The sequence below is a fragment of the uncultured Barnesiella sp. genome, assembly GCF_946496565.1.
GTDB lineage: Bacteria > Bacteroidota > Bacteroidia > Bacteroidales > Barnesiellaceae > Barnesiella > Barnesiella merdigallinarum.
Genome location: NZ_CAMMHD010000002.1, coordinates 1 through 115,343 on the forward strand (window position 1 = coordinate 1; position 115,343 = coordinate 115,343).

Below are 115,343 nucleotides of genomic sequence, written 5' to 3' on the forward strand. Positions count from 1 at the left end.
TCGATACCCAGGTCGGGGGTGAGGGTAGCCCAGCGCAGCAGGTTGGCCCGCAGGGCGAGGTGGTAGGAGTCGTGCTCCGGGTGCCCGGCCTCGGCCCGTTGCCGTTCGGCCTCTTGGCGGGCCTGCTCGGCGGCTTGTCGGGCCTGCTCGGCTTCGGCTCGTTGTGCTTCAGCTTCGGCCCGTTGTTGCTCGGCCTCCAGGCGTTGTTGTTCAGCTTTCAGGCGTTGCTGTTCAGCCTCCAGCCGTTCGGCCTCGGCCTGTTGCTCCGGCCCGGCCTCGGAGGTCTGGGCGGGGATGGCGATTCGCACCGTTACATAGTCGCCGCCGGAGGTGTGGTTGCGGGTGGTGAAGCAGGCTTCGGTGAGCCCCTGGCGAGTGATGAGTTCGCTCTTCACCCGGTTGGACCGGATGCGGGCGATGGCCCGGGCGGCCGCTTCGTCGTGGAGCGAGCTGCAGTAGCCGTCGACCTGGATGGGGATGGTGCCGGCGAGTATCGCCTCTTTGTTCTGTACTACGCACGAGAGCAGACGGGTCAGCTCGGTGCCGTTGTTTCGGTAAGCGGTATAGAGGCCGTCGTTCCCCGGCTCGAACCGAAAGTGGTAGATGGTGTCGCCCTGTGTCTGTGCCACGAGCGGGTATACAACAGCCCATAGCACGAGGGTCATCAACAATTTTTTGAACATGTCGTTATATAGGATTTGGTATTATCGGGAAGGATTGTGTTTCAAATATAATATTATGGGAAGAATTGTGCAAATGGTGATTGTTAAAGGGTTTAACAACCGAGGCGTTGCACTGTTAAAATTTAACCAAAATTGTTGATAGAGCAAAGAAATTGTTGATAGAGCAAATTTTTCGGCCCTGATTTTTAACATTTGAAATGTTGAACATCGCTATTTTTTTGTTTCGAGCCCCTGTTTTTTGCTCTTTTTGGGAGGGAATATGTCCGTTTTTTTTATCGTCGAGAGGAACGAAGTCAGAGGTATCGCCGTTGTTGTCGAGCTCTTTTCCCGGACCTCGCCGTCCCGTCATTTCGCACTCCCTCGCTGGACCCCGCATCGTGGTGCGGGGTGACCCGGTATGTTCATTCTTCTCAACAGCGAGAAGAACGAACCAAGAAGCGCCGCCGCTGTTATCGGGCATTCTCGCTCGGAGTCTGTCACCGCCCTCGGGGGCTGCGGAACTTGCTGTGCTCAAACAGTCCTCGCCCTTCTTCCTCGGTCGGCTAGTCTCCTCCCGGCCCGATAAAGGCGGTGTTTGCTTCGTGCTCGCAGCTCGCTTGCGCCTTATGTGGCTACGGTCATTCCGCACTTTCTTGGTCATACTGCGCTGCGACGCGGTGCTCCACGTCATACCGCGCCTTGACGCGGTATCCAGGAATACCCGGTAAAGGCCCTTTCCCGTTTGCGGCCCCTCTCTGGACCCCGCATCGTGGTACGGGGTGACCCACACACTGGCCCCCGCATCGTTGTGCGGGGTGACCCACACACTGGCCCCCGCATCGGGTGCGGGGTGACTCGCGCTACGGTTTAAAACAGAAGCGGGGACATACATCGTGTATGCCCCCGCTATGGGTGTCGTCGGCAAGGATGTGCCTTACCGTACGGTAGAGTCTTTATTTAGCCTCCTCTTCTACGACGCCGGTCATAATTACCTCGATGAGGTTTTTGCCGTTGAAGATCTTCTTGGTGAAGGCCTTCATGTCGTCGATGGTGATGCTGTTGAGGGTCTCTTCGTAGTTGCTCTCGTTGTCGCCGTAGCCCAACTCGAAGTCAGAAATCACATCTCTCCAATAGGAGTTCTCACGCAGGTTTTGAGCATGTTTCTTGAGCATATACTCTTTCACCTTGGTGAAATCTTTTTCGCGAGGACCCTCTTTCACAACCTTCATCAACTCGGCATGAGCGCGGTCGGTGAGACGTTTCTCGTCTTGCGGGTTGGTGTCGAAGCCGAAGAGGAACAACCACTCGTTGTCGATTGACGAGAAGTTGGCCATGGTACCTACGCCGTAGGTTCCACCCTCTTCTTCACGGATGGTCTCGGTATATACAATGTCCATTACCTGGTTGAGAATGCTGAGCATAAGGTTGTTGCGCAGGTTGTATTTCTCGTCGCCCGAGTAGATGGCATAGACGGTCGATTTGGCCGTTTCCATCGGTTGGTTGTAGTGGTTCGTGACGATACCCTTTTGAGTTCCGATCAGTTTGCCCACTTTGTCGCGGCTCTTGCTGGCCGGGAGCGAAGCGATGTATTTCTCTACATAGGGTTTGAGCGAGTCGGTGTCGAAGTTACCTACGAAGATGAAGGTATAGTCGGCGGCATTGGCCAGGCGCTCCTTGGCGATTTGGAGAATGCGGTCGTAGCTGATCTGGTCGATGTCTTCGGCTTTCAACTGACGGCGCAAGGGGTTGTGGTCGTAGAGGGTAGCCGAGAGCGAATCGCTGAAGATGTATTGCGGCGTGTTGGCATAGTTGACGAGAGCTGCTTTCGATTGCTCTTTCCAGGCGGCAAATGCCTCGTCGTCGCGGTGCAGGTCGGTGAAGGTGAGGTATACGAGTTGCATCATCGTCTCGAGGTCTTTCGTGGCACACGAAGCGAATACCGATTCCTGAGCCCCGCCCATCGAGAAGCTCGACGATACCTTCTTGCCGGCCAGGGCTTTCATCAGGTCGGTCTTGCCGAATTGGCCGAGGCCACCCAGTTCAACGATTTCGTTGAGCGATTTCAGGTCGCGGGCCAGAGCCGGATCGTTGGTGTTGTAGAGCGAATATCCACCTTTGCTGACAGCCAGCATGGTGATTTCGTCGCTCTTGAAGTCGGTGGGTTTGAGCACCACTTTGGCACCGTTGGAGAGGGTCCACTCGGTCGTGCCGAATTTCTTACCGGCAGCGCTCTTGGTCACTTTGCCGGCAACGGGCTCTTTCGAGATGAGGGGTTCGTTCGATACCTTGTCGACATAGGGGGCAACCTCTTCGGCCTCTACCTCTTTGATGGCAGCCAGTACCTGGTCTTTGTCGGGGTAGGTAACACCCTCTTTGTCGGGACCGGTAAGCGAGATGACCATGTTCTCTTCGCTGATGAGCGATTTTACATATTGGTTCACCATATCGACCGTGATAGCGGGCGACATCTGCTTGATGAGGTTATACTCCATTTCGATGCCGGGGATGTAGCCGCCGTCGATGAAGTGACGGATATACTCTTCGGCATAGTCGACGTTCTTGCGGTTGTTACGTTCGTTGTAGAGGTTCTCGTAGTTCGAGAGCATCGTGGCGCGTGCCCGGTCGTACTCCGAAGCGGTGAACCCGAAGCGGTCTATACGCTCGGCCTCGCGGATGATACCCTTGATGGCGTCGATGGCACCGTTGTCTTTACCCACGGCAATGAGGGTGAAGGCGCTTTTGGTCTTCGATACGAAGAAGTCGCCGTCGAAGATGGCACCGGCAATGAAGGGAGCATCGGGTTTCTGGGTAATCTCGGTGATGCGGTCGTTGAACATGATACCAATCACGCCGTTCATGTAGTCGGTGATGGCCCCGTTGATGGTACCGCGCATTTCACGAGGCATGGGGTCGTGTTTCATGTAGATGTCTACACGGGTGTAGGCGGCCTCTTTGTCCTTGTGGAAGGCAAAGATGGGCTCTTTGTTGTCGGGCACGGGATAGTATACGCGCTCGGCAGCGTTTTCGGGCATTTTGATTTTGCCGAAGAGTTCTTTGATTTGAGCCTCCATCTTGTCGGCATCGAAGTCACCGATTACGATGATACCCTGTTGGTCGGGGCGATACCATTTGTGGTAGTAGTCGCGCAGAGCCTGGTAGGGGAAGTTCATCACTACCTCCATGGTACCGATAGGCATGCGGTTGGCATACTGGCTGCCCTCGAACATGACGGGTACCGTAGCCTCCCAGGTACGCCAGTTGGCATCGGCACGCGTACGCCACTCTTCGTGGATAACGCCGCGCTCTTCGTCGATATCCTTATCGTTGAGCGAGATGGCGCAAGCCCAGTCGTAGAGCACGAGCAGACACGAGTCTACCAGATTCTGATTCTGCGTGGGGACGTTGGAGATGCGGTATACCGTTTCGTCGAAACCGGTATAGGCATTGAGGTCGACACCGAACTTGATACCGTTGTTCTCGAGGTAGTTGAGCATCGTCTTTCCGGGGAAGTGCTCGGTACCGTTGAAGGCCATGTGCTCGAGGAAGTGGGCCAAACCGCGTTGGTCTTCGTTCTCGAGAATCGAGCCTACCTTTTGGGCAATGTGGAACTCGGCACGGTTCTTGGGTGTTTCGTTGTGACGTACATAGTAGGTGAGACCGTTGTCAAGCACACCGTAGCGTACGTTGGGATCGATGGGCAATGCTTCCATCTGAGGAGCTTGCTGAGCCGATACCCATTGGGCTACGGCCAGGAAAGCAAGCACTAATCCCGATTTTACCATTCGTAAATTCATTGTGTTTTGATTTAATGATAAATATTGGTGTTTGTGTTATTTTGTTGTCTCTTCGTTATCTCCTTGATATTCGAGTATGTCGCCGGGCTGGCAGTTCAACTCCTTGCAGATGGCCTCGAGGGTCGAGAAGCGTATGGCTTTGGCCTTCCCGGTCTTGAGTATAGAGAGGTTGGCGGGAGTAATATCTATCTTGCCCGAAAGTTCGTTGAGCGAAATTTTCCGTTTCGCCATCATGACATCAAGGTTCACAATAATCGGCATAGGCAATGATTTAGATGGTGAGGTCCAACTCTTCGCGTTGTTTGTGGGCAATGTTCAGTATCTCGGCCAGCAGCAGCAAGATAAAGGGGATGGTGACTGCCGGGCTCATCTCGGGGTAGCAAAGGGTGTAACCGCCCAGGTCGAGGTGCGAACGGTAGTATCCGGTTGCAATGAACAGGTCGATATAGCTGATGAAGTAGAAGGCAATCATGTAGTAGGAGAGGAGCCGCAGGCGTCGGATGTTCTTGTGGTTCATCAAACCGTCGGCCGCTACCGAACGGATGAGCTTGACCAGCATCACAATCATGGCTATGAACGAGGCCAGTGAGAGCAGAGTAAAGATTGCAGCACAGATTCTCAGCCCTTGCGGTACCATCGAGTCGGGTATGTAGAGGATCCCGCCGGTCGATAGCGTGAGGCCCGGTATCGAGCCGAATTCGCTCAGTTGCAGGTTGTCGGGCTTGATGGTGCTTATCTGCAACGACGATTTCCCCAGCCCGTTTTCAAAACCGATGAACGAGGAGTTGAACCCAATCGTGAACCCTTTGGAAAAGTCGAGTACGATGGGGATGAGTATGAGCAATGCAATTAACAGGTTGAGTAATTGTATTTTCCGTTTTGTCTGCTTGTCGTAAAACATATAAGCCGTGTTGTATTGGTAAGACAAAGGAAAGAAATGTTTTTGAGAAAAACAAGAAAAACAGTATATTTTTATCGAAAAACGATAAAATTTGATTCGGAACAGGGGGGCGGGGAAGCCGGTTATTTGTTGTCGATGTCCGAGATATAGCCGTTCATCATGGCATAGAAACTGAGTCCCGATACGGTTTTGATGCCCAGTTTGGCGGTGAGGTTCTTGCGGTGGCTGAGCACGGTGTTGATGCTGATGTTGAGTTGGTCGGCAATCTCTTTGTTCATAAATCCCTTGGCCACCAGTTTCAACACCTCGGTCTCGCGAGGCGAAAGCTCTTGGGGCAGGCTTTCGGCTTGTCGGCCGAGCTGTTCGACAAAGCGTTCGAGGCGTTCGAGCAGGCTCTCCTTCTCTTCGTCGATGGGGAGTGTGGGGGCAAACGATTCGGACGATTGGTCGCCGTGAGCCGTAAGCAGCATGATGCGGCTCTTGCGGGGCAGGAAAAAGTCGCTGTATTGCAATACGGCGTCGGCAAAGAGCAGGTAGGCATCGAACTGCTCGGGGGTGTCGTCGAAGAAATCTTCTGCTCGGTTGTAGAGTGCAGGGGTCACGTCGAAGTATCGTTGGAACAGATGCTTCAGACCTAAGTTCAGCAGGGTATGCGGGGTGACGACGGCGATACGCATGAGCAGTTTCTTGGGTTATTCTTTATCGTGGCAGGCTTTGAGCATGGCATCGGCAATGGGGCGCAGGATGCGGTTGCGTATGCGGTTGTGCTGCTTGATGTCTTTCTCGAGGCTGTACAGGGCGAAGATAACACCGTGGCACAGGTTGAGGTCGTACTCGCCCCGCAGATGAATGACGAAGAGGCTCTTGAGGTCGTCGAGTTTCTCTTCGAGCGAGTCGGGCTCGTCGTGGTCGTAGCGTATGTGCTCGCCATAATATTCGCCTTGCAGCTGCTCGGCCGCGGCCCTGATGGCGGGGAACCAGCTGGTGCGGTCGCGCTCGATGCGCGAGAGCAGCTCTTTCTTCAGCTCCTCGAAAAACTGCTTCATCAGCTCGAGGTTGTTGTTGTCGCTGTCGCTCTGCGAGATGAGCGAGTTGAAGTGCCGCTCGATATTGGGGATCTGAAACTGTTGGTAGTAAGCGTTGGTTTGTGTGAGGTAGTCGACAATCTGGGTGGCACAGAACGATTTGAGCCGGTTCTCGGGGAAGTAGTCTTCGTTGATGAAGGTGTTGAGAATCGTCACGAAAAACTCGCAGTCGAGTTTCTTCTCTTCGCATACGGTGCGTATGCTCTTGTCGCCGACACCTAAGATAATTCCGAATCGGTTGATGACCGGGATAATCGAGGGTTCGTTCAGGATGACGTCGCAAAGTTTACTTTCGGCGTTTATCAGTGCCATGGTTCGTTATTTTTATAGATGATGTCGTTTTCGGTAATAATCAGGTCCATCTGTATGTCGTGGGGCTCGGCTGGAATCTCGTCGACCAGTTGCAGTCCGTAGCAGATGCCTATCTTTCGGGCCGGGGTCTGTCGCAGCAAACGGTCGTAGTAGCCTTTGCCGCGGCCCAACCGGTTCATACGGCGGTCAAAAGCTACCCCCGGCACGACAATCCACTCGAGCAGCGAGGGGTCTACGGCCGTGTCGTCGGCCGGCTCCCAGATGCCGAAGGCTCCCTGCTTCACGGCCCCTTCGTCATAGGCGGCCACCACCAGGTCGTCGCCGGCGACAATGGGCAGATAGAGCTGTTTGGCCGTGCTCCATCTCGAGAGCAGCGGTCGAGTGTCTACCTCGTCGGGCAGAGCGTGATAGAGCATGAGGCGGCTCACCCGGTCGAAGCCGGGCAGCGACTCTATGGCCGCGCAGATGCGTCGCGAGAGCTCCTCCCGCTCGGCAGGAGTGAGGGCCCGCTTCAACTGCTTGATTGTTTGCCTGAGCTGGTGTTTGTCGTGCATGACGTGTCGCTCCTATTTCGTGCCCGTGCTTGCGGTCGAGGTCCCGCTCAACAGCCGGTTGTAGTTCTGCTCGTCGGCCAGTACCTCCTGGGCTTTGCGCAGCGTCTCGTCGTCGCGCAGCAGCAGTTTGTAGAAAGCCTCTTCACCCAGGATGTTGCGGGCAATGTAGGCCTGCAAGGTGTTGATGATGAGTCGGCGCGAGATGTTGATGTAGACGGGGCGCGGGCGTATGCCTTTTTGTGCCGCATATTGCACGAAGCTGTTCAGCAGACTGTTGCCCTCGATCATCGGCATCAGGTCGTCGAGGTCTTTGGCTTTCGACAGGCGGTCGCGGTTCTTATCGGTGAAGTCGAAGGCATACTGGTAGAGGGTACCCTCGTTGATTACGTTGTTGAAGTACGAGGTGTATCCGGTCGTATCGCGTGGTACGAAGATGTCGGGCATGATGCCGCCTCCACCGTATACCTCGCGTCCGTTGACGGTGTGGTATACCAGTTCTTTGTTCTGCTTGATGCTGTCGGCGTTGAAGAACTCGCCGTGTTTATAGCGGTTGACAATATCCATGCTGTAATCGTCGGCCTTGCCCAGCTCGTACTGTTTCTGGATGCAGCGGCCCGAAGGGGTGTAGTAGCGGGCTACCGTAAGGCGTATGGCCGAGCCGTCGCGGAAGGGAATCTGCTGTTGTACCAACCCCTTGCCGAAGGTACGGCGTCCTACAATCAGACCTCGGTCGTTGTCTTGTATGGCCCCGGCAAAGATTTCGCTCGACGAGGCCGACCATTCGTCGGTGAGGATGATAAGCGGAGCATCCTGGAAGGTGCCGGTCCCGTTCGAGACGGCATCCTCACGCTCGAAGGCCCGGCCTTCGGCATAGACAATCAGTCGGTTGGCCGGGAGCAGTTCGTTGGCCATGTTGATGGGAATATCCATCAGACCACCGCTGTTGCCGCGCAGGTCGATGATAAAGCTCCGGGCTCCCTCGTTGTTCAGCTTGGAGAGGGCATTGATGAACTCGTCGTAGGTGGTGCGTCCGAATTTGCTTACCTTGATGTAGCCAGCCTGGTCGTCGAGCATGAAGGCGACGTCGATGCTGTTCACGGGAATGTCGCCCCGGGTTACCTCGTAGGTGAGGGGCTTCTTGGCCGTCTTGCGCACGATGGTGAGTTTGACTACCGAGTCTTTGGGACCTTTCAGATTTTTTATTACGCTCTCGTTGCTGATGCCTTCGCCCACGAAGGCCGAGTCGTTGATGGCGACGATGCGGTCGCCGGCCAGAATGCCCACCTTTTCGGAGGGACCGCCCGGGATTACACTCACTACGTTGATGGTGTCGTTGAGGATATTGAACTGAATGCCGATGCCGCTGAACGAGCCTTCCAACTCTTCATTGACACTCTCCAGGTCTTGGGCCGGAATATAGGCCGAGTGGGGGTCGAGCTCGCCCAGAATCTTGGGCATGACGTTTTCGATAAGGTCGTCTCGGTTTACGGTATCGACATACTGTTGTTCGATACATTGCAGCAGGCTTTCGATTTTGTCGTATTGCGCGCTGCCGCCGAAGGGATTTTGAATGGAGAAGAATCGTCCGATTAAGATGCCCCCCACGATAGCTACGGCTACGAGCAGGGGAATCCAGACGAAGCGGGCTTTGTTATTGTTCATAATCGATGCGGATAATTTAAACGCGTTCTGTTGTTATAGAAGAAAAACATATTATCGGCGAGATTGCTCACAGGGGCGACGGGCTTTTCCCAGTTTCTCTCTGGAGCCTCTCGTCTTGGTATCTATCTTTTTCGATGGTTCGGGCGGTATTGACTCCCGATTGACAAATCGCTTGCGGAGCGATTGTCTCCGTGGGGTTACAGTCCCGACTCCTGCGGTTTGTGCTCGTCGGCTTGCGGGTCGATGAAGTCGACCTTGACGTGAGCATTCCGCAAGAGGTCGATACCGTCTTGCAGCCGGTAATACTCCGAGAATACCACACGCTTGATGCCTGCCTGAATAATCAGTTTGGCACATTCGATACAAGGCGATGAGGTGACATACAGGGTGGCTCCGTCGCTGCTGTTGTTGCTGCGGGCCACTTTGGTAATAGCGTTGGCCTCGGCATGCAGCACGAAGGGGAAGGTGTGTCCGCTCTCGTCTTCGCAGCAGTTTTCAAATCCGGCCGGCGTACCGTTGTATCCGTCGGAGATAATCATCTTGTCTTTGACAATCAAGGCTCCGACCTTACGCCTTTGGCAATAGGAGTTTTCGGCCCAGATTTGCGCCATGCGTATGTAGCGCTTGTCCAGGTTCAGTTGTTTGTCGGTGCTATTTAATTTCGTATCCATATATCCTGCGATAATGATTTACAAAAATAGCTGTTTTGCGGTTATTTATCCTCTTTTTTTATCAAATAATAACGGTGCACCGGCAAGAAAAATGAGCCGGGCATCGGGCCGCATAGTAAAACGGGGTGTCGGATAGCCTCCGACACCCCGTGTAATCAGTCGATAAAGCGGCGTAATATGTTGTCGTAGGCATCGATGCGGCGGTCGCGCAGGAAGGGCCACCAGCGGCGCACATTCTCGCTGCGGCCGAGGTCGACCTCGACTACCTGGCACCATTCGTTGTCGCTGGGTGCTGCGGCCAATATCTCACCCTGAGGACCACACACGAAACTGTGGCCCCAGAACTGGATGCCCCGGGTCTGTTGCGAGGGGTCGGGCTCGTGTCCCACCCGGTTGACGGCGATGACCGGCAGACCGTTGGCTACGGCGTGTCCCCGTTGCGAGATAATCCAGGCATCCTGCTGGCGCTTTTGCTCCTCGGGGGTATCGGAGCTTTCCCAACCGATGGCGGTGGGGTAGATGAGCAGGTCGGCTCCCTGCAGGGCCATGAGGCGGGCAGCCTCGGGGTACCACTGGTCCCAGCACACCAGCACGCCCAGTGTACCTATCGAGGTCTGGATAGGCTTGAAGCCCAGGTCGCCGGGGGTAAAGTAGAACTTCTCGTAATAGGCGGGGTCGTCGGGAATGTGCATCTTGCGGTATTTCCCGGCCATGGAGCCGTCGGTGTCGAAGACGACGGCCGTGTTGTGATAGAGCCCGGGGGCGCGGCGTTCGAAGAGCGAGGTGACCAGCACGATGTGCAGGTCGCCGGCCAGGCGGCCGAAGAATTCGGTCGACGGGCCTGGTATGGGTTCGGCCAGGTCGAAGTTGTCGGTCGATTCGGTTTGGCAGAAGTAGAGGCTGTTGTGCAGCTCTTGCAGCACCACGAGTTGGGCCCCCTGGGCGGCACATTGTTCGATGCGCTGTTTCAGCCGGTTCATGTTGTCGGCCCTATCGCCGCTGTTATGTTGTTGGACGAGTCCGACTTTGATTTTCTTTTCGGTCATGTTATATAGCATTTTATCGTAATACATTCTCGGGGTATTGCATGGTAACGCAGTGCAGTGACCCGTGTTGCCGGATGAGCGGCGAGCAGTCGATACCCACCATCTCCCGGCCGGGGAAGGCGGCTTGCAGAACCTCGGCGGCAGCCCGGTCGTTGGCCGGTTGCCGGTAGGTGGGGTATAGCACGGCATCGTTCATGATGAGGAAGTTGGCGTAGGTGGCAGGCAGCCGCTCGCCATTCTCGTCATGTACCGCATCGGCCATGGGCAGGGGCAGCAGCCGGTAGGGCGAGCCATCGAGGGTGGTGAAGGTGCGCAGTTGTTCCTCCATGCGGCGCAGCGCCTCGTAGTGCTCGTCGGTGGTATCGGTACACCGTACGTAGACAATGGTATCGTCGGGGGCGAACCGGGCCAGGGTGTCGATGTGGCTGTCGGTGTCGTCGCCGGCCAGATAACCGTGGTCGAGCCACAAGACGCGTTGCAGTCCGAAGGTCTCTTTCAGATACTCTTCGATGCGTTCCTTCGACCACTCGCCGTTGCGGTTGGGCGAGAGCAGGCATTCGCTTGTGGTGAGCAGGGTGCCGGCGCCGTCGCTTTCGAGTGCGCCCCCCTCGACTACGAAGTTGAGCCGGTTTTCATACCGGGCCCGGAATCGGTTTTGCCGGTAGAGCGTCGAGGTGATGAGGTTGTCGTAGTTGGCGGCAAACTTGAGTCCCCACCCGTTGAACTTGAAGTCGTAGATGCAGGGCTCGCCGTTGCGCAGGAGGGTGATGCCACCGTGGTCGCGAGCCCACGTGTCGTTGGTGGAGCACTCGGCGAAGGTCACCGCATCGGGGTCGACCACCCCTTGCAACAGTTGCTTTACCTGCTCGGGGTGCGGCGTGACAATCAACAGATGCTCGCGTTTGGCAATCTCACGGGCGAGGTCGATGTAGCAGGCCGTCACTTCGTCGAGCATGTAGGCCCAGTCGGTCGCTTCGTGGGGCCAGGTGAGCTGGATACCCGATTGCGGGTACCACTCGGCCGGGAAGAGTATCGTGGAGTTCATGCCTTCGGAGTTTGCGGTTTACGGTCGAAGTAGGGACTCTTCGACGATACACTCAGTGCCAGCGCAATCACCTGTCGGCAGCCGGGCAGCAGTTCCATCTCTTGAGCCGCGGCTCCGGCCGAGAACATCACCCGGGTGTCGATGCGCAGGTCGGCCGCTTTGGAGCAGGCCGAGCCGATGGCAATGCCCACGTCGATCGAGTTGATGGCGCAGGGATTTTCCTGCGGGTTCTCGGCGCAAGTCTTGTAGCCGCAATAGGCACAGTTGAGGCCCTGTACCTGGCGGCGGGTGCCGATGAGGATAACGGCGTCGGACTGTTCGATGTTGCCGGCATCGCGCAGGAAAAACTTCATGTCGCGTTTTTCGCTCTCCTCTCTCATTCGGTGGGCCAGCGCCAGCAGGTCGTCGCCGGTGACGGTGGCGATCTCGATAATATCTATTCCCTTCCCTTTGGGTGCGGTGCGGGCCGCCATCATAATCTGCTTGGCAGCTTCGCACACAGCCTCTTTACGAGTATCACGTTCGTTGTAAATCATGTTGTCGTCTTTATTTGATACAAAGATAATAAAAGGTGAGAGCAGAGGCAAATGGGAAACACGGAATGTGAAAAGATGATGCGTAAAGGTCTAATTTGTTTTCGCTTTTTTACAAGTTTTCAATCACTTTTTATAAAAGATTTTCTATATTTGTAAACCAAGATATGCAATAATGTGTTCATTTGATAAATAGGAATGCCATGAGTAATGATATTACAATCATATTTGATGATATTATTAAGCAATATCGTACTTTGGATTTGGCGGAAGAGATGTTTCGGTCGATGATGGAGGACGATAAGCAGTTGGAAGCCGATTATCAAGAGTGGTGCGATACGATGGGAGTCTCGGGACGAAAGGGTTTTGCTTACTATTATGAAGAGTATCTCGAACAGCAAGATTCGGTATGGGATAGTCTCGATGATCACGATGAGAGATAGTCATCCGGGCAAATGAGTGCGTTTGCCCAACCATGAAGAGGGACTGTTGTACGATTTTCTACGGGCTTTGAACGTAGAAAAATAGAGGATCGTGGGGCAATCGAGAGGGAATGAACAAAAATCTTCTTTATCTTTGTTCTTCAGAAATCGAAGAATATGAACCGAGCCTATTATTGGATATTGCCGCTGTTGCTGTGCGCAGGTTGCCAGGGCGGTGTAGAGACTTCGTATGTGATCGACGGGCATGTAAACAATGCCGAAGCTAACGGAAATATCATCTATCTCTCTCATAGCAATGGCGACGAGCTGGTCAATCTCGACAGTGCGATTGTCGACGACGGCCTCTTTTCGTTTCGCGGGGAGCAAGAGGTTCCTATCATGGCCTATTTGCGTTTCAACCGTTCGCTCGACTCGCTGGCCGTGCCGGTGCTGTTTGTGCTGGAGAACGGCTCGATGGAGGCCACGATGGATACCTTGTATTCGACCGTGACGGGTACCGAACAAAATGCGGCATTCGAGTTGTACAAGGCCGAAGTTCATCGGCTCGACTCGTTGCGCGGCCGGTTGCACGAGCGTTATCTCGAACTGGTGGCCGACAGCCAGATGACGGCCACGCTCGAGTCGTCGATGTATAGGCAATATGGCCATCTCGACGACGAGGCGACCGATCGTGCCTATCGGTTTATTCGTCAGAATCGCAATTCGCCGGCCTCGCTCTGGCTGCTCGAGTCGATGCAGAGCCGTTTCAGCGAAGCCCAGTTGGAGCAGCTTCTGTCGGAGCTGGGTAGCCGCAACAAGAGTGCACAGGTGCTGACCGATATAGCTCAGCGGCTGCGCAATGCCGACAAGATAGAGCCGGGCAGCCCGTACGTAGATGTACCGTTGGTCGATATGTGGGGGCGAAGCACCTCGCTGTCGGGCTATGTGGGGTATGCTCGCTATGTGGTCGTGGGGTTCTGGCAAGCCGGCAGCGACCCTTCATGCCGGGCCATGGTCAAGTTGGGTGAACTGTATCGTGAGTATGGCTACCGAGGTGCAATCTTCCTGTCGGTCTCGCTCGACAGCAATGCCGAGTTGTGGCGCGAGCAGGTGCAGGCACTGAAGTTGCCGGCCCACCAGTGTATTGCCGCCAATCCTGACGAGGTAGAGTCGCGCTATGCTCTGGCCGCGGTTCCCGCCTTTGTGCTCATCAATCCCGACGGGACCATAAATTCCCGCAATCTCACGCTCGAGCAGTTGGGCAGCAAGTTGCAGGAGCTGTTGCCCTATCGGATGCGTCGCGATACGGTGTCGGCCAAGTCGGACAGTTTGGCGAAAAAGAAAATATAGGCGTATGCGCATCGTATCGCTGGTAGAGAATACTACAAACTCGGAGCTGACGGCTAAACATGGCCTCTCGTTGTATATAGAGACTCGTCGGCACAGGATTTTGTTCGACTTGGGTCCCGATAATACCTTGTTTGAGAATGCCGCCAAGCGAGGCATCGATATTTCAACGGTCGATACGGTCGTCATTTCTCACGGGCACGCAGACCATGGGGGAGCTTTGAAGAAGTTTCTGGAGATAAACTCCCGGGCTGCCGTTTATGTGCAGAGAGAGGCTTTTGAACCCCATTACAGCAAGGTCTGGTTTTGCAAGGTGCCAATCGGGCTCGATCGGAGTCTGATGTCGCACCGGCAACTGGTGTTGCTGGAGGGCGATTGTACAATTGATGATGAGCTGCGGCTGTTTACCGTGAAGAGCCGCAGCGATAGATTTTACTCTCCGGCCAACCGTGTCCTCTATGATGAACGGGGGCAGGACGCTTTCGGGCACGAGCAGAACCTGATTATCGCCGAAAACAAGATGGTCTTGATTATGGGCTGCGGCCACTCGGGCGTCGTGAATATTATGGACGTTGCGGCAAAGTATCGCCCCTCCTTGTGTGTGGGCGGTTTCCATCTGTTCAATCCCGTTACCCGGAAATCGGTACCTGAGAGTCTGCTCGACGACATAGCCGCCGAGTTGCGCGGCAAATACGCGGATACCCTGTTCTATACGTGCCACTGCACGGGAAAGTCGGCATTCGACTATTTGGCCCGGCACATGGATAATATGCACTATATCGCTTGCGGCGACACTCTTGAAATTTAGTGAAGCATTATATGACTGCATAAAAAAAGCGCTCGACAGTGTCGGGCGCTTTCCTTATTATAGATTCGTCGATTATTCAGCAACGACTTCGAAGGGGATTTCTACGCTAACCTCTTTGTGGAGTTTGATAGTAGCTTTGTAGTGGCCCACTTCTTTTACAGGGTCTTTGATAATGATTTGTTTGCGGTCTACGTTGTGGCCCAGTTTCTCGAGAGCCTCGGCGATTTGGATGTTGTTAACCGAACCGAAGATGGTACCCGTCGAGCTGGTTTTTGCACCGATGGTGAGCGATACACCTTCGAGGACAGCAGCCAGAGCTTGAGCGTCGGCTTTGATTTTCTCGAGTTTGTGAGCACGTTGTTTCAGGTCCTCTTCACGCATTTTCAGAGCCATGGGCGAAGCGATAACAGCTTTTCCTTGGGGGATGAGGTAGTTACGACCGTATCCGCTTTTTACCGTAACGACATCGTCTTTGTAACCGAGGTTGGCGATGTCTTCTTTCAATATTACTTGCATGCTAAAATTCCTCCTTCGTTTAATTATTTCATCAAATCAGTTACATAAGGGAGCAGCGCCAGGTGACGGGCTCTTTTCACAGCTTGTGCAATACGACGTTGAAATTTCAACGAAGTTCCTGTGATACGACGGGGCAGGATTTTGCCTTGTTCGTTCAAGAATTTTTTCAGGAATTCAGGATCTTTGTAGTCGATATACTTGATACCGTTTTTCTTGAAACGGCAGTATTTTTTCTTTTTGATGTCAACCGACGGAGGGGTCAAATATCTGATTTCGGATTGTGCTTGTGCCATTTTTTAGTTCTCCTTTACTTCTTCTACTTTGTTAGACGATTTAACACTTCTTCTCTTTGCAGCGTATTCGGCAGCAAATTTGTCCATTCTGAACGTCAAGAAACGGATTACACGTTCGTCACGACGGAATTGAATTTCCAGTTTGGCGATGACAGAAGGGTCGGCGTCAAATTCCAGCAGGTTGTAAAAACCGGTGGTTTTCTTTTGAATAGGATAGGCGAGCTTGCGCAATCCCCAGTTTTCCTCATTCACGATTACGGCACCTTGCTCGGTGAGAATCGTTTTGAATTTGTCTACCGCTTCCTTCATCTGTACATCAGACAAAACGGGAGTTAAAATGAAAACGGTTTCGTAATGATTCATACTCGTTTAGTTTAACGTATTTGGTTAATAGTTTTTATTAGCGGGGCAAAGGTAGAGATTATCTTGCAATTATACAACCCTTTGCGACGGTTTTTTCTCTTTTTTCTGTCGGTGCCTGGTCGATTGGGGTTAATCTCAGGCTTTGGTCGACTCGTATTTTTTGTAAAAGAGGGTGAGCAGTACAAAGCCGACCAGGGCGAGCGGTGCCCCGATGAGGGCGGGGTAGCGGTAGTCGAGACCAGCCTCGAGCGGCAGGCCTCCCAGGAAGGCTCCGATGGCATTCCCCAGGTTGAAGGCTACCTGCACGCAGGCGGCACCCAGCAGCTCGCCACCCTTGGCAAAGTGAATGATTGAGATTTGCTGAGGGCTCGACACGGCAAAGAGTCCGGCGGTGCACAGGCACATGAGCAGTACGGTGAGCCATCCGACAGGAGCCGCGAAAAAGATGGCGAGCAGGGCCATGAAGAGCAGCAGTTGGGTGTAGGCAGCCACGCGGCCGGGGGTGTAGATGTCCGACAGGCGTCCGCCCAACAGATTGCCTACCACCATGCCGAATCCGGCCAGCACCATCAGCAGGGTGACACTTTCGGTCGGGAAGCCCGAGACTTGGGTGAGCAGCGGGTTGATGTAGCTGTACCAGCAGAACACGCCGCCGTTGCCCAGCATGGTGGCTCCCAGGATGAGCCAGGGGGCTTTGGTCTTCAAGAAACGGAACTGTCCTTTGAATCCCGTGTCGGGCAATCCCTCGACCTGAGGTACCCACTTCCAGATGTAGTAGAGCACGATGAGGCCCCACACACCCACCAGCAGGAAGGTGAGCCGCCACGAGAGCAGCGTGCTGAGCGAGGTGCCCAGCGGTACCCCGAAGAGGTTGGCGATGGTCATGCCGGCAATCATAATCGAGACCGCCTCCGAGCCCTTCCCTTTATCGGCCAGCTTCTCGGCCACAATCGACGCTACCCCGAAGTAGGCTCCGTGGGGGAGCCCCGAGATGAACCGGGCCATCATCATGGTCCAGTAGTTGGGGGCCAGCGAGGCAAACAGGTTGCCGGCCATCATCACGGCTACCAGACCGAGCAGGATATTTTTCAACGGCAGTTTGCGGGCCATGGTCAGAAGGGGAGCTCCGGCACATACGCCCAGAGCGTAGGCCGAAATCAAATGGCCGGCCGTAGGAATAGTGATGTGTAGATCGGCGGCTATGTAGGGGAGGATAGCCATCATGACAAACTCGGCGATTCCAAGCCCCAATGTGCCGAACGCCAATGCAATAAGACTCTTTTTCATACGATACCTTAATAACCTATTGAACGCAGGGAGCAACCTGCCCGGGCAGCCCCTCCCTGAAAATCGGGTGCAAAGGACGCAAAATCTTGCGGGTTGTACAAACTTTGTGTCTCTTTTTTTTGCCAGTGGAACAGGCATAAAAAAACCGCTGCCTTTTTGTGCAAAAGGTAGCGGCCTTGCTGGGGATTGCTCCCGAAATTGTTTACTTAACTTCGATCGATTTTCTTACACCGGCATTGTTTTCAACAGGCAGTTTGGGAAGTTCGACCGACAAAACGCCATGTTCGACATGAGCCGAAATTTTGTTTTTGTCGACATCGTCGGGCAGAATCATGGTCTGCTGGAATTTCGAATAAGAGAATTCGCGACGCAGATAGTGCTCTTTCTTCTTTTCGTCTTTGTTTTCGATTTTCTTCTCCATCGTGATTACGAGGTTGTCGTTCTCATCGACGTGAACCTGGAAATCGTCTTTCGTCATACCCGGAGCAGCCACTTCTACGCAGTAGTCGTTTTCATGTTCGATCACATTGATGGCAGGTGCTGTAGCATTGGCTTTTTCCATCCATTCATTATCAAAGAAATCATTGAAAATGTCGGGCAACCAACCTTGGTTTTTTCTCATGGGTACCATAATTATAATCTCCTATCTTTAAGTTGTTTATTATCTGTTTTGCTTTCGGATCTCTTTCGATTACCGAAATCACCTATCTACTTGCAAAGGGTGTGCCAATACCGTTTGGCACCTGTTTTGCCCCGGATGTGGTGACAAGAGTGCGCCGAAGTGGACAGACTTGCGCCGAAGTGGCCTATTTGTCACATCGGGTGCGAGGCTTGTAAGGTTCGGGTGCGAGGCCTCGGACGGCAGAGTCTCACCGCCTTCTCCGGCGATACAGGCACATGCCGTAGATGATTGTCGAGGTAAGTGCCTCGGTCACCGGCATGGCCAGCCACATACCAGTGGTTCCCCACACGGCGGGGAGCAGGTAGAAGCATGGAATGAGGAGGATTACACCGCGCATCAGCACAAACAGAATCGACTCTCTTATCCGTTCCAGACTCTGGAAGTAGCCGATGACAGCCACGTTGGCAATGAAAAAGACGGTGCCTGTACCCAGGTAGGGAAATCCCGCCGTAGCTATTCTTCCGGCTTGGCTCTGGGTGTCGACAAACAGCCCTACCAGTTCTCGTGGAAACAGAATAAACAGCAGCGACAGGCACACGCCGAACAGGGTTGCCGTGCGCAACAGCAGGCGGCGGGTCTCTCTCACTTTGTGCCAGAGGCCGGTGCCGTAGTTGTAGCTGATGATGGGTTGGGCCGACTGGGCTATGGCATTTCCGATCATGAAGAAGAAGGGGGCATAGTAGCAGGCAATGCCAAAGGCGCCTACGCCCGAATCGCCCAGATAGTGCATAAATTGCCAGTTGCCTATGTAGATAAAGATGGCCATTGTCAGTTCGCCCAGCAGCGACGACAAGCCTATCTTGCACTGGTAGCCGAGGTTTCGGCCGGCCAGGCGGAGGCTCTTGACGCTTGTTTTCAAGGCGATTATGCGTAGCGACCGGCCCATGAATAGCAGATAGTACAAGGCCATGACACCGCCGGCCACAATGCTGAGGGTAGTGGCTATTGCCGCCCCTTTTACTCCCATGCCAAGGGGGAAGATGAAGAGCCAGTCGAGCACGATATTCAGCAGGGCCGGCACAATGTTGCACCACATGGCAAAGCGGGGTGAGCCATCGAGGCGGATAATGAAGAGCCCTATCAGCATCCAGGTCTGGAAGACAAAGGCCGGCATAATCCATTGCAGGTAGTCGAGAACTTGCGGCATCAGGCTCTCCGACGAGCCCAGCAGCCGGGCCGTCTCGGCCGGGAATATCAGTACCAGCACCGTGAGTACGGTTATAAACAAGGTAGTCGCCAGCAGGGCTTGGGAAATGTTGAGCCGGGCAGTCTTCACCTTTTTATAAGAGAGGTGAATGGACGATACTACCGAGCAGCCGGAGCCGATCATGAGCCCCAGGCCGGCTACGAATTGGTAGATGGGAACGACCAGGTTTACGGCGGCAACCCCGTCGGCACCGGTGCCGTGCCCTACAAAGATACCGTCGATAGTACATACAGCCGACATGGCGAACGAACCCAGCAGGGTGGGAATCAGTAGTTTGCGGAAGAGTGTGGCGACAGGCTCTTTCTGAAAGTCGATAGCGTCTCGGTTCATACAAGCAGAGTTGTGTTTGTGGGTCTTTTACGAGGGGCAAAGGTAGTGAGATGTATCTTCCCGGAGGGGAGCAGAACCCCGACAAGTAGGGTACTTTTCCGAACAAAATGGGGCGTAAGTTGGGGAAATACCCTATTTTTGCATCTCAGAAAGGTATTTTTCAATATATGAAGTCGTTCAAGTACAGGCTCTCGCCCGAGGGCAGCGAATGCAGCTACGGCACAACCGACCTTCGCCCCTGTCTGGGGTGTCCTATCGAGGTCGAGGGGTGTGTGGTGCTGATGTGTACCGAGGGGGTAGCGCTTTTCTCCATCGACTTTCACAACTACACCTTCCGTCGGGGCGATTTGCTGGTGGTCATGTATGACCGCACGGTAATCCCGCTCAAGGTCTCGGCCGGATTCCGGGTCGAATGGGTATCGCTGTCGCTTTCGGTTTGCAACGATACCTTCTATAAAATCTCTTCGGTAAAGTTTTGGGACCGCTTCTATTTCTACCCGGTTTGCCGTCTGGAGCCTGAGCATCCACGGCTGGTCGAGTCTTGGCTGTTGCAGGTGAAGTGGATTGCCCGACACACGGAGGATACCTACCGCACCGAACTGTTGCAAAGTGTATTCTATCAGCTCATGCTCTCGCTCTGCTGCGAAATGGAGAGGCTGTCGCTGGCTTCGGGCAAGAGCGAGAAACGAAGTCATGCCTGGGTGGTCGCCAATGACTTTATGGTGCTGGTGGGTCGCCACTATGTCAAGCACCGCGACGTGGCCTATTATGCCACCCGCCTTTGTGTCAGTCCCGATTACCTCAATAAACTGTCGCTCAAATATATCTTGATGACCCCCAAGGAGTATATCAACCGGCAGTGTATTATGGCTATCAAGACCTATTTGAGTAGTACCGACCTGTCGGTCAAGAATATTGCCAACGAACTTAACTACGAGGATGCCTCGTATTTGTGCCGTTTCTTTCGTCGAATGACGGGTATGTCGCCTCTGGAATACCGCGAGCGGTTGGGCAAGCCGTGAGCGACCGGGGCCGGAAAAAGTCCGGGCGAGCTTGTTTCTCTGCATTCACCTTTCAGTATCTTTTACTAAGACAGGAGGCGGTTTGGCATAGTCAAATTTGAAAACGTGGTTTTCATTTGCCTTTGCAATCTTCTTTCGCTATCTTTTCAGAAGACAGGATGCGGTTCGGCAGAGTCAAAATTGAAAACTGCGTTTTCTTTTGCCTCTACTCTCACCTTTCGCTATCTTTGTTACACGAAGACAGGAGGCGGCTCGGCATGGTCAAATTTGAAAACAAAGTTTTCATTTGCCACTGCTCTCGCCTTTCACTATCTTTGTATTTACATTATACATAAATGAGATGAAAACCATACGGGAAATATATCGCATAGGGTATGGCCCTTCGAGCAGCCATACGATGGGGCCGCGCAAGGCTTCGGAAATGTTTTTGGAACGCCATCGCGATGCGGCGGCATTCGAAGTGACGTTATACGGCAGTCTGGCCGCTACGGGGCGGGGCCACTTGACCGACGTGGCTATCCTCGACACGTTGCGTCCCCATGCGCCGGTCGAGATTGTGTGGAAGCCTTCGGTATTTCTGCCTTTTCACCCCAATGGCATGACCTTCCGCTCGAAGAACAGCCGGGGCGAGGTGACCGACGAATGGACGGTCTTCAGCATCGGAGGCGGTGCGTTGGCCGAGGAGGGGAAGGCTCTCGACGAGTCGCCCGAGCTTTATGAGATGAACCACATGACCGAGATACTCAACTGGTGCGAACGCACGGGGCGCAGCTATTGGGAGTATGTGCAGGAGTGCGAGGACGACGACCTCTGGAACTACCTGACCGAGGTGTGGGCCGTGATGCGCCAGGCCATCGAGCGGGGGCTCGACCAGGAGGGCGTGTTGCCGGGGCCGTTGAACCTGCGGCGCAAAGCCTCTTCCTACTATATAAAGGCCAAGGGGTATAAGGATAGCTTGAAGAGCCGTGGGCTGGTCTTTGCCTATGCCCTGGCCGTGAGCGAAGAGAATGCCTCGGGTGGCCGTATTGTCACGGCACCTACCTGCGGCTCGTGCGGGGTGGTACCTGCCGTGCTGTATCATTTGCAGAAGAGCCGCGACTTCAGCGACATGCGCATCCTGCGGGCGTTGGCTACGGCCGGTTTGGTGGGTAATATCGTGAAACAGAATGCCTCGATTTCGGGGGCCGAGGTGGGCTGCCAGGGCGAGGTAGGCGTGGCGTGTGCCATGGCTTCGGCGGCAGCCAGCCAACTGTTCGGGGGCAGCCCGGCACAGATCGAGTATGCCGCCGAGATGGGTCTCGAGCATCACCTGGGCATGACGTGCGACCCGGTGTGCGGCCTGGTGCAGATTCCCTGCATCGAGCGGAATGCCTATGCCGCGGCCCGGGCTCTCGATGCCAATATCTATTCGGCCTTTACCGATGGCAACCACCGGGTTTCGTTCGACAAGGTGGTGGCGGTAATGAAGCAGACCGGGCACGACCTGCCGTCGCTCTACAAGGAGACGGGCGAAGGTGGCTTGGCCAAGGATTACGAGCAGATGTAGCACCGGGAGGGCCGCGCTCGGCAACTGTCTTTATCCGATTGATTCGGGTAGATGGGGCCGGTGGCGATGGTTTGATGGAAAAAAATAATAGCCTCTTTTTCGCCGATAGTGAGCAAAAAGGAGGCTAAATTTGTTTTTGTAGCAAAGTTGAGTTATTTTTGTAGTTGTTTAAGCAATGATTCGTATATGAACTTTTCGGAATTAAATATAGAGATGCTCTTTGCTCTGATGAGCGGTAAGTTGTCGGCAGCCATCAATCGGAAGTTGCACCGCAGTTTTCGCAAGTTGTCAATCGACATTACGCCCGAGCAATGGACGGTGCTCTACTACTTGTGGTCGCGCGACGGGGTAACTCAGCAAGAGTTGTGTAATGTCACTTTCAAAGACAAGCCGAGTATGACCCGGTTGATTGACAATCTGGAGAAACAGCAGCTGGTGGTTCGTTCGCCGGGTGTGAAAGATCGCCGTATCAACCTCATTCATCTCACGGACAAGGGGCGTGAACTCGAGGATGCTACCAAGCCGTTGGTAACGGCCATCATGCGTACCGCTCTCGAGGGATTCTCCGACAGCGAGGTCGAGATGGCCGGTGCGATGCTGGTCAAGGTCTTCGGCAATTTGAAAAACTCGTTGAACGACTAATCTCTAAAAAGACGATAGCGATGATCAAGTATGCCAAACTGTTTGTGGCGGTTTTGCTGTGTGGGCTGGCCGCAACCACATCATTCACCTTTGCACAGTACCAACCCGATCGCCTGGGCGAGGGGTTCGAATCGAAAACACTCGTCATGCCCGACGATTACAGCGGTCGGGTGGTGACTACGCTCGTGCGCAGTCTGTCGCCTTGCCCCGATGTGCATCGGGCCGTGCTCTACGTGCACGGGTATAACGACTATTTTTTCCAAAAGGAGATGGCCCGGACCTTTACCGACTCGTGTTTCAACTTCTACGCCGTGGACCTGCGCAAGTACGGGCGTTCGCTTCTGCCGGAGCAAACCCCTTTCGAGGTGCGCGACTTGAGCGAGTATTTTGCCGATCTCGACACGGCGTTGACACTTGTCCGGCAGGAGGGCAATACCGAGGTTGTGCTGATGGGGCACTCGACCGGAGGGCTCATCACCTCGCTCTATTGCGAGGCGCATCGCGACTCCCTGCCGGTGCAGGGGCTTATCCTCAACAGCCCGTTCCTCGACATGAACATGAGCGGCTTTTACGAAAAGGTATTGGTGCCTTTGGTTTCGGCCTGGGGCGGTTGTTTCAAGAATACGAAAATCAGCCAAGGCAACTCCACTGCCTATGCCGAGAGTCTGTTGAAACAGTATCACGGCGAGTGGGACTACGACACCAACCTGAAGTTTATGGCCTCGCGGCCGGTCACCGCGGCCTGGGTACGGGCCATACATCGGGGGCATAACCAGGTGCACAAGGGGTTGCACATACCGTGTCCCATCCTGTTGATGTATTCGAGCCAGTCGGTGCAGGGCGACGAGTGGACCCCGCAGCATCAGTCGGGCGATGCGGTGCTCGATGTGAAAGATATAGCCCGCTACGGGCGTACGCTGGGGCCGCACGTCACCGAGTTTGAGGTGAAGGAGGGGTTGCACGACCTCGTGTTGTCGAAGCCGGCTGCACGGGCATCGGTCTATGCCGAGATATTCCGGTGGTTGCGCAGCAACGGGTTGGAGCGTTGAACTGCAGGAAATAAAAACTTATTATAAGAAGAACGGCCGGAGGTGTTTGCCCCGGCCGTTCTTCTTTTCGTCGTGATACGACTGTTATTGTTTCTTTGATTTCTGTTGTTTCTCCAGTTGCATTACCTGCTTGTCGGCCAGTTCGAGGGTACGGATGTTGAGCTGATATTCCCGGGTGAGGTCATCGACATTACGCATCAGAGTGTAGAGGTTGCGGGTCTCTTTCACCGCTTCGCGAGTCGTCCGGTCGAGAGCGAGCGTGTAACGGTTTCCGCCCAGATAGGTGAGAGTGATGGCCTTGTCGGTGTTGTCGGCAATAAGCGAAGCGACGGCCGAACATTGTCCATCCTTGTAGGTGACGATTTCGGTATACTTGCCGTTGTCGGTAAACCGGTAGTTATTGGCTCCGTCGTATCCGATAGCCAGGGTCTCGGCCTTGCTCTTGTCGGGTAGGGTGACCCGTATCGAACTATGCTTCAGCGGGGTGCTGCCGTAGTATACGCTGGCCAGCTGCATCTGACCGTTTTCGGTAACCTGCACCTTCAGCTGGCTGCGGGTGATGGCGTTTTGTTTGGGCAGTTTGTTGTACACGTAGTTGCCTTCGGTCTGATATTTGGCATCTTTCTCGAAGCGGAATTTCTTTTTGGCTGCCTCGAGTTCGGCCTGTCTTACCTTGAGTACGCTGTCGATATAGAGCAGGTTTCGCTCGCTCTCTTTCTGCTTGACCCGGCACATGAGCAACATGCCCTCTCTGATCTGTTTGAAGGCTTTGGGGTATAGCTGCTCGATACTGTCTATCGCATTTCGGGCGCTTTCGTACTGTCCCGCCTCGAAGAGTTTCAAGGCTTTTTCGTATTGTTCGCCGGCTTCGTGGCTACCGTCGCCGCAGGCCGGAAACAGAAGAATACAGGAGCATATCCAAAGGTAGAGGTATTTTGTCATATTCATATTGTGTTTTTAATGGGTCATTAACAGTTTATCGAACTCCGTTGTACATCTTTTACCCCTTTCACGGTCTTGAGCTTCTTGATGAGGCTGTTGAGGCTCGAGGTGTCGTCGACCATGACGGTGATGTGTCCCTGGAAGAGTCCGTCGTTCGAGTCGATCGAGATGTTGCGCATGTAGATGTTTTTCTCTTTCGAGATGATTGAGGTAATGTTGGTGACGATGCCGATGTCGTCGTTGCCCACGACACGCAGCACACAGACATATTTTGAGCCCATCTTTCCCGACCACCGGGCATTGACCACCCGATAGCGGTAGCGGCTGTAGATGTGGCGGGCATTGGGGCAGTCCTTGCGGTGTATCTTGATGGTCCCCTCGGTTGATACGAACCCGAAGATGTCGTCGCCGAAAATGGGGTTGCAACACTTGGCCAGCTTGTAGTCGATACCCTTCACGTCGCCGCCGATGATGAGCTCGTCCTCTTTCGAGTCGTCGTGCTCGCTGGGTTGCAGCGTGAACTCTTCGGCCGTGCGGGCTTCGTATTGCTCGTTGTTCTCTTTGTGTTCGATTTCGAGGTAGAGGTCGATGACTCGGTTCACGTCGATGCGCTCGGCGGCCAGCTCGTTGTAGAAGTCGGTCACGGTCTTGTAGCCCATCTTTTTGATGAGCTTCATCATGATGCCGTCTTCCATCTCCATCTTGCGATTCTTGAACCGGCGTTGCAGCAGCTCCTTGCCATACTCGGCATCTTTGTTCTGCTGTTCGTTGAGGGCCTGTTTTATCTTGACGCGCCCTTTCGAAGTGGAGGCAATGTTAAGCCAGTCTTGCTTGGGGGTCTGGTTGGGCGAGGTGAGTACCTCGATGGTATCGCCGCTTTTGAGCTTGTATTTGATGGTCTCTATCTTTCCGTTCACTCGGCCGCCCACGCATTTGCACCCCAGTCCCGTGTGGATGAGAAAGGCAAAGTCGAGCAGGGTAGCCCCCAGTGGCAGCTTGTAGAGGTCGCCCTTGGGAGTAAAGACAAACACCTCTTTGTCGTAGAGGTCCATCTTGAAGTCGCGCATCAGTTCCAGAGCACCGCCATGTTCGGCCGCTTCGAGCACTTCGCGCACGTTGTTCATCCAGTCGTCGAGCCCCGATTCGCTCTTGATACCCTTGTATTTCCAGTGGGCTGCCAGTCCGCGTTCGGCGATTTCGTCCATGCGTCGGGTACGTATCTGCACCTCGACCCATCGTTGTCCGGGCCCCAGCACGGTGATGTGCAGCGACTCGTACCCGTTCGACTTGGGTATCGACAGCCAGTCTTTCATACGCTTGGGGTTGGGCTGGTACATGTCGGTCACAATCGAGTAGACTTTCCAGCAGTCGGCCTTCTCCTGGTCGAGCGGAGTCTCCAGAATCACCCGTATGGCAAACAGGTCGTAGATGTCTTCGAGGTCGGCCTTCTGTTTCTTCATCTTGTTCCAGATGGAGAAGATCGACTTCGTGCGACCCTTGATTTCGAAGTTGAGCCCCTCGGCCTCGAGTTTCTGTTTGACCGGCTCGATAAACTCGGTGATGTACTTGTCGCGGTTGCGCTTCGTTTCGTTGAGCTTGTGGGCTATCTGGTCGTAGATTTCGCGATTGGTATATTTGAGCGAGAGGTCCTCGAGCTCCGATTTGATGGAGTAGAGGCCCAGCCGGTGGGCCAGCGGTGCGTAGAGGTACGACGCCTCGCAGGCTACGTCGTAGCGATACTTCTCGTTGGGGTGGTGGTTGATCATCTTCATCACGCACAGACGGTCGGCAATCATGATGATAATCACCCGTATGTCTTCGGCAAAAGAGAGCAACAGCTTGCGGAAGTTCTCGCTCTCGACAGCCGCCTGCTTGGCATAGAGGCTGTTCGATTTGATAAGTCCCCGAATGAGTTGGGCAATGTCGTCGCCAAACTCTTTCTGTACAGTTTCGATAGAGAGAAATTCGCTCACTACCAGATTGAAAAGCAATACCGAGATGAGCATGCTGCGCTCCAGTCCCACCCGGTCGCACAGGATAAGCGCCGTATTCAAGTTGCGAACGACCGGATTGATGCCCTGTTTGTTGCGCTGGTAATGTCCTGTTTCTACCGCTTCGGTGATGAGTTTGCGCATGCGGGTGAAGTCGTTGAGCGACATCACCGGCCGGCTGTTGCGCAGAAGTTGCCGATAAACCGATAGGACATTTCCTCTTTCCTCGGGGGTGAAATAGCTTTTTTCGGGCATAAGTTGTGACTGTTATCGAAAAATTATGTCTCAAATATATATTTTTATAGTTAAAAGTGCACTTTTTTTTAGAGCTTTTTGTAGTTTTGGGAACAGAATTAAAATTCATTATTCATTATAGATATGTTTACAACAGAGGATTTAAACTTGTTTGCCGAAAAAGGTATCGATATACGGGTAGTCGAGGACCAGTTGGCATCTTTCAAAAGGGGATTCCCGTTCCTGAAAATCGCCTCCTCGGCATCGGTAGGGAATGGCATTTTGTCGCTCGATGAGCAACAGACGCAATATTACCTGGATCTTTGGGAAGGATACTTGAAAGACAATCACAAAGTGGTGAAGTTTGTTCCCGCATCGGGAGCGGCCAGCCGCATGTTCAAGGATTTGTTCGCTTTTCTGTCGGCCGAGTACACCGAACCGAAAACCGATTTTGAGAAGAAATTTTTCGACTTGATCGAGCACTTTGCCTTCTATGCCGATCTCGATGCCGCCTGTCTGAAAAACGAGGGTATGGGCATTGCCGACCTGGTGGCTGCCGGGCGCTACAAGGCTGTCGTGTCGAATCTGCTCGAGGCCAAGGGGCTCAACTACGGCTCGTTGCCCAAGGGGCTGCTCAAGTTCCACCACTATGCCACGACCAATCGCACGGCCATGGAGGAGCACCTCACCGAGGGGGCTCTCTATGCTGCCAGCTCCGATGGCGAGGTGAATATTCACTTCACGGTTTCGCACGAGCATCTGCCTCACTTCAAAGAGCTGGTCGCCTCGAAGAAGGCCGATTACGAGAAACGCTACGGGGTGCGCTACAACATCAGTTTCTCGGAGCAGAAACCCTCGACCGATACCATTGCCGTGGATATGAACGACGAGCCGTTCCGCGAAGAGAACGGTAAAATCTTGTTCCGTCCCGGTGGTCACGGTGCCCTGATTGAAAACCTCAACGACATCGATGCCGAGGTAATTTTCGTGAAGAATATCGACAATGTGGTGCCCGATCGCCTCAAAGAGCCCACCGTGCGCTACAAGAAAGTGATAGGCGGTGTGCTGGTGGCCTTGCAGGCCGAGGTCAATCGCTACACGGCCATGCTGAAGAGCGGCAAGTACACCATCGACGACTTGCGCGAAATGGTGAAGTTCCTGCAACAGAAGCTCTTTGTGCGAAACGAAGAGACCAAGAATCTCGAGGATGCCGAGTTGGCGCTCTATCTGTTGCGCAAGTTCGACCGTCCTATCCGGGTGTGCGGTATGGTGCGCAATTCGGGCGAGCCGGGTGGTGGTCCGTTTGTGGCATACAATCCCGACGGTACTACCTCGTTGCAGATTCTGGAGAGTTCGCAAATCGATATGGCCAACCCCGAAGCCAAGCGGCAATTCGAGGCCGGTACACACTTCAACCCGGTCGATCTGGTTTGTGCCGTGCGCGACGGTCAGGGTGTCAAGTACGATTTGCCTCGCTATGTCGACAAAAATACCGGATTCATTTCGCATAAGTCGAAAAATGGCCGCGAGCTGAAAGCTCTCGAGTTGCCGGGCTTGTGGAATGGCGCCATGAGCGACTGGAACACCGTGTTTGTCGAGGTTCCCGCCGAGACCTTCAACCCGGTGAAGACCGTGAACGACCTGTTGCGGCCTCAACATCAGTAAGCTATGTAACTGCTTAATAACGAATAGAGGGCGATATGCTGCGGCATATCGCCTTTTTTTTATAACTTTGTCACCGAAAAATTATTACTCGGGAAAATGGAAGCCTCGAGGGCTTGTAATTTCCTGCAAGAGTTAGATAGACGAAAAGAAAAATTTAAGGAAAAAAGATATGACATTTGAAGAATTCGGATTGTCGGAAGAGGTCATGCAAGGACTCGACGCCATGAATTTTCAAGAGGCGACCCCGGTTCAGGAACAGACCATTCCCGTGATATTGCAGAAAAAAGATTTGATTGCTTGTGCCCAGACGGGTACGGGTAAAACAGCTGCCTATATATTGCCTTTGTTGAACTTGCTTACCGAGTTTCCCGGCAGCGGCGACAAGGTGCGCGCGGTGATTGTGGCGCCTACGCGCGAGTTGGCCCAGCAGATTGACATGCAGTTTGCCGGCTTCTCCTATTTCTTGCCCATCTCTACGGCCGTAGTTTCGGGGGGTGGCGACGGTTCGTCGTGGGAGCAGCAGAAGCGGGGCCTGACCATGGGAGCCGATGTGATTATAGCCACGCCGGGCCGGCTCATCTCGCATCTGAATATCTCGAACATCGACTTTTCGGGAGTCGAGTATTTTATCCTCGACGAGGCCGACCGCATGCTCGATATGGGATTCTACGACGATATTATGAAGATAGGCAAGAGCCTGCCGGCCAAGCGACAGACGATTATGTTCTCGGCTACCATGCCGCCCAAGATTCGCCAGCTGGCCAAGAATATCATGGACAATCCTGTGGAGGTGAATGTGGCTATTTCGAAACCCAACGAAGCCATCGACCAGTCGGCCTATGTCTGCTACGAAAATCAGAAGATGGGGATTATAGATTACCTCTTCAGAGAGCCGACCGGCACGAAGACCATCATCTTCTCGTCGTCGAAGCAGAAGGTCAAGGAGCTGGCTTTTGCCTTGAAACGGAAAAAATACAGAGTGGCCGCCATGCACTCCGACCTGGAGCAGCCCGAGCGTGAGGCGGTGATGCTCGATTTCAAAAACAACAAGATAGATATTCTGGTGGCTACCGATGTCATTTCGCGAGGTATCGACATCGATCAGATCGGGTTGGTCATCAACTACGACGTGCCTCACGACCCCGAGGATTACATTCACCGCATCGGTCGTACGGCTCGTGCCAATGCCGAGGGTACCGCCATTACCTTCGTGTCGGAGAAGGAGCAGGGCAAGTTCAACCGCATCGAGACTTTTCTGGGTTATGAAATTGCCAAGCGCGAGATGCCCGAGGGGGTAGGTGAAGGGCCGGTATATGCTCCCAAGCAAGAGAAGGGTGGCCGTCACGGCCGGGGTGGAAACCGGGGAGGCGAGGGGCGTGGCCGCTCGCGCAATCGCCGTCGGGGCGACAAGGGTACCCCCAAAGACAATGCTGCCAAGAATACCGCCCCGAAGGGAGACAAGTCGGCTCCGGCTTCGGAGAAACCGGTTAAGGAGAAGAGCGAGAATGCCGCTTCGCAGAATCAGAGTGGTTCGTCGTCTCGTCGTCGCAATCATCGCCGGCGCAAGCCTCGCTCGGGTAATAACGGCAATGGCGGTAACAACTCACCGAGCCAGGAGGCATAACGAATGTGACTTTGTAGACTATGGCTTTAGATTTATTTGTAAATAGTTTGTAAATCAAATACTTTTTTATTTGGATATATAAGTAGCGAATATATGGCGTTTGTTTTATAGCAAACGCCATTCGCGTTACATAGAGGTTTATCGTATGGATATGGATGTTTATAAGTATCTTGTAATCAGCGTGTTGTAGGTTTTACCGATTTTTATTCAAGTGGAAGTATAAATATCATTCATAATAGTACTATAAACCAGTTGATTATAATTTATACAGCTATAAAACCTTGCAAATGGAAAACTTTTGTCGTGTGGGGTATGTTTAGCACATGAAAGATAAAGTAATCATGGAGATTTCGGAGAAGAAAGCCCGTATTCGGGAGTTGTGGCAACTCTGTTTTCACGACGACGAGCAATTTGTCGACCTCTTGTTCGGCCACTTGTATCGCGATGAAAATGCCCTTTGTTTCGAGGAGCGGGGCGTGTTGACGTCGGCCTTGCAAATGCTCCCTTACCGCATGACCTATGGGGAGTCGGTGTTGGAGGTAAGTTATATTTCGGGAGCGGCTACTCGTCCCGAGTATCGCAACCGGGGATTGATGGGCCGGTTGTTGCGGGAGTCGTTCGAGACGATGCGGTCGCGTGCCATTCCGCTGTCGGCGCTCATCCCGGCCGAGCCGTGGTTGTATGGCTATTATGCCACCAAGGGGTATGCCCCGGTATTTTTTCGGCGCAAGAGTCACTTCACGGCCGTGCATCGTTTCGAGGGTGCCGGGTATCGGCGGGTGGCTCCGTCGCTCGATCGGCTTTACTCCTTTTTTGATGCCCAGATGCGCCGCCGGCCTTGCTGCATGTTGCACGAGTGGAACGACTTTGAGGTGATTTGCGGCGACAACCGTCTCGACGGGGGCGAGGTGATTGCCTTGGCCGATGAGGCGGGTGAGCTTTCGGCGCTGGCTTTTGCCGTGCCATACGACGATGGCGCACGGGTAAAAGAGCTCTTGGCAGTCGACGACCAGGCTCGCGAAGCGGCCCTGCACGAGGTCGAACGCACGTTCCCCGGCCTGCCGGTTACGGTGGCGCTGCCACCCGATAGCGGGGAGGGGGTGTTGCAGCGCATGGGCATGATGCGCATCGTGGATGTGCCGGCCATGTTCTCGACTGTAGCGCAGAACCATCCTTCGCTGCAGGTGGTCGTGCGGGTGTCCGACCCGCTGTTGCCTGCGAATAACGGCGTTTATCGAATTGCCGATGGTGCGTGTGGTCGTGTAGAGGCCGATACGTGCGACTTCGATGTCGACGTGGCCGAGTTGGCACTTCTGGTATTTGGCGATTCCCGTCAGGATTCGCTCGTCGATTTCCCGGCCATGCCTCCCTATATGAGTCTCATGCTCGACTGAACCGGTGTGGAGCGGGGCTGCTTTTATCTCTCTTTATAGGGTTGAGGTCAGCCCCTTGATGGGTTTACAAAAAGAAGCGATACCCCACCGAGATGCCTATGTGGCGACTCTCGAAGGCACTCTCTGCGTCGCGAATGGAGTGGGTGAGCCCCCAGGTATAGCGGGCATCGACAAAGAGACCGGAATCAAATTCGTATCCCAGCCCGGCGACCACGCCCAGTTCGGCTCCTGCCGGTTGCTGAAAAGCCTCCACCCCTTTCCACGAATCGGTAGCGGCACACCCGATACTCAGTTGCGGACCGGCCTGAATGTTGAAACCGGCTATGGGGAAAAACTTGACCAGCAGCGGAATATCGATGTAGTGGATGCGGTACGAATACCCCTTGTACATCGTGTCGCCTCGCTCGTCGTTGAAGATAAGAGTCTTGTCTTTGTAGCCGTGTGTGGCGTAGAGCAGCTCGAGTTGCAGGTCGAAATAGGTATTGCATGTGTAGGTCGCTACTACTCCCGCTTGACCGCCCACGATATAGCTGGCCTTGTCGTTGAGTACGTTTTTGGGGTATCTCACCGTCGACCAGTTGATACCCGCTTTACCGCCTACACTCCATTGGGCCCGTGCCGGGATGGCGACCAGGCAAAGCAACAACAGTCCGACAACGTATTTGCGACAGAAATTAGAGGGGGTTAGGTAGGGTGTTTTCATGTGGCACATCTTGTTTTGACAGGTAGACAAATATAGTCGATTTCTTTGGTTTGGTAAAATTATTTTCGTTTCTTTACACGGGTGACTTTAATCAGAATCTAAACGCTTATAGCTATGACTACACTGGAATTTGTCTTGATCAGTATCCTCATTCCCGGGTTATTGGGCGGAATCTTTGCCCCTATGGTGGTGAAAGGGTGTAAAAGGCTCTATGCCAAGTGGTGCAACAGTCGTAAGCCATCTCGAGAATAAGTCTTGAGGAAAGTCCGGTATACTTGCAGACGGGGTGTGTATTTCCTGCTTTTTTTGTTTTTTACCTTTGAGGTGAGCAGAGATTGAGCAAACGGGAAAAACGGAGTTTTTCGTTTGCCTCTATGTCCATTTTCACTACCTTTGCGGCCGATATGCGTGAGCATGGTTTTCAAGAAAGGTAAAAAGATGAAACAGGAAGAGGAAGACAAGATTGTAGGAGATTTGAATTGGGACGGTCTGCACCGCCCGCGTATTTACTACGCCATGGCGACGACCTTTTGCGGGTTGTTCCTGTCGGTGCTCGACGGTTCTATCTGCAACGTGGCGTTGCCCAGCATAGCCCAGCAGCTGCACGTATCGTCGTCCGATTCCATCTGGATCGTCAACTCTTTCCAGCTGATCATTATGATGACCCTGCTTCCCTTCTCGTCGATGGGCGAGCGTTGGGGCTATAAGCAGGTCTATCTGCGTGGAGTCGTGGTCTTCACCATCGGGTCGTTGCTCTGTGCCCTGTCGCACAACCTGCCGCTGCTGGTGGTCTCGCGGGTGTTCCAGGGTTTCGGAGCCTCCATGATTATGAGTGTGAATACCTCGCTCATCAAGCTCATCTATCCCAAACACCGGTTGGGCGAGGGGGTAGGACTCAATGCTACGGTGGTGGCCATCGCTTCGGTCACCGGGCCTACATTGGCGGCCACCATTCTGTCGTTCGCTTCGTGGCCGTGGCTCTTTGCCATCAATGTGCCGGTAGGTATCGCCACCTTTATCCTGGGACGCAAATATCTGCCCGACAATGCCGTGCGGCGTCTGGGGCATCGCTTCAACTGGAAAGAGGCACTGCTCAATGCGGCCACCTTCGGGCTCTTCATCGGGTGTGTCGAGGCCTATTCGCACGATGTGCCGGTGCGCTGGGTGTTGTGCGGTGTCGTGTTATTGGCCGTGGTGGCTGCCTTCTATGTGCGCATGCAGTTGGGTGAGCGCTATCCCATGCTTCCCTTCGACCTGCTCAAAATACCCATCTTCTCGATGTCGGTGATGACGAGTATTCTCTCCTTTACGGCACAGATGATGAGTCTGGTGGCCATGCCCTTCCTGCTGGTCAATACTTTCCACTACGATGCCGTGGGCACCGGGTTGTTGATGACCTCGTGGCCGCTGGTCATTGTCTTTGTAGCACCGCTGGCCGGTGTGCTCATTGGTAAGATTCACCCCGGAATCCTGGGTGGAGTGGGGTTGATTATCATGAGTATCGGCTGCTTCAGCCTCTCGTTCATTCCTACCGATGCCAATCACTTCGGGATTGTATGGCGGTTGATGCTCTGCGGTATGGGCTTCGGCTTTTTCCAGTCGCCCAACAACCACATGCTGCTCACCTCGGCACCTCCGCAACGTACCGGCAGCGCCAGCGGCATGCTCGCTACCGCCCGACTCACGGGGCAGACTATCGGAGCCGCTCTGGTCGCTCTGCTCTTCCACATCCATGGCGATACCGCACCGCACGATGCCATGCTTCTGGCCGGTATACTCACCTTGTGCGGCGCGCTCTCCTCGACCCTTCGTCTGCGGGTAAGTCTGCCGAAGTAGGGTGGTGGACCTGTGTCTTGTTTCGTGAAGAAGTTTATGTCTGAATTTATGGATTTCTCGAGAGGGGGGACCGTTGTCTTCTTGGGGTATCCATCTGAAAAAGGGGTATAAAAAAGAGCAAATCAACCTGCGCGATTTGCTCTTTTTCTGCGGAAAGAGAGGGATTCGAACCCTCGGTACCCGTAAGGGTACAACGGTTTTCGAGACCGTCCCGATCGACCACTCCGGCATCTTTCCAATGGTCTGTCGTTTTTGACGGGGGCAAAGGTACGGAAAAGATTCGATATGCAATGGCTTTAATTGTAAAAAAAAGCTAAATGCGGAAATTATTCTTTCTCCTCCCAGTTTTTATAGGGATTTTGGGCCAGGCAAGAGTTGTAGTAACGCGGGTCGCCGGTCACTTCGCGGCCGATGAACGGGGGCAACTGTACCGCTTCCGACTCCGATTGCAATTCAACTTCGGCCACAATCAGCCCTTCGTTGTCGCCCATAAATTCGTCAATCTCCCATGTGTGCCCGGCATAGGGGTAGAGGTACCGCCTCTTTTCGATGAGGCCCGACTGGCACAACGAGTCGAGCATTCGGGTAGCGTCGGCTACGGGTATGGGGTATTCGTACTCCTGCCGGGAGCAGCCGGTGGTGGTACCCTTGATGGTGATGAAGGCCTGGTCGCCGGCGATGCGTATGCGCACGGTGGCCGCAGGGGCTGCCGACAGGTATCCCTGTTTGTAGTAGGTGCAGCGGGTGGCTTGGGCGCGATACGAGGTGTCGGTCACCCGATATTTGCGTTCGATCTCTATATTCATAAATTAACAAAAATAAATAGAGAACCGAATATAATACATTTATTTGGTTTAAGAGATAGAATAAAATCGCGGGCATTATTAAACATTGTTAAACCCGTGAACTGTTGGAGATAAAAGCCCGGTGAGCGGCAGTTTTTTTGTACTTTTGTCACCCGGATATTCGAGTGAATCGAATGGTGGTACCGGTTACTTTGTACAGTATTTGAGACTTTTATGGCAAAAAAGATATATGTGGTATTGGCCCTTTGCTTGTTGTGTGTAGGGCTTCCTGTTTCGGTTAAGGCACAACAGACGACGGTGGTGAAGGGAATCGTAAGGGACTCTATAACCCATGAACCCATATCCTATGCTTCGGTTTTTTTTGTGGGAAGTGACAAAGGTGTCATGACCGATGATGATGGCAAATTTGCTGTGGCCGTGCGCGATAACTTCCTGAATGTGCGTATTGCTACGCTGGGTTACCGTGAGAAGACGGTTTTCGTCAAGAAGGGTGCCGAGAACAATCTGGAGGTCGATTTGGTGCCGTCGGACTATACGCTGCAGGAGGTGGTGGTAAAGCCCAAGAAGGAGAAGTACAGCAAGAAGAATAACCCCGCGGTAGAGTTTGTCAAGAAGCTGATTGAGCGGCGCGACGTGGGCGACCCCAAGAGTCACGACTTTTTCAATTACGAGAAATACGAGAAGATGACTTTTGCCCTCAACGACTTTTCGGAGGAGCAAAAGAAGAAGTGGCTTTTCAAGAAATTCCAGTTTATATTCGACTATGTAGATACGTCGGAGGTATCGGGCAAGCCCATCCTGACGGTTTCGATTAAGGAGAAGATTGCCGAGAACTACTACCGCCGCAGCCCCGAGACCGAGAAGTCGATTGTGACGGGTATCAAGCGGGCCGGTATCGACGAGATATTCAACGAGGAGAGCGTGCAGATGCTGTGCGACGACCTGTTCCGCGAAATCGATATTTTCAGAAACGACATCACGCTGCTGAACAACCGGTTTGTGAGCCCGTTGTCGAGCATTGGTACTTCGTTTTACAAATACTATCTGCTCGACACCATTCCCGTAGACGGGGTGCGTTGCATCGACCTGGCGTTTGTGCCCTTCAACTCCGAGTCGTTCGGTTTTACGGGCCACATCTATGTGCCCGAGGGCGACTCGACCTATTTCATCAAGAAGGTGAAGCTGAACGTCCCCCGCGACATCAACCTCAACTATGTGGAGAACATGTACCTCGAGCAGGATTACAAGCAGCTGGACGACGGAACCCGCATCAAGACAAAGGACGATGCCATCATCGAGTTCAAGGTGATGCCGGCCACGCAGGGACTGTATGCCCGCCGTATGACCACATACGACAAGTTTTCGTTTACGCCGCCCGACGACTTGTCGGTCTACGACTTCGAGGGGCGCGAGCGGGTCGAGGTCGATGCACAGGCCAAGCCCGAGGAGTTTTGGGTCGATAACCGCCATGTGCCGGTGAAGAAGAAGGAGGGGGCGGTCGACAAGCTCCTGGCCCGGTTGCGCGAGGTGCCTGCCTTTTACTATACCGAGAAGGTGTTGGGTATACTCATAGCCGGGTATATCGAGACCAGCGAGGAGAGCAAGTTCGACTTCGGTCCCATGAATACCACCATCAGTGCCAACGAGGTGGAAGGGGCCCGTTTCAGAGTAGGCGGTGTCACTACCGCACAGCTCAATCCGCACTGGTTTGCCCGCGGATACGTGGCCTATGGTACGAAGGACGAGAAGATGAAATATTCGGGCGAGGTGGAGTATTCGTTCAACAAGAAGAAGTTCCACTCGCGGGAGTTCCCCATCCACTCCATCAAGCTGAACCACACCTACGACATCGACCAGTTGGGACAGCAGTACATGTATACCAACAAGGATAATGTATTCCTCTCGCTCAAGCGCAAGTCGGACAACAAGGCTACCTATCTGCGCAAGACCGAGCTCTCGTACCTGCAGGAGCGCAAGGGCGGTTTTTCGTTCGGGTTGGGTATCCGCAACGAGATTCAGCAGATGGCAACCGACCGCATCGCCTTTATCGACGGTTTCGGTAACGAGACAAAAGATTACATGCAGACCTATTTCGATGTGAAGTTGCGGTTTGCCCCCAACGAGAAGTTCTACCAGACCCGCAGCAACCGCTATCCCATCAACCTCGACGCCCCGGTGCTCACCCTCTCGCACAGCTTTGCCTTCAAGGATGTGCTGGGCAGCCGCTACTCCTACAACCGCACCGAGTTCGGTATCCAGAAACGGTTCTGGTTCTCGGCCTTCGGCTACTTCGACGGTATCGTCAAGGCCGGCAAGGTGTGGGACAAGGTGCCTTTCCCCATGCTGTTGCTCCCCAACGCCAACCTCTCGTACACGATACAACCCGAGTCGTATGCCTTGATGAATGCTCTCGAATTTATCAACGACCAGTACGTGTCGTGGGATTTCACCTACAACGCCAACGGTGCTCTGTTCAACCGCATCCCGCTGCTCAAGTACATGAAGCTGCGCGAGGTCTTCTCGTTCCGAGGTCTCTACGGTTCGCTCAGCAAGAAGAACAACCCGCTCTACAATCAAGACCTCTTCGTATTCCCCAAGGGCAGTACCGAGATGGACAAGATGCCCTACATGGAGTGCGGCGTGGGTCTCGACAACATCTTTACCATCTTGCGGGTCGATTACGTGTGGCGGTTGACCTATCGCGACAGCCCCAACGTGAGCAAGAGCGGCGTGCGCATTTCGCTCCACTTCTCGTTCTAAACCGGGAGTCGCCGGGGGTACAGAAGGATATTTCGATTATCTCAAATCTATACGAAAGGGCTGCTTTGCCGTGAGCAAGGCGGCCCTTGTTGGTATCTCCTTTTACTACTTCTGTGTCGACTGGATTCCGAGTCGTATCGTGGGATAATCGACTTTATGGCGCCTATGCATTCGGTGTGAGTAGTCCAGCGGGGGGGGGAGGCAGTTGGCATCAATCCCTTGGCCGAACAAGGGTCTGATACAGGTAAAAAAATAACGGAGCCCGCAGTGTGGCGGACTCCGTCATGTGATGCGTGAGGAGCGATATTATTTGATGATACCGTCGCGGCGCATGAGGGCCTCGATGGTAGGCTCGCTGCCTTTGAAGCGTTTGTAGAGGGTCATGGGGTTCTCGGCACCGCCGCGTTTCAGGATGTTGTCGCGGAACGAAGCTGCGGTAGCCGGGTCGAAGATACCGTGGGCCTTGAACACGGCAAAGGCATCGGCGTCGAGCACCTCGGCCCATTTGTATCCGTAGTATCCGGCAGCATAACCGCCCGAGAAGATGTGACCGAATTGAGGAGCGATGAGGGCTCCCTCCACGTCGGGCAACACGAGGGTTTTGGCGATGGCCTGTTTCTCGAAGGCTACAGCGTCGTCGACAGGAGCTTCGATGGTGTGGTAGGCCATGTCGAGGAAGCCGAAGGTGAGCTGACGTACGCACAGGTAGGCGGCCAGGTATTGGCTCGACTCCTTGATTTTCTCAACCAGTTCGACCGGCATCTTTTCGCCTGTCTTGTAGTGAACGGCAAAACTGTCGAGGAACTCTTTCTCGGCGAGGAAGTTCTCGTTGAACTGTGAGGGCAGCTCTACGAAGTCGCGGTATACGTTGGTACCCGAGAGGGTCGAGTAGGTAACGTCGGAGAGCAGGCCGTGCAGGGCGTGGCCAAACTCGTGCAGGAAGGTCTCCACCTCGTCGTAGGTGAGCAGGGCGGGAGCATCGGCCGTGGGGCGCGAGAAGTTCATCACGATCGTTACCTGCGGACGGCTGTCGGTTCCGTCTTCCTCTTTCCATTGCCCTTTGAATTCGGTCATCCAGGCACCGGCACGTTTGGTCTCGCGGGGGAAGAAGTCGGTGTAGATTACACCCACATAGTTACCGTCGTTGTCGGTTACCTCGAAAGCCTCGACCTCGGGGTGGTATACGGGGATTTTGGGATTTTTCGTGAAGTGCAGGCCGTAGAGGCGGGTAGCCAGGCCGAATACCCCCTTGATGGTGTTGTTTACCTCGAAGTAGGGGCGCAGCATCTCGTCGTTGAGGTCGTATTTGATGTGCTTGAGTTGCTCGGAGTAGTAGCTGAAGTCCCAGGGCATGAGCGTCATGTCTTTGCCCTCTTTACCAATGGCGAAACCCTGAATCTCTTTCACCTCTTGCAGGGCGGCCGGCTTGTAGGCGTCGAGCAGTTGGTTCAGCAGATTGTACACGTTGGCGCTGTTGCCGGCCATGGTGGTTTGCAGGTTGTATTCGGCGAAGTTGGGTTTACCGAAGAGCTTGGCAATCTCGAGGCGTACCTCGGCGATACGTTTCAGGATGGGGATGTTGTTGTATTCGCCCGATTGGTTGCGCGTGTTGTAGGCGCGATAGAGTTTCTCGCGCAGGTCGCGACGCGACGAATATTTCATAAAGGCGCTGTAACTGGGGTAGGAGAGGTTGACCATGTAACCCTCTTTGCCTTTGCTCTTGGCCAGAGCGGCAGCAGCGTCGCGGGCGCTTTGGGGCAGACCTTCGAGCTCATCCTCGGTGAGCATCATCGAGAAGAGGTTGGTATCCTTCAATACGTTCTGTCCGAAGTCGAGGGTGAGTTGGCTCAACTCCGACGAGAGTTTGCGGTATTTTTCGCGGTCTTCGCCTTGCAATTCGGCTCCGCTCAGGGCAAACGACTCGTAGGTCTCCTTGAGCAGCATCTGTTGCTCGGGGGTGAGGTCGAGCTGGTCGCGACGGTCATACACGAACTTGATGCGTTCGAAGAGCTTCTCGTTCAGGCTGATGTTGTTGCTGTGCTCCGACAGCATGGGTTGTACGCGTTGCGAGATTTCCATCATCTCGTCGTTGCCCTCGGCGCTCAATACGGCAAAAAAGACGTTGGCCACGCGGTTGAGCATACGGCCGCTGCGGTCGAGTGCCTCGATGGTGTTCTCGAATGTGGGGGTCGAGCGCTGGTTCACGATGGCGTCGATCTCCTTTTGATTCTCTTCAATGGCTTTCTTGAAAGCCGGTTCGTAGTGCGACAGTTTTATCTTGTCGAACGGAACTGTTTGATGGGGCGTCTTGTAGGGCCCGAAAAAGGGGTTAGCAGCTTGTGCCATGATTGCAAAAACAGTTAAGGCTGATAATAATAAAATTTTTTTCATTACTACTGTGTTAGGTGATACAAATGGTAATTGTAACAAAGTTCACGATTTATAATTATTCTAACTAATCTTCGACCCTTAATAAATATTAAACAAATCGTTTCACCGGTTTAATTTCGCCCCGAAGGCCATTTTTATATTAGCTTTGCAGCTTATAAACAGTGCCGAATATGAAACGACGATTCTATTTTTTGGTGTGGATATATTGCTGGTTTCTCATCATGTTTGCCGTGCAAAAGCCCCTCTTCATGCTGTATCATTGGAATCTTTACGGCGACGAGCCTCTGTCGCAGTGGCTGGCGGTGATATGGCACGGCCGGGGACTCGACGCCTCGATGGCTGCCTATATTACGGCTTTGCCGGCTCTGCTCACTGCCGTTACCGTCTATTTGCGGGGCGCGTGGTGGAAACCGGTGTTCCGGGCCTACTTCGTGCTGATAGCCGCAGTGGTCTCGGCCATCACCTTGAGCGATGCGGTGCTCTACAGCTTCTGGGGATTCCGCATCGATGCTACGCCGCTCTTCTATTTGGCCTCGCCGGCCGATGCCGTGGCCAGTATCCCGGTGTGGCAAACGGTGGTAATTCTGCTTCTTATCGTGGCCTATGCCGCGCTGCTCGTGTGGCCGTTGTGGCGCTGGTCGGGTAGGGTGGCCCAATGGGAGAAACCCCGTCGTCCACACCTTTCGTTTGCGGTCTTGCTGTTGCTCACGGCGTCGTTGTTCATCCCCATACGAGGCGGCTTCACGGTCTCGACCATGAATGTGGGCAAGGCCTATTTCAGCGAGCGTATGGAGTTGAACCATGCCGCCATCAACCCGGTATTCAGTCTGATGTCGTCGCTCTCCAAGTCGGAGGATTTCTCGACACAATACCGTTTCTTCGAACCGGCCGAGGCCGATGCTCTGTTCGCACCGTTGCGGGGTGGCGGATCGTCGGTATTCCCGGCCGACTCGGCTCAATGGGTCGAGCCCGGTGCCAACGTGGTGCTGGTGGTGCTCGAGAGTTTCTCGGGAGCAGCCATGGAGAGCCTGGGCGGTCTGTCGGGGGTGATGCCCAATCTCGAGCAGATTGCCTCGGAGGGTATCCTCTTCACCCACTGCTATGCCAACAGTTTCCGTACCGACCGGGGGCTCACCTCGATTTTGAGCGGCTACCCGGCCCAGCCTACGGCCTCGATTATGAAATATCCCGCCAAGTCGCAGTCGCTTCCGGCCATCTCCAAGTCGTTGCGCAATGAGGGGTACGACACCCAGTTTATCTATGGCGGCGATGCCGACTTTACCAACATGCGCTCCTACTTCATCTCGATGGGCATGAACCGTATCGTGTGCGACAGCGACTTCCCGCTGAGCCAGCGGCTGAGCAAATGGGGCGTACCCGACCATGTGACGTTCGACGAGCTCTATCGTCTCATAGCCGAGCAGCCGGCCGATAAACCCTTTATGAAGATGTTTCTCACCCTCAGCAGCCACGAGCCGTTCGATGTGCCCATGCACCGCCTCGAGGACAAGTATCTGAACTCGGTCGCCTATACCGACAGTTGCCTCGGTGCGTTTGTATCGCGACTCAAGCAGCTCCCCGTGTGGAAGAACACCCTGCTGGTGTTCGTGGCCGATCACGCCTTCCGTTACCCCTACAACGTGCAGAATCACGACATCGACTATCACCACATACCGCTGGTGTGGGCCGGTGGAGCCGTACGCTCGCCGCGGGTAGTCGACGACTACATGTCGCAGATTGACCTGGCGGCTACGTTGCTGGCCCAGTTACATATCCCTTACGACGACTTTACCTTCAGCAAGAATCTGGCCGACCCCACGCGGGAGCGTTTTGCCTACTATACCTTCCCCGACGGGTTCGGATATGTCGACCGCGATGGCGCTGCCGTCTACGACTGTGCCGCACAGTCGGTGCTCGTCGAGCAGAACGACAGCAACGCCTTACGGTTGAAGCGGGGGAAAGCCTATTTGCAAAAACTCTACGACGACTTGGCTTCGCGATAAAACCGACACGAAATGGAAATAAGACCCACGACAATCGACGATTTGGAACAGGTGATGCCCGTGTTTGAGCAGGCCAAACGGTTCATGCGGCAGCACGGAAACCTCCACCAATGGACGGGTGGCTACCCCTCGCGCGAAATCATCCAGGCCGATATGGAGGCTGCCAGCAGCTTCGTCTGCCTCGACGACGAGGGGGCGATTGTGGGAACCTTCTGTTTCCGCTACGGTGTGGCGCCCGAGCCCACCTATGCCACCATCTACGACGGGGCCTGGCTCAACGACAAGCCCTACGGCGTGATACACCGCATCGCCTCGGCCGGTCGGGTGGGCGGTATCTTTGCCGCGGCTCTGGATTACTGTTGGGGCCATGTCGACAATATCCGCATCGATACCCATCGCGACAACCGGGTGATGCAGGAGTTGCTCGTGCGCCACGGCTTCAGCCGGTGCGGCATCATCTATCTGGCCAACGGCGACGAGCGCATCGCCTTTCAGCGGGAATTTCTTCGATAGCTTGTAATAAAAAAAGAGAGGGTGACCCAAAAGTCAAAGACTTTAAAGGGTCATCCTTTTTTGTTTGGATTACGCCAGATGGTCACAATGGGAGAATGAATGCGTGAGAGTGAGTGTGGAGGGGAGAAAAAATTAACGGTTATCTCTTTGTTTTCAAAGAAATAACCGTTGTTTTTATGGTAAATAATTGCTATATTTAAAGTGAGAATTAAAAATAAAGTCAAGCATTTACCATGAGCGCAAAGATAGTGTATAAAGATTACAATCAGAACGAAAGTCTGCTTTTTCCGCCGACATTGGGAGAACTCGTCCCAAAGAACCATCCGGTGCGGATCGTGAACGCAGTGATAGACAGGCTGGACATATCTTCTGTAGAATCGACCTACAAGGGCGGAGGGACGAGCAGTTTCCATCCCCGCATGCTTCTGAAAGTGATAGTCTACTCCTACCTGTGCAATGTTTATTCCGGCCGCCGTATGGAGCGTCTTCTGCAGGAGAACGTGAACTACATGTGGCTTTCAGGGATGTCGCGGCCGGACTTCAGAACAATCAACCGGTTCAGGAGCGGGCGTCTGGCGGACGGGCGGTTTGACGGGCTGTTCAGGCAGGTTGTCCTGCTTCTGAATGCAGAGGGGCTCGTGTCGCTGAAAGTGCAGTACATCGACGGGACGAAGATAGAGTCTGTGGCGAACAGGTACACTTTCGTATGGAAAAGGAGTGTCGAGAAGAACAAGGAGAAACTGGAGGCGAAAGTGGATGCCGTACTCAAGACGGCGGAGTCGGTCCTCTCCGAAGAGAACAGGGAATGTGCTTCGGAGGAGTTCGGTGTGACGGATCTGGCCGAGCGTACGGAAAGGATACTGCGCAGGATGGACGAGCAGGGTATCAGCGACAGAAAGCTGAGGAAGTCCGTAGAGAAGGTGAAGGACGAGTCCCTTCCGAAGCTAGAATCCTACAAGCATCATCTGGAGACCTTGGGGGAAAGGAACAGCTACAGCAAGACGGACAAGGACGCGACGTTCATGCGTATGAAGGAGGACGCGATGCGCAACGGTCAGACCAAGCCGGGATACAATGTCCAGATAGCGACGGAGAACCAGTTCATCACGAACTACGGAATCTACCGGAGGCCGACGGACTGGGGCACTATGATACCGTTCCTGAAGTCGTTCAGGGAAAGATACGGCCGGCAGAGCGAAGAGATAGTCGCGGACTCGGGCTATGGCAACGAGCAGAACTACGCGTACATGGATGGAGAGGGGATTGAGGCGTATGTGAAATACACCATGTTCCATGCGGAGATGAAGCGGAAATACCGGGACAACGCCTTCTTGGTACAGAACATGTACTACAATGAGGAGAAAGACTTCTATGTGTGCCCGATGGGGCAGCGTCTGGAGCGGGCCGGGACATGGAGCACTGTCTCCGACCTGGGATACAGGTCATCCGTGGCAGTATACCGGGCAAAGAACTGCGCCGGCTGTCCGCTGCGTGGAATGTGCTACAAGGGGAAGTCCGGCAGGCGTACCATTGAAGTGAACCACACTGCGAACGCATTCAAAAGGAAGGCACGGGAACTGCTGACCGGAGAGAGAGGCCTGATGCACAGGAGCAGACGTCCGATCGAGCCGGAAGCCGTATTCGGTGACATCAAGTTCAATCACGGCTTCAAGAGGTTCCGTCTCAAGTCAGCCGGAAAGGTCAATGTCGAGTTCGGCCTTGTCGCCCTCGCCCATAACCTCAGAAAATATGCGGCGCATGTCCGCGACGGACTCTTGGGGGTGTCTGACAACTCTCCGTCATTGGGAATGGCATAGCCCAAAAACATGAAAGACGAAAATCAGAGGTATTAGTAAACCAGCCCTTCCCGGAGACTTCCTGCTCCGGTAAAAAGTAATGTGGTCATCTTTTTCTATAATAAAACAAAGAGACCGCCCAAAATCTCTTTTGGGTCGGCCCCTCTGTATGGGTGAGACCTGTCGGTTGTGGTTACTTGACGGTCAGTTTGGTCGTGATTTGGTTCTTCTCGCCGGTAATGCGCATGAGGTAGATACCCGGGGCAATACCGTTCAGCGATACGGCCCTCTGTTCGCCGGCCACGACATCGCCAGCATAAAGGTTGAGCACCTGGGCACCGTTGAGCGAGTAGAGGGCTACGGTTACCTGCTGGTCGTCGCTGGGCAACACGAAGTAGCAGCTCTCTGCAGCCGGGTTGGGATAGGCCATCGAGCGGGTAGGAGCTCCGGTCTCTTCAATACCCGAGAGTTCGTTGAGGCAATAGACCAGACCGTTGTAGGCATCGATTTTGCCATAACCCCACTGGTTGTTGCCTGTGCCGGCAATGCTGCCCGTGTAGCTGTCGGTCTTGGCCGATTTGGCGAATACTTCGCGCACCTGCTCGGGGGTGAGGGTAGGCCGGGCCTGCAACCAGGTGGCCAATACGCCCGTTACTACCGGTGCAGCCATCGAGGTGCCCTCCATCGAACCGTAGTAATAATTGGTACCGTTTACGTTGTATTGGCCTACCACGGTTGCGTAATAGTCGCTGCGGCTGGTGCTGCAGGTCGAACTGTTATACGACGATACGATCATTGTACCCGGTGCGGCTATATCGGGTTTCATACGGCCGTCGGCCGTCGGTCCGTGGCTCGAGAAGGTGGCCAGTTGGTCTACCGTCTGGTAGGATTGGTTGTACATCGAGCTGTTTCTGTGTTCGATATGGTTGCTGCTGGTGTAGGCACCTACCGAGATGATTCGTGAGCCTGTTCCACCGATTTCGCCCATGCTGGAGTCGTTGTCGCCGTTGGTAAATCCGCTTATCCCGAAGTTGGAGAACGCGGTATACGGCGTGTTGGTCCAGGCATTGACGGTACACTCTTCGGTTGCCGATACTTCGAAGCCCACATGGTAATAGCTGCTCATCGGGATTACGTTCATATCGATTGTAATGTTGCCCTTCTGGTTATTGGGGTCGGTAGCCGTGGCGATATAGACTTCGCCGTAGGTACCGGTGGGGCTGGATATCCGTTTGCTGGAGCTGGTTGCTGTCGAAAATTCGCTAGAGGTATAGACCTCTTTCTGGTTGCGGGTATCGTAAACGATTACTTTGACCGATAAGGTCTTGTTGGCATCGCCCCAAATGTCGACGGTCGTATTTTGATTCTGTCCCAGGTCGACCAGCGTCTTCAGTGAAGAGTCGTCGGTGGTCAGCGTCTTTTTTACGTGTATGTTGGTCTCGGCTTCGTTGCCGGCGGCACCTACCAGCAAGCGGCCTTCGCCTTGCAGCGAGTCGCAGATGCGGTCGAAGGTCGAGGTTCCGTCGTGTGGCCCGATGTGGTATCCGAGGCTCATGTTGATGACGCAGGGTTTACCCACCGATTCGGCATAGTCGTAGATGTACTTGATACCGTCGCTGATGCTCGTGTTGCTGCTGCTGGTATCGTAGAGGTTGTAGCTTACAAACACCAGGTCGGCGTCGGGAGCCACGCCGTAGTAACTGTTGCCGTGGTAGGCTCCGGCTGCGATACCGGCCACGTGGGTGGCGTGGCAGTCGGTCATATCCTGCTTGGCCGATACGATCGACTCGGAGGTCGTATATTCCCGGCCGTAGTAGTAACCCGAGGGAGGCGTACCCGTAGCGTTTTGGTTCCAGACTCTCTTCACGCGCAGGTTTTCGCCGGCCGTGTCGTAGAAGTTGATGTGGTTGTACTGGAAACCGCCGTCGATGATACCCACCACGACATCTTTACCCGTGTAGGCCTGGGTGAGGCCCGTGCCGGCGTGCAGGGCATCGACATTGGCGAAGGCGGCGCTACGTACCGTGTTCATGAGTTTATGTACCGGACGTCCGATCTCGATATACTCGACCGACGGCAGTTGCGATACCGCCTCGAGTTTGTCGGCGGGGATGCGTACCGAGAGGATGGTACCGTATTGGGCATTGACGGTTACACCGTTGTCGGCCAGGCCTTCGAGGTCGTTTTCATCGTTAAGGTGGAGGAATGCCGAGACGATGGTCTGGCTATTCTCCTGGTCTACGGCATAGGTCGATTTCAGTTTGGCGCGTTGCATCGTAGGGGTCGATTCGTAACTGCGCAGAAAATTTTGAGTCGATGGCGACATCTTCTCTTCAGCGGTTGCGCCAAATTGACAGGCAAGCGCTAAGAGATAAACTGATAGTAATACTTTTTTCATCGATTTAGTTATTAAAACAATAGATAATTCGTAAAGGTTTAGTTATCGGGGACGTGCAGGCGACGATGCCTCGATATAGGTAATGCCCGGCAGGGTAACGAAGCGGGTAAGGCTTCGCAAGGGTACGGCAAAACTGTACATCGTCTCGTTGTACTTCACGCAATAGCCGCCCAGTTGGGTGAGGGCGTCGGCATCGAATTCGGCATCGGCGTGCAGAAATCCGGTGGCGAGGTATTGGCCGTTCTGGTTGCGCAGGGAGAAGCGTTGTGTCAGCAACGACGAGGGGGTATAGTCGTCGATAGTCTTGCCCGATTGTGCGAGGTCGGCTTGCCAGGCTTCCCAAAACATACGGAACGATGCAGATACGGGTAACTCTTGCGGCAGGGTGTAGTCGGTCGTCACGACCGTGTTTTCAGTCTTCGACATATTCTTGTTGGTGTGGCATCCTGCCAGGGCGATGATTGCCATCGCTGTGCATATAAATCTCCACATGGTGATAAATTTTTTATCATTAGGCGGGCAAATATAGAAATTTTTTTCTCTTCCTATTATTTTTATAACAAAAATATTATCACTTGTAAATTTTTATACACAGAATAGTAGCTATTTGGTAGGGCTGATAAGGGAAAAAGAACCAAATTTTACATTTATTGCCGTTTCAGCCGGGAGGCCAGCAGAGCATTCAGCTCCTCTTCCGAGGGGTTATTGGCCACGATGGTGCCGTCGGGGGCGATGAGGACGAAGTGGGGGATGCCTTGAATCACATACGACAGGATGGCGTCGGAGTCCCACCCCTTGGGGTCGCCCAGTTGCGGCCACGTCATCTGGTTCTCGCGCACATAGGTGAGCCAGGCTTCGCGATCGGTATCGAGCGAGATGCTCACTATCGAGAGTTGTCCGTTGCCGTATCGGCTGTACAACTGTTTCAGATAGGGAGTCTGTCGCTGGCAGGGCGGACACCACGAGGCCCAGAAGTCGAGCAGCACATACCGGCCGTGCCCTACGTATTGCGAGAGCGAGGCCATTGTTCCCTCGGGCGTTTGCAGGGTCAGGTCGGTGTAGGGCATGTCGGGGGCCACGTTTTTCAGGCGCGAGAGCATGTGCGACAGCTTCTGGATGGCCGGATTCTTTTTGAACGAGGTGGCGGCATTGGCGATGAGGCTACGTTGCTCGTCGGGCGAGAAGAGAAAGCTGTTTTGCAGAAACAGGTAGACCGAGGTCACGTTGTCGGTATTGGCCGCGATGTATTTGCGGGTCAGCCGTTCGAGCCCCTGCTGCTCTTTTTCGAAAGCCTGTTTCAGGGTGTTGAAGGTGCTGTCGGTGAGTTGTCCGGCGAGATAGTCCTTCAGGTAAAGTCGGGTAATCTCCTGTATGTGGCTGTCGAAGGTCTGACGTTGCTCCTCGTAGACTTGCAGCCGGTCGTTGAGCGGAGTGCCCGACAGGTGGGTGACCGAGTCGAATGTCACCTCGATGGTGCCGGGTTCGAGGGCGAGCAGCAGCGGGGGATATTGTGACGCCCGCTCGTCGCGGGGTACCAGTATGGCAATAGCCGGTTCTGTCTGGTCTCCTTCGAACGTAAAGGCGCCGTTTCGGACTACGGCGCTGTCGATGATTTCGAATTGTTGTCCGGTCAGCTTTTGCAGAAAGAGCGTAGTTCCGTCGGGGAGCAGTTGGGTGTGTCCCTCTATTTCGTATTTCCCGTTGCAGTTGGCCAGGCTTACCCCGATGGCGATATATCCGATCAGTCGTACTAATTTCATGGTCGTTTCATATTTCCGTTTATCTATAAACAGAAGATAATCAACAAGGTTTAGCCGACGTCGGGGATTAACAATTATCGGTCAGGCTCGACTTCTGCGGGGTGTCGGGGCGAGGGGTTTCGGTGATGAGGATTGTATGTGGAGGCCAGTCTTGGTGCATAATGGTCTCGAAGGAGATAAGGGAGGATTAGCGAAACCGTTTGAACAGACGGAATATTCGTGATACCAGTCGGAATCCCCACATGGCGCTCTCGAGCAGGGTGACACCGCCGAGCAGGTTGCTGCCGATGTATTTGGTAATTGATCGAGCTTCGGTAAAGGGCGAGATGACCTGTCGATAAGCCTCGTCGACACACTTTCGTTGTTCGGCAATAGCCGTTTTCAGGGCTTGTCGTCGAGCGGCAATCTCTTCGAGGGTAAGACCTTTGGATGGGGTTTTCGGTGTATCCATGTTATTGAGGAGTTTTGTCGTTATCTAATAGTACGCGCGAAATGAATCGGGTGATGGGGGCGAGGATGAGTTGCCGTTTGAAGATGACTACAATGGCAATGAGCACCAGGAACAGCGCACCGAGCAGGGCATAGCTGCCCACGATGCCCACGAGCGGTTCCAGCAGATAGACCAGGGCAAACGACAGGTATATGCCGGCCCCTACGGCCAGAACCAGAATGATGATAAAGAGTACCGACATGCCCAGAATGACCGAAATCTTTTCGGTGGCCGTCAGTTTGGCATAGTCGATTTGCAGGGTGAGGTATTTTTTACCTTCGTCGAATAGTCGCTTGAATGAGTTGTCGGGGGTATCGGGCATAATATAGCAGGGTTAGAGGAGATACATAAGGTATAGATACACAATGAGAGTATCAAGACTACCGAAGGTCTGTCTTGATATTCCCATTGTGGTAACGGGCGCAGTCTATTTTACGCCTTTCACTTCTTCGGCAATCTGGTCGACGAGTTGCTCCATCTCTTCTTTCTTCAGGTGGATACCCTTGTCGTGAAGCATTTTACAGATGCGAGCTCTCATGTCCGAGCCCTTTTCGGGGGCAAACAAGATGCCGGCCACAGCACCCACGGCGGCTCCGCCGAGGAATGCAAACAGTAAATTAAGACCTTTCATAATCTTTATCGTTTTTAATGTGACTATACAAAGATAACAAAGTATTTGGATTTTTGTTAGTCTGCGCGCCAAAGATTTTCGCTTTTATGAATTGTTTTACAAAAAAGTATAAAGGATAGAAGCGGGCCGAATCACGAATGGCGAAAGTTCGTATCTTTGCTTGATGCGAAGATAGGATACGGCTCGGCCAAGCAAATTGTGCAAGCATCTTTGCTTGTCTCTCGCCTTTCACTATCTTTCCAGAAGATAGGATGCGGCTCGGCAAAAAAACTCAAACAAGTTTGGCTTTTTTGCTCTCGCCTTTCACTATCTTTGCACTCACTTTGCCGGGCCGGGCGCGACCTCATGGGGCAACGCATCGGGAGGCATGTCGAAAAAGCAACAAAGGAACCAAAAGTTATTTCCGGGAACTATGTCTGAACAGTCAATCTTTATCAAAGGGGCACGCGTCAACAATCTGAAGAATATCGATATAGAGATACCTCGCAACCGCTTTATCGTTATTACGGGCCTGTCGGGCTCGGGCAAGTCGTCGCTGGCGTTCGATACGCTCTATGCCGAGGGGCAGCGGCGCTATGTCGAGAGTCTCTCGGCCTACGCCCGCCAGTTTCTGGGTCGGATGAGCAAGCCCGAGTGTGACTACATCAAGGGCATACCGCCAGCCATCGCTATCGAGCAGAAGGTCAATACCCGCAATCCGCGCTCGACGGTGGGCACCTCGACCGAGATATACGACTACCTGCGGTTGCTCTATGCCCGCATCGGCAAGACCTATTCGCCCATCTCGGGCGAACTGGTCAAGAAGCACCAGGTCGACGATGTGGTGAACTGTGCCCTCGGTTTCCCCGACGGTACCCGCTTTGCCTTGCTTACCAACCTGATTCTCCCCGAGGGGCGCGACCTGAAAACCCAGTTGCAGATATGGCAGAAGGAGGGTTTTCCGCGTGTCGAGGTCGAGGGCCGCTTCGTGGCGATAGAAGATTTGCTGGCCGGCGATACGCTGCCCGATGCGTCGAAGGTGCGTCTGGTAATCGACCGCTTGAGCGTGTCGCACGAGAACGATACTGTGAGCCGACTGGCCGACTCGGTCGAGACCGCCTTCTTCGAAGGGGGTGGGGAGTGCGTTGTACAGATGCACACGGCCGAAGGGGTGAAAGAGTTCCATTTTTCGAAACGGTTCGAGGCCGATGGCATCACCTTCAACGAGCCGAGCGACCTGATGTTCAACTTCAACAACCCCGTGGGCGCTTGTCCCGAGTGCGAAGGCTTCGGGCGGGTAATCGGTATCGACGAAGATCTGGTGGTGCCCAACAAGACCCTCTCGGTCTACGACGATGCGGTGATGTGCTGGCGGGGCGAGAAGATGAGCGAGTGGAAAAACGACCTTATCCGTCGGGCCGATTCGTTGCACTTCCCGATACATCGGCCCTACTACAAACTGACCGATCGCGAGAAAGATATATTGTGGCACGGCTCGGGCGACTTCGAGGGCATCGACGGTTTCTTTGCCATGCTCGAGGCCAATCAGTACAAGATACAATACCGGGTGATGCTCGCCCGCTATCGGGGCAAAACCATCTGTCCGGTGTGCAAGGGCAGCCGGTTGAAACCCGAGGCCGAATATGTGAAGGTGGGTGGCCGCTCCATTACCGAGCTGGTGAATCTGCCGGTAGGCGAACTGAAAGCCTTCTTCGACAACCTGCAGCTCGACGAGCACGACACGGCTATTGCCAAGCGATTGCTCACCGAAATCAAGAACCGTATCCGTTTCTTGCAGGAGGTGGGGCTCGACTACCTCACTCTCAATCGGTTGTCGTCGACTCTCTCGGGTGGTGAAAGCCAACGCATCAATCTGGCTACTTCGCTGGGCAGCAGTCTGGTAGGCTCGCTCTATATCCTCGACGAGCCCAGCATCGGCCTCCATTCGCGCGACACGCACCTGCTCATCAAGGTGCTCCGCGAGTTGCAGGAGCTGGGCAACACGGTGGTTGTGGTCGAACATGACGAGGAGATTATCCGGGCGGCCGACTACATTATCGACATCGGTCCGTTGGCCGGTCGGTTGGGCGGCGAGGTGGTCTATCAGGGCGACCTTTCGCGTCTGCCCAAGGCGACCCGCAGCTACACCATGCGCTACCTGACGGGCGAGTGCAAGATAGAGGTACCGGCCGTACGTCGCAAGTGGAACCAGTATATCGAGGTCGAAGGGGCTGCCCAGAACAACCTGAAGTCGGTCAATGTGCGGTTCCCGCTCCATGTAATGACCGTGGTTACCGGCGTGAGCGGCTCGGGCAAGTCGTCGCTCGTGCGCGATGTATTCTATCGTGGACTCTTGCGCTACTATGGCGAGGGGGGCGAGATGCCGGGAACCTACTCCCGCTTCACGGGCGATATGGACCGCATCAAGGCGGTCGAGTTTGTCGACCAGAATCCTATCGGCAAATCGACCCGTTCCAATCCCGCCACCTATTTGAAGGCGTTCGACGAGATACGCAAGCTCTTTGCCGACCAGCAGGGGGCTAAGCAGATGGGCTTTTCGCCGTCGTACTTCTCGTTCAACTCCGAGGGCGGCCGCTGCGAAGAGTGCAAGGGCGAGGGTACCATCACGGTCGAGATGCAGTTCATGGCCGACATCGTGCTGGAGTGCGAGGCTTGCCATGGCAAACGCTATAAACAAGATGTACTTGAAATCGAGTATCGGGGCAAAAACATAAGCGATGTGCTCGACATGACCATCAACCAGGCCATCGAGTTCTTCTCCGAGGTCGACGGCAGTCAGGAGAAACGCATCGTCAAACGGCTGAAACCGTTGCAGGATGTGGGTCTGGGATATATCAAGCTGGGGCAATCGTCATCGACCCTCTCGGGCGGTGAGAACCAGCGTGTGAAGTTGGCTTTCTTCCTCAGCAACGAACGGCAGGAGCCCACGCTCTTCATCTTCGACGAGCCCACTACGGGGCTCCATTTCCACGACATCAACACGCTGCTGAAGTCGTTCAACCAACTGATTGAGCGGGGGCACACCGTGGTGATTATCGAGCACAACATGGACGTCATCAAGTGTGCCGACCACATTATCGACCTGGGCCCCGAAGGGGGCAAGGCCGGTGGCTACGTGGTATGTACAGGCACACCCGAAGAGGTGGCCCGTTGCGAGGCCTCCTATACGGGCAGATTCCTGAAAGAGAAGTTGGCGCTTTAGCGGATGCGGTCCATGCTGCGCACCAGTTGCTCGTCTTTGTTGATGGCGCGATAGGCCAGAATGTCGAGCACGAGTGCTACGAACGGCATCACAAGATAGGCCGACCACGACGTGTGCGTAGCGGCAAGGTCGTTCTGGAAGGTGTAACCGCTCAAGAAAATGATGATGTAGAAGGTCACCATAAAGAAGGCGTTGATCATGCAGACGCGAGCCTGGTTGGGCCGGTTCTTGTACAGGAAGATGGCGACGAGCGACAGTACGGTAATGACAGCACCCAATGCCAATACACCCCACGTGGCCGTGAATACCGAGGTTTGGGCAATTGTAGCTTCGGACCCGTCCGTAGCCGGTTCGGCCATTACGGTAGATACCCCTTGCGAGGTGAAGCTGTAAAGTCCGTCGGGGGTATCGAACTGAGCGATGGGACAGAAAAGGAACGTGGCCATCAGGGCAGCGGCCAGCAGCAGGTAAATAGTTTGAATACGTTGTATCATAGCTTGTTTATATGTTTTGTTATTTGTAGAAGACAGGATGCGTCTCGGTATGAAAATCAAGCGAGCTCGTTTTTCGGTTTCCGACTTTCTCTATCTTTATGCAAAGATAATGAAAGGTGAGCGCAGAGGCAAATGGAAAACGAAGTTTTCAACATTTGTCTATGCCGAACCGACTCCTATCTTATCCAAAGATAAAAAAAGGTGAACGCAGAAAGTCAAGTTTACTTGAACTTTATGCTGAACCATATCTTATCTTCTACAAAGATAGTGTAAAGCCATTGTAGAAACAAATTTTGAAAGATTGAGATTTTGCAGATAACTCTCTTTAGGGAGGAAAGTGTATTCGAGCATGCGGGTATGTGCCGCAAGGTAAGGGCAATAGGAAAATGATTTTTCCCGGCACACTATTTGCAAGTTAAGTTTGTTATATTGGAGAAAGCTCCTTAATTTTACTACGGATTTAGAATAGAACAGATGATTACGACCGAGATTGAAAAACAGCGACACGAAATATATGGACTGTTGGCCGAGCGCCGTTTGAAAGATGCCTTTGGCAAGCTGGCCGTTCTGGTGAACGAATTGCAAGATTGGATCAGCCGTGACAAACTCAACGAGATGGAGATGTCGTACAAGTATATGATACAGTACATGCTCGACGGAGTGGAAGATCCTGAGCGCAAACGTATCTACGACCACCTGGTGGTGTCGGCCTATATGCTTACCGACCGCGTGTCCGACGAACTGGTTGCCCGGGTCTCTCCGTCCCAGTATTACGGTTGGCGCCGCTATGTGAAAGCCAGTAGGGCCAACGAGACTCTGGCCTCGCAGTGCGACCGATGCGACCAGGCGCTCAACGACCTGTCGCTGGCCTCGCTGCTGAGCGAGCAGGAACGCGATGCTGCCAAAATCAAATCGTTGAAGCATCGGGTCGAGGATGAAGCCGGCACGCTCTTTATGGATGTGTGGACCAACTATCCGGCACGAGAGGAGGATTATTCCACCTTGCGCGAGGCGCTTTATGCCAACCGTTTCCCCGACGACCTGGTGTCGCTGCTGATTTCGGCCCTGTTGCTGAATCTGCTGCATCGGTTCGACGAGGAGAAACTGCTTCTTCTCCTCGACGGTTATCGGCACACCTCGCCCGAGATACAGTTGCGTTCGCTCTGTGCCGCCCTCATGGTGATGTATATCTATCGCGAGCGGTTGCCGCTCTTTCCGAGTGTGCAGCATCGCATCGACGCCTTGAGCGAGGAGCCTCGTTTCAAGAACGACGTGCGCACGGTCTTTCTGCAACTGATTAAAACCCAGGAGACCGAGAAGATTACCCGCAAGATGACCGAGGAGCTGCTTCCCGAGATGATGAAATTGGGTCCGTCGCTCTATAAGAAAATCAAACAGGAGGACTTGATGAACGACATCAATGCGCTCGAGGAGAATCCCGAGTGGCAGGATATGCTCGACAAGACGGGTATTGCCGACAAACTGAAAGAGTTGACCGACCTGCAGATGGAGGGGGCCGATGTCTTTATGAGTACCTTCTCTCATTTGAAGAGCTTCCCCTTCTTCCAGTCGATACAAAACTGGTTCATGCCCTTCAATCCCGACCACACGGCTCTCTCGGGTCTGCTCGAGGGGCAGGGGGGCGCCATGTTCAAGAAGATGCTTTCGGCTTCGTCGCTCTTGTGCAACTCCGACAAGTATTCGTTCTGCCTCAGTCTGTCGCAAGTGCCCGAGTCGCAACGTCAGTTGATGATGGGGCAGTTTGGGGCCGAGAACGCCGCCGTGCAGGAGATGGCCAACCAGGAGCTGATGAAGAAGGAACTGAGTCGCGAGAATATCTCGAACCGGTACATTCAGGATTTGTATCGCTTCTTCAAACTCTATATCCGTCGGTCGGAGTTTACCGACCCCTTTGCCGGACACATCAACCTGCTGCATGTCTCTACGCTCGAGTCGCTGTTGAGCGGGCAGGAGAGCCTGCGGCTCATCGGCGAATATTATTTCCGTCGCGGGTATTACGACGATGCGCTCGAACTCTTCGAACGGCTCTCGGCTACCTATCACTCCGATGCCGAGATATACCAGAAGATAGGGTTCTGCTACCAGAAGCAGGGCGACTATGCCGAGGCGCTCGAGGCCTTCCTCAAGGCCGAGATTATCGCCCCCGACAACTTCTGGACCATCCGGCGCATTGCTACCTGCTACCGTAATCTGAAGAAGCCCGAGATGGCCCTCTCGTATTACCATCGGGCCGAAAAGATACAGCCCGACAATCTGTCGGTGCAGATGAACATAGGCCATTGCTATGTCGAGCAGAAAGATTATGAGGAGGCTCTGAAGTATTACTTCAAGGTCGACTATCTCGACCCCGACGGCGGGAAGGCCTGGCAACCCATTGCCTGGTGCTCGTTCCTGGTGGGGAAGAAGGATCAGGCGCGCCGCTATTACGAGAAGATTCTGGCCGGGAAGCCCACGGCACTCGACTATCTCAATGCCGGGCATGTGGAGTTTTCGCTGGGTCATATCCGGCAGGCCATCGATTACTATCGCCGCAGCATCGAGCTCGACGGGGGCGATACCGCCAAGTTTATGGCCAACTTCAAGCAGGATGTGCCCGATCTCGTAGCCTCGGGCATTGCCGCGAGTGATATACCCATTTTGCTCGACCAGCTGATGTATGGCATTACCGATACCCATTAAAGGTTGTCGGGTAGAAAGAGCTGGGGAATGCTGCCGGTATCTCAGATTGTAGAGTATTCTCTTTTTGATGTATAGCTTGAGAGAAGATGGAGTGTGAAAAGTCCGTTTTCATTTGTCTCTGCTCTCACCTTTTACTATCTTTGAATAAGATAGGGGCGGTTCGGCATAGCCAAAAGATGAAAACTTTGTTTTCTTTTTGTCTCTGCTCTCACCTTTTACTATCTTTGCGCCCTTGTACAGAAGAGAATAAATGGATATGAAACGAATTGTATGTTTGTTGCTTTTCTGGGCTGCCCTTTCGCATCTGCCCATGTGGGGAGCGTCGCTCACCGACTATCGTGAAAAATTGTACAACCTGTTTATCGAGCAGAAGATTCCGCAGTGGAGTGGGGTGTTGTCGCAAATGAGTGCCGACAAATCGTGCGAGACCCTTGACGGGCGGCACGAAATCTTGTGCGGATATTACGGTCTGGTAGGCCATCTGGTCGACAAGAAACGCAAGACCGAAGCCCAATCGAATCTGAAAACGGCCTTGGCTCTGGCCGAGAAGTATCAGAAACTCTACCCGCACGACGCCCGTTTCAAGGCATTGTATGCCAATCTGCTGGGCCTTAAGATAGCGCTTTCGCCCTTGAAGGCTACCACTTTGGCTTCCGATATGTTATCGTCGGCCCGTGAGGCCTACAAGATGGCTCCCGACGACAGTTGGGTCTCCATATTATACGGTAATATTCTTTTTTATATGCCGGGTATGTTTGGTGGCGACAAGGCGCAGGGGTTGAGTTGCTATCAGCACGCTCGCCAGGGGATGGAGAAGAATCTCTCGGCCAACTCTCACAACTGGCTCTATGTGCAACTGCTGGTGACTATCGGTGTCGTCAACGAGAAGAACGAACATTACGAGCAGGCGTTGGCCATGTATAAGAACATCATGAACAAATACCCCAATTATGCCTTTGTGCGCGATGTCCTCTATCCGCGTGCACAGAAAACTATGCGGGAGAAAAAATAGGCTATGAACGATTATATGCAGGTGCGGCTCGAGGTAGAGCCGTGTAGCGAGGTGGCTACCGATGTGCTGGCCGCCATGTTGGGCGAGATTGGTTACGAGAGTTTTGTTCCCGACGAGACGGGTGTGACGGCTTTTGTTCCGCAGGGTACCTACGACGAGCCACAGCTCGAAGCGGTGCTGGCCCAGTTCCCGCTCGAGGGGGTAAAGGTGACTCGGCAGACAACCTTTGTGCCGGGTCAAGACTGGAACGAAGAGTGGGAGAAACACTACTTCAAACCCATTGTCGTGGGCGACGAGTGTGTGATACACAGCACTTTTCACAAAGATGTGCCCCAGGCTCGCTACGATGTGCTCATCGACCCGAAAATGGCATTCGGCACGGGACATCACGAGACTACGACCCTCATGTTGCAGGCCATATTGGCCACCGACTTTACCGGTTGCTCGGTGCTCGATATGGGGTGTGGAACCGCTGTGTTGGCTATCCTGGCCGGCATGAAGGGGGCTTCGCCGGTGGTCGCTGTCGACATCGACGAGTTTGCCACCGAAAATGCCCAGGAGAATGTGCGCTTGAACGGAGAGCCCGACATCGAGGTGCGTCTGGGTGGTATCGAGGTACTGAAGCAAGAGACCTTCGACTTTATCTTTGCCAACATCAACCGCAACATTCTGCTGTCCGATATGCACGCCTATGCAGAACGAATGAAGAGTGGGTCGCATCTCTTTATGAGTGGATTTTATGTTGAAGATATTCCGGCCATCCGGTCCGAGGCCGAGCGTCTGGGGCTGCGGTTTGCAGGTCATGCCGAGAAAAACCGGTGGGCCCGGGTCGAATGTGTGAAAGATTGACGAGCGATGATGCGTAAGATTTGGCGTTGGACAAAACGGCTTGTGTTGTTTTTCTTTCTCTCGACCATCATTGTCGTGCTGCTGTATCGGTTTGTCCCCGTGTATGTAACCCCTTTGATGGTTATCCGCACGGTCGAGCAACTGGTCGATGGGAAGAAGGTCGAGTGGCACCACCGGTGGGTACCTATCGAGAAGATGTCGCGCTATATGCCCATGGCAGTGATTGCCTCGGAAGACAATCGCTTTATGACCCATCACGGATTCGACTTCGAGGAGCTGCGAAAAGTTATCGAGGAGAACAAGCACCGCAAGCGTCCGCGGGGAGCCAGCACCATCACGCAGCAGACAGCCAAGAATGTGTTCCTCTGGCCCGGTCACTCCTATGTGCGCAAAGGGTTTGAAGCTTATTTCACCGTACTTATCGAGCTCTTCTGGGGGAAGGAGCGTATCATGGAAGTCTATCTCAACTCCATAGAGACCGGCAAGGGCATTTATGGGGTAGAGGCGGTCGCGCAGCAGCATTTCCACAAAACGGCTGCTCGGCTCACTCGGTCGCAATGTGCACTGATTGCCGCTACGTTGCCCAATCCGCGCCGGTTCAATTCGGCTGCGCCGTCGGGGTATATGTTGCGCCGGCAGGCACAAATCGTGTCGTTGATGGGGAAGATAGCACCTGTCGATTTTACACACTAAAATCGGTAGAAGCAAAGATCGTTTTGCAAGTTATAAGTGGATTGGATGGGGGGCTAATAGGAATGGTTTTGTTCCAACTCTTGTTGCAGTATTTCGATTCTTTTCCGGTAATTGTTGATAAGGTTTTGCAGCAGTTCGATCTCTTGCTGTTTCGATTCGTAAATAGCACTCTTTTTGTTTACTGATTTTGTGATGTTTTTATATAATTTAAAGGGTTCGTCGGCGGTTGCAGCCCCGTTCCCTTCGTCGAAGACATACTGGTTAGGACTAATAAAATAGGCCTCCCGGCTCTCGTCGCAATTGATAAAAGTAAAGAAATCGGTGATGGGTAGATTCCAATGATTGGCAATGGTGAGCAATACATTGATGTTCATGTTGCCACCTCTTACGGCTTTGCCTATGGTATTCTTGTCCAGCCCCAGTTCTTTAGCGGCCTCTTTGTAGGTAATCCCTTTCTGGTGCAAGAATTTTCGCAGCAGATCTCCAGTATAAACAAGTTTCTTACCCTCTTTCATATGGACACGGAGTGTAAACAGTTAAATCCTATTCGAACCTATTATGTTGGTTTGTGTTCTACTAATATACAAAAAAAATCGACAACTGCGTGGTGACGGTAGTTCTGGCGGGTAACCAGGGGGCGAGACCGCAATACGAAGCCGGTTTGTCCCAAAGGTAGGGGTGTTCATAAAAATTACAGAAAAAATTCTTTATTTCAAACTATTTGTACTACTTTTGTTCTCAGATGTCTGGTGCAAGTATTTTGTGCCGGGCCTATTTTGTGAATAATCCAATCCAATAGTTTGGCTTAAACAACTTAACTAATAACAACTATGGCAGAAAGTAAAGAAAAACTGTTTGACCAGTTCCCTCCGGTCTCCACACAAGAATGGAAAGACAAGGTTATCGCCGACCTGAAAGGAGCTGATTTTGACAAAAAGCTCGTATGGAGGACAAACGAAGGGTTTAACGTAAACCCCATGTATCGTGCCGAAGACATTGCGAACCTGCACACGACCGATTCGCTTCCCGGTGAATATCCTTACGTGCGTGGCACTCGTACCGACAACAACTGGCTGGTACGTCAGGACATCAAAGTGACCGATGTCAAAGAGGCCAACGCCAAGGCTCTGGACATCCTGACGAAGGGTGTCGAGTCGCTGGGCTTTGAGCTCCCGAAAGATTTGATTTCGGTAGAGAATATGGAAACTTTGCTGCATGGTATCGAGTTGGAGAAAGTCGAGTTGAACTTCTCCTCTTGCATGAAAAGCACAGTGAAACTTGCCGAAACGGTAGCCGCCTATTTGAAAAAGAGTGGAGCCGACCTTTCGAAAGTTTCGGGTTCTATCCGATTCAATCCGTTTAAGCGCATGTTGACCAAAGGCCGCGACTTTGCCGACTATGCCGATGAGGCCGTTGCCGTAATCGAAGCCGTGAAAGAGTTGCCGCTCTTCAGAGTGCTGGCTGTCGATGCCGTGATGCTGAACAATGCCGGTTCGTTCATTTCGCAGGAGCTGGGTTTCGCCCTGGCTTGGGGTAACGAATGGTTGGCCGCTCTTACCGAGAAAGGTCTCTCGGTCGATGAGGTTGCCAATCGAATCAAATTCAACTTCGGCATCTCGTCCAACTACTTCATGGAGTTGGCCAAGTTCCGTGCCGCCCGCATGTTGTGGGCTCAGATTGTAAAACAATACAATCCCGCTTGCGACTGTGCCTGCAAGATGAAGGCTCATGCTCAGACTTCGGAATTCAACCAAACCGTATTCGATGCTTATGTCAATCTGCTCCGCTCGCAAACCGAGACCATGTCGGCTGCTTTGGCTGGTGTAGATTCGATTACGACCACTCCCTTCGATAAAGCCTACAAGGAGCCCGATGAATTTTCGGAGCGTATCGCCCGCAACCAGCAACTGTTGCTCAAGGAGGAGTCGCATATCAACCGCATTACCGACCCGGGAGCCGGCTCGTACTATGTAGAGACCCTCACCGTGTCGATTGCCGAGCAGGCTTGGAAACTCTTCCTCGAAGTAGAGGAGAAGGGCGGTTTCTACAAAGCCGTGAAAGAGGGCTTTGTTCAAAATCAGGTCAACGCTTCGGCCGAGACCCGTCACACCAATGTGGCTCGCCGCAAAGAGATTCTGTTGGGTACCAACCAATATCCCAACTTCAACGAGGTAGCCGGCGACAAAATTGCCAAAGGCGAGGCTTGTGGCTGCGGTTGCAGCAAACACGAAGGCGAGCACCATTGCGAACCCGAATTCCCGGTACTGAATACCAAACGTGCCGCCAGCGATTTCGAAGCCTTGCGCCTGGCTACCGAGCACTCGGGCAAGCGTCCGTCGGTATTCATGCTTACCATCGGCAACCTGGCCATGCGTCTGGCCCGTTCGCAATTCTCGGCCAACTTCTTTGCTTGTGCCGGATACAAGATTATCGACAACCTCGGTTTCGAAACTGTACAAGCCGGTATCGATGCCGCCCTCGAAGCTAAAGCCGATATAGTGGTACTTTGCTCGAGCGACGACGAATATGCCCAATATGCCCCCGAAGCCTTCAAGCTGCTCGACGGCCGTGCGCTCTTCGTCGTAGCCGGTGCCCCCGCTTGTATGGACGATTTGAAAGCTCAGGGTATTACCGAGTTTATCCACGTACGTTCCAACGTGCTTGATACGTTGAGATCGTTTAACGAGAAACTCTCGATTTAAAAGTCGTACAATTTTGTATCACTCAAAGAAAAACAGAAAACTATGAGACCTAATTTCAAGAACATAGATATTACAAAGGATGCTTTCGCTCACTCGGCAGGGAAAGTAGCCAGCGAGGGTGAAAACTGGATAACCCCGGAACAGATCCCCGTAAAACCCATTTATACCAAAGAAGACCTCGAGGGTCTTGAACACCTCAACTACGTAGCCGGTATTCCGCCCTTTCTGCGTGGCCCGTACAGCGGCATGTATGCGATTCGTCCCTGGACTATCCGTCAGTATGCCGGTTTCTCCACCGCCGAAGAATCCAACGCATTCTATCGTCGTAACCTGGCTTCGGGTCAGAAAGGTCTTTCGGTAGCATTCGACCTCCCTACACACCGCGGATACGATGCCGATCACGAGCGTGTAGTAGGCGACGTAGGTAAAGCCGGTGTTTCCATCTGCTCGCTCGAGGATATGAAGGTGCTCTTCGACGGTATCCCCTTGAACAAGATGTCGGTGTCGATGACCATGAACGGTGCCGTGTTGCCCATTCTGGCCTTCTACATCAACGCCGGTCTGGAGCAGGGTGCCAAACTCGAAGAGATGGCCGGTACCATCCAGAACGATATCCTCAAGGAGTTCATGGTGCGTAACACCTATATCTATCCGCCCGAATTTTCGATGCGAATCATTGCCGACATCTTCGAGTTCACGTCGCAATACATGCCCAAGTTCAACTCGATTTCAATTTCGGGTTACCACATGCAAGAGGCCGGTGCCACGGCCGACATCGAGCTGGCCTACACGTTGGCCGACGGTCTCGAGTACCTGCGCGCCGGTATCAATGCCGGTATGGACATCGACTCGTTTGCACCGCGTTTGTCGTTCTTCTGGGCTATCGGCATGAACTTCTTCATGGAGATTGCCAAGATGCGTGCCGCCCGTATGTTGTGGGCCAAGATTGTAAAACAGTTCAATCCCAAGAACCCCAAATCGCTGGCTCTGCGTACGCACTCGCAAACTTCGGGTTGGTCGCTCACCGAGCAAGACCCCTTCAACAACGTAGGCCGTACCTGTATCGAGGCCATGGGCGCCGCTCTGGGTCACACCCAGTCGTTGCACACCAACGCCCTCGACGAGGCCATCGCATTGCCTACCGACTTCTCGGCCCGTATCGCCCGTAATACTCAGATTTATATTCAGGAAGAGACCTACATTACCAAAGAAATCGACCCGTGGGCCGGTTCGTACTATGTAGAGGCTCTGACCAACGAGCTCGCTCACAAGGCTTGGGAACACATTCAGGAAATCGAGAAGCTGGGTGGTATGGCCAAGGCTATCGAGACCGGTATCCCCAAACTCCGTATCGAGGAGGCTGCCGCTCGTACACAGGCTCGTATCGACTCGGGCAAACAGACTATCGTGGGTGTGAACAAATATCGTCTCGAGAAAGAGGCTCCCATCGACATCCTCGAGGTGGACAACACCGCCGTGCGTAAAGAGCAGATCGAGCGCTTGCAATACCTGAAGTCGCACCGCGACAACGAGGCCGTACAAGCTGCCCTCGATGCCATTACCGAGTGCGTGAAGACCAAACAGGGCAACTTGCTCGACTTGGCCGTGAAAGCCGCCAAGGTGCGCGCTACGTTGGGCGAAATCTCCTACGCTTGCGAAAAAGTGGTAGGTCGTTATAAAGCAGTAATCAGAACTATTTCAGGCGTGTATTCTTCAGAAACCAAAAAAGATGCCGATTTCGTTCGGGCAACGGAATTGTGCGAAAAATTTGCCAAGAAAGAGGGCCGTCAACCGCGTATCATGATTGCGAAGATGGGACAGGATGGTCACGACCGTGGTGCCAAGGTGGTAGCTACGGGATATGCCGACTGTGGCTTCGACGTAGATATGGGCCCGTTGTTCCAGACTCCGGCCGAGGCTGCTCGCCAGGCTGTCGAGAACGACGTGCATGTGCTGGGCGTCTCTTCACTGGCTGCCGGTCACAAGACTTTGATTCCGCAGGTAATCGAGGAGTTGAAGAAACTGGGTCGTGAAGATATTGTAGTCATTGCCGGTGGTGTAATTCCTCCCCAGGATTACGACTTCCTTTACAAGGCCGGTGTGGCAGCTATCTTCGGTCCCGGTACTTCGGTAGCCAAGGCTGCTTGTCAGATTCTCGAAATTCTTCTCGACGAATAATTCTTTTGCAGAAGATATTGTTTCAGGGCAAGGCGCACCCGCAATGGGAGTGCCTTGCTTTTTTATTTGAAAAAATAATATAAAATAATTGTATGTAATTCGAAAAATAACCAAATTTACACCATGGAATAACCGCTTAATTGATATATATGAAAAATCGCATTGCACTGGCAGCCTGCCTTTCGCTCGGCTTAGTCGCTCAGGCCGAGAAACCCCAGTGGGGTACCCCCGACACGATAGCACACTATCCCATAGGACCGGGGGCGGTGTATACCCACATCGAGTTTACTCAGAAACCTATCCAGCTCTTTCAGGTTACACTCGACCTGAACGACGAGTATAATGCCGTGGAGGTATATCCGTCGAACGGGAAGACTCCCGATGCCACGCGTGAGACCACCTCGTCGCAGTGTCGTAGCAATTCGTACGAAGGTCACCGGGCCTTCTTCGGTGTGAACCACGATTTGTTCCATTACAGCGGCCAGACTACGGCGGCGGGAATCAACGTGCGCAATGGCGAAATCATCAGCCATTACGGCGATTACGGACGGTCGGTCCTCTCGATCAACAAGGACAAGGTGGCCGAGGTATTTCCGCCCTGCTACGAGGCCAAGGTCATTTGCCCGGACCAGACCGAAATCAAAATCGACAACGTCAACGAGTCGGCCTACGGGATACAGTCTTATCGGAATTGTGTTCTCTTCAATACATACAGCAGCCTCACCCTTACGACCGAGGGACTCTATGCCAAGCTGGAGCCGCAGGGCGAGTGGATTATCAACGGTGAGCCTACCCCTTGCCGGGTGGTCTCGATAGGCCACACCCCCATACAGCCCGACGGGAAGAGCCATATTCTCTTCATGCGCAACGATGCCGCTACCCAGTTCGAGAGTCGGGTGCAGGTAGGCGATGTGGTGCAGATCGACCAGCGTTTTGTCAATACCACCTTTCCCAATTCGGGACTGTCGGTTCCGCCGGCCCAGCAGGTGCTGCAGGCCTTCCACGGTTGGCCCAGCGTCATCTTGAACGGCGAGCTGCACGACAAGGAGTATAACGACTTCGTGACTCCGGGGCGTGAGTTTCAGGACTATCCCTGCACGCTGGTGGGAATCACCAAAGACGGCAAGAAGCTCTTCATCATCACGGCCGACAAGGGCTCGATGGTCGAGGATGCCTACTATCTGGTAGAGCAGGGGGCTTGGAATGTGGTCAACTTCGACGGTGGCGGATCGGCCACGATGGTGGTATACGACCAGGTGGTCAATTCGCCCACCGATGGCAAGGAGCGTGCCGTGATGGACTCGTTCCAGGGCATCTCGCTGGCTCCCGACGACCCTGTCTTTTCGTTCCTCTCCTTCTCTAAACCCTCGATAAAGACTCACCCCCTGGGGGTAACACCACTGCGATTGCTGGCTCATAACCGCTACGGTATCGTCATCGACGACGACTGCCGCGAGGTCGAGTTCTCGTGCGAGCCCGAGGAGCTGGGCTATGTCAACAGCCGTGGCGAGTTCTGTGCCGGGCCGGTGGCCATGTCGGGTACGATAACGGCCCGCCGGGGCGACTCGACCTGCAAGATGCGGGTAACGATGAGTGGCACTACCGGCGAGCCTCGCCTCTGTATCGACAGTCTTTATATCGACGACATCCGGGAGTATCCCATCGAACTCGAGGCCGAAGCCAGTGGTGAGACCTATCGGGTGAACCCCGAGATATTGACGTGGAGCGTGACCGGCGACGACTGTTGCCAAGTGGTCGAAGGAGCTGTCAAGGGCGTGAAGAGCGGCCGGGCCATGTTGCGAGGCAGCTACGAAGGTACGACCGTCGAGTTTCCCGTGGTGGTCGAAATCGGGGCGGGCGAAATGGTGCACGAAGATTTTGCCGACGTTGCATCGCTGCCGGTAACCGCCAGTTCGGCCGTAGCCCAGATGCGTTTCGATTCGTCGATACTACCGGCCGGGTGGAGCGACGGCAATACCCTCGTCTTCGACCTGAATACGGGGCGGGCACCCAATATCGTGATTGACCACTCGATGCGTTTCTTCGGCTTGCCCGATTCGGTATCGATGCAGATTAAAAACTGGGATTCGATTATCAGCTCCATATCGTGCGAGTTTACCTGCCCGACCGGCTCGTGGATACATACCCTTACTCCCGAGGCCGACAGCGACTCGGTCTATGTAGTACCGTTGTCCGACCGGGGCGTGAGCGATTTCCCCGTGACGCTCGATAATCTCAAGATTTATCTCTCGACCCAGCAGAAGGGGACCGACCGGAAGATTTCGTTCCGCGATTTCAAGGCCTATTATCCGCACGAAGCCACCGACGGCATTGTGGCGCCCGTTCGGGAGCCGGGTCTTACGGTGTTCAAGAGTTCGCCCGAGAGCCTCATGATAGAAGGCCTTGCGACATACGAGGGGAGTGCCAGTGTCACCTTGTCGGATATGAACGGGCGTCGGCTGGTTATGCTCGAGACATCGGTTTCGCCGTCGGGTACCTGCGAGGTGTTGCTTCCGACTACACTCTCTCGAGGTGTTTATCTGGTTGGTGTACAGACTGAGACCGGCTTTCGGGTAGCGAAACTGGTGTGGTAAACTCTCGCGACAAACACATCAGGGCAGGCGCTTCGACACAATAGTTGGAGCGCTTGTCTTTTTTATTTAAATATTATTCGTATATTTACTCACTTTTCTAAACCTGATAATATGAAGAAAGTCTTTATCACCTTGTGCGCGAGTGCCTTTCTGGGCGTATCTTCGCTTTTTGCCTTACCGGCAAGGTCTATTCCTGAGACCGTAACCCAGCCCGACGGGACGGTAGTTACCGTTCGTGTGGTCGGTGATGAGTTTTATCATTATCAAATGACTGCCGATGGTATTCCGGTCGTTCGGGGTGCCGATGGTTTTTATCGGTATGCCGAACTGGCTCCCGACGGTACGGCGGTGGCCGGGCAAGTGATAGCCCGCGATGCCCATCTGCGTACGGCTTCGGATAAGGTCTATCTCGAACAGTTGGCTGCCCGGAAGGTGTCGCAGGGTATGGTTGCCCAACGTCAGTTGAAGCGGCAGCAGAAGCTGCGCTCGGTTGCCCGCCGGACTACACAGGCAACTACGGGCGACGATGTACATGGGCTGGTGTTGCTGGTCGAGTTTAGCGACAAGAAATTCGACCCGACGAACACCCTTGAAGATTTCAAGGAGATGATGAACAAAGAGGGGTACAACTATCAAGGGGCCATAGGCAGTGCACGCGATTATTTCATCGCACAGTCGGGCGGACAGTTCCGTCCCACCTTCGACGTGGTGGGCCCCATTACTCTCGACAGGGCGATGGCCTACTATGGAGGAAACGACAAGTATACGGGTAACGACAGCCGCCCCGAAGATATGGTTATCGACGCTTGTCGCAAGGTAGAGTCGACGGTCGATTTTTCCATCTACGACCGCGACAACGACGGTTTTGTCGACTTGGTTTATGTCATCTATGCCGGTTATGGCGAGTCGGCCAACGATAACGCCGGTTCGCTCGACGACACCATCTGGCCCCACGCCTGGTATATCTACCAGGGTGCCGGGAAAGAGGTTTCGGTCGATGGCAAACTGCTCGACGCATACGCCTGTTCGGCCGAGTTGCAGGGCAATACCGGGACCTATCGTGATGGTATCGGTTCGTTCTGCCACGAGTACAGTCACACGTTGGGTTTGCCCGACTTCTACGATACCAGCGGTTCCAACTATGGAATGAGTACCTGGAGCCTGATGGATTATGGTTGCTACAACGGTCCCGACATGAACGGCGACGGCCATAGCGACGGTTCTGTCCCCGTAGGCTACACCGCGTATGAACGCGAATTTTGCGGCTGGCTCACCATCGAAGAGCTGACCTCGCCGGCTACCGTTTCGCTCGAAAATCTGGCCGACAGCAAAAAGGCCTACAAGATTGTATCGAGCGACAAGAATCAATACTTCACCCTCGAGAACCGCCAGCAGACGGGGTGGGATACCTACATGGCCTCTTCGGGTCTGATGATTCTGAAGGTCGATTACGACCAGATGATCTGGGACAACAATATCGTGAATTGCGAGCCTACCCGCCAGCGCATGACCATCATGCCGGCCGATAACCATCGCAGCTTCTATGACGAGACGGGCGACCTCTATCCCTACAACAACAATAATTCGTTTACCGACCAGAGTGCGCCTGCTTCAAAAACCAATACCGGCCTTTCGTTGGGTAAGCCGGTAACCAACATTACCCAGGCAAACGGGGTGATTACCTTCGATTTTATGGGTGGCTCGGCCATCGATGCTCCCGTGGCCAACGAGGCTACCGGCATAACCGCTACCGGCTTTACGGCCAACTGGTCGCCAGTCGAGGGGGCTGCCAGTTATACGCTCCATGTCGATCGCCGTCAGCCGTCGGCCGGGGGTGAGATTCTGTTGTCGGAAGATTTTGCCAAGTGTACGGTTGCAGGTACGGCCAACCTGGGTGGAACCAATGCCTTCCAGACCGTAGACGGCCAATATTTCCAGACTTCGGGCTGGAGCGGCAAATACCTCTATCCCGAGGTGGGGATGATGAAGATGGGCAACTCGTCGAACGGTGGCGCTCTGTGTACTCCGGCCATCGACTTGTCGTCCAACGGCGGGACGTTTACGGTTCAATTTGCGGCTTCGCGTTACGACAACGATAAGGAGAAGACGGTGATGAAAGTCTATCTCGAGGGCGACGAGGCTCATGCCCAAACCACCGAGATGCTGCCGCTCGACCCCATGAATACCTATACGTTGACCTTTACCGGTGGTACCGAAAGCAGTAAGATTGTATTCGAGTCGACCGCCGACAGCGGCAAGAAGAGGGCCTATATCGACAATATCGTGGTGTATAGCGGCGAGGTTCAGCCCGACGCCATGGCCAAACTGGCGGCGGTTGCAGCCGAGTGGCCCCTGGAGATAACGGGAATTACCGAGACCTCCTACACGCTTACCGCTCTCGAGCCGGGCTATCTCTATTCGTATAAGGTAAAGGCCGTGACGGCCGAGAACGAAGAGGGGGCTTACTCCAATGTGGTGAAGGTCGACTTGAGTTCGGGTATCTGCGATATTCTTGAGGTCAACCACCGCATCTATGCCGCCGAGGGTGGTGTCGTGATTGAGTGCGAATCTGCTCAACCGGTGGTGATTGTCAACCTGGCCGGTCAGGTGGTTGCGTCGACCGAGGTAAACGGCCGGGCCGTAGTGCCGGTACCGGCAGCCGGGGTTTACATCGTGCGTTGCGGTGCAGCGGCTACCCGCGTGATGGTACGCTGATAAGAATTGTCTCTATATGAAGAAGACCGGGGTCTGTATTCGACGACCTCGGTCTTCTCTCTTTTTGTGGTTATGTAGAATTGAGAACTCAGATGCTTGCCTTGCGATTGCTCAGGCGGCTCTTTTCGGCCATGAAACCCATGATATGGCTCTCGACCGAAACCTCGATGGGGCTCGACAGGTAGCCGGGGTCGTTGTTGCCCACGGCGTTGATGAAGTCGCGGACCAGGCACAGGTCGCCGCCGCCGTGACCGTGGCCCACATAGGTCTTGACCTCTTCGACCTTGGCATCCCATACCCGCTTTTTCCCGCTGCGGAAATCGGTCACCGTGAAGGCACTCATGTCGCCCTCGATTTCGCCCCGGGTGGCCATGATTCGGGTACGCCGTCCGCCCTTGGCCATGAAGGCCTCCATCGAGAAGTTGGCCGTGACGCCGTTCTGGAACTCCATACTGGTCACGTAGTGGTCGCACTGGTCGTTGTCCATCTGGAATACACAGCGTCCGTAGTTGGTGGTGCGCAGCACCTGCCGGATGGCATCGTCTTGCCGGCTGCGCTCCTTGGGCAGGTCGAAGGCATAGATGTGTTGCCGTTTCTTGATGTAGATATCCAGAGCCGAGTAGGGGCATTCACTCTCGTAAGGACAGTTGTCGATACAGCGTTCGGCGGCCCCTTTGGGCATGTTTTCGCGCTTGAAATAGGTAAGTGAGCCATAGGCGGCAATCGACTTGCAGGGCGAGCCTACCAGCCACCGGATGATGTCGAGATCGTGGCACGACTTGGCCAGGATAATCGGGGTCGTCTCGCGCGAGTTGTGCCAGTTGCCCCGCACAAACGAGTGGGCCATGTGGGCATACTGTATGGGCTCGAGGTGCTGTATGCTGATGAGTTGCCCGATTTCGCCCGAGTCGATAATCTGTTTCAGGGCAATGAAGTAAGGGGCATAGCGCAGCACGTGGCATACCCCCACGATGGCCTTCTTTTTCAGGGCCAGGTCGCGTATGTCGGTGCACTCTTTTTCGGTGGGGGCAATCGGTTTTTCGAGCAGGATGTGGTAGCCCATTTCGAGAGCCTTCATGCAAGGCTCGTAGTGCAGGTTGTCGGGCAGGCTGAGCACGATGGCATCGGCCATCTTGGGGCGGGCGAGGGCCTCTTTCCAATCGGTGAACCTGTTCTCCTGAGGCACGTTGTGGTCTTCGCTCATGTTCTCCAGCCGCAGCCGGTTGATGTCGGCTACACCCACGATTTTCATGCAGTCGGGGTAGCGTTTGGCATAGCCGGCGTATACGTTTCCGCGGTTGCCGGCACCGAGTACGAGAAAGGTCACCGGCCGGTCGACCGTGGCTTTCAAATCTTTTATCTGGGCATCGATATGTTGTACGTTGTCCGATTTTCCGTTGGCCAGAATCGAAGGCGCAAAGGCCGCACCAACGGCAGTAAGTCCCATAAGTTTTAAGAATTCCGAGCGTTTCATGTGTTAGATTTGTTTGAAAAGTGCTACAAATATAAAAAAGATAAAAATTCGAAACAATGTATTTCTGTTTTATTTTCGATTTATGTATATTTTATTTCGAATTTTATATTGTAACCCTCTTTTCTAATTTTTGTTAGCGGTATTGGGGATAAGGAAATGAATCGCTATATTTACTCATCGAAAACAATCCTCTATGGAGCAGAACGATTGGCATGCGATTGTGGCAAAGCCGAGCCGAAAGGAGTCGATGGCTGCGGCTGTGGCCGAGTTGTTGCAACGGGACCCGAGTCTCGATGCCGTGATGGATATGGCGTTGGGGCAGGGGGCCGAAGCCTTTCGGGCGTCGCGATGTGTGGCGTGGGTTTACGAGTGGGACCGGGCTCTTTTTGCTCCATACAAGAGGCGGTTCGTATCCGATTTCGACCGCGTGGCTCATCCCGGGGTACGGCGCATATACGGCAGCCTCATGCACCATTTGTTGGAGCGGGGTGAGTATCGCCCCGACTGCAAAGCCGCCGAGCATCTGGCCGAGGTGGTGTGTAGCTGGAGCATAGAGCCCGGTGTAAAGGTGTCGACGCTCGTATGGACGCTCGCTGTTCTCGGAATGTTGGCCCGGCAAGTCGAGTGGGCCGACGATATGATAGCCCAACTCGTGGTCTTGAACGATCTGGACCGTTCGCCGGGCATGCGGGCCTTGCTGCGGCGGGTGCGAGCCAATCATTTAAAATAGCTTAAATGTATCTGATTCGCCCCGAGAACACGGGGTTATGAATTACATTTGTAGAGAGAAACCTGTGGTGGAAAGGAGATTTTATGATGAGAAAGTTTTTGTTTTTAATGGCTGCGGTCTCCCTGTTATTGACGGGTTGCCGATCGGTATCGGTCCTTTCGTTCGATGTGTGGCGACCGGCTAAAGTTACCTTCCCGCCGACCATCCAGCGCGTGACGGTCGTGAACAATTCGGCAGAGCCCAATGAAAAGGTAGGGAACAAATATACCGATATGTCGGGGCGTGAGTATACGCTGGTCGTTCCCCACGACAGCACCACCTATCGGTTGGCCGAGTGCATAGCTCTCGACTTGGCCGATGCGCACTACTTCCCCGAAATTACGATTTTCTACGACGACTCCATCACCTTGCCCAAAAGCCTTTATCCGTTGTTGTCGGCCGAACAGTTGGCCGTGATACGGGGTGGAGCCGACCAGACGGCGGTCGTATCGCTAGACCACACCGATATGGCCGTGAACATGGTGGACCAGACGGTGGTGGATGCCATGGGCGAAACCGTGTTCGTGACCGACCTCTCGGTGGCTACGACGTTGGGGGTGCGGGTCTACTGGCCCGATAAGGCCGAGCCTACTACCCAGATGGTGAGCGATACGGTCTACTGGCAATCGTTTGGCTATACGCCCGACGATGCCCACAGTTCGCTGCCTCAGACGGCCGGCTTCATTCAAGAGGCCATGCACCGTGTTTCCAAGCGGGTGCGCGATCTCTTCATCCCGCATGTCGATAATGTAGAGCGGTATATCTACACCTCTACCGAACCGGCCTTGAAAGATGCCTATGTCTTCTGGCAGCAGAAGAAATACACCGAGGCTTCGTATCTGTGGGAGTATGTCTACGAGGAGCAGAAGAGCACGACTCACAGGGCTATGGCTGCGGCCAACCTGGCGGTCTATAACGAACTGTTCGACCATTACGACGCTGCTATCGAGTGGGTAGAGAAGGCCATTTCGCTTTTTGAAAAGAGGGCGAACGGCGAGACAGCCGATGTGGCCATGCTGAAAGATTACAAGCGACAACTGCTCGAGCGGAGAAACGACAACTCTACCCTGCAACAGCAGATGTAGTTGTGGGTATGAAAATAGAAAAAGATTGGCGGGAGACCGAGTGTGTGAAACTCTTCTCCCGCCAATCTTTTTTGTGGCGTATCGGGGGCTTCGGTTAGCGTTCGAACAGTACTGTTACCGAGCCCGAACCTACGGCAGATGCCAGTCCGTCCGGGTTGTCTACCCGTCCGATGCGGGTGTAGCTGTATGAGGTCGAGAAGGTTTTGTAGAACAGCACAACGCACGACGAACCGTAGAGCATGATGTCGCCCGTCTGTATGGTACCCGGCGACGAGGCCTGAACAGGCAGGCTCTGGTCGAGGTATACATACTTTTCGTTGTTGTTCAGTTCGCTCATCGACAAGCTCATCGGCAGCATGGCGGCGAAGGCTTGGGCCGTAGCGTTATCGGCCAGTGTGGCCGTGAAGGTAGAGTTTCCTATTTTCAGTGTCATGGTTCGAGTGGTTTCGGGGCTGTCGCCGTTGTTATCGTCATTGTCTTCGTTATCACCGGGTGTATTGCCGGTATTGTCGCTGCTGTCGCTACTGCCTCCCGTCGGGGTATTGATTGTAGTCGTGGGGTCGTCGTTGCGATCGCACGCGGTAAAGGCCGGGCACGCGGTTGCGGCAAAGAGCAGGGCCAATGTCAAAAATAGCGGTCTCATACGCGTTATGCTTTAGATTCCTCTTCGGTTTCGATTACATGGATTAACCGGGCCGGAACACCGCCGACAACCGTGTTGGCTGCCACGTCTTTAGTCACAACGGCACCGGCTGCCACTACGGCATTGTCGCCGATGGTGACCCCTTGCAGGATGGTAGCGTTGGCACCTACCCACACGTTACGTCCCAACACGATAGGGGCGGGGTAGGTGGTTTTGCGGTCCTTGGGGGCGAGCCCATGGTTGAGTGTGGCAAACACGACGCCGTGCCCGATTTGGCAGCCGTCGCCGAGGGTGATGCCGCCGTGGTCCTGGAAGTGGCAACAGTCGTTGATAAAGACCTCTTCGCCCAGGTGTATGTTCTTGCCGAAGTCGGCATAGAGCGGTGGGAATACCCGAACCGTTGCCGGTATGGGTTGGCCGGTAAGTTGGGCAAGCAGTTCGCGTATCTCGTCGGGGGTGTGGTACGAGCCGTTCATCTGGCAGGTAATGCGCCGGGCCTCGTCGCTCATCTCGTTCATAAACTGTCCGATCTCGGGGCCGCAAAGCGGTTTGCGTTCGGCCGTATGTTTCAGAAATTCTTCGAGAGTCATGGCTGTCTCCTTATTTTAAGTATTGACGGAAGAATGCTTCGATTTTGTCGAAGGGAATGATGTCGGTGCGGTCGTACAGGTCGACGTGCGAGGCGCCCGGGATAATCAGCAGTTCCTTGTTGTCTCCGGTCAGTTTCTTGAAGGCATCCTGGCTGAAGTAGAGCGAGTGGGCCTTCTCGCCGTGAATCATGAGCACGGCACTGCGAATCTCGTTGCTGTACGTCAGCAGGGGCGTGTTGATGAACGAGAGGGCCGAGGTGACATTCCAGCCGCCGTTGGAGTTGAGCGAGCGTTTGTGGTATCCCCGCGGAGTTTTGTAATAGGCATAGTAGTCTTTGACAAACTGCGGAGCATCGTCGGGCAGCGGGTCTACCACGCCACCGGCCAAGGCATATGAGCCGTTGCGGGCATCTTCGGTGCGCTGGGCGTTGAGTTTCTGGCGCAGGGCGTAGCGTTGGTCGGCATCCATCGAGTCGAAATAGCCGTTGGCATTGACCCGGCTCATGTCGTACATGGTCGAGGTGACCGTAGCCTTGATGCGGGTATCGATGGCTGCAGCGTTGAGGGCCATGCCGCCCCAGCCGCAAATGCCCAGGATACCGATGCGCTCGGGGTCCACGTCGTCGCGTATCGACAGGAAGTCGACTGCGGCGCTGAAGTCCTCGGTATTGATGTCGGGCGAAGCCACATACCGGGGCTCGCCGCTACTCTCGCCCGTGTAGGAGGGGTCGAATGCCAGGGTGATGAATCCGCGTTCGGCCAGAGTTTGGGCATAGAGACCCGAGGCCTGCTCCTTCACGGCACCGAAGGGGCCCGATATGGCGATGGCCGGCATCTTGCCCTCGGCGTTTTTGGGGATATACATATCGGCGGCCAGTGTGATGCCGAACCGGTTCTTGAACTCTACACGCTCGACCGTTACCCGGTCGCTCGGTGCAAACGTCTTGTCGTTCTCTTGTGCTTGAATCGTAGTCATTGCAAACAGAATTAAAAACAGGGTAATGATAAAATTTTTCGTATTCATTGTCTCTCCATGAGTGAAGGGTGGGTTCGAGTCCCTTTTCTCGAGTACAAAAATAGAGGGTATTTCCCGCTTGGGTTGTATACGATTTACGGTATTTCATACCTGAATCTTGGTTTCCCGAGTGGCCTGTTCCCGGTTGTTGTCGATAAGGAATCTCGGCTTTATCCCTTACCACGAAGAGAGTCCTGTTTCTATCCGGTTTGCCGGTCAATCGAATATGACACCGGGGTTCATCTCGGCCGGTGAGCGCCAGCGGATGCCGTAGTCTTGGAAGAGAATGCGTTGAAGCGTGGGCCAATAGACAAAGCAGAATCCCATGCCGCGAGGTTCGTCGGCCAGCAGGGCGTGAGCTTTCTCGTCGGCTTCCGCAATGACCTCTTCATATTCGGCCGTCCATTCTATGGGGTCTTTGCGCAGGTGGCCGTCCTCCTCAATATCGTCGAAGCGTTTCTGGTCGGCCGCCATGATGTTGAGCGCGTAGCGTGTGATTTCGGCATTGAGTGGGTCGATGCCCATCTCCAAGTCTTCGGCCCGGTCGTCACCGACTCCTTCGATGGCCTCGCGCTCGAGTTCCATCAGCCGCAGGCTGAGGCGCGGGTGGTCATATAGGGCCATTCGGGCCCGGTGGCATACGTTCCCGGCCATTACCCGCTTCTCTTCGTCCTCGATAATTGCCGGGATGTATTTGGCAATCTCCCGGCACAAAGCGGCGTTTTTCCAAGAGGGGCCGAAATCCATGATGTATTCTTCGCACAACAGTGCATCGGCACAAACCAGTTCGACGATGGCATCGGCATTGCCGGCATCTTTCTGCAACACGTCGAGTTGTTGGCGTCGTATCTCTTCCAAATCGGCAACCTGGTAAATTTTGCCGTCTATTTCTTGAGCCATGGTTGAGTGTAGTTAGGGAGTTAGCAAATTATATTTCACAATCGTATTGACGGGCAACGGCCTCGTAGCTGGCGATGAGTTCGGGGTCGGCCTGGTCGTCCTTGAGCATGTTCAGATAGGCGATAATCGATAGTCGGTGCCCTCGGTTGGCCGCTAGGCAATATTGCGAGAGGGCTGTCTTGTGGAAATTGTCGGCGCGTTCGTGGTCACCCTCCTTGCTCACGATTTCCGAGGCTATGTCGCAAATCCATCCCATGTAGTAGCGGCACCACAGCGAGCCGGCGTCGAGACCCTTCTGCATGTAGTCTACCAGGTTGTCGTCGAAGAAGCTCATGCCGTTCCTGAGGAAGTAGTTCATCAATACCAACCCGAGAATCTCGTAGCTCTCTTCGGCATCGGAGTGCTCGTCGTAATATTTCGACAGCAAGTCGGCATACTCGGCCATCCGGGCATCCTTGTCGGGGTCGTCCATATCGGCCAGCCAGTCGTTGAGCAGGTTCTGTCCCTTGATGAGCAATCCCTCCCACGTACCGTCGGCAATCATCTGCTCGAGCAGTTCGCCGGCCATCTTCTCCTTGTGTCGGAAACCGTAGCGGGCCACGGCATCGAATATGCCCATGTCGGCACCATTCTCGCGGGCTATGGCGGCATAGCGGCATGCTTGCGGAATATGGCCCATGTAGGTGGCGGCATTGACCATCGACTGGAGTATGGCCAATAAGAGCCGTTCGGTGCGGTGCTCCAGGTCGAGCATCTGCTCGGCGGCCCATCGCAGATATTGCAGCGCATGGCTCATATCGACATTCCCGTACAAGGGTAGCATGTACATCCTGCCTATGCGATAGGCGGCCAGAGCGCGGTATTCGGGCCAGATTTTTTCGTCGTCGACTACCGACTGGTACAGTTGCGAGGCGCGGGTGAGGTATTCGCTGCCGGTCATGCCACTCTCGTGCAGGAAACTCCAGTGGTCGGGATTGGCAAACCAGTCGGCCGCATTCAAGGCCGATTGATAGTCGCCGGCTTCGCCCTCCCTTTGCCATTCCAGGACTGTCGCATACTCCTCTTCGAGGTTGGGGGTGGGAGTGCTGTCGTCCGATGGGTCGATAGCCTCTTTACACCGTTCGTATTGGGTACGGGCAGTATAGATGAGGTCGGTATAGTCTTCGTTGAGATCGCGCAACTTCTGCAATTCGAAGTAGCAGTTCCAAGCCCGTTCGGCCATATCGAGGGCTTCGTGATAGCGCCCCTCCTGATACAGGGTGCCGCTGGCGCTCAACGATGTTAATGCTTCTTTCTTCAGTTCGATTTTGTTCATGGTATGCGTAATGAGGGGGTATGACGATAAACAGATTGAGTCTCGGATACAATGAATAAGTCCCTATGATAATATCTCGGTGGCTAAAGGTATGGAAAATTTATAGGATTTCCATCGTTTTCGTGAAAAAAATGTAGGATAATTGCTGAAAACATAGCATTCCGTATCCGATTCTCCTCTTTTGTCTTCGAGTACAGAGCTGGGGTGAGATTGGGTTTGATGCTTATGCTTGCATGGGATAACCCCATAAAAAAAGCATCTGGAGAAAATCTTCTCCAGATGCTTCTGTATAGTTTATAAAGCAGGGTATTAGCCTTGAATAGCGGCGATACCGGGCAATACTTTACCTTCGATAGCTTCGAGCAGGGCACCACCACCGGTCGAAACGTAAGAAACCTGGTCGGCCAGACCGAACTTGTTGATACAAGCAACCGAGTCACCACCACCAACGAGCGAGAAGGCACCGTTCTTCGTAGCCTCTACGATAGCGTCGGCAACAGCGCGCGAACCCGAGGTGAAGTTCTCAAATTCGAATACGCCCGTCGGACCGTTCCAGAGGATGGTTTTCGATTTCTTGATTACGTCGGCAAACAGAGCTTCCGATTTGGGACCGATGTCCATACCTTCCCAACCGTCGGGAATTTTGTCTACGTCGCAGAAGTCGGTGTGAGCGTCGTTCGAGAAGTCGTCGGCGATTTTGGCATCGACGGCCAGCACGAGGTTCACGTGGTTGGCTTTGGCTTTTTCAATCAGTTCGAGAGCCAGGTCGAGTTTGTCGTCCTCGCAGATAGAGTTACCGATTTTGCCACCCAGAGCTTTGGTGAAGGTGTAGGTCATACCACCGGCGATGATGAGGTTGTCGACTTTGGTCAACAGGTTTTCGATGATTTCGATCTTCGACGAAACTTTCGAACCACCCATGATGGCGGTGAAGGGGCGAACCATCTCTTTCATCACTTTGTTTACGGCAGCAACTTCTTTACCCATCAGATAACCGAACATTTTGTTTTCGGGGGTGAAGTATTCGGCCATCAGAGCCGTGGAGGCGTGAGCACGGTGAGCCGTACCGAAGGCGTCGTTTACATAAACGTCGGCCAGGCTGGCGAGGTCTTTGGTAAACTCTTTCTGGCTGGCTTTGATAGCTTTCTTGGCAGCAGCTTTTTCTTCGTCGCTGGCATCTTCGGCCAAGCCTCTGGGTTTGCCCTCTTCTTCGGCGTGGAAGCGGAGGTTCTCGAGCAGCAGCACTTCGCCCGGTTTCAAGGCAGCGGCAGCAGCTTTTACCTTGTCGCCTACGCAGTCGTCGACAAATTTAACCTCGGTGCCCAGCAGTTCGCTCAGGTGAGCTACGATGTGACGCAGAGAGAATTTATCTTCGGGACCTTTTTTGGGACGGCCCAGGTGCGAACCGATAATGAGGCTGCCACCATCGGCCAGAATCTTTTTCAACGTAGGCAAAGCCTTTACCATACGAGTGTCGTCGGTGATGTTAAAGTTCTCGTCGAGGGGAACATTAAAATCTACGCGTACAAATGCCTTTTTACCGGCAAAATTGTAATTGTCAATAGTTTGCATATCGTTTAATATTTAGTATGTAACTCGTTTCCGTTTGGCAAATTTAGGTAAAAATCGATTATCTTTTTACTATTAAATGCTATTTTCTTTAAAAATCAGAGTAATCCCTTGCTGTGCAACAGATGTTCCATCTCGTATTGTACCTTCAGGGCCTCTTCGCGGGCAGCTTGGGCGAAGGTTTCGTCGTTGGCCGCGTAGATGATTTTGCGCGATGAGTTAACAAGCAGGCCGCACTCGCTGTTCATTCCGTACTTGGCAACCTCTTCGAGACTGCCGCCCTGGGCGCCTACGCCGGGCACCAGCAGAAAGTTGTTGGGGGCAATGCGGCGCACATCCTCAAACAGTTGGCCTTGTGTGGCACCCACGACAAACATCAGTTGCTCGTCGGTCGCCCAGGTTTGGGCCGTGCGCAGCACCTTCTCGAACAGGCGTTCGCCGTTGGCATCGGTCGTCAGCTGGAAGTCGTGCGACCCTTTGTTCGAGGTGAGGCCGAGCAGGATGACCCACTTGTCGGGGTAGCCGAGGAAGGGCTTCACGCTGTCTTCGCCCATGTAGGGGGCCACGGTCACGGCGTCGAGGTCGAGGTGGCAGAAGAAGCTGCGAGCATAGAGTTCCGAGGTGTTGCCGATGTCGCCTCGCTTGGCGTCGGCAATGATAAACTGGTCGGGGTAGTTCTCGCGCAGGTAGCTGACGGTTTTCTCGAAGGCCGTCCAACCCATCACGCCCAGGCTCTCGTAGAAAGCCAGGTTGGGTTTGTAGGCTACGCAGAGGTCGGCCGTGGCGTCGATAATCGCCTTGTTGAAGGCGAAGATGGGGTCTTCGTCTGACTTCAGGTGTTCGGGAATCTTCTGGATGTCGGTATCCAGTCCCACACAGAGGAAAGATTTTTTCCGCTTGATATTCTCGAATAGCTGTTTCTTGTTCATGATTATATGCAGATTATAATTCACTCTCTTTGAGTCGCTCGGCGTTTTCGGCCACGATGAGGTGGTCGATGCAGTCCTGTATGTCGCCGTCCATGAAGGCTGCCAGATTGTAGATGGTGTAGTTGATGCGGTGGTCGGTGATGCGTCCCTGCGGGTAGTTGTAGGTGCGAATCTTGGCCGACCGGTCGCCCGTCGATACCATGGTCTTGCGCCGGCTGGCGATGTCGTCGATATATTTCTGGTGCTCCTTGTCGTAGATGAACGAGCGCAACCGCGAGAGGGCCCGTTCCTTGTTCTTGGGCTGGTCGCGCGTTTCGGTACACTCGATGAGTATCTCTTCCGTCACGCCGGTAATGGGGTTCTTCCAGTTGTAGCGCAGCCGCACACCCGATTCTACCTTGTTCACGTTCTGGCCGCCGGCACCGCTCGAGCGGAAGGTATCCCACTTGATTTCGCCCTCGTTGATTTCTACGTCGAACTCTTCGGCTTCGGGCAGCACGGCTACCGTGGCGGCCGAGGTGTGTACGCGCCCCTGGGTTTCGGTGGCCGGTACACGTTGCACGCGGTGTACGCCCGACTCATACTTGAGGGTGCCGTACACGTTGTCGCCTGTCACGGTGAAGATAATTTCTTTGAAACCGCCCGAGGCACCTTCGCTGTAACTGCTTACCTCGGTCTTCCACCCCTTGGTCTCGCAATACTTGGTATACATGCGGAAGAGGTCGCCGGCAAAGATGGCAGCCTCGTCGCCGCCCGTTCCGCCACGTATCTCGACGATGGCGTTTTTGCTGTCTTCGGGGTCGGCCGGTACGAGCAGCAGCTTTATCTCCTCCTCGAGTTGCGGCAGTTGGGCCGTGCACGATTCGAGCTCGTCCTTGGCCATCTCGCGCATTTCGGGGTCGTTTTCGCTGTCGAGTATCTGTCTCGATTCGTTTATTCCGTTCAGCAGTTGTTTATAGCGTTTGGCTGCTTCCGATATTTTTTCGAGTTCCCGGTATTCTTTGGTGAGTTTTACATACCGTTTCATATCGCCTATGACGGCAGGGTCGGTGATGAGAGTCCCTATTTCTTGAAATCGGATAAGCAATCCCTCTAATTTTTCCAGTAGTGAATTTTGTTCGCTCATGAGGTTTATGTTTGCTTTGCGATATTTGCTTTGTGCAAAGATACGAAATTCGCACGATTTATTTTAACGGTAAGAGGGAAAAGATGACTCGGTGCAGGGACGGGGCATTGCCTGTCGTCTCGACGCCGGGTCATCTTGATATACAGAGTAGTAGTTTGGGGATAAAACGCATGTGTGGAAATAATGTTTGTCGAGACGAAAAACTTAACGAGCTTTAACAAAAACAGATCGCCAGACTCCCGTGCGGGAATCTGGCGATAGATGGTATAGGGTCGGGAGAATGTTGGTCGGGAGCCGCCCTCATGCGAAGCAGAGTGTGGTTCCTCTCTCCACGACGACTCCGATTAGAACCAGCGGACGTATGCCAAATCTTGACGATGGGGCAGGTCGGGGTTCTGGGGGAACATGCGGAACGAGTAGCGGAATACACCCGAGTCGTTGAGCAGGTAGCGCAACTTGTAAGTCACCTTGGTGCCATCGGTCTGTACCGGTTTCATTTCGAGAGTCTTGTACGGTTCGGTATTGCCCTCTTCGGCATTGGCGATGACGAGTTCTACACCCAGGCAGTTGCCCAAGCCCTTGTTGTCGAGAACGACTGTCATCTCATACTCTTCGCCTACGTGGGGGTTGTAGAGCAGACCGTCGGGAATCGATACCGAGCAGATTTCGATGTCGTTCCATTTCGATACGAACTCCTCTTTCCAGGCGGCAATCTCTTTGGCTTTGGCATAGTTGTCGGCCTTGAGCAGGTGAGTACGCTTGCCCTCTTTCAGGTAGAAGCGGTCGATGTAGTCGTGCAACATGCGCTCCATGGTGAAGTGGGGAGCAATCTTGGCAATCGAGTTCTTGATGTATTGAATCCACTCGGGAGAGTAGCCTTTGCTGTTCTTGGCGAAGTAAAGAGGAACGATTTGGTTCTCGAGCATCGAGTAGATGGTAGCGGCATCGAGTTTGTCCTGCTGTCCTTGGTCCTGGAAAGTGCGTTTGGCGGTCAGCGCCCAGCCGGCACCCTCTTTGTAACCTTCGTACCACCAGCCATCGAGTACCGAGAAGTTGAGCACGCCGTTCATTTCGGCTTTTTCGCCCGACGTACCCGATGCCTCGAGCGGACGGGTAGGCGTGTTCAACCAAATATCCACACCCGAGATAAGCCGTTTGGCAACCTTCATGTCGTAGTTCTCGAGGAAGATGATCTTGCCCAGGAACTCAGGCATGCGCGAGATTTCGACAATCCGTTTAATCAGACCCTGGCCGGCACCGTCGGCGGGGTGAGCCTTACCCGAGAAGATGAACTGTACCGGGTAGTTGGGGTTGTTGACAATCTTGGAGAGACGGTCGAGGTCGGTAAAGAGCAGGTGTGCACGTTTATAGGTGGCAAAACGACGGGCGAAGCCGATGAGCAGGGCGTTGGGGTTGATTTTCTCGAGAACCGAAACGATGCGTGAGGGGTCGCCCTGGTTTTTCAGCCAGGTTTCGCGGAAGTCGTCTTTCACGAATTTCACGAATTTGTTTTTCAACGTCTGACGGATATTCCAGATGATTTCGTCGTCTACGTCGTAAATCTTCTCCCACATCTTGGGGTCGGACTGGTGATCCATGAAGTCGGGACCGAAGGTCTTTACATAGAACTCTTTCCACTCCGAAGCGGCCCAGGTAGGCATGTGTACACCGTTGGTTACGTAGCCTACGTGCAGTTCGTCGGGGCTGTATCCTTTCCAGATGGGTTGGAACATCTTTTGCGATACCTTGCCGTGGAGCCAGCTTACACCGTTCACCTCCTGGCAGGTGTTGCAGGCAAATACACTCATCGAGAACTTCTCGTTGGTGTCGGGGTTTTCGCGACCCATGTTCATCAGGTCTTTCCATTCGATGCCCAGTTTGGCGGGGAACTCACCCATGTACTTGCCGAAGAGCGACTCGTCGAAGTAGTCGTGACCGGCAGGTACAGGCGTGTGTACCGTATAGAGCGACGAAGCACGCACTACCTCGAGGGCTTCGCCGAATTTCAGATGTTCGTTTTGTACATAGTCTACCAACCGTTGTACATTCAGCAGGGCAGCATGGCCCTCGTTGCAGTGGTAGAGATCGGTCTTGATACCCAGCTTGTTCAGCATCAAGATACCGCCGATACCCAGCAGATACTCCTGTTTCATACGGTTTTCCCAGTCACCGCCGTAGAGCTGGTAGGTGATGGAGCGGTCCCATTCGCTGTTCGAGTCGAGGTCGGTGTCGAGCAGATAGAGTTTGATGCGGCCTACATTCACGCGCCAGATGTGGGCATAGACAATGCGGCCGGGGTAGGGAACCTCGAGTACCATAGGACGGCCGTCTTTTTCGGTCATCTGCTCGATGGGGAGCTGGTTGAAGTTCTGGGCCTCGTAGTTGGCAATCTGCTGACCGTCCATCGAGAGGGTCTGCGTGAAGTAGCCATAACGGTAGAGGAAGCCAACGGCCGTCATATCGACGTTGCTGTCGCTGGCCTCTTTCAGATAGTCGCCGGCCAGAATACCGAGACCTCCCGAATAGATTTTCAGCACGTGGCTCAAGCCATATTCCATGCTGAAGTAGGAAATCGACGGTACATCCTTCCGCTTCTCTACCTGAAGATATTTTTCGAAATGATCATACACCTCTTTGATGTCGTGCATGAGCTGTTTGTCCTTAGTGATTTCTTCGAGTCTTTCGTACCCGATGCGTTGCAAGAATAGAACGGGGTTCTCGTGAACCGCTTTCCACAAATCCTTATCTATCGATTTAAACAAGTTTTTGGCCTCACTATTCCATGACCACCATAGATTTTTTGCTAAGACTGCCAGGCAGCTCAATTCTGCCGGAACTTGCGATTTAACAGTAATATCACGCCAGTTAGGAGTGTTTGTGTTGCTTACTTGTACTTTCATAATAGAATATTGAATTTATTATTAAGTCTTTTCTACATTAAATTATCCGAGTTATCCGAGTTATCCGAGGGCTTTCGCAGAGCCGACTTTTTCAGCGCTATGTGAAATGCCTTCGTGTAGTAGGTAATAAAGTTTTTCCATTCGGCTTCGAGCGAAACGGCCGTGGCTGCCTGCGATATTTTTTCGCGTTGCACTTTTCCGCAATGGCTCAGGGCAAGGATAGTATCGGCCAGTTCTTCCGAAACCTCCACGAAGTTGAAGTCGCTCCTGTGCAGTACCTTCACACCCGATTTCTTCAATCCCTGTTCCTGGCGGCTGTTGATCCATTGGCCGAATCCCGAAAGGTCGGTCGTAATGGTGGGCACCCCGAAGGCGATACTCTCGAGCGGGGTGTAGCCCCACGGTTCGTAGTACGAGGGGAATGCCGTGGCGTCGAGGCCGATAAGCAGGTCGTAGTACGACAGATTTACAATGCCGTCGTCGCCAGTCAGGTACGACGGGATGAAGACAATCTTCAGCCGGCTGCCGGCCTGATTGTCGAGATGCAGATAGTGTATCTGGTTCACCACACTGTCCTGGTCGTAGTTGTGCAGGGTGTGGGTGATAAAGGGTTCGGGCAGGGGGGTAGTCTCGTGAGCCTGTCTTTTCAACCGGTCTTGCAGGTCGGCCCGGGGAACATCAATCCAGGCCGGCACCAGTACGAAGGCTACGATTTCGCGCTCCAGGTCGGGACTCTTGGCTATGCGTTCAACCGCATCGACAAAGAGGTCGATACCCTTGTTCTTGTATTCATAGCGTCCCGAGGTGGCAATCAGGTATGCGTTTTTGTCGGGACGTTCGCCCGTGAGCGCTTCGGTGATGTCGAAGAGCCGTTGGCGGGCCACTTTGCGACGCTCCTTGTAAACCTCTTCCGAGGGAACGAAATTCCGTTCGAATCCGTTAGGGGTTACGATGTCGGGTTTGCGGTCCAGCAGTTGGGTACACTCCTTGGCCGTGATTTCGCTCACTGTCGTGAAGCAGTCGGCTTCGATGGCCGCCGTTTTCTCCAGCGAGTGCTTCGATACGATGTTCAACTGTTCGGCCATTTGGTCGCCGTTGTAGCCGGCCAGATAATCGTACAGCGGCTTCCCGTTACCGGCAATCGAGCGACCTATCGAGGTGGCATGTGTGGTAAAGAGGGTAGCCACCTGCGGCAAGGTGTATTTGATATGCAACAACCCCATGCCGGTCATCCACTCGTCGAAGTGGGCTACTACGTTGTATTTCTCGCCATGGATAAATTTGTAGTAGCTCTCGATAACCAGCGCCGAAGCGTAGGCAAAGGCACACGACTCGTCGTAGTCGCCATAGGCCGGCAGCGAGTTTACGCCATAGCGGTTCCACATTTCGCCGTAGAGGTCGTTTTTGTAGGCATAGAGCGGTTTGAAGTCTACCAGAATCACGATAGGGCGACCCGGTACATTCCAGCGGCCCACCTTTACCTTCATGTTCTGCGGCAGACATGCCTCGCGTTGCCACTCTTTCAATAGTGTTTTCGAGCGTGTGAAATAGGGTGAGGGTTTATCGCCCCAAACATCGGGGCCTATAAAGATGACTTTATCCTTATATTGTTTTTGCAGAGTCTTTGCTTTGGTCGAAAGTACCGTATAGATACCGCCTACCTTGTTGCAAACCTCCCAGCTAACTTCAAAAATATAATCAGGTACGAGTTGTTTTTCCATTACTGTAAAAATCATTCCCGGTTGTTTCTTGGGAAATGGAGAGTGCAAATTTAGAGAAAATATTTTGTAACACAGCGATAAAAAAAATTTTTTGCAAATTCTTATCACGATAAAACGATGACCCGTGGAGTAAAAATCGGTTGTGCTCTCTGATCGGGAAAGGAAATCTTTTGTATTGCAAAAGTTGTATCTGTTCTATAAAGGATATAAAAAACAAGAGCCCGATTCTCAATTCTATGTCTATTGTATTTATCGAGGGTATGCGTTATTCCATATCATTCGTTGATGATGTCTTATAAAAGGAGGAAAGAAAGGTTTTCGTAATCTTCGAAATTCAATTTACCTGAAAAAACTGCGCCTTTCGTTTGCCTTTCCGCACTCCTTTTAGTATCTTTGACCAAACCTAAAAAAATAGAAAAGCTATGGCTAACAAAAGAACATTGAAAAAAGAGATTAACTACATCGCCGGTGAATTGCTGGCCGAGTGTCTGTTCAATAAATATTATGTGCCCGGTGTCGATGCCGACAAGCTCGATGAGCTGATGGGTAAAATCGCCAATATTCAAGATGATTTTCTGTGCCGTGTAAGTGCCAACGGCGACAAGGATCCCAAGAAGGTGAAAGTCTATTACAAAAAACTGCGTGCCGACTTCGACAAAGCTATCGACGGTGTATTCGAAGATTTGGCTGCCCTTAACGGCTAATGGGTAAGATGAAGCGGATCCTGAGTTCCTTCGTGCTGAAGGCACTGGGGTGGCGGGTAGTGGTCACGCTGCCCGATTATCCCAAGTGTGTCATCTGCGTGGCGCCTCACACGAGCAACTGGGATTTCATCATCGGCAAGCTGGCCTATCTGTCGGTAGGACGCTTTGCCGGATTCATGATGAAGAAAGAGTGGTTTTTCCCGCCGCTCGGTGCCCTGTTCCGTTCGATGGGCGGGGTGCCAGTGTCGCGCGACAGACGTACCGATATGGTGTCGCAACTGGTGGCGATATTCAACGAGCGCGAACGCTTTGCGATTGCCATTACCCCCGAGGCTACCCGCAAGCCTAATGCCGATTGGAAGAAGGGCTTTTACTACATTGCTCAGGGGGCGGGTGTTCCTATCGTGCTGGCCTATATCGACTACAAGGAGAAGCGGGTGGGTATCGAGCGCACCTTTACCCCTACGGGCGATGTTGAGGCCGATATGCGGGCCATCAAGTCGTATTACAAGGATTTCCATGCTCGTAAGCCCGAGAATTTCATAACCGGATTGTAAGTAAATTTTGTATGAGCCGAGCGGGCTGGTTGGGTCTGCTCGACTTTTTTGTATAAACACGATTGAGATGGACGAATTGTTGAGGGTCGCCTTGGTGCAGACCGATATTGTGTGGGAGGATAAGGTACAGAATCGGGCGCGTTGTGCTGCGATGCTGGAGCGGCTCGCAGGGCGCTGCGACCTGGTGGTGCTCCCCGAGATGTTTACCACGGGCTTCTCTATGCGGGCCGAAGAGTTGGCCGAGCCGGTTTCGGGTCCGACGGTCGAGGCTTTGATTTCGTGGGCTCGGCAGTACAATCTGGCTGTGGCAGGCAGCTTCATGGCCCGGGAGGGTGAAGTGTGCTACAACCGCGGATTTTTGGTTACTCCCGACGGTACTCCGCACTACTACGACAAGCGTCACCTCTTCCGCATGGGCGAGGAGGGGCGTCATTTTGCAGCTGGCGACCACAAGCTCGTGGTGAATTATCGGGGGTGGAATATCGCCTTGCAGGTGTGCTACGATTTGCGTTTCCCGGTGTGGTGCCGCAATGTGAACAACGAGTACGACCTGATGCTGGTGGTGGCCAACTGGCCGCAGTCGCGGGCCTATGCCTGGCGCAGTCTGCTGGTGGCTCGTGCTATCGAGAATGCCGCCTATGTGTGCGGGGTGAACCGTACCGGCAACGATGCTACCGCAATGGTCTATCGGGGCGATACGATGGCCGTAGGGGTGAAGGGCGAGATTCTGGCCGAGGCCGAACCCTTTGCCGAGCAGGTGCTCGAGGTCGAACTCGACTTGTCGAAGGTGCGTCGGTTCCGGGAGAAGTTCCCCGTATGGAAGGATGCCGACGATTTTGAGCTGCGGTAGTCTTTGCCGGAGTTATAAGGACATTTAAAAAAGGAAAGTGGCAGCGACCCTCTCGGGCCTCTGCCACGCTTGTTATTGTGTGTAATCTGTAAAAGTCGTATTTGTCAGGGTTTGGGATTGGTCGCAGTCGCCGGTTCGCGCAGGCGGCATTCCCAGATAACCCCTTTGTCGACGGCACCTTCGAAAAACTGCCGGACCGCTTCCCGACGGGCCGGGGGCATGAGGCCTCCGTATTTGAGGCACATCTTGCCCTCACTGTTGTAGACCGTAGTGGTATTTTTGTCGAAGGCTCCGGGAGTAGGCATATAGACGACGTAGTAGAGCGCTCCCTCTTTCTCGTAGAGGGTGATGCGGCATTCGGTCTGCGAAAGAGTTTTCTTCCGCTCCTTCAACCACTCGATTTCATCGACGGGGTTGTGCTTTGTGGGATTCTTCTCCACTACATATTTACTACCGGCGCAAGAGGAGAGCATCAGCAGACCGGCGCATAGCAGAGTTATGAAATTTCGTACCGTTTTCATACTGCTCAGGCTTTATAACGTATCCATTTAATCATCTCTTTATAGCTGGGTTTCTTGCCGTACATGAGTATGCCCACACGGTAGATGCGGCCGGCTACCCAGGCCAGCCCGATAGCCGAGCCGTAGAGGATAACCATCGAGAGGGCCAGCTCCCAGGTCGATACCCCGAAGGGGATACGCACCATCATGACGATGGGCGAGGTAAAGGGTATCATCGAGCACCACATGGCCAGCGGTCCGTCGGGATTCTCGGCACTGAAGATGCCGGCATAGAGGGCAAAGATGATGATGAAGGTGATGGGTACCATGAATTGTTGCGTGTCCGACTCGTTGTCGACGGCCGACCCGATGGCGGCGAAGAGCGAGGCATAGAGGATATACCCGCCGATGAAGAAGAACACGAAGCTGACGAGCAACTGGGTGATGTTGATGCTCCCCAGCATTTGCTGTACTTCGGCCATGGCGCCCATGTCGCCGGCCAGTTGAGTGGCGTCGACACCGTTCATCGTAGTGGTCATGGCGGCCATGTCGCTCATTTGGGCGGGATCAACACCTCCGTTGAACGAGAAGTAGGCCCCGGCCGAGAGGAATATCCCCACCAGGAAGATAATCCAGATGCCCAACTGGGTGAGTCCTACCAGCCCGATGCTGACAATTTTGCCGATCATCAGTTCAAACGGTTTGACCGACGACACCATCACCTCGACGATACGGTTGGTCTTCTCCTGCATGACGCTCGACATCACCTGTCCGCCATAGAGCATGAGGAACATGTAGATGATAAGGGTCATGGCCATGCCGATAATCGTCACGAACTCGGTCGAGGTCTGGGTCTCGGCCCCATCCTCTTCGAGCCGGATGGTGTCGACCTGGAGATTGATGTCCGACTCGTCGATGATGCGCTTGATGTCGGGGATATTGTACGAGAGCAGTTTCTCGTCCTTGAGGTAATCTTCCATCTGCGAGATGATGTTCAGCTCGCAACTGGAGGTAATCTGTTTCTGCGAATAGATGGTCATGCCCTGAGGATTGTCGAGCAGGTTGTCCTTGATGATGACATAGGCATAGGGCATGGTGCTTTCGTCGCCGTCGACCCGCATCTGGTCGGGCGATAAGGTCCCTTGGGTATACGTGTAGTGATACTCGTCGGTATCGTGATAAATATCCTTGTACAGGCCGGTCTGGTCGATGATAGCGATGAGGCGGGTCTCGTCGCTCGAGAGCTTGGAGAGCCAGATGGGTGCAAAGACGAGGGCCACCATGATGATGGGGGAGAGAATCGTCATCAGGATGAACGATTTCTTTTGAACTCGGGTGAGGTACTCGCGTTCTATGATAAGCGATATTTTACTCATGATGCAGTGTGTTTAGCTAAGCGTTTTGTTTTTCTTCCAGAGCCGACTCGCCAACGGTATCGATAAAGATTTCGTTCATCGTGGGCAGTATCTCTTCAAATCCGGCTATCTGGCATTGTTGCGTGAGCAGCCCGATGAGCTCGTTGTTGCTCATGTGCGGGTCGCGCTTGCGCAGGGTATAGGCGTGGCCGCGGGCGATGGTCCGTGCCTCGGTAATTTCGTAGAGGTCGTTGCTTTGCAACTCGCCCTGTTGTACTTCGACCTGAAAGAGATGCTTCTTGTGCTGTTCGCGGATGTCGTTGACCTTGCCTTGCAGCACGGCGTGCGAGCGGTTGATGAGGGTAATCTCGTCGCACAACTCCTCGACCGAACCCATGTTGTGAGTCGAGAAGATGATGGTGGCACCCTTGTCGCGCATTTCGAGAATCTCGCGTTTGAGCAGATTGGCATTCACGGGGTCGAATCCGCTGAAGGGCTCGTCGAAGATGAGCAGTTGCGGGTTGTGCATCACCGTGGTGATGAACTGTATCTTTTGTTGCATGCCTTTGGAGAGCTCTTCTATTTTCTTCTTTTCCCAACCGCGGATGTCGAATTTGCCCAGCCAATAGTTCATGCTCTCTTTGGCAGCTTGTCGCGACATGCCTTTCAATTGGGCCAGGTAGAGAATCTGTTCGCCCACCTTCATCTTTTTATAGAGGCCTCGCTCTTCGGGCAGATAGCCTATGTGCTCGACATCCGAGGGGTGTAGCGGGCGGCCGTCGATGAGAACTTCGCCTTCGTCGGGGGCGGTAATCTGGTTGATGATACGAATCAGGGTCGTTTTACCGGCTCCGTTGGGCCCCAGCAGGCCATAGATGCCGTTGCGGGGTACGCGCACGGTGACATCGTCGAGTGCTCGGTGTGAAGCATATTGTTTGACAATGTGATTGGCTTCGAGATAGTACATAGTGTTTTGACAATAGGTATATGATTGATGAGACAAAGGAACGTATATTTTTTGAATTAAACAAGTAAAATGATAAAATTTTATTGTTTTTCGATAAATAAATATTGAATATCTTTTTTATCTCGGCGATACGATACGGTCGCCTATCTGCTTGGCCAACGCTGTTCTCACCCGGTTGAGCTCGACGTTCTGCTCGATGAGCTCGATTATCCGTTGCTCGTCCTTGTTGCGCGAGGCCTCTTTGATTTGCTCCTGTATCTGCTTGATCGACTGCTCGAGAATGGCGTTTTTCAGCTCGTAGATGGCCCGTGGAATAAGCTCCCACAGACGATCGGCCTCCAGTTCTACCTTCTGGAATTTGGTGTGTACTTTGCTGAGCTGGTATTTTTCGCTCACCAGGTCGACGGCAAGCATGCTGATCGAGGAGTCGGGATGGGTCGTGAAATAGCGTTCGAGAAAATTGGTCTCGAAGGTTTGCAACTCTTCTTCCATCTCGCGGGCGATACGTGTTTGAGCTTCGGCCTCTTTCCGTTGTTTGTCGGCAATATCGCCGCTTTCGAGGCGTATCTGTTCGATGGCTTCGTCGACCAGTTTTTGTTCCTTCACCTGCAGTTCGGTTCGCAAGGCGGCTACTTGTTGAGCTTCGTATTCCCGCTGCTCGGCTGTTAGTTCTACGATATGCTTGTACAGCGGATTGCACAGTTCGATACTATCGATCGAGAGCTCTTCGACGATGTATTCCCACACCTTTTGCCACGACCCGTCGGGCAATTCGAACAGGTTGCGGTAGCCATAGCGCACGATATAGCGGATAATCTCCCGCTCGTATTTTTCGAGGGGCGATTGCTGTATCATCCGTTGCGACAGCGTGTGGTCGGTGACGGGGACGGCTTCGGGTGTTTCGGCCGGTGCCGGCATATCGGCCAGCGAAGGGGGTGGGGGAGTTTCGTTGCCGTTGGCCGGTGCGGCGGTTGTTGTGTTTCCCGATTTCGGGGCGTTCGTCGTGGCGGCCGATTGCCTCTCCTGATTGTAGCGCTCGCGCGAGAACTGCTGTTCGGCCCGTTTCTGGCGGCGTTTGTTCAGCTCCGACAGCAGTACCTGTTCGTCGATTTGCAACAGGCGGCTGCACTCTTGCACGTAGACCGAGCGGACAATGGCATCGGGAATGAGAGAGATGCTCTCGACGATATTCGAGATGATGTCAGCCCGTTTGATAGGGTCTTCGCCGGCATCTTCGAGCAGCAGTTGGGTCTTGAACCGAATGAAATCGGTCTCGTGTTCCTTGATATAACGGGTGAATGACTCGGCACTCTGACTCTTGGAGAAAGAGTCGGGGTCTTCGCCGTCGGGCAGCAACACCACTTTGATGTTGAGCCCCTCCTGCAGCAGCAGGTCGATACCTCGCAACGAGGCTTTGATGCCCGGAGCATCGCCGTCGTAGAGCACCGTGATGTTGTCGGTGAAGCGGTGAATGAGTCGTATCTGTCCGTGGGTAAGTGCCGTACCCGACGAAGCTACGACATTTTCGATACCCGACTGGTGCATCGACAGCACGTCGGTATACCCCTCGACCAGATAGCAGCGCCGCTCTTTCTCGATGGCCCGCTTGGCCTGGTAGATGCCGTAGAGCTCGTCGCTCTTGTGGTAAATATCCGATTCGGGCGAGTTGAAGTATTTGCTTATCTTCACCCCCGATTTCAGGATGCGCCCGCCAAAGGCGACCACTTTGCCCGACACGCTGTAGACCGGGAACATGACCCGGCCCGAGAAGAGGTCGTAGATGCGGCCGTTCTGCCCTTCGCGGCAGAGCCCCGTTTTGAGCAGATAGTCGATCTTATAGCCCCGTTTCTGGGCCTCCACGGCCAGGGCGTCGCGCTTTTCGGGAGAATATCCCAACCCGAACTTGCGGATGATGTCTTCGTTGAAGCCCCGCTCCTTGAAATAGGCCAGACCCACCGAACGGCCTTCGTCGGTCTCGAGCAGCGACTTGCTGAAGAACTCTTGAGCGAAGGTGTTGATGACAAACATGTTTTCGCGTTCGCTCCGTTTCTGACGCTCTTCGTCGGTCAGCTCCTTCTCGTGAACCTCGATGTTGTATTTCTTGGCCAGGTATTTCAGCGCTTCGTAGTAGGAGAGCTGCTCGTGCTCCATGATGAAGTGTATGGCGCTGCCCCCCTTGCCGCAACTGAAACATTTGCAAACCCCCTTCGACGGCGATACGCTGAATGAGGGCGACCGGTCGTCGTGAAACGGGCACAACCCCCAATAGTTGGCTCCACGCCGGCGCAGGCTGACGAAGTCGGATACGACATCGACGATGTCGGTCGCGGCCATAATTTTATCGATGGTTGCCTGGTCTATCATCTCTTTTCGTTTGGGTGCACGAAGATAGCGATTTCTTGGCGATAATGATTCGTCGAGCTCTTACTTTTTTCAATGCTGCAAAAATAGGTTAGAGTTGGTTGTTTTTGATTCTATTTTGCTAAAATATTGTATTTAAATAATAAATAAAGTTGTATACTCTCGTTTTTGAGTTGATTTTCTTGTCGTCGACTCAGAAAATTCATACATTTGCAATGTGTTTTTCATAGTATTAGATTTAAGGTTAATGAAGATTGGTTGTCGTGAGACAACCTTTCCTTTTTTAAACCCCTCGCAAGCTCTTCCTTCGGCGACATTCCCTCTCTTTTTCTACGAGTGTGGCAGTCATCTGTTGTGGTCCCGATAGATTGTATTGTCGGTACGCTCCGTTTTTTGTGGCCTGTTGTCAATCAACACAATCGATTTGTATTTTTCTGTTAAACAGCATGTTATAGATTTTTGTTCTACTTTTGAAATGAAACAGAGGGATGGTATTTGTTTTCAAAATGAAATTTTTAGTAGATTTTTATTAGAAAAATGACTTTATTTATCAAAATATTATTACATTTGTGTACATATTTTTTGAACCCAAAGTAGTAACTTAAAAAAAGTGGTATGAAAAAATTTACTTTTGTGTTGGCCGCTACGGCCTTGTGTGTAAATGTTGGCTTTGCCCAAACATTTGAACCGATGAATCGCTTGACTCCGGTTAAACAAGTAGCCCTCGAGAAGATTGAAAAGTCCTCGTTGAGCAGAACTTTACCGGGTACTGCTGAAACCAAATTTGATTTTATTAAGGAGAATCAAAAACGTATTGCCAAAAAACCGGCACAAGTTGCTGCTTTGACGGCACCTGAAGCTCTCCCTGCTACAAATGTAACACCTTCTTATTTTGTAGCTAACTGGAATGCTGTGTCGGGAGCTAATTATTACGAAGTAGATACATATAGAATATTTACTACGGCTGCCGATTCTGTTGAATATTGTGCTTTGTATGAAGATTTCTATTTCGCAGAGGCAAGTGATGAGTCGATTACCAACTATCTTAATGGTAGTACCTACCGTTCTCAGTGGGTATTGATCGATGGTAAGTTGGGCGATCAGTCTGTTATTCTCCCTGCCGCAGCTGCAGAGGGTTGCGAGTTGGATACTCCCCCGTTGGATTTGACGGCTGGTGGTGAAACCGGGAATATCCATTTCAGTCTCAGTCTAGAGGGTAATACCGGTGATAAGGTTTATATAGGGTATTATTATGATGAAAATGGTGAAAGCAAAGCTTATGCTTTGGGTGACCTGACTTTGGACGATGGCGGGTTGAAAGGAAGTTATTCGGTTCCAGATCTTCCGTTGACTGAAGAATCGGGACTTTTCTTATATACGATGGCTTCGGAGAATACAGGTGATATAAAGGTTAATGAATTCGTTGTATCACAAACTCTTGCTCCCGGTCTTGAGTTTATGGCTTTCCATGATTATGCCACGACCACGGGTACATCGGTTCAGGTATTTACGATGGAGAGAGATATAATGTCCGAAGGGGTAACTGATAATTTCTTCTATGGTGTATTTGCCTTGAATGTCAATATGGCCACCGGTCAAGTTACCGATGCTTCCAATATTTCAAATTTGATTGATGTAGATGGCCAAAGCGGTGTAGAAGGTGTACAAGTTAGCAACGACAAGATTTTCGTACACGACAATCTGCACGTTGTTCTTGAGAAACCGGCTACAATTGCCGTCTACAACATGGCCGGTGTACTGGTTATGAGTGTCGAGGGTGTGGAAGGTGAGAACGAAATCGCCTTGCCCGCTGCCGGTGCCTATATTGTAAAAGCCGGTAACACGGTTGCCAAAGTGATGAAATAATCTTATCACAGACTGATAAGACAAGGGGCTGCATCGGTTGCGATGCAGCCCCTCTTGTTTTTTGCTTTCTGTTCTTATGAGTCTATGACTTCAGGTCGTCCCCTTTCTTAAAGGGATTCAGAAGCCACGACAGCCAATTGTTGCGAGGCTTTGGCTTTTTCTCCAGAACCTCTTCGACATTGAAGATGATTTGGTCGGTCTCTTCGTCGATTATCGCCCCGCTGTCGGTATCCATATAGGTACACAAATCGACCAGCAGCTCTTTGCATCGTTCCATATCCAGCTTGCTCCTCTTCATGGTCCAAATCAATATGGTGCCCATGTAGTCGGGAAACTGGCCAAAAATCTGCGCTCTCGACTTTACCAGTTCGTTGGTCAATATCCCTACATATTGGGGAGTTACCTTCTTGGGATTTTTTATGTCGCAGCCATTGGTAATGGTGTACCAGTAATCGCTGATGATAGAGCCATGATACATGCGCTTCTTCGACAGGTGCAGGCGCACGCCGGGATAACTCAACCAGGCCACGGGTATCTCTATATGGTCGGCATCAAACTCTTTTCCCATGGTGGCGTAGTAGCCATATTTGTCGGGGCAAATAAATCCGTCTTTATAGGTGCAGAAGAAACGGATTATCTTCTCGGCATACTCGTTATGACTTTTCTCCCACAGGTCGTGTAAAAAGGTATTTAATTTGGCCCTATCAAAGTCCCAGTTCTGCATGAACTCTACAAATCGCGGGTCGGTCAGGTTGGGCTTGACCTGTACACATAAGCATAAAATCGGAGGCTGTTTGCCAGGCTCCTGTTGCTGTATCGCGGGTTTCTGCTCCTGGTTTTGTGGGTCGGCGATTTCCTGTTCCTGGCTCTGCTGATTGGCCAATGCCTTTTGCATGAGGTTGTTGAAGTATTCTTCGGTCTCTTTTTGTGATTTCCATTTCTCTTCGTAGATGTTTTTCTCGGCATTGCCGAAGAGATCGAGCAGGACTTCGCCTGTCTTATTGTCATACATAATGCCGTAGTCGGCTTTCAGGTACTCGCAAAAGTCCCGCAGGAGTTGTTCCACAAAGTCCCTGTCAATCTTCCATTGTTTGAGGAAATAAAAGGAGATAATACCCATATATTCCGGTAAGACCCGTTTGGGACGTAAGACTTTTTCCACTCCTCCATCTCCGATAATAGCATATGACTTATTGTATATAAGAACAAGATATTTACGCAGTTTCTTCATACTCAAGTCTCCTGCCGGGAAACTTAGCTCGGCAATCGGGTCTGATATATCGTTCTTGTCAAAGGGATATTTTATCGAGTCACAGCTGTTGTACCGATCGGGACATATAAGCCCGTCGCGATAGTTGACAAAAAATTCTACAATTTGTCGAGCCCGTTCATTGTAGAACGGTCGTTCCAAGGAATCCAGAAATGTATGAAAGTCTTTTAACGAGAACGTCCAATCTTTCTCCTTGATGAACCCCAAAATTCTCGGGTCGGTCAGGTTGTCTTTTATCTTTATTTTTATACCGATGTTTTCACAATTTGTCGTTTCCATAGGTGTGTTCTTTTTCAGATTAAGGCTTTACATATTATATCAGTTACAAAGTAGCAAAAAATTATTGAAAGAAACAATCTAGACCCATGCTTTTCTCGGGTGGAACGATTATGTACGTTTATACGGAAAGAGGCTGCATCCAAGATAGATACAGCCTCTTTCGTTATCCTGTGGAGTAGGGGGATTCCCTAAAATTCCCGGGCACACTCTTGCAGCACCTCCGAGAGGGTGGGGTGTGCATGTACCATCTCTTTCAGTTGGGCTACGGTGGTAGCGCGGTTCATCAGGGCCGAAATCTCCTGTATCAGATCGGCAGCGTGGGCCCCGAAGATATGGCCGCCGATGATGCGGCCGTTTTCGTCGGCAATGAGTTTGCACAGCCCGTCGGGCTCGCCCATGCTCACCGCCTTACCGTTGGCCCGGAAGAGCGATTTCTTGGCCGTGAAGGCGATGCCCTGCTGTTTGCACTCCTCTTCGGTGAGTCCCACCATACCGGCTTCGGGGTGGGTAAATACGGCCGAGGGAATGATACTGAGGTCGATGCCGCTCTCCTGGCCCAGCAGGTGGTCGATGACCTTGCGTCCCTGGAACGAGGCGGCATGGGCCAGCAGACAGCGGCCGTTCACGTCGCCTATGGCATAGACGTCGGGCACGTTGGTCTGCAGGTTGTCGTCGGTCTCGATGCCTTTGGTCGAGTAGTGTATGCCCACGGTGTCGAGTCCCAGCCCTTCGACGCGAGGGGCCCGGCCGGTAGCAATCAATACCGTGTCGGCCTCGACCGTGTGCTCCTGGTTTTTCCAGGTGTAGCGGACGGTCAGCCCCGAGCCGGTCGACTCGATGGCGTTTACACCGGCCTGGTTGAAGAACTCGATGCCCCGCTTGGAGAGAACCTGTTTCAGCCGTTTGCTGATGTCGGTGTCGAAGTTGGGCAGAATCTCTTTGGCAAACTCGAGCATGGTGACTTCGCTGCCGAAGCTGCGGAAGATGGAGGCGAACTCGAGCCCGATGACACCGGCTCCCACGATGCAGAGCCGCGAGGGTATGTGGTCGATGTCGAGCAGTTGGGTCGAGGTGACTACCCCGGGCAGGTCACTCCCCGCGATGGGCGGAATCTTGGCCGTAGAGCCGGTGGCTATGAGTATGTGCCGGGCCGTATAGGTCTCGCCCGAGGCGCTCTTCACGGTGTGGGCGTCGAGCAGTTCGGCCCGTTCGGGTATGCAGGTGATGAGTTTGTTTTTCAACAGGAACTCGATGCCGGCGGTGAGTTGGGCCACCACCTCGTTTTTGCGGGCTACGACACGTGCCATATCTACGGTAGGAGCCGTCGCCCCGATACCCATCGCCTCGCAGTGGGCAATGGTGTCGGCCACCTCGGCGCTGCGACAGAAGCATTTGGTGGGGATACACCCCTCTTGCAGACAGGTGCCTCCGACCCGGCGCTCTTCAAACAGGGTGACGCTCAGTCCCTTCTTGGCGGCATACAGGGCCGTTTCGTATCCGCCGGGGCCGGCTCCGATGATGATAATATCGCTGTTCATGTGCATGTAAGAAATAAAAAACGGAGAGGGGAAAGCGCAGGGCGCCTTCCCGGTCTCCGTAAAGGTGAGGTTTTAATAATTCAAATCTTTGAAGCGCAAGATGGGGGTCTTGGCTGCGGTCGTCTCGTCGAGTCGGCGTACGGGTGTCACGTGCGGAGCGCTCTTCACCATTTCGGGGTCGTCGATGGCTTCGCGGGCCACGGTGCGCATGGCTTCGATAAACTCGTCGAGCGTCTCTTTCGACTCCGTCTCGGTAGGCTCGATCATAATCGACTGATGGAACAGCAGCGGGAAGTAGATGGTAGGCGCATGGTATCCATAGTCGAGCAGACGTTTGGCCACGTCGAGTGTAGTGACGCCGGTCGACTTGTCGAGCAGGCCGTCGAATACGAACTCGTGCTTGCAGATGCCCTCGATGGGGAGGTAGTAGCAATCTTTCAACGACTCTTTCACGTAGTTGGCGTTGAGTGTGGCCAGTTCGCCCACATGTTTGATATGCTCCTTACCCAGCGATAGGATATAGGCGTAGGCCCGCATCATCACCCCGAAGTTGCCGAAGAAACCCGATACGCTGCCCAGGCTGTCGGCACCCCCTTCGACGGCGTAACGGTCGCCGTGTTTCACCACGCGGGGACGGGGCAGATAGTCGACCAGAGCGGCAGCCACACCTACGGGGCCGCTACCGGGACCACCGCCGCCGTGCGGGGTAGAGAAGGTCTTGTGCAGGTTGATGTGCATGATGTCGAAGCCCATGTCGCCGGGACGGCAACGGCCCAGCAGCGGGTTGAGGTTGGCTCCGTCGTAGTAGAGCAGACCGCCGCATCCGTGTACCAGCTTGGCAATCTGGGGAATCTCTTTCTCGAAGATACCCAGCGTGTTGGGGTTGGTCATCATGATACCGGCAATCGTGTCGTCGAGCAGCGGTTCGAGCTTGGCCACGTCGATGGTACCTTCGGGGGTCGAGGGCACCTCGACAATCTCCAGGCCGCACACGGCCGCACTGGCCGGGTTGGTGCCGTGGGCACTGTCGGGTACGATGACCTTGGTACGTTTCAGGTCGCCCCGTTTGATGTGGTACTGACGCATGAGCATCAATCCGGTCAGCTCGCCGTGAGCACCGGCAAAGGGGTTGAGCGTGAATTCGGCCAGACCCGAAATCTCGGCCAATGCCTGGGCCAACTCGTAGTAGAGCCGCAGGGCACCCTGTACCGACTCTTCGCTCTGCCGCGGGTGCAGCGTGGTGAAGGCCGGCATCGCAGCCATCTCTTCGTTTATCTTGGGGTTGTACTTCATGGTGCAGGAGCCCAGCGGATAGAAGCCGGTCTCGACACCGAAGTTCTTGTTCGATACGTTGGTATAGTGGCGCACTACGTCGAGTTCGCTCACTTCGGGCAATTCGGCCGGAGTCTCTCTCCGCAGTGTCTGGGGCAGGTCGGCCAGCGAATAGTTGCCGAAATCGGATTGGGGCAGGGAGTAGCCTACGCGTCCCGGTTTTGAAATTTCGAATATCAGTTTGTTGTAATACTTCATGGCTTATCCCTCCTGTTCGATTAGTGAAACCAAATTGTCAATCTCTTCGCGGGTGCGTTTTTCGGTTACGCAGAAGAGTATCGTGTCGTCGGTTCCTTCGACGGGGATACCGGCCAGGAAGCCTTTCTCTTCGAGATGTTTCATCAGCGTCTCCCGGTTCAGGGTGGTGCGTACGGCGAACTCTTTCAGGAAGGGTTTGTCGAAGCAGAGCGAGAATTTGCCCGTAGCCAGCAGCTTGTCGCACAGGTAGTGTGCCCCGGCATAGGATTTCTCGTTGACCTCCTGCAAACCGCGTTTGCCCATGAGAGCCATGTAGATGGTGACATACAGCGCCATGAGCGACTGGTTGGAGCAGATGTTGCTGTTGGCCTTCTGCCGGCGGATGTGCTGCTCGCGAGCCTGCAGGGTGAGCACAAAGGCCCGTTTGCCGTCGACATCCTTCGTAGCGCCTACGATACGGCCCGGCAATTTGCGCACCAGGTCGCGCGAGGCGGCCAGATAACCCACGTAGGGACCGCCGAAGTTCAACGGCATGCCCAGCGACTGACCGTCGCCGCAGGCAATATCGGCACCCCATTCGCCGGGCGTCTTCAACACGGCCATGGCCGAGGGGTCGGCGTTGACGATAAAGAGAGTCTTGTGGGCGTGCGTGCTCTCGGCAAAGCCAGTGAAGTCCTCGATGATGCCGTAGCGGTTGGGGGTGCTCACGATGACACCGGCCACGTCGTTGGCCTCGAGCATCTGTTCCATGGCGGCCTTGTCGGTCACGCCATCATTCTCGGGAATATAGTCGAGCGTCACGCCGTGGAAACGGGCGTAGGTCTCTACGACGGCAATCACCCGTTCGCTCACCGTGCGCGAGATAATTACCTTGTTGCGTTTCTTGGCATGGGCGATGGCCATGAGCATGGCCTCGGCCGTAGCGGTGGCGCCGTCGTACATCGAGGCGTTGCAGCACTCCATGCCGGTGAGTTCGCACATCATGCTTTGGAACTCGAAGATGTATTGCAGGGTTCCCTGCGAAATCTCGGGCTGGTAGGGGGTGTAGGCCGTGAGGTACTCCGAGCGGGCGATGAGCTGCCCGATGACCGAGGGAGAGTAGTGGTCATAGGCTCCGCCGCCGGCAAAGACGGTGAGCGGGTGGTTCAGGTTGCCCAGCTCCTTGAAATAGTTACGTACCTCGTCTTCCGACATCGACTTCTTCAGGTTGTAGTCTTTGTCGAAGCGAATGCTTTCGGGGATTTCGGCGTAGAGATCGTCGAGCGACGCGACGCCTATCCGCTCCAGCATTTCGGCAATATCCGATTCGGTATGCGGGAAATATTTGTACATGTACTTATCCTCCTCCGTCGATTATTCGCAAATAGCTTTGTAGGCCTCGGCGTCCATCAGGTTTTTCAACTCTTCGGGGTCGCTTATCGTTACCTTGCAGATCCAGTTGTTGAAAGCATCTTCGTTCAACAGTTCGGGCTTGTCTTCCAGCGCTTCGTTAATCTCTACGACGGTTCCGCTGATGGGCGACAGCAGGTCGCTGGCAGCTTTCACACTCTCGACGGCTCCGAACTCTTCGCCCTGGTTCAGCTCATCGTCTACCTCGGGCAGGTCTACGTATACTACGCTACCCAGTTGGTGTTGGGCATAGTCGGTGATACCGATGTAGCCGAATTCGCCTTCAACTTTTAACCACTCGTGTGATTCGGAATAATAAAGTCCGTCCAATACTGTACTCATAATCTTGTTATTTTTAGGTTTGTCAATAAATCATTTTTTATAGTTCTTTTCGTAGAAGCGTTTCTTGACGACCGTTCCCTTGAAGAATTTCTTGCGGATGTGAATCTCTACCTCGGTACCCAGGGCGGCGTAGGCGCTGTCGATAAGGGCCATGCACACGCTCTTGCCGGTAGATATGGAGTTGTAGCCGGTTGTGACGTGGCCTATCACCTTGCCGTCGGCATAGACTTCGTAGCCGCTGCGGGGGATAGCCTTGTCGGCCAGTTCGATGCCCACGATTTTGCGTTTGGCACCTTCGGCCTTCTGGCGGGCGATAGCCTCTTTGCCGATGAAATCGTCCTTGTCGAGTTTGACAAACATGCCCAGGCCGGCCTCGATGGGGGTAATGTCTTTTTCGAGTTCGTGACCGTAGAGTGGCAGTCCTACCTCGAAGCGCAGCGTGTCGCGGCAACCCAGTCCGCAGGGCAGTACCTGTTTCGAACCTACCAGCACATCCCATACCTTGTTGATGAAGGCGTGGCTGCCGTAAATCTCGAAACCGTCTTCGCCGGTATAGCCCGTGCGCGAAACGATGATGGTTTCGCCGTCGCACTCAATCTCCTTGCAGGTGTAGAACTGCAGATCCTTTACCTCGAGGTGCAGCAGCTCTTCGATGCAGGCTTCGGCCTTGGGACCCTGCACGGCCACTTCGCCGTAGTAGTCCGACTGGTTCTCGATATTCAGGTTGTAGCCGGCGCTGTGCTCGACAATCCACTGGTAATCCTTGGCAATGTTCGAGGCGTTTACCACGAGGAAGAAGCGCTCGTCGCCCATCTTGTAGACCAGCAGGTCGTCGACGGTACCGCCGTCGGGGTAGAGCAGCATGCCGTAGAAGATTTTCCCGGGCTCGGCACCCCGTATGTTGTTGGTGAAAATGTAGTTGATGTAGCGCTCGCTGTCGGGGCCGGTGATGAGTATCTCGCCCATGTGCGACACATCGAATATGCCGGCGGCGTGGCGTACGGCATTGTGCTCCTCGATAATCGAGGTGTATTCAATAGGCATGTCAAATCCGCCGAAAGGCATCATCTTGGCACCCAGATCGAGGTGTTTCTGATGCAGGCACGTTTTTAAAATATCTTCCATAGTCAACAGGTGTTTTTTATGATAAAATCTATTTCTGCTCGTTGAATAAAATATGGGTAAAGGCCGCCCGGTCGAGCCGGTGTATGTAGCGCTCGATGGGGGTATCGTCGAGCACCCGGTCGAAGGCTTCGCGGGTGAAGGGCACCTCGCGGAAGCGGTCGAGGAACTCGTCGATTTCGCCTATCGGGAAGTAGTCGCCCATGAGGTTCAGCGCCTTGACGATGCCGTTTTTGATTTCGATACGGGCCTCTATCTCGCCGGCCGAGCCGTAGCCGCGGCGCACCAGCGTGTAGCGTGGGTTGTTACCCAGAATCCACTCCTCTTTCAGGTACTCCTTTTCGATTTCGCCGATGCGGGTGATGTCGTCGGGGGTAAGGCACTCCTCGCTGTCGCAGAGCGACGTGCGCATGAAGCGCTTGAACTCCTCGATGTCGATGTCGAGATACTCCTTGAGGTTGGTCACCCGCTTGCGCACCGACTCCACCCCCTTGGTGATGAGCTTCTCGTTGCTGGGGGTGATGGAGAGAACCAGGTCTTCGAGGTTGGTGTCGAAGAGCATGGTGCCGTGTACGATGCTGCGTCCTCCCACACGGTAGAACGCATTGCCCGACACCTTCTTGCCGTCGACGGTGATGTCGTTGCGTCCCGAAGCCAGGGCCTGCACGCCCAGTTTATTCAGGGTGCGGGCGATGAGTTGCAGGTAGCGGTCGAAGGTGAAACTGACGTTGAAGTCGTCGGTGATGTAGGAGAACATGATGTTGCTGAAGTCGGCATAGACGCAGCCTCCGCCCGATTTGCGGCGATAGTACTGGATGCCGTGCGAGCGAACGTAGTCCATGTTGATTTCATTCTCCATCAACTGGTTGCGTCCAAAAATAACGGTAGGATTTACCTGCCACATGAAGAAGCAATCTTCGCCGCTTCGCGTACGGGCTATGTATTCTTCCATAGCCAGGTAGAACGACAGGCGGCGCACTGTTTGGTCCGGCAGGGCGATATATCTCATAGGTATCAGGTCAACAGCGTTTGTACCTTACAAATTTATATATTCTTTTGTAAAGGACGATAAATTGTCTCGAATTTTTCTTGAATTTTCTTGTTGCCCCGGTTTGGATGCTTTCAAATTGTACAAGAGTCGAACAGCGGTAGTCTTGTGAGTGTGTGGCGGTTTGGTCCTGTTGGCTCGTGTGTACGGACAAGCAGGTATGCAAAAAGCCCGCGGCTCACATGGGGGTGAGTAGCGGGCCTTTTATCTTGTTCGGACCGATTAGCGGTTTACCTGGTTGACGATGTTCCCGGCGATGTATTGGCGTATGTTGTCGGCAGCAATCTGCATCAACCGCTCGCGGGCCTCGAGGGTGGCCCAGGCAATGTGCGGGGTGATGTAGCAGTTGCGGGCAGCGACGAGCGGGTTGTCGGGCCGCGGCGGCTCCTGCGACAGAACGTCGACTCCGGCGGCCTTGATGCGGCCGCAGTTCAGCGCCTCGGCCAGGTCGTGCTCGTTGACCAGCGGGCCGCGTCCCGTGTTGATGACGATAGCCGTCGGTTTCATGCGGGCAATGGCGTCGGCATTGACGAGGTTGCGGGTCGAGTCGGTGAGAGGGCAGTGCAGCGTGATGACGTCGCTCTCGGCCAACAGGGTTTCCCAGTCGACGGGGGTGACGTAGTCGGGCAGGGTTTCGCGGCTCTTGGAGGTCTTGGCCAATACCTTCATGCCGAATGCGTGGGCGATGCGGGCCACGGCACTGCCAATGTGTCCGAACCCGACGATGCCGATGGTCTTGCCGGCCAGCTCGAATACCGGGCTCTTCAGATAGCAGAAGTCTTTGCAGCGTGCCCAGTCGCCGGCTTTCACGCTCTGCGAGTGGGTGGCCACGTCACTGGCTATGTTGAGGATGTGGGCAAATACCATTTGAGCCACCGAGTCGGTGCTGTACGACGGTATGTTGGTGACTACGATGCCGCGCTCTTTGGCGGCTTCGATGTCGACGATGTTGTATCCCGTAGCCAATACCCCGATGTAGCGCAGCCGGGGCAACTTGTCCAGCGTAGCGGCACTGAGCGGAGTCTTGTTGGTGAGTACGATGTCGGCTTCGGCGGCCCGTTCCACAATCTCGTCGACTGCGGTGCGGTCGTAGACGGTGAAGTCGCCCAGCGCTTCGATCTTCTCCCACGACAGGTCGCCGGGGTTCAGTCCGTAGCCGTCGAGCGCCACGATGCGGTGTGCCGGGCGACGCTCTTCGGCGGTCTTTTCGGTCGTACGTTTCAGTTCGTTCCAGGAGACTTCTCCCTCTTTTACTTTATATCCTTCGGTTATTTTCCACTCTTTCATAATGCACTATTCTTATTTAATCTCTATGGCATTTTTTACCTTTTCGTCGGTGAGGGCAATCTTCAACACCTCTTCGATATTCTTCACGTAGTGGAAGGTGAGCCCTTTCAGGTAGGTATCCTTGATTTCTTCGATGTCTTTGCGGTTCTCCTCCGAGAGGATAATGTCGCGTATGCCGGCTCGTTTGGCCGCCAGAATTTTCTCCTTGATACCGCCCACGGGCAGCACTTTGCCCCGCAGGGTAATCTCGCCCGTCATGGCCAAGTGGTCTTTCACCTTGCGTTGCGTGAAGGTCGAGGCCAGCGAGGTGACCATGGTGATACCGGCCGAGGGGCCGTCTTTGGGAATGGCACCTTCGGGCACGTGGATGTGTACGGCCCACTTGTCGAACACATCTTCGTCGATACCCAGCAGCGAAGCGTGCGACTTGATGTATTGCAGGGCAATGACAGCCGACTCCTTCATCACGTCGCCCAGGTTGCCGGTGAGGGTGAGTTTCTCGCCCTTCGATTTGCTCAGGCTCGACTCTACGAAGAGTATTTCGCCGCCTACCGCCGTCCAGGCCAGCCCGGTTACGACACCGGCGTAGTCGTTGTTCTCGTATTTGTCGCGGTTGTACTCCTGAGCCCCCAGATACTCGTGCAGGTCGTCGAGTGTGAGGGTGTGGTTGTACTCCTTGCCCGAGGCCTTCATGCGGGCGATTTTCCGCATGATGCGGGCTATCTTCTTGTCGAGCTCGCGCACGCCCGACTCGCGGGTGTACTGGTCGACGATGGCAGCCATCACCTTTTTGGGTATGACTACGTCGCCCTCTTTCAACCCGTGGTTCTCGAGTTGCTTGGGTACCAGGTGCCGGCGGCCGATTTCGACCTTCTCCTCGAGTATGTATCCGCTGATGTCGATCAGCTCCATACGGTCGAGCAGGGGCTGCGATATGGTGTTGAGATTGTTGGCCGTAGCGATGAACAGAATCTTCGACAGGTCGTAGTCGATGTCGATGTAGTTGTCGTGGAAGGCGTTGTTCTGTTCGGGGTCGAGCACTTCGAGCAGCGCCGATGCCGGGTCGCCCTTGAAGTCGTTGCCTATCTTGTCGATTTCGTCGAGCACGAATACCGGGTTGGAGCTCTTCGCCTTGATGAGCCCCTGGATAATACGGCCCGGCATGGCCCCGATGTAGGTGCGCCGGTGACCCCGTATCTCGGCCTCGTCGTGCAGACCGCCCAACGAGATGCGTATATACTTGCGGTTCAGTGCCTCGGCTATGGATTTACCCAGCGAGGTCTTGCCCACGCCCGGAGGTCCGTAGAGGCAGATGATGGGCGATTTCATGTCGCCCCGCAGCTTCAGCACGGCCAGATGTTCGATGATGCGCTCTTTCACCTTGTCGAGACCGTAGTGGTCCTTGTCGAGCTGTTTCTGCACGTGGTTCAGGTTGAAGTTGTCTTGCGTGTACTCGTTCCATGGCAACTCGAGCAGCGTGTCGAGGTAGGTATACTGCACCGAGAAGTCGGGCGATTGCGGGTGCAGCCGCTCGAGCTTGCGCATCTCTTTCTCGAAAATCTCGGCCGTCTTGGCATCCCATTTCTTCTTTTCGGCCCGTTCGCGCAACTCCTGTATGTCCTGGTCCTGCATGTTGCCGCCCAGCTCCTCCTGGATAGTACGTATCTGCTGTTGCAGGAAGTGTTCCCGTTGTTGCTGGTTCAGGTCCTCGCGGGTTTTGGACTGGATGTCGGCCTTGATTTGCAGCAGTTGCGCCTCTTGGGTGAGCATCTCGTAGAGCTTGAAGAGGCGGGCCTTCATGTTGTCGATACCCAGCAGTTCCTGTTTTTGAGCAGCTGTCAGCGGGATATTGGCTCCCAGGAAGTTGATGAGGTAGTGGGCATTGTCGATATTTCGAATGGCAAAAATCAACTCTTTGGCCTGCTCGCCGATGTTTTTCAGCAAGTCGAAGGTCAGGTCTTTCATGGCCGATACCAACGCTTCAAACTCCTTGTCGTCGGGTTCGGGCATGATTTCGTCGAGTAGCGACACATTGGCACGCATGTAGGGGAAGGTCTCGGTCACTTCGTCGATTTTGAAGCGCTTCATCTTACCCTGCAGAATCACGGTCGTGCTGTCGTCGGGCATCTCCAGTATCTTGATGATTTCGCCGATTACACCCACCTCGTACAGGTCGTCGCGCCCCGGGTCTTCAACGGCTGCATTGCGCTGACATACCACGCCGATGGGGGTATGGTTGTTCTGAGCATCCTTGACCAGTTGCAGCGACTTGGGGCGGCCTACGTTCACCGGGATGGCTACTCCCGGGAACAATACCATGTTGCGCAAGGCGAGAATAGGCAATCCTTTGGTGTCTAACGTCTTGCATTCCGAATCGTTTTGTCCGGATATTTCGGTAAACAGTGGCATAATCGAAGGTGTATTTTCGTCGTTTTCGCAGATCATAAACTTGTTCTTATTCTTAGGTGTTTGGTTCCATATTGACATTTTGGCAGGTAGCCATACTTCTGTTGCAAGCATAGTCTTCCCCTGTCTCTTATTTTATGTTATCCTGCAACAGGCGTGCCAAAGTTACGCAAATAAGAGGGCATTGTCGAAATTATTATGTTTTTTTGTTTATTTTGCATGCCCAAAGCAAAGCAATATGGCAAATTCTTTTTTCAAATTCAAGCAGTTTACGATTTATCAGGAGCGTGCCGCCATGCGGGTAGGTACCGATGGGGTGTTGCTCGGGGCCTGGTGTCGCATCGGAGAGGCCAAGCGCATTCTCGACGTGGGGACCGGCACCGGGCTGATAGCTCTCATGGCGGCTCAACGCTCGGCGGCTTGTATCGACGCTGTCGAGCTGGATTTCGGGGCTGCCTGCGATGCGGCTCTGAATGCGGGACTGTCGCCCTGGAGCGACCGTGTCACAATCTATAAGGCCGATTTCTGCGATTGGTTCGGCCGATACACCCGGCCGCGGTACGACCATATTCTCTCCAATCCGCCCTATTTCGTGCAGTCGTTGTTGCCGCCCGACAGCCGTCGGGAGAGGGCCCGGCACACTGGTACGCTCGACTACGAGACTCTGTTCGAGGGGGCAGCTGCGCTGCTGTTGCCGGGCGGACGTGTGTCGCTTATCTCACCGGCCGATTTGGAGGAGCATCTCACCTTTGTGGCCCTGTTGCACGGCTTCTATCCGGCCCGGTTCACCTATGTGTCGGGTATCGCGGGGCGAGCACCCAAACGGTTGATGTCGGAGTGGGGCAGGGCACGCCGGCCTTTGCAGACCCATGTCATGGCCATCGAACAGCGGGGTGCGGGCTACACAACAGACTATGTGTCGCTTACCCGTGATTTTTATCTGAAAATGTAAAACCCGGAACAAATGCGGTATCCCGACTGTTATAGTTGTAGTTTGTGTGAATCTATAATTTTAATTACAACTATTTGCTATGATGGATATTTCAACCATGTATTTCTGGGGCAAAACCAAGTATTGGTGGGCCCTGATTGTAGTCGGGTTATTGATGATATCTTGCGGCTTGTGGCTTTGGTCGCAGCCGACACTGGGCTATGAAGTGCTCTCCATGCTGTTGGGATGGATGCTGATTTTGTTTGGTGTTGTGCAGCTCATTGTATCGAACAATGTAAAGCGTAAGGTGCGCGGCTGGGGCTGGTGGTTGGCCGGGGGTGTCATCGACATACTCATTGGTTTCATTTTGGTGGGGAATCTTTCGTTCAGCGAAACGGTGTTACCTTTCTTCTTTGCATTCATATTCCTGTACAAGGGTATTTCCAATCTGGCTTCGGCATTTGCCATGACCTCTACGCACCGGTACTGGTGGGTCTATCTCATCAACGGTCTGTTGCTGCTCGTTCTTGGATTCCTGTTTTTGTCGATGCCTTTCATGGCCACCTTCTCGATTGTCTTTTTATGTGCCGCAGCCTTCCTCTACTGGGGTATCACACTTATCCTTTTCGGCTATTCGTTACGGCCTAAGGCTCAATGACGGTTCCCGACAGGCTGTTTTGCATCGAGCGCTCGTCTCTATCGGAGGTGAGCGCTTTTTGTTTAAGTGCGTTAAATCCTTTTGTGGGTGTTTCTTATAAGCAGGAAAAGAGTATATTTGTAGAAAATTAAGAGAACTGTATGCAGTATTTATCGGCTTTTTAGTTTCTTTTAGTAGAAAGGCCGTTAAACTATTTTTTGAAAGAAAAGTCTAATGGATAAATTATAGAATCAATCAATAGAGTAATTAAACTAAGGAGAAGTGGTTATGAAAACAAGAAGATTTGCCCTGTTGATTATATTGCCGATGCTTGGGGTGAGCTTTGCCAGGGCAAGCTCGTATGTAATCGAAGATGATATTTATTATAATCCGAATGATAAGAATCCGATTGTAGAGCAAAAGGCAAAGGAGAAAGCTGCGCAGGCTGCCGCCGTCAGGGCAGCTTCGGATACGGTTGTGAAGAAGACGTTGGTGATGACTGCCGACAAACAGTTCTTCGATGTCGACGAGTACAATCGTCGAGGCAGTTCGGCTCCGGAGGTGACCCTCGATCAGTTGGCAGCCAATCAGCAGGAAAATTATGTCGAGTATAATATTGTCGACGAGAATGGCGATGACGGTTACTACCTGAACGGTTTCAACGGATCGGCTTCGGACTATGAGTATGCCCTGCGTATTCGTCGGTTCCACAACCCCAAGTTTGTGGTGTCGGTAAGCGATCCCTTCTATTCCGATATTTATTTCCTCGACAATAACGACTGGAATGTCTACATTTCGGACAACTATGCTTGGGTAACTCCCACCTGGACGAATCCCTGGTACTGGGATTACATGTGGACACCCTATTCCTATACCAGTTGGTCGTGGCGCTGGAGTGTGGGCCCGTGGCGGTTTGGTTGGGGATATGATCCCTACTACTACGGTTGGGGCGGCTACTGGGGTGGCTATTGGGGATGGAACTCGTGGTACAGTCCCTATTTCCATCACCATCACTACTATTCGCCCTACTACTACCATCGTCCCTACTACGGATGGAATGCTCCGGCACGTCCGCAATATACTCCCAACGGGCGTCAGCCCAATCGCTATGGCGGTAATATCGTATCGTCGGGCAATGGGGTGACGACTACCGGACGTCGGGCAACGGTGGGTACCGCTTCGACTTCGGCGTCGACTACGACCAGTCGCCGAGCAACGACCAGTGTTTCTTCATCGTCGAATGGCAGCAGTTCTGTAAATGGTGTTCGCACCAACCGGGGAACGGTCATCAGCAATAGCTCCAGCTCCAATTCGAATCGTGGGTATAGTTTCGGCTCTGCCAATACTTCTCGCCGAGGCACCAGTTCGTCGTCGAGCTCGGTATCGGTTCCGTCGACGACTCAAAGTCGCAGACAGACGACAATCAATACCCGTCCGAGCTCCTCGAGCAACAGCTATAACAGGGGTTACAACAGTGGTACTGTCGGTACCAGTCGACGGGGCAGCAGCTCGAGCTCAAGCTCTTCGTTCAATCGAAACTCCTCGACTTCGGGACGTTCCTCGAGTTTCTCGAGCGGGTCGTCGAGCCGTCGCTCTTCGGGTAGCTATTCGGCTCCTTCCTCTTCGTCGAGAAGAAGCAGCGGTACCTCTTCGCGGGGATCCAGTGGAGGAGGCCGTGGAGGTCGTAGATAAGCAAGACGTGAATCATCAAGTAAGAACAATATGAAAACGGTAAAATATGCTTTGGCTGGAGTTGCTCTTTGTAGCAGCTCCATGCTCTTTGGTCAAGGCGTGGTCGATGCCTTGAAATATTCACAACAAGATATACGAGGTACGGCCCGGTATATGGGCATGGCCGGAGCCTTCGGCGCATTAGGCGGCGATATAACGACCTTGGGCCAGAATCCGGCTGGTATAGGTGTCTATAGAAACTCCGACATTGCCGCCACCATCGACTTTTCGAATCAGGTGAGCACGGTGAATACTGCCGGTAATAACTACTCCGACAGTAAGTTCAAATTCTCGTGCAACAATTTCGGTTTTGTCTGGACCGTTCGTTTCAATCAGGAGGCCCTGAAGAATCTGAATTTCGGCTTTGCCTACAACAAGCAGAAGTCGTTCGACCGCTCATACAAAACCAGCTATGCCAATATCTCGGGTGCCAATTCGCTGTCGGGGTATATCGCCAAACTCTCCGATGGAATCTCGGTCGACAATCTGGCGTCGAGCAACAATTCCAGTTTCGACCCTTACGACAGCAGCCCCTGGCTCAATGTGCTGGGCTATCAATCATATCTGATTAACCCCAAGAGCTCAAATACCTGGAGCAGTGTCGTGGGTAGCGGGACTTCGGCTACCGGCGACCTGTATGTGCGGGAGAAAGGCTCGATTGACGAGTACAACTTCAACATCGGCGGTAATATCTACGATGTCTTCTACTGGGGTATCGGCGTTGCAGTGACCGACTTTTCGTATGACATACAGAGCGGATATGGCGAGAACTTTACCGGGGGTTATCTGCCCGACGATAACGGCTCGGTGAGCAGCGCCAATACCAATGGCTGGTATCTCATGCAGAATGCCTTGCACACCAACGGCTCGGGTATCAAGGCCAACTTGGGTGTGATTATGCGGGCAACCAATAACTTCCGGTTGGGTTTTGCTTTCCATACCCCCAACTATTACAAAATGACCGATACCTATTCGGCTGCCGTAAAATATAATTTCGACCGTAGCGGGACCTCGTATAACGATTTGGCCGAGACGCCTAACGGCAGTTACAGCTACGAGTTTGAGTCGCCTTGGCGCATGATTGCCAGTGCCGCCTACGTGTTTGGGCAGGGTGGTATTCTGAGTTTCGACTACGAGTATACGGCCAATAACAACATGTCGTTCGACGATCCCTATACAATCGACATGTTTTACAATACAAACAACGAAATTTCCGAGATGCTCTCTCCCGTGCATACTTTCAAGGTGGGTGGCGAATATCGCATTACTCCGCAGTTTAGTGCTCGGTTGGGCTATGCCTACCAAACGTCTCCTGTGAAATCGGAGTACAGGTCGGGACATGAGATTCCTACTGCCGGGACCCTGACCATGTTTACCCTCGACCGGGAGACCAACTACTTTACCGTAGGGCTTGGGTACCGTTTTGCCAATGTCTATGTCGATGTTGCCTATATGCACCGTTATCGTCGCAGCGAGCTTTTCCCCTTCTCTCCGCTGCCTTCGGGTTCCGACGACCTTTTCGATCCCGATGTCATGAATCAGTCATTGGCTATTTCGCCTCAGATATCGACATTAACCGACCACAACAATTCGTTTGCCTTGACGATGGGAGTGAAGTTTTAACGGATAAAAAAATATTTTGGAAGGGCGTTTCGTTTTGAAGCGTCCTTTCGTTTTTTTGAGGGTTAGCAATAAGTGTTTATACGAATCAATAGTCGAAAATCAACTAAAATTCAGGACCTGAAGAGGCTATATATTATTTATTAACCATCATAATATATCCCTTTTTCTTTAATGAGTAATAGAAATCCGTGTGGTTGTTATACGTTACATGAGACCAATTGCTATTAAACTTCGGAGGTAAAGAGAAAGATGTAGAATATGATGCGCCCGAGATTTCAATATGGATGAATATAGACTGTAAAGAATAGAAGAGCTGAAATATTCCCTCTAAATATTTCAAATTGATTAAAGGGAGAACCCTCCGGTCCGATACCGAAAGATTCTCCCTTTATTGTATTCTTAAACAGAAGTCTATATTCTTCAACGGCCCGTCCAGACGGGAACAATGCGTTGCATACGCTAAATGTCAGCACAAATAAGTTAAGTTCCAGAAACTTACTGACCAATTATCTCTCAAAGCCCACTATGATGGCACAAGCATCATTATAATCCAAAGAGTTTATGATTGAATCCTGTTCAACCTGTCCCAAGCGGTTGTAAAAAAGGGTGTCTATTTCCCAGCCTTTGTTTTTGAACAAAGCATCCAAAGAATCTTTCTTCTCTTTTAACAGACTTCTGTATAGTGACTTCATATCATAATTCTTATTTGTCGCTATTTGGAATGTGCCACTTTCCAATCTCATATTTATACGAGGCGCGGTAATTACGGAATCATTGAATACAAATCCCATTCGCTTGTCTACCAGCTGTTCTGTCGAATCGGACCACGCTTGCAATTTATGTTTACTTACATTTCCTATTATCACGCTTTTCTCAAAATAATCTTCGTCCAATCTCAAATCGGTAAATTCTTTTACCGTAATGATAGGAGTGGAAGCGATACTGTCTGTTTGTCCGTCTATAATGCGATACCAGCCGTTTTCACGATGATGGCCCGTGCCTTGATGACTACAACTTGTGGCAAAGAAAGTGATCAGCAGAAGAAGTCCAAATGCGTGTGTATTCATGTTCATATTATGTTTTCTTTTGTTTATCGCAAATATACGGATTATGTCCTATTTAGTTATAAGCAAAGGAATATATAATTTATTCCGTTGAGCATTGCTTAAACCATCTGCAAATCTGTAATATCCAATTCTCAGCCTTGCTCTCTAACTACAACAATAAAAAAGAACAGAGAGAATATAAAAAGGAAAAATCTATCGACTCGATGCCGAACGATTCTCCCTTTTTCTTTTACTCTTCAATGAGTAGCATATACTCTACTTTCTCTTTGCGTTTGAAGGTCTGTGCAGTTCTGATTTATCGGACGGCAATAATTTTTTTATATAAAAAGAAATCGCTACCTTTGGATAGAAGGTCGTAGTTGGCAGGGTATGGACGAATGAAAAACGGAAGTCTCCCTTTGTCTCTCTGCCATTTATTACTTTTGAAAAAGAGTCGAAAAACAGAAATGCCCTCATGGACAAGCAGCCCACCATAGATACAACGAATAAAGAGTTTCAAGATGCCTTGAGCCTTATTCGCTATACGCATCAGTCGGTATTCCTTACCGGAAAAGCCGGCACAGGCAAGTCTACCTTTTTGAAGTATGTGTGCGAGCATGTGAAGAAGAAGCATGTTGTGCTGGCTCCTACGGGAGTGGCCGCCATCAATGTGGGCGGCAGCACCATCCATTCGTTTTTCAAGATGCCGTTCCGGCCCATGCTGCCCGACGATCCCGACTTGAGTCTGACCGGCGGTCGCATCTACGACCTGCTCAAGTACAACAAAAAGCAACGCCAGCTCTTGCGTGAGGTCGAGCTGATTATCATCGATGAAATTTCGATGGTGCGGGCCGATATGATCGATTTCATCGACCGGGTATTGCGCGTCTATTCGGGCAACATGCGCCTGCCGTTCGGTGGCAAGCAGTTGCTGCTGGTGGGCGACGTCTATCAGTTGGAGCCGGTGGTGACGGCCGACATGCGCGATATTCTGGGCCGCTTCTATCCCAATGCCTATTTCTTTTCGGCCCGGGTGTTCCACGAGATGGCTCTGGTGCCTATCGAGTTGCAGACGGTCTACCGCCAGCAGGACAGCCGCTTTGTCGAGATTCTGGACAAGATACGCAACAACACGGCTACTCGCGAAGAGCTCACGATCCTGAACAGTCGCTATATACCGCAATACGATGGCAATCAGGATGATTTCTCGATTACCCTGGCAACCCGTCGCGACCAGGTCGACTATATCAACGAAAACCGGCTGGCTCGTCTGCCGGGCGAGGAGCATACTTTTCACGGTGAAATCAAAGGCGATTTCCCGGAAGGAAGTTTGCCCACGCTGCTCGATTTGGTCCTCAAGAAGGGGGCTCAGGTCATGTTTATCAAAAACGATCCCGAACGCCGGTGGGTGAATGGCACGATAGGCATCGTGTCGGACATTACCCCCGACGAGAAAATCGAGGTCGTGCTCGAGTCGGGCGAACTGTATGAGTTGGAGCGTTGTGTGTGGGAGAATATCAAGTATACCTATAACGAGAAAGAGAAGAGCATCGAGGAGAATGTGCTGGGTACTTTCGTGCAGTTTCCCATCCGGTTGGCCTGGGCCATTACGGTGCACAAGAGCCAGGGATTGACCTTCAACAAGGTGGTTGTCGACTTTACCGGCGGCGCCTTTGCCGGCGGGCAGACCTATGTGGCGTTGAGCCGCTGCAAGTCGTTGGAGGGGATTGTCCTGAAGAAGCCTATCATGCACCGCGACATCTTTGTCAACCCCGATATTGTGCGGTTCAGCCGGGAGTTCAACAACCCGGCGCTCATCGAGCAGTCGCTCAAGCTGGCACAGGCTGACCGCCTGTATGCCGATACGGTGAAAGCCTTCGACGAAGGTGACTTCGACCGCATGCTGCAATCGTTTTTCAAGGCCATTCACACCCGGTACGACATTGAGAAGCCGGTAATCCAGCGCTATATCCGCCGCAAGCTGGATGTGATAAACCGGTTGAAGGACCGGAACCGTGAATTGCAACAGGCTTTGGCCGATAAGGATGCGGTGCTGCGCCAGTATGCCCGGGAGTATTATCTGCTGGGCAACGAGTGCATCACCAAGGCCAAAGATGTGCGGGCGGCTTTGGCCAACTTTGACAAGGCGCTGTCGCTCGACCCGACGATGGTCGATGCCTGGGTACGCAAGGGCATTACGCTCGAGGATAGCGGCGACGAGCACGAGGCCATGGCCTGTTACAACGAGGCCGTGCGGTTGAGCCCGCTCAACTTCAAGGCCCTCTACAACCGGGGCAAGTTGCGCTACAAGCAGGGTGATTACGACTCGGCACTCTCCGATTTTGCCAAGGCCGTGAAGCAGAAACCGGGCCATGCCACGGCCCACGATCGCTTGGGCGACACCTTTATCAAACTCGATATGCCCGACATGGCTGCCCGCCACTGGGCCATAGCCGAGGAGCTGCGTGAGAAACGACAACAGAACAACTAATAATAGCGACCATGATGAACAAAAGTCTGAAAAAAGGTTTGAAAATTACCGGCATAACCCTGGCGGCAATTTTGGTATTGATGTTTGTCTTGCCCTTTGCTTTCCAAGACAAAGTGATGAACATTGTAAAGAAGGAGGCCAACGAGATGTTGAATGCCCGGCTCGACTTCGAGTCGCTTCACATCAGCCTCTTCTCGCATTTCCCCAGTGCCTCGATCGAGTTGAATGGGCTCTCCCTCTCGGGCGTGGGCGACTTCGAGGGCGATACGTTGGTATCGGCTCGCTCTATCGATGTGGCTGTCAATGTGATGAGCCTTTTCGGTGACGAGGGTTTCGATGTGAACTACATCGTGCTCGACCGGCCGGCCGTCAAGGCTGTGAAGCTGGCCGACGGGCGGGTAAACTGGGATATCATGAAACCCGATACCGTGGCCGAGGAGGATACGGTCGAGGAGGAGAGCTCGTCGGCTTTCAGGCTGAAACTGAAACACTTCAAGATTATCGACGCCACCCTTGTCTATCTGGACGATTCGACCCAGATGCAGTTCTATACCGACAAGTTGAACCTGAAACTCTCGGGCGACATGAGTGCCGACGTGACCGATATAGATAGCAAGCTCTC

At 53.3% G+C, this 115,343-nt stretch carries 92 protein-coding genes, 1 tRNA gene and 1 pseudogene (1 of these 94 running past the window's edge); 36 read left to right on the forward strand and 58 right to left on the reverse strand.

Going from position 1 to position 115,343, the window contains the following annotated elements:
- The 13 genes and pseudogenes from Q1K76_RS01045 to Q1K76_RS01105 form a co-directional block, all read right to left on the reverse strand.
- A pseudogene (locus tag Q1K76_RS01045) lies at positions 1-683 on the reverse strand (hypothetical protein); the annotation flags it as partial.
- 115 nt (positions 684-798) lie between these two features.
- Positions 799-1,143 (reverse strand): hypothetical protein, encoded by a 345-nt coding sequence (locus Q1K76_RS01050; protein ID WP_300130391.1) that lies wholly within the window; start codon positions 1,141-1,143, stop codon positions 799-801.
- Between the two features lie 472 nt (positions 1,144-1,615).
- On the reverse strand, positions 1,616-4,456 hold the full coding sequence (locus Q1K76_RS01055) for a pitrilysin family protein (RefSeq protein ID WP_300130393.1): 2,841 nt from the start codon (positions 4,454-4,456) through the stop codon (positions 1,616-1,618).
- Between the two features lie 36 nt (positions 4,457-4,492).
- The gene (locus Q1K76_RS01060; protein ID WP_258328211.1) at positions 4,493-4,717 is read right to left on the reverse strand and encodes a helix-turn-helix transcriptional regulator; all 225 of its coding nucleotides are present in this window, start codon (positions 4,715-4,717) and stop codon (positions 4,493-4,495) included.
- Between the two features lie 10 nt (positions 4,718-4,727).
- Positions 4,728-5,357, reverse strand: a complete 630-nt coding sequence (locus Q1K76_RS01065) for a DUF2975 domain-containing protein (RefSeq protein WP_143240863.1) — start codon at positions 5,355-5,357, stop codon at positions 4,728-4,730.
- Between the two features lie 122 nt (positions 5,358-5,479).
- Positions 5,480-6,034: a LuxR C-terminal-related transcriptional regulator gene (locus Q1K76_RS01070; protein ID WP_298663303.1), complete on the reverse strand. Its 555-nt coding sequence runs from the start codon at positions 6,032-6,034 to the stop codon at positions 5,480-5,482.
- A gap of 15 nt (positions 6,035-6,049) precedes the next feature.
- A complete protein-coding gene (locus Q1K76_RS01075) occupies positions 6,050-6,754 on the reverse strand; it encodes a helix-turn-helix transcriptional regulator (protein WP_298663302.1) in 705 nt (234 codons plus the stop codon).
- Positions 6,745-7,308 carry a 5-formyltetrahydrofolate cyclo-ligase gene (locus tag Q1K76_RS01080; RefSeq protein ID WP_258328215.1) on the reverse strand — a complete coding sequence of 188 codons (564 nt, stop codon included), beginning with the start codon at positions 7,306-7,308 and terminating at the stop codon, positions 6,745-6,747. The genes Q1K76_RS01075 and Q1K76_RS01080 overlap by 10 nt, the downstream gene beginning before the upstream one ends.
- 12 nt (positions 7,309-7,320) lie before the next feature.
- Entirely contained in the window at positions 7,321-8,970 is a 1,650-nt protein-coding gene (locus Q1K76_RS01085) for a S41 family peptidase (RefSeq protein WP_300130396.1), read from the reverse strand.
- A gap of 197 nt (positions 8,971-9,167) precedes the next feature.
- Positions 9,168-9,641, reverse strand: coding sequence for a dCMP deaminase family protein (locus Q1K76_RS01090; RefSeq protein ID WP_300130397.1), 474 nt, complete (start codon positions 9,639-9,641; stop codon positions 9,168-9,170).
- A gap of 155 nt (positions 9,642-9,796) precedes the next feature.
- A complete protein-coding gene (locus Q1K76_RS01095; RefSeq protein WP_258328216.1) occupies positions 9,797-10,687 on the reverse strand; it encodes a carbon-nitrogen hydrolase in 891 nt (296 codons plus the stop codon).
- A gap of 13 nt (positions 10,688-10,700) precedes the next feature.
- On the reverse strand, positions 10,701-11,732 hold the full coding sequence (locus Q1K76_RS01100; protein WP_258328217.1) for an agmatine deiminase family protein: 1,032 nt from the start codon (positions 11,730-11,732) through the stop codon (positions 10,701-10,703).
- Positions 11,729-12,268 carry a ferredoxin domain-containing protein gene (locus Q1K76_RS01105; protein WP_300130399.1) on the reverse strand — a complete coding sequence of 180 codons (540 nt, stop codon included), beginning with the start codon at positions 12,266-12,268 and terminating at the stop codon, positions 11,729-11,731. The genes Q1K76_RS01100 and Q1K76_RS01105 overlap by 4 nt, the downstream gene beginning before the upstream one ends.
- Before the next feature lie 200 nt (positions 12,269-12,468).
- On the opposite strand from Q1K76_RS01105, the gene Q1K76_RS01110 reads away from it, so the two are divergent.
- The 3 genes from Q1K76_RS01110 to Q1K76_RS01120 all read left to right on the forward strand — a co-directional run bounded on the left by Q1K76_RS01110 (position 12,469) and on the right by Q1K76_RS01120 (position 14,842).
- Positions 12,469-12,708 (forward strand): hypothetical protein, encoded by a 240-nt coding sequence (locus Q1K76_RS01110; RefSeq protein WP_087407280.1) that lies wholly within the window; start codon positions 12,469-12,471, stop codon positions 12,706-12,708.
- A 156-nt stretch (positions 12,709-12,864) separates the two neighbouring features.
- Positions 12,865-14,037 carry a TlpA disulfide reductase family protein gene (locus Q1K76_RS01115; protein ID WP_300130401.1) on the forward strand — a complete coding sequence of 391 codons (1,173 nt, stop codon included), beginning with the start codon at positions 12,865-12,867 and terminating at the stop codon, positions 14,035-14,037.
- A 4-nt stretch (positions 14,038-14,041) separates the two neighbouring features.
- Entirely contained in the window at positions 14,042-14,842 is an 801-nt protein-coding gene (locus tag Q1K76_RS01120; RefSeq protein WP_300130403.1) for an MBL fold metallo-hydrolase, read from the forward strand.
- Positions 14,843-14,914: 72 nt separating this feature from the next.
- On the opposite strand, the gene rplI is transcribed toward Q1K76_RS01120, so the two are convergent.
- The 6 genes from rplI to Q1K76_RS01150 all read right to left on the reverse strand — a co-directional run bounded on the left by rplI (position 14,915) and on the right by Q1K76_RS01150 (position 19,520).
- Positions 14,915-15,358 (reverse strand): 50S ribosomal protein L9, encoded by a 444-nt coding sequence (gene rplI / locus Q1K76_RS01125; RefSeq protein ID WP_300130406.1) that lies wholly within the window; start codon positions 15,356-15,358, stop codon positions 14,915-14,917.
- A 23-nt stretch (positions 15,359-15,381) separates the two neighbouring features.
- Positions 15,382-15,651: a 30S ribosomal protein S18 gene (gene rpsR, locus Q1K76_RS01130; RefSeq protein WP_087407284.1), complete on the reverse strand. Its 270-nt coding sequence runs from the start codon at positions 15,649-15,651 to the stop codon at positions 15,382-15,384.
- 3 nt (positions 15,652-15,654) lie between these two features.
- Positions 15,655-16,014: a 30S ribosomal protein S6 gene (gene rpsF, locus Q1K76_RS01135; RefSeq protein WP_087407285.1), complete on the reverse strand. Its 360-nt coding sequence runs from the start codon at positions 16,012-16,014 to the stop codon at positions 15,655-15,657.
- Positions 16,015-16,149: 135 nt separating this feature from the next.
- Positions 16,150-17,301 carry an MFS transporter AraJ gene (araJ, locus tag Q1K76_RS01140; RefSeq protein ID WP_087407286.1) on the reverse strand — a complete coding sequence of 384 codons (1,152 nt, stop codon included), beginning with the start codon at positions 17,299-17,301 and terminating at the stop codon, positions 16,150-16,152.
- Positions 17,302-17,503: 202 nt separating this feature from the next.
- A complete protein-coding gene (locus tag Q1K76_RS01145) occupies positions 17,504-17,932 on the reverse strand; it encodes an Hsp20/alpha crystallin family protein (protein ID WP_087407287.1) in 429 nt (142 codons plus the stop codon).
- A 238-nt stretch (positions 17,933-18,170) separates the two neighbouring features.
- Positions 18,171-19,520 carry an MATE family efflux transporter gene (locus Q1K76_RS01150; RefSeq protein WP_258327490.1) on the reverse strand — a complete coding sequence of 450 codons (1,350 nt, stop codon included), beginning with the start codon at positions 19,518-19,520 and terminating at the stop codon, positions 18,171-18,173.
- 167 nt (positions 19,521-19,687) lie between these two features.
- Here Q1K76_RS01150 and Q1K76_RS01155 point away from each other — a divergent pair, with 167 nt between their 5' ends.
- The 4 genes from Q1K76_RS01155 to Q1K76_RS01170 all read left to right on the forward strand — a co-directional run bounded on the left by Q1K76_RS01155 (position 19,688) and on the right by Q1K76_RS01170 (position 23,779).
- Positions 19,688-20,542 carry an AraC family transcriptional regulator gene (locus tag Q1K76_RS01155; RefSeq protein ID WP_158096814.1) on the forward strand — a complete coding sequence of 285 codons (855 nt, stop codon included), beginning with the start codon at positions 19,688-19,690 and terminating at the stop codon, positions 20,540-20,542.
- 340 nt (positions 20,543-20,882) lie between these two features.
- Positions 20,883-22,088 carry an L-serine ammonia-lyase gene (locus Q1K76_RS01160; protein WP_300130410.1) on the forward strand — a complete coding sequence of 402 codons (1,206 nt, stop codon included), beginning with the start codon at positions 20,883-20,885 and terminating at the stop codon, positions 22,086-22,088.
- A 186-nt stretch (positions 22,089-22,274) separates the two neighbouring features.
- Positions 22,275-22,730, forward strand: coding sequence for a MarR family transcriptional regulator (locus tag Q1K76_RS01165; RefSeq protein ID WP_300130413.1), 456 nt, complete (start codon positions 22,275-22,277; stop codon positions 22,728-22,730).
- A 20-nt stretch (positions 22,731-22,750) separates the two neighbouring features.
- Positions 22,751-23,779, forward strand: a complete 1,029-nt coding sequence (locus tag Q1K76_RS01170; protein WP_087407291.1) for an alpha/beta hydrolase — start codon at positions 22,751-22,753, stop codon at positions 23,777-23,779.
- Between the two features lie 84 nt (positions 23,780-23,863).
- Here the strand turns inward: Q1K76_RS01170 and Q1K76_RS01175 are convergent, their stop codons facing one another.
- Together Q1K76_RS01175 and Q1K76_RS01180 are read right to left on the reverse strand one after the other, a co-directional pair.
- A complete protein-coding gene (locus Q1K76_RS01175; RefSeq protein WP_087407292.1) occupies positions 23,864-24,727 on the reverse strand; it encodes a hypothetical protein in 864 nt (287 codons plus the stop codon).
- A 20-nt stretch (positions 24,728-24,747) separates the two neighbouring features.
- Positions 24,748-26,967: a RelA/SpoT family protein gene (locus Q1K76_RS01180; RefSeq protein WP_300130416.1), complete on the reverse strand. Its 2,220-nt coding sequence runs from the start codon at positions 26,965-26,967 to the stop codon at positions 24,748-24,750.
- 123 nt (positions 26,968-27,090) lie between these two features.
- On the opposite strand from Q1K76_RS01180, the gene Q1K76_RS01185 reads away from it, so the two are divergent.
- The 3 genes from Q1K76_RS01185 (at position 27,091) to Q1K76_RS01195 (ending at position 31,629) form a co-directional block, all read left to right on the forward strand.
- On the forward strand, positions 27,091-28,611 hold the full coding sequence (locus Q1K76_RS01185) for a DUF4301 family protein (protein WP_300130419.1): 1,521 nt from the start codon (positions 27,091-27,093) through the stop codon (positions 28,609-28,611).
- A 169-nt stretch (positions 28,612-28,780) separates the two neighbouring features.
- Positions 28,781-30,235 (forward strand): DEAD/DEAH box helicase, encoded by a 1,455-nt coding sequence (locus Q1K76_RS01190; protein ID WP_087407295.1) that lies wholly within the window; start codon positions 28,781-28,783, stop codon positions 30,233-30,235.
- 323 nt (positions 30,236-30,558) lie between these two features.
- Positions 30,559-31,629 (forward strand): GNAT family N-acetyltransferase, encoded by a 1,071-nt coding sequence (locus tag Q1K76_RS01195; protein ID WP_300130421.1) that lies wholly within the window; start codon positions 30,559-30,561, stop codon positions 31,627-31,629.
- 64 nt (positions 31,630-31,693) lie between these two features.
- On the opposite strand, the gene Q1K76_RS01200 is transcribed toward Q1K76_RS01195, so the two are convergent.
- A complete protein-coding gene (locus Q1K76_RS01200) occupies positions 31,694-32,332 on the reverse strand; it encodes a porin family protein (RefSeq protein WP_300130423.1) in 639 nt (212 codons plus the stop codon).
- A 438-nt stretch (positions 32,333-32,770) separates the two neighbouring features.
- Between Q1K76_RS01200 and Q1K76_RS01205 the strand changes: the two genes are divergently transcribed.
- Positions 32,771-34,168, forward strand: a complete 1,398-nt coding sequence (locus Q1K76_RS01205; RefSeq protein WP_300130426.1) for an MFS transporter — start codon at positions 32,771-32,773, stop codon at positions 34,166-34,168.
- A 150-nt stretch (positions 34,169-34,318) separates the two neighbouring features.
- Here Q1K76_RS01205 and Q1K76_RS01210 read toward each other — a convergent pair.
- Both Q1K76_RS01210 and Q1K76_RS01215 read right to left on the reverse strand, forming a co-directional pair.
- Positions 34,319-34,405 (reverse strand) — tRNA-Ser (locus tag Q1K76_RS01210).
- 89 nt (positions 34,406-34,494) lie between these two features.
- Positions 34,495-34,974, reverse strand: coding sequence for a CYTH domain-containing protein (locus Q1K76_RS01215; protein ID WP_087407300.1), 480 nt, complete (start codon positions 34,972-34,974; stop codon positions 34,495-34,497).
- Between the two features lie 213 nt (positions 34,975-35,187).
- Between Q1K76_RS01215 and Q1K76_RS01220 the strand changes: the two genes are divergently transcribed.
- Complete coding sequence (locus Q1K76_RS01220; protein WP_300130428.1) at positions 35,188-37,734, forward strand: DUF5686 family protein; 2,547 nt, start codon at positions 35,188-35,190, stop codon at positions 37,732-37,734.
- 306 nt (positions 37,735-38,040) lie between these two features.
- Here the strand turns inward: Q1K76_RS01220 and Q1K76_RS01225 are convergent, their stop codons facing one another.
- Positions 38,041-40,125: a M3 family metallopeptidase gene (locus Q1K76_RS01225; protein WP_300130431.1), complete on the reverse strand. Its 2,085-nt coding sequence runs from the start codon at positions 40,123-40,125 to the stop codon at positions 38,041-38,043.
- 170 nt (positions 40,126-40,295) lie between these two features.
- Here Q1K76_RS01225 and Q1K76_RS01230 point away from each other — a divergent pair, with 170 nt between their 5' ends.
- The 3 genes from Q1K76_RS01230 to Q1K76_RS01240 all read left to right on the forward strand — a co-directional run bounded on the left by Q1K76_RS01230 (position 40,296) and on the right by Q1K76_RS01240 (position 44,458).
- Positions 40,296-42,128, forward strand: coding sequence for an LTA synthase family protein (locus tag Q1K76_RS01230; RefSeq protein WP_300130433.1), 1,833 nt, complete (start codon positions 40,296-40,298; stop codon positions 42,126-42,128).
- Between the two features lie 12 nt (positions 42,129-42,140).
- Positions 42,141-42,641 (forward strand): GNAT family N-acetyltransferase, encoded by a 501-nt coding sequence (locus Q1K76_RS01235; protein WP_087407304.1) that lies wholly within the window; start codon positions 42,141-42,143, stop codon positions 42,639-42,641.
- A 233-nt stretch (positions 42,642-42,874) separates the two neighbouring features.
- Positions 42,875-44,458, forward strand: a complete 1,584-nt coding sequence (locus Q1K76_RS01240) for an IS1182 family transposase (RefSeq protein ID WP_300130435.1) — start codon at positions 42,875-42,877, stop codon at positions 44,456-44,458.
- A 172-nt stretch (positions 44,459-44,630) separates the two neighbouring features.
- Here Q1K76_RS01240 and Q1K76_RS01245 read toward each other — a convergent pair whose 3' ends face one another.
- The 6 genes from Q1K76_RS01245 to Q1K76_RS01270 form a co-directional block, all read right to left on the reverse strand.
- The gene (locus Q1K76_RS01245; protein WP_300130438.1) at positions 44,631-46,763 is read right to left on the reverse strand and encodes a S8 family peptidase; all 2,133 of its coding nucleotides are present in this window, start codon (positions 46,761-46,763) and stop codon (positions 44,631-44,633) included.
- A 114-nt stretch (positions 46,764-46,877) separates the two neighbouring features.
- Positions 46,878-47,327: a hypothetical protein gene (locus Q1K76_RS01250; protein ID WP_143240865.1), complete on the reverse strand. Its 450-nt coding sequence runs from the start codon at positions 47,325-47,327 to the stop codon at positions 46,878-46,880.
- A 155-nt stretch (positions 47,328-47,482) separates the two neighbouring features.
- The gene (locus Q1K76_RS01255; RefSeq protein WP_258327478.1) at positions 47,483-48,595 is read right to left on the reverse strand and encodes a TlpA disulfide reductase family protein; all 1,113 of its coding nucleotides are present in this window, start codon (positions 48,593-48,595) and stop codon (positions 47,483-47,485) included.
- Between the two features lie 187 nt (positions 48,596-48,782).
- A complete protein-coding gene (locus tag Q1K76_RS01260; RefSeq protein WP_087407310.1) occupies positions 48,783-49,046 on the reverse strand; it encodes a hypothetical protein in 264 nt (87 codons plus the stop codon).
- A gap of 1 nt (position 49,047) precedes the next feature.
- Positions 49,048-49,407, reverse strand: coding sequence for a phage holin family protein (locus Q1K76_RS01265; protein WP_087407311.1), 360 nt, complete (start codon positions 49,405-49,407; stop codon positions 49,048-49,050).
- Between the two features lie 105 nt (positions 49,408-49,512).
- Positions 49,513-49,716 (reverse strand): YtxH domain-containing protein, encoded by a 204-nt coding sequence (locus Q1K76_RS01270; RefSeq protein WP_087407312.1) that lies wholly within the window; start codon positions 49,714-49,716, stop codon positions 49,513-49,515.
- A gap of 412 nt (positions 49,717-50,128) precedes the next feature.
- On the opposite strand from Q1K76_RS01270, the gene uvrA reads away from it, so the two are divergent.
- Positions 50,129-52,918, forward strand: coding sequence for an excinuclease ABC subunit UvrA (gene uvrA / locus Q1K76_RS01275; RefSeq protein WP_087407314.1), 2,790 nt, complete (start codon positions 50,129-50,131; stop codon positions 52,916-52,918).
- Here the strand turns inward: uvrA and Q1K76_RS01280 are convergent.
- Positions 52,915-53,412: a DUF4293 domain-containing protein gene (locus tag Q1K76_RS01280; protein WP_087407315.1), complete on the reverse strand. Its 498-nt coding sequence runs from the start codon at positions 53,410-53,412 to the stop codon at positions 52,915-52,917. The genes uvrA and Q1K76_RS01280 overlap by 4 nt on opposite strands.
- 474 nt (positions 53,413-53,886) lie before the next feature.
- On the opposite strand from Q1K76_RS01280, the gene Q1K76_RS01285 reads away from it, so the two are divergent.
- From Q1K76_RS01285 to mtgA, 4 genes are all read left to right on the forward strand, one after another.
- On the forward strand, positions 53,887-56,112 hold the full coding sequence (locus Q1K76_RS01285) for a lipopolysaccharide assembly protein LapB (protein ID WP_300130445.1): 2,226 nt from the start codon (positions 53,887-53,889) through the stop codon (positions 56,110-56,112).
- A gap of 256 nt (positions 56,113-56,368) precedes the next feature.
- On the forward strand, positions 56,369-57,124 hold the full coding sequence (locus tag Q1K76_RS01290) for a hypothetical protein (RefSeq protein ID WP_300130447.1): 756 nt from the start codon (positions 56,369-56,371) through the stop codon (positions 57,122-57,124).
- Between the two features lie 3 nt (positions 57,125-57,127).
- Positions 57,128-57,973 carry a 50S ribosomal protein L11 methyltransferase gene (gene prmA / locus Q1K76_RS01295; RefSeq protein ID WP_087407318.1) on the forward strand — a complete coding sequence of 282 codons (846 nt, stop codon included), beginning with the start codon at positions 57,128-57,130 and terminating at the stop codon, positions 57,971-57,973.
- Between the two features lie 6 nt (positions 57,974-57,979).
- Entirely contained in the window at positions 57,980-58,666 is a 687-nt protein-coding gene (gene mtgA, locus Q1K76_RS01300; RefSeq protein ID WP_087407319.1) for a monofunctional biosynthetic peptidoglycan transglycosylase, read from the forward strand.
- 53 nt (positions 58,667-58,719) lie between these two features.
- Here the strand turns inward: mtgA and Q1K76_RS01305 are convergent, their stop codons facing one another.
- A complete protein-coding gene (locus Q1K76_RS01305; RefSeq protein ID WP_300130450.1) occupies positions 58,720-59,181 on the reverse strand; it encodes a helix-turn-helix transcriptional regulator in 462 nt (153 codons plus the stop codon).
- A 315-nt stretch (positions 59,182-59,496) separates the two neighbouring features.
- On the opposite strand from Q1K76_RS01305, the gene mutA reads away from it, so the two are divergent.
- The 4 genes from mutA (at position 59,497) to Q1K76_RS01325 (ending at position 68,855) form a co-directional block, all read left to right on the forward strand.
- The gene (gene mutA, locus Q1K76_RS01310) at positions 59,497-61,368 is read left to right on the forward strand and encodes a methylmalonyl-CoA mutase small subunit (RefSeq protein WP_258327474.1); all 1,872 of its coding nucleotides are present in this window, start codon (positions 59,497-59,499) and stop codon (positions 61,366-61,368) included.
- A gap of 42 nt (positions 61,369-61,410) precedes the next feature.
- Positions 61,411-63,546, forward strand: a complete 2,136-nt coding sequence (gene scpA / locus Q1K76_RS01315) for a methylmalonyl-CoA mutase (RefSeq protein ID WP_087407322.1) — start codon at positions 61,411-61,413, stop codon at positions 63,544-63,546.
- Between the two features lie 149 nt (positions 63,547-63,695).
- On the forward strand, positions 63,696-66,140 hold the full coding sequence (locus Q1K76_RS01320) for a phosphodiester glycosidase family protein (RefSeq protein ID WP_300130454.1): 2,445 nt from the start codon (positions 63,696-63,698) through the stop codon (positions 66,138-66,140).
- 111 nt (positions 66,141-66,251) lie between these two features.
- Positions 66,252-68,855: a M6 family metalloprotease domain-containing protein gene (locus Q1K76_RS01325; protein WP_300130457.1), complete on the forward strand. Its 2,604-nt coding sequence runs from the start codon at positions 66,252-66,254 to the stop codon at positions 68,853-68,855.
- A gap of 88 nt (positions 68,856-68,943) precedes the next feature.
- On the opposite strand, the gene Q1K76_RS01330 is transcribed toward Q1K76_RS01325, so the two are convergent.
- Complete coding sequence (locus Q1K76_RS01330; protein WP_300130459.1) at positions 68,944-70,329, reverse strand: Gfo/Idh/MocA family oxidoreductase; 1,386 nt, start codon at positions 70,327-70,329, stop codon at positions 68,944-68,946.
- A gap of 193 nt (positions 70,330-70,522) precedes the next feature.
- Between Q1K76_RS01330 and Q1K76_RS01335 the strand changes: the two genes are divergently transcribed.
- Together Q1K76_RS01335 and Q1K76_RS01340 are read left to right on the forward strand one after the other, a co-directional pair.
- The gene (locus tag Q1K76_RS01335) at positions 70,523-71,059 is read left to right on the forward strand and encodes a hypothetical protein (RefSeq protein WP_300130461.1); all 537 of its coding nucleotides are present in this window, start codon (positions 70,523-70,525) and stop codon (positions 71,057-71,059) included.
- Between the two features lie 83 nt (positions 71,060-71,142).
- Positions 71,143-72,183, forward strand: a complete 1,041-nt coding sequence (locus tag Q1K76_RS01340; protein WP_143240870.1) for a DUF6340 family protein — start codon at positions 71,143-71,145, stop codon at positions 72,181-72,183.
- Between the two features lie 94 nt (positions 72,184-72,277).
- On the opposite strand, the gene Q1K76_RS01345 is transcribed toward Q1K76_RS01340, so the two are convergent.
- From Q1K76_RS01345 to Q1K76_RS01390, 10 genes are all read right to left on the reverse strand, one after another.
- The gene (locus Q1K76_RS01345) at positions 72,278-72,826 is read right to left on the reverse strand and encodes a cyclophilin-like fold protein (protein WP_087407328.1); all 549 of its coding nucleotides are present in this window, start codon (positions 72,824-72,826) and stop codon (positions 72,278-72,280) included.
- 5 nt (positions 72,827-72,831) lie between these two features.
- Complete coding sequence (locus Q1K76_RS01350; protein ID WP_087407329.1) at positions 72,832-73,416, reverse strand: DapH/DapD/GlmU-related protein; 585 nt, start codon at positions 73,414-73,416, stop codon at positions 72,832-72,834.
- A 10-nt stretch (positions 73,417-73,426) separates the two neighbouring features.
- Positions 73,427-74,392, reverse strand: a complete 966-nt coding sequence (locus Q1K76_RS01355; RefSeq protein ID WP_241147775.1) for an alpha/beta hydrolase — start codon at positions 74,390-74,392, stop codon at positions 73,427-73,429.
- A 255-nt stretch (positions 74,393-74,647) separates the two neighbouring features.
- Positions 74,648-75,331, reverse strand: a complete 684-nt coding sequence (locus tag Q1K76_RS01360) for a hypothetical protein (RefSeq protein WP_258327466.1) — start codon at positions 75,329-75,331, stop codon at positions 74,648-74,650.
- Between the two features lie 28 nt (positions 75,332-75,359).
- Positions 75,360-76,646: a hypothetical protein gene (locus Q1K76_RS01365; RefSeq protein WP_258327465.1), complete on the reverse strand. Its 1,287-nt coding sequence runs from the start codon at positions 76,644-76,646 to the stop codon at positions 75,360-75,362.
- 309 nt (positions 76,647-76,955) lie between these two features.
- On the reverse strand, positions 76,956-78,218 hold the full coding sequence (locus Q1K76_RS01370) for a phosphoglycerate kinase (RefSeq protein WP_087407334.1): 1,263 nt from the start codon (positions 78,216-78,218) through the stop codon (positions 76,956-76,958).
- 95 nt (positions 78,219-78,313) lie between these two features.
- Positions 78,314-79,144, reverse strand: coding sequence for an orotidine-5'-phosphate decarboxylase (pyrF, locus tag Q1K76_RS01375; RefSeq protein WP_087407750.1), 831 nt, complete (start codon positions 79,142-79,144; stop codon positions 78,314-78,316).
- A gap of 13 nt (positions 79,145-79,157) precedes the next feature.
- Entirely contained in the window at positions 79,158-80,270 is a 1,113-nt protein-coding gene (gene prfA, locus Q1K76_RS01380; RefSeq protein ID WP_087407335.1) for a peptide chain release factor 1, read from the reverse strand.
- 344 nt (positions 80,271-80,614) lie between these two features.
- Positions 80,615-83,170 carry an alpha-glucan family phosphorylase gene (glgP, locus tag Q1K76_RS01385; RefSeq protein ID WP_300130470.1) on the reverse strand — a complete coding sequence of 852 codons (2,556 nt, stop codon included), beginning with the start codon at positions 83,168-83,170 and terminating at the stop codon, positions 80,615-80,617.
- A 32-nt stretch (positions 83,171-83,202) separates the two neighbouring features.
- On the reverse strand, positions 83,203-84,906 hold the full coding sequence (locus Q1K76_RS01390) for a glycogen/starch synthase (RefSeq protein ID WP_300130473.1): 1,704 nt from the start codon (positions 84,904-84,906) through the stop codon (positions 83,203-83,205).
- Between the two features lie 407 nt (positions 84,907-85,313).
- Here Q1K76_RS01390 and Q1K76_RS01395 point away from each other — a divergent pair, with 407 nt between their 5' ends.
- The 3 genes from Q1K76_RS01395 (at position 85,314) to Q1K76_RS01405 (ending at position 87,002) form a co-directional block, all read left to right on the forward strand.
- On the forward strand, positions 85,314-85,595 hold the full coding sequence (locus tag Q1K76_RS01395) for a hypothetical protein (protein WP_300130476.1): 282 nt from the start codon (positions 85,314-85,316) through the stop codon (positions 85,593-85,595).
- Positions 85,596-85,603: 8 nt separating this feature from the next.
- A complete protein-coding gene (locus Q1K76_RS01400) occupies positions 85,604-86,152 on the forward strand; it encodes a lysophospholipid acyltransferase family protein (protein ID WP_300130478.1) in 549 nt (182 codons plus the stop codon).
- Positions 86,153-86,219: 67 nt separating this feature from the next.
- Positions 86,220-87,002, forward strand: a complete 783-nt coding sequence (locus tag Q1K76_RS01405; protein WP_258327457.1) for an amidohydrolase — start codon at positions 86,220-86,222, stop codon at positions 87,000-87,002.
- 104 nt (positions 87,003-87,106) lie between these two features.
- Here Q1K76_RS01405 and Q1K76_RS01410 read toward each other — a convergent pair whose 3' ends face one another.
- From Q1K76_RS01410 to dnaG, 4 genes are all read right to left on the reverse strand, one after another.
- Positions 87,107-87,523 carry a hypothetical protein gene (locus tag Q1K76_RS01410; RefSeq protein WP_298661753.1) on the reverse strand — a complete coding sequence of 139 codons (417 nt, stop codon included), beginning with the start codon at positions 87,521-87,523 and terminating at the stop codon, positions 87,107-87,109.
- Between the two features lie 5 nt (positions 87,524-87,528).
- A complete protein-coding gene (locus tag Q1K76_RS01415) occupies positions 87,529-88,878 on the reverse strand; it encodes an ABC transporter permease (RefSeq protein ID WP_300130480.1) in 1,350 nt (449 codons plus the stop codon).
- A 16-nt stretch (positions 88,879-88,894) separates the two neighbouring features.
- Positions 88,895-89,824, reverse strand: a complete 930-nt coding sequence (locus Q1K76_RS01420; protein WP_087407342.1) for an ABC transporter ATP-binding protein — start codon at positions 89,822-89,824, stop codon at positions 88,895-88,897.
- A gap of 117 nt (positions 89,825-89,941) precedes the next feature.
- On the reverse strand, positions 89,942-92,188 hold the full coding sequence (dnaG, locus tag Q1K76_RS01425) for a DNA primase (protein ID WP_300130482.1): 2,247 nt from the start codon (positions 92,186-92,188) through the stop codon (positions 89,942-89,944).
- Between the two features lie 612 nt (positions 92,189-92,800).
- On the opposite strand from dnaG, the gene Q1K76_RS01430 reads away from it, so the two are divergent.
- Positions 92,801-94,051 (forward strand): hypothetical protein, encoded by a 1,251-nt coding sequence (locus Q1K76_RS01430; protein WP_300130484.1) that lies wholly within the window; start codon positions 92,801-92,803, stop codon positions 94,049-94,051.
- A gap of 82 nt (positions 94,052-94,133) precedes the next feature.
- Here the strand turns inward: Q1K76_RS01430 and Q1K76_RS01435 are convergent, their stop codons facing one another.
- The 9 genes from Q1K76_RS01435 to lon form a co-directional block, all read right to left on the reverse strand.
- On the reverse strand, positions 94,134-95,117 hold the full coding sequence (locus Q1K76_RS01435; RefSeq protein ID WP_300130485.1) for a hypothetical protein: 984 nt from the start codon (positions 95,115-95,117) through the stop codon (positions 94,134-94,136).
- 671 nt (positions 95,118-95,788) lie between these two features.
- On the reverse strand, positions 95,789-97,138 hold the full coding sequence (lpdA, locus tag Q1K76_RS01440) for a dihydrolipoyl dehydrogenase (RefSeq protein ID WP_300130487.1): 1,350 nt from the start codon (positions 97,136-97,138) through the stop codon (positions 95,789-95,791).
- A gap of 72 nt (positions 97,139-97,210) precedes the next feature.
- A complete protein-coding gene (gene gcvPB, locus Q1K76_RS01445) occupies positions 97,211-98,668 on the reverse strand; it encodes an aminomethyl-transferring glycine dehydrogenase subunit GcvPB (protein WP_300130489.1) in 1,458 nt (485 codons plus the stop codon).
- Between the two features lie 3 nt (positions 98,669-98,671).
- Positions 98,672-100,000, reverse strand: coding sequence for an aminomethyl-transferring glycine dehydrogenase subunit GcvPA (gene gcvPA / locus Q1K76_RS01450; RefSeq protein WP_087407348.1), 1,329 nt, complete (start codon positions 99,998-100,000; stop codon positions 98,672-98,674).
- A gap of 21 nt (positions 100,001-100,021) precedes the next feature.
- On the reverse strand, positions 100,022-100,399 hold the full coding sequence (gcvH, locus tag Q1K76_RS01455; protein WP_087407349.1) for a glycine cleavage system protein GcvH: 378 nt from the start codon (positions 100,397-100,399) through the stop codon (positions 100,022-100,024).
- Positions 100,400-100,429: 30 nt separating this feature from the next.
- The gene (gcvT, locus tag Q1K76_RS01460; protein ID WP_300130491.1) at positions 100,430-101,524 is read right to left on the reverse strand and encodes a glycine cleavage system aminomethyltransferase GcvT; all 1,095 of its coding nucleotides are present in this window, start codon (positions 101,522-101,524) and stop codon (positions 100,430-100,432) included.
- Positions 101,525-101,552: 28 nt separating this feature from the next.
- A complete protein-coding gene (locus Q1K76_RS01465; RefSeq protein WP_289540701.1) occupies positions 101,553-102,530 on the reverse strand; it encodes a lipoate--protein ligase in 978 nt (325 codons plus the stop codon).
- A 261-nt stretch (positions 102,531-102,791) separates the two neighbouring features.
- Positions 102,792-103,856 carry a D-2-hydroxyacid dehydrogenase gene (locus Q1K76_RS01470; protein WP_087407352.1) on the reverse strand — a complete coding sequence of 355 codons (1,065 nt, stop codon included), beginning with the start codon at positions 103,854-103,856 and terminating at the stop codon, positions 102,792-102,794.
- 12 nt (positions 103,857-103,868) lie between these two features.
- Positions 103,869-106,265: an endopeptidase La gene (gene lon, locus Q1K76_RS01475; RefSeq protein ID WP_258327446.1), complete on the reverse strand. Its 2,397-nt coding sequence runs from the start codon at positions 106,263-106,265 to the stop codon at positions 103,869-103,871.
- Between the two features lie 235 nt (positions 106,266-106,500).
- Between lon and Q1K76_RS01480 the strand changes: the two genes are divergently transcribed.
- From Q1K76_RS01480 to Q1K76_RS01495, 4 genes are all read left to right on the forward strand, one after another.
- A complete protein-coding gene (locus Q1K76_RS01480; protein ID WP_300130494.1) occupies positions 106,501-107,214 on the forward strand; it encodes a methyltransferase in 714 nt (237 codons plus the stop codon).
- A gap of 79 nt (positions 107,215-107,293) precedes the next feature.
- The gene (locus tag Q1K76_RS01485) at positions 107,294-107,851 is read left to right on the forward strand and encodes an HdeD family acid-resistance protein (RefSeq protein ID WP_300130496.1); all 558 of its coding nucleotides are present in this window, start codon (positions 107,294-107,296) and stop codon (positions 107,849-107,851) included.
- A gap of 267 nt (positions 107,852-108,118) precedes the next feature.
- Entirely contained in the window at positions 108,119-109,522 is a 1,404-nt protein-coding gene (locus Q1K76_RS01490; protein WP_300130498.1) for a hypothetical protein, read from the forward strand.
- 30 nt (positions 109,523-109,552) lie between these two features.
- Positions 109,553-111,184, forward strand: coding sequence for an outer membrane protein transport protein (locus Q1K76_RS01495; RefSeq protein WP_300130500.1), 1,632 nt, complete (start codon positions 109,553-109,555; stop codon positions 111,182-111,184).
- Positions 111,185-111,690: 506 nt separating this feature from the next.
- Here Q1K76_RS01495 and Q1K76_RS01500 read toward each other — a convergent pair.
- Positions 111,691-112,257, reverse strand: a complete 567-nt coding sequence (locus Q1K76_RS01500; protein WP_300130502.1) for a hypothetical protein — start codon at positions 112,255-112,257, stop codon at positions 111,691-111,693.
- A gap of 448 nt (positions 112,258-112,705) precedes the next feature.
- On the opposite strand from Q1K76_RS01500, the gene Q1K76_RS01505 reads away from it, so the two are divergent.
- Positions 112,706-114,721, forward strand: a complete 2,016-nt coding sequence (locus tag Q1K76_RS01505; RefSeq protein ID WP_300130504.1) for a tetratricopeptide repeat protein — start codon at positions 112,706-112,708, stop codon at positions 114,719-114,721.
- An 11-nt stretch (positions 114,722-114,732) separates the two neighbouring features.
- Positions 114,733-115,343, forward strand: the 5' portion of a protein-coding gene (locus tag Q1K76_RS01510) for an AsmA-like C-terminal region-containing protein (RefSeq protein WP_300130507.1). 2,038 nt of this gene lie beyond the right edge of the window; 611 of the gene's 2,649 nt are visible here — the first part of the coding sequence; the start codon lies at positions 114,733-114,735; its stop codon lies off the right edge, out of view.

Coding starts and splice junctions, on each gene's coding strand:
- Q1K76_RS01050 (WP_300130391.1), bottom strand. CDS start 1,143: ATGCCCGATAACAGCGGCGGCGCTTCTTGGTTCGTTCTTCTCGCTGTT.
- Q1K76_RS01055 (WP_300130393.1), bottom strand. CDS start 4,456: ATGAATTTACGAATGGTAAAATCGGGATTAGTGCTTGCTTTCCTGGCC.
- Q1K76_RS01060 (WP_258328211.1), bottom strand. CDS start 4,717: ATGCCGATTATTGTGAACCTTGATGTCATGATGGCGAAACGGAAAATT.
- Q1K76_RS01065 (WP_143240863.1), bottom strand. CDS start 5,357: ATGTTTTACGACAAGCAGACAAAACGGAAAATACAATTACTCAACCTG.
- Q1K76_RS01070 (WP_298663303.1), bottom strand. CDS start 6,034: ATGCGTATCGCCGTCGTCACCCCGCATACCCTGCTGAACTTAGGTCTG.
- Q1K76_RS01075 (WP_298663302.1), bottom strand. CDS start 6,754: ATGGCACTGATAAACGCCGAAAGTAAACTTTGCGACGTCATCCTGAAC.
- Q1K76_RS01080 (WP_258328215.1), bottom strand. CDS start 7,308: ATGCACGACAAACACCAGCTCAGGCAAACAATCAAGCAGTTGAAGCGG.
- Q1K76_RS01085 (WP_300130396.1), bottom strand. CDS start 8,970: ATGAACAATAACAAAGCCCGCTTCGTCTGGATTCCCCTGCTCGTAGCC.
- Q1K76_RS01090 (WP_300130397.1), bottom strand. CDS start 9,641: ATGGATACGAAATTAAATAGCACCGACAAACAACTGAACCTGGACAAG.
- Q1K76_RS01095 (WP_258328216.1), bottom strand. CDS start 10,687: ATGACCGAAAAGAAAATCAAAGTCGGACTCGTCCAACAACATAACAGC.
- Q1K76_RS01100 (WP_258328217.1), bottom strand. CDS start 11,732: ATGAACTCCACGATACTCTTCCCGGCCGAGTGGTACCCGCAATCGGGT.
- Q1K76_RS01105 (WP_300130399.1), bottom strand. CDS start 12,268: ATGATTTACAACGAACGTGATACTCGTAAAGAGGCTGTGTGCGAAGCT.
- Q1K76_RS01110 (WP_087407280.1), top strand. CDS start 12,469: ATGAGTAATGATATTACAATCATATTTGATGATATTATTAAGCAATAT.
- Q1K76_RS01115 (WP_300130401.1), top strand. CDS start 12,865: ATGAACCGAGCCTATTATTGGATATTGCCGCTGTTGCTGTGCGCAGGT.
- Q1K76_RS01120 (WP_300130403.1), top strand. CDS start 14,042: ATGCGCATCGTATCGCTGGTAGAGAATACTACAAACTCGGAGCTGACG.
- rplI (WP_300130406.1), bottom strand. CDS start 15,358: ATGCAAGTAATATTGAAAGAAGACATCGCCAACCTCGGTTACAAAGAC.
- rpsR (WP_087407284.1), bottom strand. CDS start 15,651: ATGGCACAAGCACAATCCGAAATCAGATATTTGACCCCTCCGTCGGTT.
- rpsF (WP_087407285.1), bottom strand. CDS start 16,014: ATGAATCATTACGAAACCGTTTTCATTTTAACTCCCGTTTTGTCTGAT.
- araJ (WP_087407286.1), bottom strand. CDS start 17,301: ATGAAAAAGAGTCTTATTGCATTGGCGTTCGGCACATTGGGGCTTGGA.
- Q1K76_RS01145 (WP_087407287.1), bottom strand. CDS start 17,932: ATGGTACCCATGAGAAAAAACCAAGGTTGGTTGCCCGACATTTTCAAT.
- Q1K76_RS01150 (WP_258327490.1), bottom strand. CDS start 19,520: ATGAACCGAGACGCTATCGACTTTCAGAAAGAGCCTGTCGCCACACTC.
- Q1K76_RS01155 (WP_158096814.1), top strand. CDS start 19,688: ATGAAGTCGTTCAAGTACAGGCTCTCGCCCGAGGGCAGCGAATGCAGC.
- Q1K76_RS01160 (WP_300130410.1), top strand. CDS start 20,883: ATGAAAACCATACGGGAAATATATCGCATAGGGTATGGCCCTTCGAGC.
- Q1K76_RS01165 (WP_300130413.1), top strand. CDS start 22,275: ATGAACTTTTCGGAATTAAATATAGAGATGCTCTTTGCTCTGATGAGC.
- Q1K76_RS01170 (WP_087407291.1), top strand. CDS start 22,751: ATGATCAAGTATGCCAAACTGTTTGTGGCGGTTTTGCTGTGTGGGCTG.
- Q1K76_RS01175 (WP_087407292.1), bottom strand. CDS start 24,727: ATGAATATGACAAAATACCTCTACCTTTGGATATGCTCCTGTATTCTT.
- Q1K76_RS01180 (WP_300130416.1), bottom strand. CDS start 26,967: ATGCCCGAAAAAAGCTATTTCACCCCCGAGGAAAGAGGAAATGTCCTA.
- Q1K76_RS01185 (WP_300130419.1), top strand. CDS start 27,091: ATGTTTACAACAGAGGATTTAAACTTGTTTGCCGAAAAAGGTATCGAT.
- Q1K76_RS01190 (WP_087407295.1), top strand. CDS start 28,781: ATGACATTTGAAGAATTCGGATTGTCGGAAGAGGTCATGCAAGGACTC.
- Q1K76_RS01195 (WP_300130421.1), top strand. CDS start 30,559: ATGAAAGATAAAGTAATCATGGAGATTTCGGAGAAGAAAGCCCGTATT.
- Q1K76_RS01200 (WP_300130423.1), bottom strand. CDS start 32,332: ATGAAAACACCCTACCTAACCCCCTCTAATTTCTGTCGCAAATACGTT.
- Q1K76_RS01205 (WP_300130426.1), top strand. CDS start 32,771: ATGAAACAGGAAGAGGAAGACAAGATTGTAGGAGATTTGAATTGGGAC.
- Q1K76_RS01215 (WP_087407300.1), bottom strand. CDS start 34,974: ATGAATATAGAGATCGAACGCAAATATCGGGTGACCGACACCTCGTAT.
- Q1K76_RS01220 (WP_300130428.1), top strand. CDS start 35,188: ATGGCAAAAAAGATATATGTGGTATTGGCCCTTTGCTTGTTGTGTGTA.
- Q1K76_RS01225 (WP_300130431.1), bottom strand. CDS start 40,125: ATGAAAAAAATTTTATTATTATCAGCCTTAACTGTTTTTGCAATCATG.
- Q1K76_RS01230 (WP_300130433.1), top strand. CDS start 40,296: ATGAAACGACGATTCTATTTTTTGGTGTGGATATATTGCTGGTTTCTC.
- Q1K76_RS01235 (WP_087407304.1), top strand. CDS start 42,141: ATGGAAATAAGACCCACGACAATCGACGATTTGGAACAGGTGATGCCC.
- Q1K76_RS01240 (WP_300130435.1), top strand. CDS start 42,875: ATGAGCGCAAAGATAGTGTATAAAGATTACAATCAGAACGAAAGTCTG.
- Q1K76_RS01245 (WP_300130438.1), bottom strand. CDS start 46,763: ATGTCGCCATCGACTCAAAATTTTCTGCGCAGTTACGAATCGACCCCT.
- Q1K76_RS01250 (WP_143240865.1), bottom strand. CDS start 47,327: ATGTGGAGATTTATATGCACAGCGATGGCAATCATCGCCCTGGCAGGA.
- Q1K76_RS01255 (WP_258327478.1), bottom strand. CDS start 48,595: ATGAAATTAGTACGACTGATCGGATATATCGCCATCGGGGTAAGCCTG.
- Q1K76_RS01260 (WP_087407310.1), bottom strand. CDS start 49,046: ATGGATACACCGAAAACCCCATCCAAAGGTCTTACCCTCGAAGAGATT.
- Q1K76_RS01265 (WP_087407311.1), bottom strand. CDS start 49,407: ATGCCCGATACCCCCGACAACTCATTCAAGCGACTATTCGACGAAGGT.
- Q1K76_RS01270 (WP_087407312.1), bottom strand. CDS start 49,716: ATGAAAGGTCTTAATTTACTGTTTGCATTCCTCGGCGGAGCCGCCGTG.
- uvrA (WP_087407314.1), top strand. CDS start 50,129: ATGTCTGAACAGTCAATCTTTATCAAAGGGGCACGCGTCAACAATCTG.
- Q1K76_RS01280 (WP_087407315.1), bottom strand. CDS start 53,412: ATGATACAACGTATTCAAACTATTTACCTGCTGCTGGCCGCTGCCCTG.
- Q1K76_RS01285 (WP_300130445.1), top strand. CDS start 53,887: ATGATTACGACCGAGATTGAAAAACAGCGACACGAAATATATGGACTG.
- Q1K76_RS01290 (WP_300130447.1), top strand. CDS start 56,369: ATGAAACGAATTGTATGTTTGTTGCTTTTCTGGGCTGCCCTTTCGCAT.
- prmA (WP_087407318.1), top strand. CDS start 57,128: ATGAACGATTATATGCAGGTGCGGCTCGAGGTAGAGCCGTGTAGCGAG.
- mtgA (WP_087407319.1), top strand. CDS start 57,980: ATGATGCGTAAGATTTGGCGTTGGACAAAACGGCTTGTGTTGTTTTTC.
- Q1K76_RS01305 (WP_300130450.1), bottom strand. CDS start 59,181: ATGAAAGAGGGTAAGAAACTTGTTTATACTGGAGATCTGCTGCGAAAA.
- mutA (WP_258327474.1), top strand. CDS start 59,497: ATGGCAGAAAGTAAAGAAAAACTGTTTGACCAGTTCCCTCCGGTCTCC.
- scpA (WP_087407322.1), top strand. CDS start 61,411: ATGAGACCTAATTTCAAGAACATAGATATTACAAAGGATGCTTTCGCT.
- Q1K76_RS01320 (WP_300130454.1), top strand. CDS start 63,696: ATGAAAAATCGCATTGCACTGGCAGCCTGCCTTTCGCTCGGCTTAGTC.
- Q1K76_RS01325 (WP_300130457.1), top strand. CDS start 66,252: ATGAAGAAAGTCTTTATCACCTTGTGCGCGAGTGCCTTTCTGGGCGTA.
- Q1K76_RS01330 (WP_300130459.1), bottom strand. CDS start 70,329: ATGAAACGCTCGGAATTCTTAAAACTTATGGGACTTACTGCCGTTGGT.
- Q1K76_RS01335 (WP_300130461.1), top strand. CDS start 70,523: ATGGAGCAGAACGATTGGCATGCGATTGTGGCAAAGCCGAGCCGAAAG.
- Q1K76_RS01340 (WP_143240870.1), top strand. CDS start 71,143: ATGATGAGAAAGTTTTTGTTTTTAATGGCTGCGGTCTCCCTGTTATTG.
- Q1K76_RS01345 (WP_087407328.1), bottom strand. CDS start 72,826: ATGAGACCGCTATTTTTGACATTGGCCCTGCTCTTTGCCGCAACCGCG.
- Q1K76_RS01350 (WP_087407329.1), bottom strand. CDS start 73,416: ATGACTCTCGAAGAATTTCTGAAACATACGGCCGAACGCAAACCGCTT.
- Q1K76_RS01355 (WP_241147775.1), bottom strand. CDS start 74,392: ATGACTACGATTCAAGCACAAGAGAACGACAAGACGTTTGCACCGAGC.
- Q1K76_RS01360 (WP_258327466.1), bottom strand. CDS start 75,331: ATGGCTCAAGAAATAGACGGCAAAATTTACCAGGTTGCCGATTTGGAA.
- Q1K76_RS01365 (WP_258327465.1), bottom strand. CDS start 76,646: ATGAACAAAATCGAACTGAAGAAAGAAGCATTAACATCGTTGAGCGCC.
- Q1K76_RS01370 (WP_087407334.1), bottom strand. CDS start 78,218: ATGCAAACTATTGACAATTACAATTTTGCCGGTAAAAAGGCATTTGTA.
- pyrF (WP_087407750.1), bottom strand. CDS start 79,144: ATGAACAAGAAACAGCTATTCGAGAATATCAAGCGGAAAAAATCTTTC.
- prfA (WP_087407335.1), bottom strand. CDS start 80,270: ATGAGCGAACAAAATTCACTACTGGAAAAATTAGAGGGATTGCTTATC.
- glgP (WP_300130470.1), bottom strand. CDS start 83,170: ATGAAAGTACAAGTAAGCAACACAAACACTCCTAACTGGCGTGATATT.
- Q1K76_RS01390 (WP_300130473.1), bottom strand. CDS start 84,906: ATGATTTTTACAGTAATGGAAAAACAACTCGTACCTGATTATATTTTT.
- Q1K76_RS01395 (WP_300130476.1), top strand. CDS start 85,314: ATGGCTAACAAAAGAACATTGAAAAAAGAGATTAACTACATCGCCGGT.
- Q1K76_RS01400 (WP_300130478.1), top strand. CDS start 85,604: ATGAAGCGGATCCTGAGTTCCTTCGTGCTGAAGGCACTGGGGTGGCGG.
- Q1K76_RS01405 (WP_258327457.1), top strand. CDS start 86,220: ATGGACGAATTGTTGAGGGTCGCCTTGGTGCAGACCGATATTGTGTGG.
- Q1K76_RS01410 (WP_298661753.1), bottom strand. CDS start 87,523: ATGAAAACGGTACGAAATTTCATAACTCTGCTATGCGCCGGTCTGCTG.
- Q1K76_RS01415 (WP_300130480.1), bottom strand. CDS start 88,878: ATGAGTAAAATATCGCTTATCATAGAACGCGAGTACCTCACCCGAGTT.
- Q1K76_RS01420 (WP_087407342.1), bottom strand. CDS start 89,824: ATGTACTATCTCGAAGCCAATCACATTGTCAAACAATATGCTTCACAC.
- dnaG (WP_300130482.1), bottom strand. CDS start 92,188: ATGATAGACCAGGCAACCATCGATAAAATTATGGCCGCGACCGACATC.
- Q1K76_RS01430 (WP_300130484.1), top strand. CDS start 92,801: ATGAAAAAATTTACTTTTGTGTTGGCCGCTACGGCCTTGTGTGTAAAT.
- lpdA (WP_300130487.1), bottom strand. CDS start 97,138: ATGAACAGCGATATTATCATCATCGGAGCCGGCCCCGGCGGATACGAA.
- gcvPB (WP_300130489.1), bottom strand. CDS start 98,668: ATGAAGTATTACAACAAACTGATATTCGAAATTTCAAAACCGGGACGC.
- gcvPA (WP_087407348.1), bottom strand. CDS start 100,000: ATGTACAAATATTTCCCGCATACCGAATCGGATATTGCCGAAATGCTG.
- gcvH (WP_087407349.1), bottom strand. CDS start 100,399: ATGAGTACAGTATTGGACGGACTTTATTATTCCGAATCACACGAGTGG.
- gcvT (WP_300130491.1), bottom strand. CDS start 101,524: ATGGAAGATATTTTAAAAACGTGCCTGCATCAGAAACACCTCGATCTG.
- Q1K76_RS01465 (WP_289540701.1), bottom strand. CDS start 102,530: ATGAGATATATCGCCCTGCCGGACCAAACAGTGCGCCGCCTGTCGTTC.
- Q1K76_RS01470 (WP_087407352.1), bottom strand. CDS start 103,856: ATGAAAGAGTGGAAAATAACCGAAGGATATAAAGTAAAAGAGGGAGAA.
- lon (WP_258327446.1), bottom strand. CDS start 106,265: ATGCCACTGTTTACCGAAATATCCGGACAAAACGATTCGGAATGCAAG.
- Q1K76_RS01480 (WP_300130494.1), top strand. CDS start 106,501: ATGGCAAATTCTTTTTTCAAATTCAAGCAGTTTACGATTTATCAGGAG.
- Q1K76_RS01485 (WP_300130496.1), top strand. CDS start 107,294: ATGATGGATATTTCAACCATGTATTTCTGGGGCAAAACCAAGTATTGG.
- Q1K76_RS01490 (WP_300130498.1), top strand. CDS start 108,119: ATGAAAACAAGAAGATTTGCCCTGTTGATTATATTGCCGATGCTTGGG.
- Q1K76_RS01495 (WP_300130500.1), top strand. CDS start 109,553: ATGAAAACGGTAAAATATGCTTTGGCTGGAGTTGCTCTTTGTAGCAGC.
- Q1K76_RS01500 (WP_300130502.1), bottom strand. CDS start 112,257: ATGAACATGAATACACACGCATTTGGACTTCTTCTGCTGATCACTTTC.
- Q1K76_RS01505 (WP_300130504.1), top strand. CDS start 112,706: ATGGACAAGCAGCCCACCATAGATACAACGAATAAAGAGTTTCAAGAT.